109 protein-coding genes, 1 rRNA gene, 4 pseudogenes and 1 riboswitch (1 of these 115 only partly in view) are annotated in these 110,497 nt (G+C 72.8%); of the genes and pseudogenes, 53 read left to right on the top strand and 61 right to left on the bottom strand.

Annotated features, from left to right (window positions below):
* From ABS735_RS11795 to mug, 3 genes are all read left to right on the top strand, one after another.
* On the top strand, window positions 1–6 hold the 3' end of the coding sequence (locus ABS735_RS11795; protein ID WP_373906100.1) for an SGNH/GDSL hydrolase family protein. Its footprint begins 777 nt before the window's first position; the window shows 6 of its 783 coding nt (coding positions 778–783); its start codon lies beyond the left edge, outside the window; it ends in the stop codon at window positions 4–6.
* Window positions 7–91: 85 nt separating this feature from the next.
* Window positions 92–1,534: an adenylosuccinate lyase gene (gene purB, locus ABS735_RS11790; RefSeq protein ID WP_373906101.1), complete on the top strand. Its 1,443-nt coding sequence runs from the start codon at window positions 92–94 to the stop codon at window positions 1,532–1,534.
* A gap of 44 nt (window positions 1,535–1,578) precedes the next feature.
* Window positions 1,579–2,088 carry a G/U mismatch-specific DNA glycosylase gene (mug, locus tag ABS735_RS11785; protein WP_373906227.1) on the top strand — a complete coding sequence of 170 codons (510 nt, stop codon included), beginning with the start codon at window positions 1,579–1,581 and terminating at the stop codon, window positions 2,086–2,088.
* 9 nt (window positions 2,089–2,097) lie between these two features.
* Here mug and ABS735_RS11780 read toward each other — a convergent pair whose 3' ends face one another.
* The 3 genes from ABS735_RS11780 to ABS735_RS11770 all read right to left on the bottom strand — a co-directional run bounded on the left by ABS735_RS11780 (window position 2,098) and on the right by ABS735_RS11770 (window position 4,270).
* Window positions 2,098–2,538 (bottom strand): hypothetical protein, encoded by a 441-nt coding sequence (locus ABS735_RS11780; protein ID WP_373906102.1) that lies wholly within the window; start codon window positions 2,536–2,538, stop codon window positions 2,098–2,100.
* Window positions 2,539–2,621: 83 nt separating this feature from the next.
* On the bottom strand, window positions 2,622–3,347 hold the full coding sequence (locus ABS735_RS11775; protein ID WP_373906103.1) for an ABC transporter permease: 726 nt from the start codon (window positions 3,345–3,347) through the stop codon (window positions 2,622–2,624).
* A 2-nt stretch (window positions 3,348–3,349) separates the two neighbouring features.
* Window positions 3,350–4,270, bottom strand: a complete 921-nt coding sequence (locus tag ABS735_RS11770) for an ABC transporter ATP-binding protein (protein ID WP_373906104.1) — start codon at window positions 4,268–4,270, stop codon at window positions 3,350–3,352.
* 108 nt (window positions 4,271–4,378) lie between these two features.
* Here ABS735_RS11770 and ABS735_RS11765 point away from each other — a divergent pair, with 108 nt between their 5' ends.
* The 3 genes from ABS735_RS11765 to ABS735_RS11755 all read left to right on the top strand — a co-directional run bounded on the left by ABS735_RS11765 (window position 4,379) and on the right by ABS735_RS11755 (window position 7,468).
* Complete coding sequence (locus ABS735_RS11765; protein ID WP_373906105.1) at window positions 4,379–5,536, top strand: sensor histidine kinase; 1,158 nt, start codon at window positions 4,379–4,381, stop codon at window positions 5,534–5,536.
* A 14-nt stretch (window positions 5,537–5,550) separates the two neighbouring features.
* A complete protein-coding gene (locus ABS735_RS11760) occupies window positions 5,551–6,213 on the top strand; it encodes a response regulator transcription factor (protein ID WP_373906106.1) in 663 nt (220 codons plus the stop codon).
* A 100-nt stretch (window positions 6,214–6,313) separates the two neighbouring features.
* A complete protein-coding gene (locus tag ABS735_RS11755; RefSeq protein WP_373906107.1) occupies window positions 6,314–7,468 on the top strand; it encodes an ROK family transcriptional regulator in 1,155 nt (384 codons plus the stop codon).
* Between the two features lie 90 nt (window positions 7,469–7,558).
* Here the strand turns inward: ABS735_RS11755 and ABS735_RS11750 are convergent, their stop codons facing one another.
* Window positions 7,559–8,320 (bottom strand): GntR family transcriptional regulator, encoded by a 762-nt coding sequence (locus ABS735_RS11750; RefSeq protein WP_373906108.1) that lies wholly within the window; start codon window positions 8,318–8,320, stop codon window positions 7,559–7,561.
* Window positions 8,321–8,506: 186 nt separating this feature from the next.
* A pseudogene (locus ABS735_RS11745) lies at window positions 8,507–9,392 on the bottom strand (RNA polymerase sigma-70 factor).
* A gap of 140 nt (window positions 9,393–9,532) precedes the next feature.
* On the opposite strand from ABS735_RS11745, the gene ABS735_RS11740 reads away from it, so the two are divergent.
* The 4 genes from ABS735_RS11740 to ABS735_RS11725 all read left to right on the top strand — a co-directional run bounded on the left by ABS735_RS11740 (window position 9,533) and on the right by ABS735_RS11725 (window position 15,318).
* Window positions 9,533–10,411 (top strand): alpha/beta fold hydrolase, encoded by an 879-nt coding sequence (locus tag ABS735_RS11740; protein WP_373906109.1) that lies wholly within the window; start codon window positions 9,533–9,535, stop codon window positions 10,409–10,411.
* 122 nt (window positions 10,412–10,533) lie between these two features.
* A complete protein-coding gene (gene pdxR / locus ABS735_RS11735; protein WP_373906110.1) occupies window positions 10,534–12,042 on the top strand; it encodes a MocR-like pyridoxine biosynthesis transcription factor PdxR in 1,509 nt (502 codons plus the stop codon).
* Between the two features lie 168 nt (window positions 12,043–12,210).
* Window positions 12,211–13,797 (top strand): alkaline phosphatase D family protein, encoded by a 1,587-nt coding sequence (locus ABS735_RS11730; protein ID WP_373906111.1) that lies wholly within the window; start codon window positions 12,211–12,213, stop codon window positions 13,795–13,797.
* A 207-nt stretch (window positions 13,798–14,004) separates the two neighbouring features.
* Window positions 14,005–15,318: a GNAT family N-acetyltransferase gene (locus ABS735_RS11725; RefSeq protein WP_373906112.1), complete on the top strand. Its 1,314-nt coding sequence runs from the start codon at window positions 14,005–14,007 to the stop codon at window positions 15,316–15,318.
* A 154-nt stretch (window positions 15,319–15,472) separates the two neighbouring features.
* On the opposite strand, the gene ABS735_RS11720 is transcribed toward ABS735_RS11725, so the two are convergent.
* On the bottom strand, window positions 15,473–16,696 hold the full coding sequence (locus tag ABS735_RS11720) for a trans-sulfuration enzyme family protein (RefSeq protein WP_373906113.1): 1,224 nt from the start codon (window positions 16,694–16,696) through the stop codon (window positions 15,473–15,475).
* Window positions 16,697–16,755: 59 nt separating this feature from the next.
* Here ABS735_RS11720 and ABS735_RS11715 point away from each other — a divergent pair, with 59 nt between their 5' ends.
* Window positions 16,756–17,283: an Lrp/AsnC family transcriptional regulator gene (locus tag ABS735_RS11715; RefSeq protein ID WP_373906114.1), complete on the top strand. Its 528-nt coding sequence runs from the start codon at window positions 16,756–16,758 to the stop codon at window positions 17,281–17,283.
* Window positions 17,284–17,361: 78 nt separating this feature from the next.
* Window positions 17,362–19,050: a DUF885 domain-containing protein gene (locus tag ABS735_RS11710; protein ID WP_373906115.1), complete on the top strand. Its 1,689-nt coding sequence runs from the start codon at window positions 17,362–17,364 to the stop codon at window positions 19,048–19,050.
* Window positions 19,051–19,069: 19 nt separating this feature from the next.
* On the opposite strand, the gene ABS735_RS11705 is transcribed toward ABS735_RS11710, so the two are convergent.
* Genes ABS735_RS11705 through ABS735_RS11695 form a run of 3 tightly spaced genes read right to left on the bottom strand, consistent with a single transcriptional unit; the run spans window position 19,070 to window position 21,058 of the window.
* Window positions 19,070–19,915: an SDR family oxidoreductase gene (locus ABS735_RS11705; protein WP_373906116.1), complete on the bottom strand. Its 846-nt coding sequence runs from the start codon at window positions 19,913–19,915 to the stop codon at window positions 19,070–19,072.
* Between the two features lie 54 nt (window positions 19,916–19,969).
* Window positions 19,970–20,488, bottom strand: coding sequence for an immunity 21 family protein (locus tag ABS735_RS11700; RefSeq protein WP_373906117.1), 519 nt, complete (start codon window positions 20,486–20,488; stop codon window positions 19,970–19,972).
* A 21-nt stretch (window positions 20,489–20,509) separates the two neighbouring features.
* Complete coding sequence (locus ABS735_RS11695; RefSeq protein WP_373906118.1) at window positions 20,510–21,058, bottom strand: rhodanese-like domain-containing protein; 549 nt, start codon at window positions 21,056–21,058, stop codon at window positions 20,510–20,512.
* 122 nt (window positions 21,059–21,180) lie between these two features.
* Here ABS735_RS11695 and ABS735_RS11690 point away from each other — a divergent pair, with 122 nt between their 5' ends.
* A complete protein-coding gene (locus tag ABS735_RS11690) occupies window positions 21,181–21,627 on the top strand; it encodes an Lrp/AsnC family transcriptional regulator (RefSeq protein ID WP_373906119.1) in 447 nt (148 codons plus the stop codon).
* 28 nt (window positions 21,628–21,655) lie between these two features.
* Here the strand turns inward: ABS735_RS11690 and ABS735_RS11685 are convergent, their stop codons facing one another.
* Window positions 21,656–24,652, bottom strand: a complete 2,997-nt coding sequence (locus ABS735_RS11685; protein ID WP_373906120.1) for an AAA family ATPase — start codon at window positions 24,650–24,652, stop codon at window positions 21,656–21,658.
* On the bottom strand, window positions 24,649–25,812 hold the full coding sequence (locus ABS735_RS11680) for an exonuclease SbcCD subunit D (protein WP_373906121.1): 1,164 nt from the start codon (window positions 25,810–25,812) through the stop codon (window positions 24,649–24,651). The genes ABS735_RS11685 and ABS735_RS11680 overlap by 4 nt, the downstream gene beginning before the upstream one ends.
* A 168-nt stretch (window positions 25,813–25,980) precedes the next feature.
* Between ABS735_RS11680 and ABS735_RS11675 the strand changes: the two genes are divergently transcribed.
* Window positions 25,981–26,601, top strand: a complete 621-nt coding sequence (locus tag ABS735_RS11675; protein ID WP_373906122.1) for a LysE family translocator — start codon at window positions 25,981–25,983, stop codon at window positions 26,599–26,601.
* Window positions 26,602–26,711: 110 nt separating this feature from the next.
* Complete coding sequence (locus ABS735_RS11670; protein WP_373906123.1) at window positions 26,712–27,416, top strand: GNAT family N-acetyltransferase; 705 nt, start codon at window positions 26,712–26,714, stop codon at window positions 27,414–27,416.
* Between the two features lie 105 nt (window positions 27,417–27,521).
* On the opposite strand, the gene ABS735_RS11665 is transcribed toward ABS735_RS11670, so the two are convergent.
* On the bottom strand, window positions 27,522–28,148 hold the full coding sequence (locus ABS735_RS11665; protein ID WP_373906124.1) for a YigZ family protein: 627 nt from the start codon (window positions 28,146–28,148) through the stop codon (window positions 27,522–27,524).
* Between the two features lie 70 nt (window positions 28,149–28,218).
* Window positions 28,219–28,830 carry a hypothetical protein gene (locus ABS735_RS11660; RefSeq protein ID WP_373906125.1) on the bottom strand — a complete coding sequence of 204 codons (612 nt, stop codon included), beginning with the start codon at window positions 28,828–28,830 and terminating at the stop codon, window positions 28,219–28,221.
* A gap of 259 nt (window positions 28,831–29,089) precedes the next feature.
* Here ABS735_RS11660 and ABS735_RS11655 point away from each other — a divergent pair, with 259 nt between their 5' ends.
* A complete protein-coding gene (locus ABS735_RS11655) occupies window positions 29,090–29,497 on the top strand; it encodes a CoA-binding protein (protein WP_373906126.1) in 408 nt (135 codons plus the stop codon).
* 12 nt (window positions 29,498–29,509) lie between these two features.
* On the opposite strand, the pseudogene ABS735_RS11650 reads toward ABS735_RS11655, so the two are convergent.
* Window positions 29,510–30,334: pseudogene (locus tag ABS735_RS11650) on the bottom strand (vWA domain-containing protein); the annotation flags it as partial.
* 228 nt (window positions 30,335–30,562) lie between these two features.
* Window positions 30,563–30,922 carry an ArsR/SmtB family transcription factor gene (locus ABS735_RS11645; RefSeq protein WP_373906127.1) on the bottom strand — a complete coding sequence of 120 codons (360 nt, stop codon included), beginning with the start codon at window positions 30,920–30,922 and terminating at the stop codon, window positions 30,563–30,565.
* A 103-nt stretch (window positions 30,923–31,025) separates the two neighbouring features.
* Here ABS735_RS11645 and ABS735_RS11640 point away from each other — a divergent pair, with 103 nt between their 5' ends.
* A complete protein-coding gene (locus tag ABS735_RS11640) occupies window positions 31,026–32,087 on the top strand; it encodes a cation diffusion facilitator family transporter (protein WP_373906128.1) in 1,062 nt (353 codons plus the stop codon).
* A gap of 4 nt (window positions 32,088–32,091) precedes the next feature.
* Here ABS735_RS11640 and ABS735_RS11635 read toward each other — a convergent pair whose 3' ends face one another.
* The 3 genes from ABS735_RS11635 to ABS735_RS11625 all read right to left on the bottom strand — a co-directional run bounded on the left by ABS735_RS11635 (window position 32,092) and on the right by ABS735_RS11625 (window position 34,201).
* The gene (locus tag ABS735_RS11635) at window positions 32,092–32,649 is read right to left on the bottom strand and encodes a YbaK/EbsC family protein (protein WP_373906129.1); all 558 of its coding nucleotides are present in this window, start codon (window positions 32,647–32,649) and stop codon (window positions 32,092–32,094) included.
* 43 nt (window positions 32,650–32,692) lie between these two features.
* Window positions 32,693–33,265, bottom strand: a complete 573-nt coding sequence (locus ABS735_RS11630) for a helix-turn-helix domain-containing protein (protein ID WP_373906130.1) — start codon at window positions 33,263–33,265, stop codon at window positions 32,693–32,695.
* Window positions 33,266–33,397: 132 nt separating this feature from the next.
* The gene (locus ABS735_RS11625; RefSeq protein WP_476755831.1) at window positions 33,398–34,201 is read right to left on the bottom strand and encodes an acyltransferase; all 804 of its coding nucleotides are present in this window, start codon (window positions 34,199–34,201) and stop codon (window positions 33,398–33,400) included.
* 107 nt (window positions 34,202–34,308) lie between these two features.
* Between ABS735_RS11625 and ABS735_RS11620 the strand changes: the two genes are divergently transcribed.
* Window positions 34,309–34,845 (top strand): gamma carbonic anhydrase family protein, encoded by a 537-nt coding sequence (locus tag ABS735_RS11620; protein WP_373906131.1) that lies wholly within the window; start codon window positions 34,309–34,311, stop codon window positions 34,843–34,845.
* An 85-nt stretch (window positions 34,846–34,930) separates the two neighbouring features.
* Here the strand turns inward: ABS735_RS11620 and ABS735_RS11615 are convergent, their stop codons facing one another.
* Window positions 34,931–35,566 carry a DedA family protein gene (locus ABS735_RS11615; protein ID WP_373906132.1) on the bottom strand — a complete coding sequence of 212 codons (636 nt, stop codon included), beginning with the start codon at window positions 35,564–35,566 and terminating at the stop codon, window positions 34,931–34,933.
* Between the two features lie 81 nt (window positions 35,567–35,647).
* Entirely contained in the window at window positions 35,648–36,085 is a 438-nt protein-coding gene (locus ABS735_RS11610; protein WP_109030208.1) for a DUF4442 domain-containing protein, read from the bottom strand.
* A gap of 84 nt (window positions 36,086–36,169) precedes the next feature.
* On the opposite strand from ABS735_RS11610, the gene ABS735_RS11605 reads away from it, so the two are divergent.
* Together ABS735_RS11605 and ABS735_RS11600 are read left to right on the top strand one after the other, a co-directional pair.
* The gene (locus tag ABS735_RS11605) at window positions 36,170–37,129 is read left to right on the top strand and encodes a DUF8017 domain-containing protein (RefSeq protein ID WP_373906133.1); all 960 of its coding nucleotides are present in this window, start codon (window positions 36,170–36,172) and stop codon (window positions 37,127–37,129) included.
* 92 nt (window positions 37,130–37,221) lie between these two features.
* Window positions 37,222–38,253, top strand: coding sequence for a DUF8017 domain-containing protein (locus tag ABS735_RS11600; protein WP_373906134.1), 1,032 nt, complete (start codon window positions 37,222–37,224; stop codon window positions 38,251–38,253).
* A gap of 24 nt (window positions 38,254–38,277) precedes the next feature.
* On the opposite strand, the gene ABS735_RS11595 is transcribed toward ABS735_RS11600, so the two are convergent.
* The 3 genes from ABS735_RS11595 to ABS735_RS11585 all read right to left on the bottom strand — a co-directional run bounded on the left by ABS735_RS11595 (window position 38,278) and on the right by ABS735_RS11585 (window position 41,360).
* On the bottom strand, window positions 38,278–39,123 hold the full coding sequence (locus ABS735_RS11595; protein WP_373906135.1) for a spermidine synthase: 846 nt from the start codon (window positions 39,121–39,123) through the stop codon (window positions 38,278–38,280).
* Between the two features lie 66 nt (window positions 39,124–39,189).
* The gene (gene tuf, locus ABS735_RS11590) at window positions 39,190–40,359 is read right to left on the bottom strand and encodes an elongation factor Tu (protein ID WP_373906136.1); all 1,170 of its coding nucleotides are present in this window, start codon (window positions 40,357–40,359) and stop codon (window positions 39,190–39,192) included.
* Between the two features lie 278 nt (window positions 40,360–40,637).
* On the bottom strand, window positions 40,638–41,360 hold the full coding sequence (locus ABS735_RS11585) for a DNA alkylation repair protein (RefSeq protein ID WP_373906137.1): 723 nt from the start codon (window positions 41,358–41,360) through the stop codon (window positions 40,638–40,640).
* 49 nt (window positions 41,361–41,409) lie between these two features.
* On the opposite strand from ABS735_RS11585, the gene ABS735_RS11580 reads away from it, so the two are divergent.
* Window positions 41,410–42,186, top strand: a complete 777-nt coding sequence (locus ABS735_RS11580; RefSeq protein ID WP_373906138.1) for a TVP38/TMEM64 family protein — start codon at window positions 41,410–41,412, stop codon at window positions 42,184–42,186.
* A 7-nt stretch (window positions 42,187–42,193) separates the two neighbouring features.
* Here ABS735_RS11580 and ABS735_RS11575 read toward each other — a convergent pair.
* Window positions 42,194–42,646: pseudogene (locus ABS735_RS11575) on the bottom strand (steroid 3-ketoacyl-CoA thiolase); the annotation flags it as partial.
* Here ABS735_RS11575 and ABS735_RS11570 point away from each other — a divergent pair.
* The 3 genes and pseudogenes from ABS735_RS11570 to ABS735_RS11560 form a co-directional block, all read left to right on the top strand.
* Window positions 42,629–42,736: pseudogene (locus ABS735_RS11570) on the top strand (winged helix-turn-helix transcriptional regulator); the annotation flags it as partial. The pseudogenes ABS735_RS11575 and ABS735_RS11570 overlap by 18 nt on opposite strands.
* 151 nt (window positions 42,737–42,887) lie before the next feature.
* A complete protein-coding gene (locus ABS735_RS11565) occupies window positions 42,888–43,763 on the top strand; it encodes an undecaprenyl-diphosphate phosphatase (protein WP_373906139.1) in 876 nt (291 codons plus the stop codon).
* Window positions 43,764–43,826: 63 nt separating this feature from the next.
* Window positions 43,827–44,006 carry a hypothetical protein gene (locus ABS735_RS11560; protein ID WP_102929323.1) on the top strand — a complete coding sequence of 60 codons (180 nt, stop codon included), beginning with the start codon at window positions 43,827–43,829 and terminating at the stop codon, window positions 44,004–44,006.
* Window positions 44,007–44,055: 49 nt separating this feature from the next.
* Here ABS735_RS11560 and ABS735_RS11555 read toward each other — a convergent pair whose 3' ends face one another.
* A complete protein-coding gene (locus tag ABS735_RS11555) occupies window positions 44,056–44,796 on the bottom strand; it encodes an SDR family NAD(P)-dependent oxidoreductase (RefSeq protein ID WP_373906140.1) in 741 nt (246 codons plus the stop codon).
* 149 nt (window positions 44,797–44,945) lie between these two features.
* On the opposite strand from ABS735_RS11555, the gene lnt reads away from it, so the two are divergent.
* Window positions 44,946–46,520: an apolipoprotein N-acyltransferase gene (gene lnt, locus ABS735_RS11550; RefSeq protein WP_373906141.1), complete on the top strand. Its 1,575-nt coding sequence runs from the start codon at window positions 44,946–44,948 to the stop codon at window positions 46,518–46,520.
* On the opposite strand, the gene ABS735_RS11545 is transcribed toward lnt, so the two are convergent.
* A complete protein-coding gene (locus ABS735_RS11545) occupies window positions 46,444–47,349 on the bottom strand; it encodes a Gfo/Idh/MocA family protein (protein WP_373906142.1) in 906 nt (301 codons plus the stop codon). The genes lnt and ABS735_RS11545 overlap by 77 nt on opposite strands.
* Before the next feature lie 13 nt (window positions 47,350–47,362).
* Complete coding sequence (locus tag ABS735_RS11540; RefSeq protein ID WP_373906143.1) at window positions 47,363–48,544, bottom strand: FAD-dependent monooxygenase; 1,182 nt, start codon at window positions 48,542–48,544, stop codon at window positions 47,363–47,365.
* Window positions 48,545–48,646: 102 nt separating this feature from the next.
* On the opposite strand from ABS735_RS11540, the gene ABS735_RS11535 reads away from it, so the two are divergent.
* The 3 genes from ABS735_RS11535 (at window position 48,647) to ABS735_RS11525 (ending at window position 50,456) form a co-directional block, all read left to right on the top strand.
* A complete protein-coding gene (locus ABS735_RS11535; RefSeq protein ID WP_373906144.1) occupies window positions 48,647–49,291 on the top strand; it encodes a TetR/AcrR family transcriptional regulator in 645 nt (214 codons plus the stop codon).
* A gap of 42 nt (window positions 49,292–49,333) precedes the next feature.
* Complete coding sequence (locus ABS735_RS11530; protein ID WP_373906145.1) at window positions 49,334–49,846, top strand: DinB family protein; 513 nt, start codon at window positions 49,334–49,336, stop codon at window positions 49,844–49,846.
* A 103-nt stretch (window positions 49,847–49,949) separates the two neighbouring features.
* Window positions 49,950–50,456 (top strand): hypothetical protein, encoded by a 507-nt coding sequence (locus ABS735_RS11525; protein WP_373906228.1) that lies wholly within the window; start codon window positions 49,950–49,952, stop codon window positions 50,454–50,456.
* Window positions 50,457–50,488: 32 nt separating this feature from the next.
* On the opposite strand, the gene ABS735_RS11520 is transcribed toward ABS735_RS11525, so the two are convergent.
* Window positions 50,489–51,040, bottom strand: a complete 552-nt coding sequence (locus ABS735_RS11520; protein WP_373906146.1) for a hypothetical protein — start codon at window positions 51,038–51,040, stop codon at window positions 50,489–50,491.
* Window positions 51,041–51,161: 121 nt separating this feature from the next.
* The gene (gene ung, locus ABS735_RS11515) at window positions 51,162–51,845 is read right to left on the bottom strand and encodes a uracil-DNA glycosylase (protein ID WP_373906147.1); all 684 of its coding nucleotides are present in this window, start codon (window positions 51,843–51,845) and stop codon (window positions 51,162–51,164) included.
* Window positions 51,846–51,974: 129 nt separating this feature from the next.
* Between ung and ABS735_RS11510 the strand changes: the two genes are divergently transcribed.
* On the top strand, window positions 51,975–52,451 hold the full coding sequence (locus tag ABS735_RS11510) for a nuclear transport factor 2 family protein (protein WP_373906148.1): 477 nt from the start codon (window positions 51,975–51,977) through the stop codon (window positions 52,449–52,451).
* A 59-nt stretch (window positions 52,452–52,510) separates the two neighbouring features.
* Here the strand turns inward: ABS735_RS11510 and ABS735_RS11505 are convergent, their stop codons facing one another.
* From ABS735_RS11505 to fabG, 3 genes are all read right to left on the bottom strand, one after another.
* On the bottom strand, window positions 52,511–54,097 hold the full coding sequence (locus ABS735_RS11505; RefSeq protein ID WP_373906149.1) for an ABC transporter substrate-binding protein: 1,587 nt from the start codon (window positions 54,095–54,097) through the stop codon (window positions 52,511–52,513).
* Window positions 54,098–54,306: 209 nt separating this feature from the next.
* A complete protein-coding gene (locus tag ABS735_RS11500; RefSeq protein ID WP_373906150.1) occupies window positions 54,307–55,068 on the bottom strand; it encodes an SDR family oxidoreductase in 762 nt (253 codons plus the stop codon).
* A gap of 36 nt (window positions 55,069–55,104) precedes the next feature.
* Window positions 55,105–55,866, bottom strand: coding sequence for a 3-oxoacyl-ACP reductase FabG (gene fabG, locus ABS735_RS11495; protein ID WP_030401930.1), 762 nt, complete (start codon window positions 55,864–55,866; stop codon window positions 55,105–55,107).
* 266 nt (window positions 55,867–56,132) lie between these two features.
* Here fabG and ABS735_RS11490 point away from each other — a divergent pair, with 266 nt between their 5' ends.
* Window positions 56,133–56,903, top strand: coding sequence for a hypothetical protein (locus ABS735_RS11490; protein WP_373906151.1), 771 nt, complete (start codon window positions 56,133–56,135; stop codon window positions 56,901–56,903).
* Between the two features lie 116 nt (window positions 56,904–57,019).
* Here ABS735_RS11490 and ABS735_RS11485 read toward each other — a convergent pair whose 3' ends face one another.
* Together ABS735_RS11485 and ABS735_RS11480 are read right to left on the bottom strand one after the other, a co-directional pair.
* Window positions 57,020–57,403, bottom strand: a complete 384-nt coding sequence (locus ABS735_RS11485) for a DUF3037 domain-containing protein (protein ID WP_373906152.1) — start codon at window positions 57,401–57,403, stop codon at window positions 57,020–57,022.
* A gap of 14 nt (window positions 57,404–57,417) precedes the next feature.
* The gene (locus ABS735_RS11480; RefSeq protein WP_476755830.1) at window positions 57,418–58,164 is read right to left on the bottom strand and encodes a HipA family kinase; all 747 of its coding nucleotides are present in this window, start codon (window positions 58,162–58,164) and stop codon (window positions 57,418–57,420) included.
* Between the two features lie 191 nt (window positions 58,165–58,355).
* On the opposite strand from ABS735_RS11480, the gene ABS735_RS11475 reads away from it, so the two are divergent.
* On the top strand, window positions 58,356–58,853 hold the full coding sequence (locus ABS735_RS11475; protein WP_373906154.1) for a Rieske (2Fe-2S) protein: 498 nt from the start codon (window positions 58,356–58,358) through the stop codon (window positions 58,851–58,853).
* Window positions 58,850–59,317, top strand: coding sequence for a pyridoxamine 5'-phosphate oxidase family protein (locus ABS735_RS11470; protein WP_373906155.1), 468 nt, complete (start codon window positions 58,850–58,852; stop codon window positions 59,315–59,317). Before ABS735_RS11475 ends, ABS735_RS11470 begins: the two co-directional genes overlap by 4 nt.
* A 32-nt stretch (window positions 59,318–59,349) precedes the next feature.
* Here the strand turns inward: ABS735_RS11470 and ABS735_RS11465 are convergent, their stop codons facing one another.
* On the bottom strand, window positions 59,350–60,261 hold the full coding sequence (locus ABS735_RS11465) for a LysR family transcriptional regulator (RefSeq protein WP_373906156.1): 912 nt from the start codon (window positions 60,259–60,261) through the stop codon (window positions 59,350–59,352).
* A gap of 74 nt (window positions 60,262–60,335) precedes the next feature.
* Between ABS735_RS11465 and ABS735_RS11460 the strand changes: the two genes are divergently transcribed.
* Window positions 60,336–61,331 carry a DMT family transporter gene (locus tag ABS735_RS11460; RefSeq protein ID WP_373906157.1) on the top strand — a complete coding sequence of 332 codons (996 nt, stop codon included), beginning with the start codon at window positions 60,336–60,338 and terminating at the stop codon, window positions 61,329–61,331.
* Window positions 61,332–61,344: 13 nt separating this feature from the next.
* Here ABS735_RS11460 and ABS735_RS11455 read toward each other — a convergent pair whose 3' ends face one another.
* Complete coding sequence (locus tag ABS735_RS11455) at window positions 61,345–62,682, bottom strand: aminotransferase class I/II-fold pyridoxal phosphate-dependent enzyme (RefSeq protein WP_373906158.1); 1,338 nt, start codon at window positions 62,680–62,682, stop codon at window positions 61,345–61,347.
* Window positions 62,683–62,717: 35 nt separating this feature from the next.
* On the opposite strand from ABS735_RS11455, the gene ABS735_RS11450 reads away from it, so the two are divergent.
* The gene (locus tag ABS735_RS11450) at window positions 62,718–63,404 is read left to right on the top strand and encodes a pyridoxamine 5'-phosphate oxidase family protein (protein WP_373906159.1); all 687 of its coding nucleotides are present in this window, start codon (window positions 62,718–62,720) and stop codon (window positions 63,402–63,404) included.
* A 49-nt stretch (window positions 63,405–63,453) separates the two neighbouring features.
* Here ABS735_RS11450 and ABS735_RS11445 read toward each other — a convergent pair whose 3' ends face one another.
* From ABS735_RS11445 to ABS735_RS11435, 3 genes are all read right to left on the bottom strand, one after another.
* The gene (locus tag ABS735_RS11445; protein WP_373906160.1) at window positions 63,454–64,413 is read right to left on the bottom strand and encodes a DMT family transporter; all 960 of its coding nucleotides are present in this window, start codon (window positions 64,411–64,413) and stop codon (window positions 63,454–63,456) included.
* A gap of 187 nt (window positions 64,414–64,600) precedes the next feature.
* Window positions 64,601–65,605 (bottom strand): EamA family transporter, encoded by a 1,005-nt coding sequence (locus tag ABS735_RS11440; protein ID WP_373906161.1) that lies wholly within the window; start codon window positions 65,603–65,605, stop codon window positions 64,601–64,603.
* A 168-nt stretch (window positions 65,606–65,773) separates the two neighbouring features.
* Window positions 65,774–66,313 (bottom strand): Clp protease N-terminal domain-containing protein, encoded by a 540-nt coding sequence (locus ABS735_RS11435; protein ID WP_373906162.1) that lies wholly within the window; start codon window positions 66,311–66,313, stop codon window positions 65,774–65,776.
* 220 nt (window positions 66,314–66,533) lie between these two features.
* On the opposite strand from ABS735_RS11435, the gene ABS735_RS11430 reads away from it, so the two are divergent.
* Window positions 66,534–66,701 (top strand): hypothetical protein, encoded by a 168-nt coding sequence (locus tag ABS735_RS11430; RefSeq protein ID WP_003977461.1) that lies wholly within the window; start codon window positions 66,534–66,536, stop codon window positions 66,699–66,701.
* A 163-nt stretch (window positions 66,702–66,864) separates the two neighbouring features.
* On the opposite strand, the gene ABS735_RS11425 is transcribed toward ABS735_RS11430, so the two are convergent.
* Entirely contained in the window at window positions 66,865–67,527 is a 663-nt protein-coding gene (locus ABS735_RS11425; RefSeq protein WP_373906163.1) for a PadR family transcriptional regulator, read from the bottom strand.
* 301 nt (window positions 67,528–67,828) lie between these two features.
* Here ABS735_RS11425 and ABS735_RS11420 point away from each other — a divergent pair, with 301 nt between their 5' ends.
* Window positions 67,829–68,893, top strand: a complete 1,065-nt coding sequence (locus tag ABS735_RS11420) for a PP2C family protein-serine/threonine phosphatase (RefSeq protein ID WP_373906229.1) — start codon at window positions 67,829–67,831, stop codon at window positions 68,891–68,893.
* Window positions 68,894–68,982: 89 nt separating this feature from the next.
* On the top strand, window positions 68,983–69,738 hold the full coding sequence (locus tag ABS735_RS11415) for an alpha/beta fold hydrolase (RefSeq protein ID WP_476755829.1): 756 nt from the start codon (window positions 68,983–68,985) through the stop codon (window positions 69,736–69,738).
* Between the two features lie 154 nt (window positions 69,739–69,892).
* Here the strand turns inward: ABS735_RS11415 and ABS735_RS11410 are convergent, their stop codons facing one another.
* Both ABS735_RS11410 and ABS735_RS11405 read right to left on the bottom strand, forming a co-directional pair.
* On the bottom strand, window positions 69,893–70,576 hold the full coding sequence (locus tag ABS735_RS11410; protein ID WP_373906164.1) for an ABC transporter ATP-binding protein: 684 nt from the start codon (window positions 70,574–70,576) through the stop codon (window positions 69,893–69,895).
* Window positions 70,573–71,664 carry an ABC transporter permease gene (locus ABS735_RS11405; RefSeq protein WP_373906165.1) on the bottom strand — a complete coding sequence of 364 codons (1,092 nt, stop codon included), beginning with the start codon at window positions 71,662–71,664 and terminating at the stop codon, window positions 70,573–70,575. Before ABS735_RS11405 ends, ABS735_RS11410 begins: the two co-directional genes overlap by 4 nt.
* Window positions 71,665–71,836: 172 nt before the next feature.
* Here ABS735_RS11405 and ABS735_RS11400 point away from each other — a divergent pair, with 172 nt between their 5' ends.
* From ABS735_RS11400 to ABS735_RS11390, 3 genes are all read left to right on the top strand, one after another.
* A complete protein-coding gene (locus ABS735_RS11400) occupies window positions 71,837–73,051 on the top strand; it encodes a sensor histidine kinase (RefSeq protein ID WP_373906166.1) in 1,215 nt (404 codons plus the stop codon).
* Window positions 73,048–73,686 (top strand): response regulator, encoded by a 639-nt coding sequence (locus ABS735_RS11395; RefSeq protein WP_373906167.1) that lies wholly within the window; start codon window positions 73,048–73,050, stop codon window positions 73,684–73,686. Before ABS735_RS11400 ends, ABS735_RS11395 begins: the two co-directional genes overlap by 4 nt.
* 94 nt (window positions 73,687–73,780) lie before the next feature.
* Window positions 73,781–74,590 (top strand): PhzF family phenazine biosynthesis protein, encoded by an 810-nt coding sequence (locus ABS735_RS11390; RefSeq protein ID WP_373906168.1) that lies wholly within the window; start codon window positions 73,781–73,783, stop codon window positions 74,588–74,590.
* 28 nt (window positions 74,591–74,618) lie between these two features.
* Here ABS735_RS11390 and ABS735_RS11385 read toward each other — a convergent pair whose 3' ends face one another.
* Window positions 74,619–75,446, bottom strand: coding sequence for a CPBP family intramembrane glutamic endopeptidase (locus tag ABS735_RS11385; protein WP_373906169.1), 828 nt, complete (start codon window positions 75,444–75,446; stop codon window positions 74,619–74,621).
* 81 nt (window positions 75,447–75,527) lie between these two features.
* Window positions 75,528–77,045, bottom strand: coding sequence for a glutamate-cysteine ligase family protein (locus tag ABS735_RS11380; RefSeq protein ID WP_373906170.1), 1,518 nt, complete (start codon window positions 77,043–77,045; stop codon window positions 75,528–75,530).
* 559 nt (window positions 77,046–77,604) lie between these two features.
* Here ABS735_RS11380 and ABS735_RS11375 point away from each other — a divergent pair.
* From ABS735_RS11375 to ABS735_RS11365, 3 genes are all read left to right on the top strand, one after another.
* Complete coding sequence (locus ABS735_RS11375; protein WP_373906171.1) at window positions 77,605–78,189, top strand: hypothetical protein; 585 nt, start codon at window positions 77,605–77,607, stop codon at window positions 78,187–78,189.
* Window positions 78,190–78,529: 340 nt separating this feature from the next.
* Entirely contained in the window at window positions 78,530–78,733 is a 204-nt protein-coding gene (locus ABS735_RS11370) for a DUF5999 family protein (RefSeq protein WP_030401952.1), read from the top strand.
* A gap of 230 nt (window positions 78,734–78,963) precedes the next feature.
* Window positions 78,964–80,028, top strand: coding sequence for a LacI family DNA-binding transcriptional regulator (locus tag ABS735_RS11365; RefSeq protein WP_373906172.1), 1,065 nt, complete (start codon window positions 78,964–78,966; stop codon window positions 80,026–80,028).
* Between the two features lie 9 nt (window positions 80,029–80,037).
* On the opposite strand, the gene ABS735_RS11360 is transcribed toward ABS735_RS11365, so the two are convergent.
* Complete coding sequence (locus tag ABS735_RS11360; protein WP_373906173.1) at window positions 80,038–80,634, bottom strand: DUF1707 SHOCT-like domain-containing protein; 597 nt, start codon at window positions 80,632–80,634, stop codon at window positions 80,038–80,040.
* Between the two features lie 130 nt (window positions 80,635–80,764).
* On the opposite strand from ABS735_RS11360, the gene ABS735_RS11355 reads away from it, so the two are divergent.
* The 5 genes from ABS735_RS11355 to ABS735_RS11335 all read left to right on the top strand — a co-directional run bounded on the left by ABS735_RS11355 (window position 80,765) and on the right by ABS735_RS11335 (window position 84,692).
* Window positions 80,765–81,160, top strand: a complete 396-nt coding sequence (locus tag ABS735_RS11355) for a TOBE domain-containing protein (RefSeq protein ID WP_373906174.1) — start codon at window positions 80,765–80,767, stop codon at window positions 81,158–81,160.
* A gap of 251 nt (window positions 81,161–81,411) precedes the next feature.
* Window positions 81,412–82,245: a molybdate ABC transporter substrate-binding protein gene (modA, locus tag ABS735_RS11350; protein ID WP_373906175.1), complete on the top strand. Its 834-nt coding sequence runs from the start codon at window positions 81,412–81,414 to the stop codon at window positions 82,243–82,245.
* Window positions 82,246–82,328: 83 nt separating this feature from the next.
* Window positions 82,329–83,102 carry an ABC transporter permease gene (locus ABS735_RS11345; protein WP_373906176.1) on the top strand — a complete coding sequence of 258 codons (774 nt, stop codon included), beginning with the start codon at window positions 82,329–82,331 and terminating at the stop codon, window positions 83,100–83,102.
* 49 nt (window positions 83,103–83,151) lie between these two features.
* Complete coding sequence (locus ABS735_RS11340) at window positions 83,152–84,246, top strand: ABC transporter ATP-binding protein (RefSeq protein WP_373906177.1); 1,095 nt, start codon at window positions 83,152–83,154, stop codon at window positions 84,244–84,246.
* A 26-nt stretch (window positions 84,247–84,272) separates the two neighbouring features.
* Window positions 84,273–84,692: a TOBE domain-containing protein gene (locus ABS735_RS11335; protein ID WP_373906178.1), complete on the top strand. Its 420-nt coding sequence runs from the start codon at window positions 84,273–84,275 to the stop codon at window positions 84,690–84,692.
* A gap of 67 nt (window positions 84,693–84,759) precedes the next feature.
* On the opposite strand, the gene gcvP is transcribed toward ABS735_RS11335, so the two are convergent.
* Entirely contained in the window at window positions 84,760–87,645 is a 2,886-nt protein-coding gene (gcvP, locus tag ABS735_RS11330) for an aminomethyl-transferring glycine dehydrogenase (protein WP_373906179.1), read from the bottom strand.
* Window positions 87,646–87,822: 177 nt separating this feature from the next.
* A riboswitch (glycine riboswitch) is annotated at window positions 87,823–87,918 on the bottom strand.
* A gap of 150 nt (window positions 87,919–88,068) precedes the next feature.
* On the opposite strand from gcvP, the gene ABS735_RS11325 reads away from it, so the two are divergent.
* Window positions 88,069–88,446: a PRC-barrel domain-containing protein gene (locus ABS735_RS11325; RefSeq protein ID WP_373906180.1), complete on the top strand. Its 378-nt coding sequence runs from the start codon at window positions 88,069–88,071 to the stop codon at window positions 88,444–88,446.
* Between the two features lie 43 nt (window positions 88,447–88,489).
* Here ABS735_RS11325 and ABS735_RS11320 read toward each other — a convergent pair whose 3' ends face one another.
* The 11 genes from ABS735_RS11320 to rrf all read right to left on the bottom strand — a co-directional run bounded on the left by ABS735_RS11320 (window position 88,490) and on the right by rrf (window position 98,902).
* Window positions 88,490–89,908: a DNA polymerase IV gene (locus tag ABS735_RS11320; protein WP_373906181.1), complete on the bottom strand. Its 1,419-nt coding sequence runs from the start codon at window positions 89,906–89,908 to the stop codon at window positions 88,490–88,492.
* A gap of 110 nt (window positions 89,909–90,018) precedes the next feature.
* Window positions 90,019–90,705, bottom strand: coding sequence for a MerR family transcriptional regulator (locus ABS735_RS11315; protein ID WP_373906182.1), 687 nt, complete (start codon window positions 90,703–90,705; stop codon window positions 90,019–90,021).
* 191 nt (window positions 90,706–90,896) lie between these two features.
* Window positions 90,897–91,370 (bottom strand): bifunctional nuclease family protein, encoded by a 474-nt coding sequence (locus tag ABS735_RS11310; RefSeq protein ID WP_052838788.1) that lies wholly within the window; start codon window positions 91,368–91,370, stop codon window positions 90,897–90,899.
* Between the two features lie 108 nt (window positions 91,371–91,478).
* Window positions 91,479–92,219, bottom strand: a complete 741-nt coding sequence (gene ftsR, locus ABS735_RS11305) for a transcriptional regulator FtsR (RefSeq protein ID WP_373906183.1) — start codon at window positions 92,217–92,219, stop codon at window positions 91,479–91,481.
* Window positions 92,220–92,264: 45 nt separating this feature from the next.
* The gene (locus ABS735_RS11300; RefSeq protein ID WP_373906231.1) at window positions 92,265–93,116 is read right to left on the bottom strand and encodes an FHA domain-containing protein; all 852 of its coding nucleotides are present in this window, start codon (window positions 93,114–93,116) and stop codon (window positions 92,265–92,267) included.
* Between the two features lie 151 nt (window positions 93,117–93,267).
* A complete protein-coding gene (locus ABS735_RS11295; RefSeq protein ID WP_373906184.1) occupies window positions 93,268–94,122 on the bottom strand; it encodes a DUF881 domain-containing protein in 855 nt (284 codons plus the stop codon).
* Window positions 94,123–94,127: 5 nt separating this feature from the next.
* Entirely contained in the window at window positions 94,128–94,460 is a 333-nt protein-coding gene (locus ABS735_RS11290; protein ID WP_003977440.1) for a small basic family protein, read from the bottom strand.
* Complete coding sequence (locus tag ABS735_RS11285) at window positions 94,457–95,362, bottom strand: DUF881 domain-containing protein (RefSeq protein WP_373906185.1); 906 nt, start codon at window positions 95,360–95,362, stop codon at window positions 94,457–94,459. Before ABS735_RS11285 ends, ABS735_RS11290 begins: the two co-directional genes overlap by 4 nt.
* Window positions 95,363–95,460: 98 nt before the next feature.
* The gene (locus ABS735_RS11280; RefSeq protein ID WP_358739076.1) at window positions 95,461–97,956 is read right to left on the bottom strand and encodes a mannose-1-phosphate guanyltransferase; all 2,496 of its coding nucleotides are present in this window, start codon (window positions 97,954–97,956) and stop codon (window positions 95,461–95,463) included.
* A 112-nt stretch (window positions 97,957–98,068) separates the two neighbouring features.
* Window positions 98,069–98,677, bottom strand: a complete 609-nt coding sequence (clsA, locus tag ABS735_RS11275) for a cardiolipin synthase ClsA (protein WP_373906186.1) — start codon at window positions 98,675–98,677, stop codon at window positions 98,069–98,071.
* A gap of 108 nt (window positions 98,678–98,785) precedes the next feature.
* Window positions 98,786–98,902: ribosomal RNA gene (gene rrf, locus ABS735_RS11270) — 5S ribosomal RNA — on the bottom strand.
* Between the two features lie 502 nt (window positions 98,903–99,404).
* Between rrf and ABS735_RS11265 the strand changes: the two genes are divergently transcribed.
* Entirely contained in the window at window positions 99,405–99,854 is a 450-nt protein-coding gene (locus tag ABS735_RS11265; RefSeq protein WP_007388211.1) for a PTS sugar transporter subunit IIA, read from the top strand.
* 86 nt (window positions 99,855–99,940) lie between these two features.
* Window positions 99,941–101,611: a phosphoenolpyruvate--protein phosphotransferase gene (gene ptsP / locus ABS735_RS11260; RefSeq protein ID WP_373906235.1), complete on the top strand. Its 1,671-nt coding sequence runs from the start codon at window positions 99,941–99,943 to the stop codon at window positions 101,609–101,611.
* A 72-nt stretch (window positions 101,612–101,683) separates the two neighbouring features.
* On the opposite strand, the gene ABS735_RS11255 is transcribed toward ptsP, so the two are convergent.
* Window positions 101,684–102,586: a hypothetical protein gene (locus tag ABS735_RS11255; protein WP_373906236.1), complete on the bottom strand. Its 903-nt coding sequence runs from the start codon at window positions 102,584–102,586 to the stop codon at window positions 101,684–101,686.
* A gap of 120 nt (window positions 102,587–102,706) precedes the next feature.
* Window positions 102,707–104,683, bottom strand: a complete 1,977-nt coding sequence (locus ABS735_RS11250) for an acetoacetate--CoA ligase (protein ID WP_373906237.1) — start codon at window positions 104,681–104,683, stop codon at window positions 102,707–102,709.
* Between the two features lie 213 nt (window positions 104,684–104,896).
* Between ABS735_RS11250 and ABS735_RS11245 the strand changes: the two genes are divergently transcribed.
* Window positions 104,897–107,275: a glycoside hydrolase family 31 protein gene (locus ABS735_RS11245; protein ID WP_373906238.1), complete on the top strand. Its 2,379-nt coding sequence runs from the start codon at window positions 104,897–104,899 to the stop codon at window positions 107,273–107,275.
* Here the strand turns inward: ABS735_RS11245 and ABS735_RS11240 are convergent.
* Together ABS735_RS11240 and ABS735_RS11235 are read right to left on the bottom strand one after the other, a co-directional pair.
* The gene (locus ABS735_RS11240; protein ID WP_373906239.1) at window positions 107,266–107,802 is read right to left on the bottom strand and encodes an NUDIX domain-containing protein; all 537 of its coding nucleotides are present in this window, start codon (window positions 107,800–107,802) and stop codon (window positions 107,266–107,268) included. The two genes, ABS735_RS11245 and ABS735_RS11240, sit on opposite strands and share 10 nt — an antisense overlap.
* Window positions 107,803–107,849: 47 nt before the next feature.
* Complete coding sequence (locus tag ABS735_RS11235; protein ID WP_373906240.1) at window positions 107,850–108,659, bottom strand: M15 family metallopeptidase; 810 nt, start codon at window positions 108,657–108,659, stop codon at window positions 107,850–107,852.
* A 149-nt stretch (window positions 108,660–108,808) separates the two neighbouring features.
* Here ABS735_RS11235 and ABS735_RS11230 point away from each other — a divergent pair, with 149 nt between their 5' ends.
* Window positions 108,809–110,434: a GGDEF domain-containing protein gene (locus ABS735_RS11230; RefSeq protein ID WP_373906241.1), complete on the top strand. Its 1,626-nt coding sequence runs from the start codon at window positions 108,809–108,811 to the stop codon at window positions 110,432–110,434.
* Window positions 110,435–110,497 lie beyond the last annotated feature (63 nt).

Genomic DNA, 110,497 nt, shown 5'->3' with positions numbered 1-110,497 from the left:
CGGTGATCCCCGGCGCCACGGGCCCTTCGTAGCTTCCGACGAACAGCCCCGCGGCGCCGACCTGCACGAATCGCCAGTAGAATCCGTCCACGTGACTTCCGCTCCCGCCAAGCCCCGCATCCCGAACGTCCTCGCCGGACGCTACGCCTCCGTCGAGCTCGCCACCCTCTGGTCGCCCGAGCAGAAGGTGAGGCTCGAGCGGCAGCTCTGGCTCGCCGTGCTGCGGGCTCAGAAGGACCTGGGCATCGAGGTGCCCGACGCCGCGATCGCCGACTACGAGCGTGTCCTCGACCAGGTCGACCTGGCCTCGATCGCCGAGCGCGAGAAGGTCACCCGGCACGACGTGAAGGCGCGGATCGAGGAGTTCAACGACCTCGCCGGGCACGAGCACGTCCACAAGGGCATGACCTCCCGCGACCTCACGGAGAACGTCGAGCAGCTGCAGATCCGACTGTCGCTCGGGCTGATCCGGGACCGCTCGGTGGCCGTCCTGGCCCGCCTCGGCAGGCTGGCCGGCGAGTACGGCGAGCTGGTCATGGCCGGCCGCTCCCACAACGTCGCCGCGCAGGCCACGACGCTGGGCAAGCGGTTCGCCACCGCCGCCGACGAGCTGCTCGTCGCGTACGGCCGGGTGGAGGAGCTGCTGGGCCGCTACCCGCTGCGCGGCATCAAGGGCCCGGTCGGCACCGCGCAGGACATGCTCGACCTGCTCGGCGGGGACGCGGGCAGGCTCGCGGAGCTGGAGCAGCGGATCGCCGGGCACCTGGGCTTCTCGCAGGCCTTCACCTCGGTCGGCCAGGTCTACCCGCGCTCCCTGGACTACGAGGTCGTCACCGCGCTGGTGCAGCTGGCGGCGGCGCCGTCGTCGCTGGCCAAGACCATCCGGCTGATGGCCGGGCACGAGCTGGTCACCGAGGGCTTCAAGCCCGGCCAGGTCGGCTCCTCCGCCATGCCGCACAAGATGAACACCCGCTCCTGCGAGCGCGTCAACGGCCTGATGGTGATCCTGCGCGGCTACGCCTCGATGACCGGCGAGCTGGCGGGCGACCAGTGGAACGAGGGCGACGTGTCCTGCTCGGTGGTGCGCCGGGTCGCCCTCCCCGACGCGTTCTTCGCGCTGGACGGGCTCCTGGAGACGTTCCTGACCGTGCTCGACGAGTTCGGTGCCTTCCCGGCCGTCGTGGCCCGGGAGCTCGACCGCTACCTGCCGTTCCTGGCCACCACCAAGGTGCTGATGGGCGCGGTGCGGGCCGGTGTCGGCCGCGAGGTCGCCCACGAGGCGATCAAGGAGAACGCCGTCGCCTCCGCGCTGGCCATGCGCGAGCAGGGCGCCGAGCGCAACGAGCTCCTCGACAAGCTGGCCGCCGACGAGCGTATCCCGCTGGACCGTGCCGCTCTGGACGCCCTGATGGCCGACAAGCTCTCCTTCACCGGCGCCGCCGCCGACCAGGTCGGTGTCGTCGTCGGCCGGATCGAGGAGGTCGTCAAGCAGCACCCGGCGGCCGCGGGCTACACCCCCGGAGCCATCCTCTGACCCGCCTGACCCGGGCCGACCTGGAGGCCGCCCGCGACCGTCTGCTGCCGGACGTCGTCGCGGACGGCCTCCGTGTGCTGTTCTGCGGCATCAACCCGAGCCTGCTGTCGGCGGCGACGGGGCACCACTTCGCCCGTCCGGGCAACCGCTTCTGGCCGGTGCTGCACCTGTCCGGCTTCACACCGCGGCTGCTGAAGCCGTCGGAGCAGGACGAGTTGCCGTCGTACGGGCTCGGCATCACGAACGTCGTGGCGCGGGCCAGCGCGCGGGCGGACGAGCTGACCGCCGAGGAGTACCGGGAGGGCGGGCGGCTGCTGGTCGCGAAGGTGGCGCGGCTGCGGCCCCGCTGGCTGGCCGTGGTCGGCGTCACCGCGTACCGGACCGCTTTCGACGACCGGAAGGCGCAAGTGGGGCCGCAGGAGCGGACGTTCGGCAGCACTCGGGTGTGGGTGCTGCCCAACCCGAGCGGGCTGAACGCGCACTGGACGGCGCAGACGATGTCGGAGGAGTTCGCCCGGCTGCGGGTCGCGGCGCAAGCACCGTCGGGGACGTAGGCGGGGCGGTCACGGTGGTGCCTCTTCCGTGACCAGCGCCAGCAGCCGCACCTCGTCCGTCCCGTCGCGGTCGGCGACGGCCACCGCGACCCAGCGGCCGGTGCCCTCCGCCTCCCAGAGATACGCCACGCGCGCGCGGGCGCTCAGGCCGGCCCACGGCTCGGGTATCTCCTCCCGCTCGGTCCGCAGCAGGACCGTCTGCAGGTTCCAGGGGTCCGTCTCGCCCCAGCGCGGGGCGAGCCGTTCGTAGAGGGCGTCCCGCTCCTTCTCGTACTGCTCCACCGTCACCGCCCGCTCCGCCGGGTCGCGACCGCCGAGACCGTGGCTGCTCTCCAGCACCGCCCAGAAGCGCCCGGGACCCGCGGCGCCCTCGTCCGACGAGCCGTGCTCCGCCGGGAAGGGCCGGAAGCACAGCTCGTCGATGAGTGCGAGGTGCCGCGCGATGTTCATGTCTCCAGTAAACCCGCCGCCACTGACAATTGGCGGGGCGTCAGCCCGGCCACCGCTCTGCCTCGGTCACCGCTCTGCCGCGGTCAGGCGTCCCTGCGACGCAGCCGCCGGAATCCGGCGAGGAGCGCGGCCGCCGCCCACAACGCGGTCACCGCGAGCCCGGTCCACGGCCCCAGGGTCCCCTCGGGCGCCTGGTACAGGACGATCTGCCCGGCCTTGTCCGGCAGGAAGTCGGTGGCGGCACCCGTCGCGTCCCCGATGACGAAGGAGACGACCAGGATGAACGGGATCAGGGTGGACAGGGTGGCCACGCCGCTGCGGAACAGGGTGGTGAGCCCGGCCGCGAACAGGGCCATGAGCATGAGGTAGATCCCGCAGCCCACGACGCCGCGGATCTGCTCGCCGACGGTGAGTCCGTCGGCCGCCGCGCCGAGGCCCGCACGAGCGGCGAGCAGGGCGGCGAGTGCGGAGACCAGCCCCGCCCCGAGGACAGGTACGGCGACGACGGCCAGCTTCGCCGCGAACCACCGCCCCCGCTGCGGGACCGCGGCCAGGGTGAGCCGGATCCCGTTGCCCTGGTACTCGCAGGAGACGACGACGGCTCCGAAGGCGATGGCCGCGATCTGGCCGAGCATGCCCCCGGACAGGGCCGTGAACAGCGGGTCGAAGTCCGGGTCGGAGGTGCCGGACACCCCCGCCAGCGCGGAGAACGCGGTGGTGACGGCGAACAGGGCCAGCAGGGTACCGCACAGCGAGCGCAGGGTGAGCACCTTGAGCGCCTCCGCGCGGAGGACGGGCGTGAAGTCCATGGTCAGGCCTCCTGGTGCTGCGCGGTGAACTCGGTCTCGGTGGCGGTCAGGTCGAGGTAGGCCTGTTCCAGCGTGCCTTCGTCCGAGGCGAGTTCGAGGACGGGCACGCCGGCGCCGGACACGATCCGGCCGATGTCGTCCACGCGCGCGTGGTGCACGGTCCAGTGCCCGTCGTCGTGTTCCACGGCGTCGTGGCCGTGCCGGGCGAGTGCGGCTTTCAGAGCGGTCGCGTCCGGCGTCCGGATGCGCACCCGTGGCTGCACGCGCGCGTCGATGAACTCCCGCATCGGCATGTCGGCGAGCAGGCGGCCCCGGCCGAGGACGACCAGGTGGTCGGCGAAGGAGGCGGTTTCGTTCATCAGGTGGCTGGAGACCAGGACCGTGCGCCCCTCGGCCGCGAGCCGGCGCAGCAGTTCGCGGATCCAGATGATGCCCTCGGGGTCCAGCCCGTTGGAGGGCTCGTCCAGCATCACCACGTCGGGGTCGCCGAGCAGGGCGGCGGCGATGCCCAGCCGCTGGCGCATGCCCAGGGAGTACGTCTTCACCCGGCGGCGGGCCACGGACGCGATGCCCGTCTCCTCCATCACCTCGTCGACCCGGCGCGAGGGGACGCGGTTGCTCGCCGCCAGGACGCGCAGGTGGTTCCGGGCGGTGCGCGAGCCGTGGGCGGCGTCCGCGTCGAGCAGGGCGCCGACGTGCCGCAGCGGCTCGTGCAGCATGGCGTAGGCGCGTCCGCCGACGGTCGCGGTCCCCGAGGTGGGCCGGTCCAGGCCCAGGACGAGCCGCATGGTGGTGGATTTGCCGGCGCCGTTGGGGCCGAGGAAGCCGGTGACGCGGCCGGGGCGCACCGTGAAGGTGAGGTCGTCGACGGCTCGTCGGGTGCCGTACTCCTTGGTGAGCTTGTGGACGTCGATCCTGGTCATGGCAGCAGCGTGCCGGTCGCTGCGGGGGCGGTGCCTCCCCCGCCGGTGGAGACCGGCTCCCCCGTGCGGGGGAGGTCGGGTGTCGGTGGCGGCTGACACGATGGCGCGATGATCCGCCTTCTGCGCCCGCTGTGCCGGGGGACGACGTACACCCGGCTGCTGCACCTGTGGGTGCCCATGCTCGTGGTCAGCGTGTGGATGTTCATCGACGAGACGACCATGTGGGTGCCCGCGGTGGTGCTGGTCCCGATCGGCTTCATCCCGGCGGTGCGTACCGGTGAAGGCGTGCAGGCCCGTCTGCTTCTCACGCCCGGCCTCGAGGACTCCGCCTTCTCGGTGGCGCCCTCGGCGAACCGGCGCGACCGGCTGCGCACGGTGGCATGGCTGGAGCTGCGCATGCTGCTGGGCGCCCTGACCACGGGCGTCTGCGTCTGGCTGCCGGTTCTCACGATCGAGCTGGTCCGACACGCCCTGGGCCACCGGGTGGACGACATACCGTTCCTGCGGGACACGGCGCCGCACTGGGCGTACCTCCTCCTCACCCCGTTCCCCCTCCTCGCCCTGTACGGCTCCGTGGTCGGCCTCGGTGTCCTGGCCACGGCAGGGGCCCGTGCGCTTCTCGGGCCGTCCGCCGCCGAACGGCTCAGTGCCCTCGAGGAACGCACCGAACAGCTCCTGGAACGCACCCGCATCGCCCGCGAGCTGCACGACTCCATCGGCCACGCGCTGACCGTCGCGGTCGTCCAGGCGGGGGCCGCTCGTACGGCGAACAGTGCCGAGTTCACCGACCGGGCCCTGACCGCGATCGAGGAGACCGGCAGGGCGGCCCTGGAGGATCTGGAGCGGGTGCTCGGCGTGCTGCGGGAGGCGGAGCGGCCGGCGAGCTCCAGGCCGACACTCACGGACTCCGTCCGGCTGCTCGAGTCCGCGCGTGCCTCCGGGGCCAAGGTCGACGCGGAGTGCACGGGACCGCTGGAGGCCGTGCCCGGCCCGGTCTCCCGCGAGGGCTACCGCATTCTCCAGGAAGCGCTGACCAACGTGCTGCGGCACGCGGGTGCGGTGCCCACCCTGGTCCACGTCCGGGTCTCGGACGGCGTGGTCACCCTCGAGGTGCGCAATCCGCTGCCGGACGACAGGGCCGCCCCCGGCCGCGGGAGCGGGCTGCGCGGCATACGTGAGCGGGCGGCGCTGCTGGGCGGGCGGGCGCACACGGGGCCGGACGGCGCCGGCGACTGGCAGGTGCGGGTCGAGCTGCCGTTGGGCTGATCTACGCTGGCCGGATGCCGGTCAGAGTGCTTCTCGTCGACGACGAACCCCTGGTGCGCGCCGGTCTGCGGGCCGTGCTGGAGGCGCAGCCGGACATCGAGGTGGTCGGGGAGGCGGCCGACGGGGCGGCGGTCATTCCGCTGGTGCGGCAGGTGCGGCCGGACGTGGTCGCCATGGACGTCCGGATGCCGCTGCTGGACGGCATCGAGGCCACGCGCGCACTGCTGCGGACGGTGGCCGACCCGCCGAAGATCCTCGTGGTGACGACCTTCGAGAACGACGAGTACGTGTACGAGGCGCTGCGCGCGGGCGCGGACGGGTTCCTGCTCAAGCGCGCCCGCCCGGCGGAGATCGTGCACGCGGTACGGCTGATCGCCGAGGGCGAGTCCCTGCTGTTCCCCGCCTCGGTGCGGCAGCTGGCCGCCGAGTACGGCGACGGCGGCGGCAACCGCGCGGCCCGCGCGGCGTTGGAGCGGGCCCGGCTGACCGAGCGGGAGGGCGAGGTGCTGCGGCTGATGGCTCGGGGGCTGTCGAACGCGGAGATCGCCGCGCGGCTGGTCGTCGGCACGGAGACGGTGAAGTCGCATGTGAGCGCCGTACTGGCGAAGCTGGGGGCGCGGGACCGCACCCAGGCGGTGATCACGGCGTACGAGTCGGGGTTCGTGGCACCCGGGTGAGGACCGGTCGCGGGCCGGGAAGGGGCGGACCGGAGCTCGCCGGGGGTCGGCGGGCCGAGTACGATCCGGCCAACACGCGCACTAGCTGGGAGGACGGACCTTGGCAGGCCTGACCGGCGGGGATCCGTCGCTGTTGCGGAGGATCAACTCCGCTGTGGTGCTGCACGCGTTGCGTGCGACGGACTCCGCGACGCTGACCGAGATCACCCGGGTGACGGGGCTCTCCCGGCCGACCGTCGAGGGCGTCGTGGAGGGGCTGATCGAGGCCGGTCTGGTCGTCGAGACGGCCGCCGACGGGGGCGCGGCCCGGCGGCAGGGCCGGCCCGCGCGGCGGTTCCGGTTCCGGGCGGAGGCCGGGCACCTGCTGGGCCTGGAGATCGGCCCGCACCGCGTCGCCGCGCTCCTGTCCGACCTGGACGGCCGGGTGATCGGCGCCCAGGCCAAGGACGTGGACGAGAACGCGCCGGCCGACGAGCGGCTGGAGCGGCTGCGCACGGCCGTCGCCGAGCTGCTGCGCCGGGCCGGTGTGGCGCGCGGCTCGCTGCGGGCGGTCGGCGCGGCCACGCCGGGCATCGTCGAGGCGGACGGCACGGTACGCCTGGGCACGGCGCTGCCGGGATGGACGGGGCTGGGCCTCGGCGAGCGGCTGAGCCGTTCCTTCAAGTGCCCGGTGCTGGTCGAGAACGACGCGAACGCCGCGGCGGTCGCCGAGCACTGGAAGGGCTCCGCCACCGAGTGCGAGGACATCGTGTTCGTGCTGGCCGGGCTCAGTCCCGGGGCCGGGGCGCTGATCGGCGGGCGGCTGCACCGGGGGTACGGCGGGGCGGCCGGGGAGATCGGCGCGCTGCATCTGCTGGGCCGGGACGTCACGCCGGAGACGCTGCTGTCGACCACGGACCAGCCGCTGCATCCGCTGGACGAGCAGGCCGTCGCCAAGGTCTTCGCCGAGGCCCGGGAGGGCGACGAGCGGGCCCGCGCGGCCGTCGAGCGTTTCATCCAGCGGCTGGTGCACGACGTGGCGGCGCTGGCGCTGGCGCTCGATCCCGAGATGGTCGTCATCGGCGGCTGGGCGGCCGGGCTCGACGGCGTACTGGAGCCGTTGCGGCGGGAACTGGCCCGCTACTGCCTGCGCCCGCCGCGGGTGGCTCTGTCGCTGCTCGGCGAGGCCGCCGTGGCCACGGGCGCGCTGCGGCTGGCCCTCGACCATGTGGAGGAGCAGTTGTTCGCGGTCGAGGGTGCGACGGCCCGCCGCTGACCCGCCCACCGCCGACGGCGGTCGCACGCCTACGGCCGGTGCGGTGGGCCTGGTCGGTCAGGAGGCCTGGGTCCGGGGGCCGCGCGGGTCTCAGGAGGCCTGGGTCCGGGGGTCGTGGTGGATCTCCACGTCACCGGAGTCGCCGAACGTCAGCCGGCAGGTGTCCGCACGGTAGGTGGCGACGGAGAGCGCGGCGGTGCGGCCCTCGGCGAGGTAGCGGGTGGTGACCACGAGGACGGGCGCGCCCGGGAGACGGTCCAGTTCTTTCGCGTCGTCGGCGCCGGCCGAGCCCAGCTCGACGGCGCTCTCCCGCCGCTCCAGTGCTCCGCGCTGCAGTTCGCGCAGCACGGCACGCGCGCGTGCGGCGCCCGAGGGCGCGTCGATGGCGGGGAGGCCGGGCACCGAGGACGACGGGACGTACAGCAGTTCCGCGGCGACCGGCTGGCCGTGGCTCACGCGGGAGCGGCGGATGGTGTGGACGGGCTCGTCGCGGCCCGTCTCCAGGGCGTCGGCCACGGACGCGGGAGGTGCCGCGAGGACACAGTCGGCCGGTTGCCAGGCGTCGTCGGGCGTTCCGGGCCAGGCGTGTTCCCTGGTGTCGACGGACACGCCGACGCGCGGCGGGGCCACGGTCGTACCGACGCCGCGACGGCGCTGGAGCCTGCCCTCCAGCTCCAGCTGTTCCAGGGCCTGCCGGAGGGTCGCGCGGGCGACGCCGAAGCGGGCGGCGAGGTCGCGTTCGTTGGGCAGGATCTCGCCCACCTCGAACTCCGAGTCCAGAGCCTCGGTGAGCACGGTCCTGAGGTGCCAGTACTTCGGCTCCGGCACCGATTCCAACTGCGTGGTCCCCACCCTGTCCTCCGCAATCGCCATGGTCCGGCGGCGTTTTGACGCCCTTGTTTATTAAAGGTTGTTGCAGTTCTCTGCGACCATAAAACGCCCCACCCCCTTGGTCAAGACCAATCCCGCGACAGGACGCCCCCGGACCCCGTCGCGGGACGGGGACCGGGGCGTGAGCCGGCGAAGGGTCAGCCGGGGCTAGAGAGCGTCGGCCAGAGATACCAGTTTGTCCGGGTTGCGAATGATGTACACCGCCTGGATGCGTCCGTCGACGATGTCCACCTGGATGACGGAGTCGGGCTTACCGGCGGAGCGGACCAGCACGGCCGGGCCGCCGTTGAGCTCCAGGAAGTGGAAGGTGGCGTCGGGGACGCCCTGCCGCGCGACGCCGAGCAGGAAGCGGCCCACCTTGTCGGAGCTCTCCAGCACGCGCAGCGGCGCCTTGGACCGGCCTCCGCTGTCGCCCACCAGCCGGACGTCCGGCGCGAGCGTGGCCAACAGGCCGGCCAGGTCACCTTCGGCCGCCGCGGCGAGGAAGCGCTCGGTGAGGTCGCGGCGCTGCGCCGGGTCGACGTCGTAGCGGGGCCGCCGCTCCTCGACGTGTTTGCGGGCGCGTCCGGCGAGCTGGCGCACCGCGGCCTCGCCGCGCTCCAGCATGGCGGCGATCTCCGCGTACGGGTAGCCGAACGCCTCCCTGAGGACGAACACCGCCCGCTCCAGCGGGGACAGCGACTCCAGGACGACGAGGACGGCGAGGGAGACCGAGTCGGCGAGGACGGCCCGCTCGGCGGTGTCCGGCACGGCGTCCCCGAAGTCGGTGACGTAGGGCTCCGGCAGCCACGGGCCGACATACGTCTCGCCGCGCGACTTGACCTGGCGCAGCCGGTCGATGGCGAGGCGGGCGGTGACGCACCAGGTAGCCCCGGGGCTCGCGCACGGCGGCCCGGTCGGCGCCGGACCAGCGCAGCCACGCCTCTTGGACCACGTCCTCCGCGTCCGCCAGGCGGCCCAGCATGCGGTAGGCGACGCCCAGGAGGACGGGCCGGTGCTCTTCGAAGACGTCGGTCGCGGTGTCGGTGGTCACCACTCCATCCCAGCGGACGCGTCCGATGGTGTCCAGGCGGAATCGCCCCGGTCCGGCACCGGGGCTACCCGTCGGTAGCCCTTACTGACAAGCTGTCTACCCGACGTCGCCCTCGTTACGTGTTCCCGACAAGGAGTCCCATGTCCGCAACGCTCTCCTTCACGGCCCCCACCGGGCACGGCCCGCAGGACATCACCCTCGCCTACGCGCGCGTGGGTACCGGCGAGCCGCTGCTCCTGCTGCACGGCATCGGACACCACCGGCAGGCCTGGGACCCGGTGGTCGACATCCTCGCCACCGAGCGCGAGGTGATCGCCGTGGACCTGCCGGGATTCGGGGAGTCGTCCGCGCTGCCGCACGGCCTGCCGCACGACCTGCCGACGACGAACGCGGTGCTCGGCGCCTTCTGCGCGGCGCTGGGCCTCGACCGCCCGCACGTGGCGGGCAACTCGCTGGGCGGCCTGCTGGCCCTGGACCTCGGCCGCGAGAACCTCGTGCGGTCGGTGACGGCCCTGTCCCCCGCCGGTTTCTGGACGCAGGCCGAACGCCGCTACGCCTTCGGCATCCTGACGGGCATGCGCCGCACGGCGCGCGCTCTGCCGCTCCCCCTGGTCGAGCGCCTGTCCCGCACGGCCGTCGGCCGCACCGCCCTGACCAGCACCATCTACGCCCGCCCCGGCCGGCGCTCCCCCGAGGCCGTGGTCGCCGAGACCCTCGCGCTCGCGCATGCCGAGGGGTTCGCCGAGACGCTGCGGGCCGGCCGGAGCGTGCTGTTCACCGATGACGTGCCGGGCATCCCCGTCACCGTGGCGTGGGGCGACCGGGACCGGCTGCTCCTGCCCCGCCAGGGCATACGCGCCAAGCGCACCGTCCCGCACGCCCGACTGGTGCGGCTGCCCGGCTGCGGCCACGTCCCCATGAACGACGACCCGGCGCTGGTGGCCCGCGTCGTCCTGGACGGCAGCCGCGCTCAGGAGACGAGCGCGGCGAGGACCTCCTTCAGGACGGTCGCGTTGTAGGGCATGCTCACGCGCGGCTGCGGCGGGGCCGGCACGACCTCACTCCGGTTCACGCACCAACGGGTCCAACCCCTCGTAAAGTGGGAGCGATTGGGGCGCGTGATCCTCGGGGGGCTGTTTTCATGACGTCAGCGTGGGAGTTGCTGCTGCCCGCCGCGTCGGCACCGGCACGCGCGCGCGGCCGCGCACTGCAGGAGGCGCTGCGGGACGCGGTCCGCTCGGGCCGGCTCGCCGCGGGCACCCGCCTGCCGTCGAGCCGGGACCTCGCGGCCGATCTCGGCGTGTCGCGAGGGCTGGTCACGGAGGCGTACGAGCAGCTGACGGCCGAGGGCTATCTGCGCAGCGGACGGGGTGCGGGCACCTGGGTGGGCGACGCCGTACGGACCGCCCGGCCCCGCGCGCGGGATCTCGCTCCGCGCTCCTGCGGCGACCTGGCGGACTTCGTGCCGGGGACACCAGACCTGTCTCTCTTCCCCCGTTCGGCGTGGGCCGCGGCGCAGCGGAGGGTGCTGGCGGATCTGCCGCACGAGAGCCTCGGCTATCCCGACCCGCGGGGGCTGCCCCGGCTGCGGACCGCCCTGGCGGAGTTGCTCGCGCGGCGCCGGGGCGTGGTGGCGGACCCCGAGCGGATCGTGGTGCTCTCCGGGGTGGCGCAGGCGACCGCGCTGCTGGCGAGCGTGCTCCACGCGCGCGGGACGCGCACCGCCGGTGTCGAGGACCCCGGCAGCCCTCAGCACTGCGCCCTGTACGCCTCGGCGGGTGTGGGCACCGTGCCCCTGCCCCTGGACGACGAGGGACTCGCCCTGGGCCCGCTGCACGCCTCGGGCGTCCGCGTCGTGGTGACGACACCGGCCCACCAGTTCCCCACCGGGATCGGCTACTCGGCGCGGCGCCGTGCCGAACTGCTCGCCTGGGCACGGTCCGTGGACGGCCTCGTCCTGGAGGACGACTACGACGGCGACTTCCGTTACGACCGTGCCCCCGTGGGCGCGCTCCAGGGGCTGGATCCGGAACGCGTCGCCTATACGGGCTCGGTCAGCAAGTCCCTGGCCCCGGGGCTGCGGCTGGGCTGGCTGCTGGTGCCTGACTGGCTGGCGGACGACGTCGTCGAGCGCAAGCGCACCACCGACCTCGGGCACCCGGCCCTCGACCAGGCGCTCTTCGCCCGTTTCGTCGAACGCGGCGACTACGACCGCCAGCTCCGTGTCTGCCAGCGCGCCTACCGTGAGCGCCGCGACGCCCTGGTCGCGGCGCTGGCCGAGCACTTCCCCGGCGCACGGGTCAGCGGCATCGCCGCCGGCCTGCACGCCATCGCCACGCTTCCCGAACGGTACGGGCCCGAGGAGCACTTCCTCGCGCGCGTGACGGAGGGGGGCGTCGCGGTGCGCTCGCTGACGGCGTACGGGCACGGCGGGGCGGTGGGTGATCCGGCGGCAGGTACCTCGGCGGCGGGAGACCAGATGGCAGGTGCCCCAGCGGCGGGTGGCTCGACGGCCGCTGCCCCAGCGGCCGCTGCCCCAGCGGCAGGTGGCCCGACGGCCTCGAAGGAGGTGCGGCTGGTCCTCGGATACGCGCACCTGACGCCGGGTCGGATCCGGACGGGGCTGGCGAGGATGGCGCAGGCCGTGTGACGCGGCGCGACTGCCTCGCGCGGGCGCGCGGGCGTTGGATCGCTCGATCGTCCGGGTTGTTCACCCGCAATTTCCGTGGGCGCCGCGCCGTGCCAGTAGGTCTGGCTCTGCACAGTGGCCCGAACACCACCCGAAAGCGGGCCGGATCCCGTCCCTGGAGGCGCATCCATGTCACCACGTCCGTTGCCCGGCCGCCGCAGCGTGCTGCGCGGTTCGCTCGCCGCGTCGGCGGCCCTGACCCTGCCCACAGCCCTCGGGGCGGCACCGGCGTTCGCCCGTTCGGGGCGCCCGGGGGCGGGCTGGGGCGTGCAGACGGGAGACGTGACCTCCCACTCCGGTCTGGTGTGGGTGCGGTCCGACCGGCCGGCCCGGATGATCGTCGAGACGTCGGCGACCGAGGCGTTCCGCCGTCCGCACCGGTGGCAGGGCCCGCTGCTCGGACGCGACACCGACTTCACCGGCACCACGCGGCTGCGCGGCCTGCCGCCGGGCGAGCAGATCCACTACCGCGTGCTCCTCGCCGACCCGGACGACCCGCGCCGCACCGGCGAGCCGGTCACCGGCACCTTCCGCACCGTGCCGGTCCGCCGGCGCGACGGCGTACGCTTCGTGTGGTCCGGCGACCTCGCGGGCCAGGGCTGGGGCATCAACCCCGACCTCGGCGGCTACCGCATCTACGACGCCATGGGGGCCCTGGACCCCGACTTCTTCCTGTGCAGCGGCGACAACATCTACGCCGACGGCCCCATCGCGGAGACGGCCGCCCTGCCCGGCGGCGGCACCTGGCGGAACATCACGACCGAGGAGAAGTCCAAGGTCGCCGAGACCCTCGCCGAGTTCCGCGGCAACTTCCGCTACAACCTGCTCGACGAGAACCTGCGCCGCTTCAACGCGCGGGTTCCGTCCGTCATCCAGTGGGACGACCACGAGGTGCGCAACAACTGGTACCCGGGCCAGGTGATCGCGGACACGGACGACCGGTACACCGAGAAGAGCGTCGACGCCCTGGCCGCCCGCGCCCGGCGCGCGTTCGGCGAGTACTTCCCGATCTCCACCCTGCGCCCCGGCGCGCGCGAGGGGCGTGTGCACCGGGTGCTGCGCCAGGGCCCGCTGCTCGACGTGTTCGTGCTGGACATGCGGACGTACCGCAACGCCAACTCCCCCGACGAACAGACGACGGACCCGCAGGGCATCCTGGGCCGCGAGCAGTTGGAGTGGCTCAAGCGGGAGCTGGCGCGCTCGCGCGCGGTGTGGAAGGTGATCGCGGCGGACATGCCGATCGGTCTTGTCGTGCCGGACGCCACCGAGGGCGCGCCCAACATGGAGGCGATCGCGCAGGGCGACCCCGGCGCACCACTGGGGCGTGAGCTGCAGATCGCCGAGCTGCTGCGCTTCGTCAAGCACCGGCGGATCACCGGCACGGTGTGGCTGACGGCCGACGTGCACCACACCTCGGCCCAGCAATACCAGCCCTCGCGGGCGGCGTTCACCGACTTCGAGCCGTTCTGGGAGTTCGTGTCCGGGCCGCTCAACGCGGGCGCTTTCCCCGCCAGCGAGCTGGACGGCACCTTCGGTCCCGAACGCGTCTTCGTGAAGGCGCCGACCGCCTCGAACGTCTCGCCCGCGGACGGCTACCAGTTCTTCGGCGAGGTCGACATCGACGGTGACAGCGTCGAGATGACGGTGCGGTTGCGTGAGCAGGACGGCACGGTGCTGTTCACGAAGGTGCTGCGGCCGGGCCGGGTCGGCCAGTAGTCCCGTAGCCTGTCGGGTATGCCGCGCACCGGCGTCATCCCCCGGTGCGCGGCCCGGGGAGCGCGGCGCGGGAGCGAGACCCGGGGACGCGGCGCGGGAGCGCGCCAACTCCTCCCGAATATCCGGGAAGCCCTCTTTACCCGTCGGTTACAGAGCGTTCGCGATCACGCAACACCCTTCCTTCACAGTGGGTGCATGAGTCGAGACATGTCTGATGTGACGGATGCCGTGGCACGCCTCGCCGAGCACGGCACCGCGGTGCCCGCCATGGTGCTGGCCTCGGTGGCGGTGCTGATCGCCACGGCGGGCTTCCGCACCCGGTGGTCACGCCGCCACGGGCACGCGCCGCCCGCGGACGATACCGGCGCCCGGCCGCCGACCGACGAGCGGCCGGCCGGGCCCGAGCGGACCGAAGGCGCAGGCGGCGAGAGCGCGTTGTGGCGGATGCGGACGACGGTGCGGGACGCGCCGGGATCACTGGCCGTGCTGTGCGCGGCCCTCGCCGACCGGCGGATCGACATCCTGAGCCTGCAGACGCACCCGCTGGCCGAGGGCACGGTGGACGAGTTCCTGCTCCGTGTCCCGGGTGAGCTGAGCGGGACCGAGTTGGCCGAGGTGGTGACGACGGCGGGCGGTACGCGGACCTGGACGGAGCGGGCGGACGCCCACGACCTGGTGGACGCGCCGACCCGGGTGCTGGGCCTGGCCGCCCGTACGGCCCTGGACCCGGCCGAACTTCCGCTGGCGCTGCGACAGTTGCTGGGCAGGTGCACCATCCGGTCGCTGCCCGTCACCACGGGGGCGGAAGTCGCCGAGACCGTACCGCCGGAGGGCGCCCTCGAGGACACCGTGCTGCGGCTGCGCGCCCCGGAGGGCGGGGTGATCAGCGTGGAGCGCCCCCATCTGCCCTTCACCCCGGCCGAGTTCGCCCGGGCGCGGGCCCTGGTCGAGCTGGACGCCCGGCTCGGTCCGCGAATCCCGCGCGGCCGGGACGTGCTGACGCTTCCCGAGGGGAGCGACATCACGGTCCGCCGGGCCGACACGCGTGACGTCCCGGCCGCGAAGGCGATGCACGAGCGCTGCTCGGCGCGGACGCTCGGGATGCGGTACCACGGCCCGGTCCGGGACGCCGACCGCTATCTCGGCCACCTGCTCAGCCCACGCTTCGGCCGCACCCTCGCCGTGCAGACCGCCTCGGGGCGGATCGTCGGGCTCGGTCATCTGCTGTGGGACGGGGAGGAGACGGAGGTCGCGCTGCTCGTCGAGGACGCGTGGCAGCGTCGCGGCATCGGCGGCGAACTCCTCGGCCGGCTCGTCGCGATGGCGGCGGAGACGGGCTGCGAGAGCGTGTACGCGGTCACGCAGGCGTCCAACACGGGCATGGTCGCCGCGATGCGCGGCCTGGGCCTCCCCCTCGACTACCAGATCGAGGAGGGGACCCTGGTCGTCACGGCCCGCCTGGACCCGTCCGCCCGGTCCGTGGCACGCCTGCCGCACGGGGAGCGGATCGGCCAGGAGTGACAGGCAGGACAAGCGTGACCGGCAGGACGCGCAGGACCGGCACAGGACCGGCAGACCGGCAGGACGCACAAGACCGGCACAGGACCGGCAGGACGCACAGGACCGGCAGACCGGCAGACGAGCGCGCCGGGCAGAACGGGCGTGACGGGCGCTGTCACTCGGTCCGCGACAGCGCCTCCCGCAGCGGGATGGCGCCGACCGCCCGCTCCCCCAGCGCCCGGTCCAGGTCGGCCCACAGGTCGTCGACGTCCTCGAGGCCGACCGACAGCCGCAGCAGCCGGTCGCCGACCCCGGCGCCCCGCCGGTCGTCCGCGTCCACGATGCGGTGGCTGATGGACGCCGGGTGCTGGATGAGCGTGTCGACGCTGCCGAGGCTCACCGCCGGGGTGATCAGCCGGACCCCGCCGATGACCTCGTGCGGGTCGCCGTGGACCTCGAAGGAGACCATCGCGCCGCCGATGCGCGGATAGTGGACGCGGGCCACCCGTGGGTCGGCGGCCAGCCGCCCGGCCAGCTCGGCGGCGTTGGCGGAGGCGGCCCGTACCCGGACGGGCAGGGTGGACAGTCCCCGCAGCAGCAGGTAGCCGGCCAGCGGGTGCAGCACTCCGCCCGTGGCGAAGCGGACCTGCCGCAGCCGTCCCGCGAACTCCTCGTCGCAGGCGACCACGCCGGCCAGCACGTCCCCGTGCCCGCCGAGGTACTTGGTGGCGCTGTGCAGCACGAGCCGGGCACCGTGTTCGGCGGGACGCTGGAGCACGGGCGTGGCGAAGGTGTTGTCCACGAGCAGCGGCACCGAGCCACAGGCGTGGGCGACGGCGCGCAGGTCGACCTCGGCCAGCGTCGGGTTGGCCGGTGACTCCACGAGCACCAGGCCCGTGTCCGGGCGCAGCGCGTCCGCGACGCCCGCCGGGTCGGTCCAGGTGACCTCGGACCCCAGCAGCCCGGCGGTCAGCAGGTGGTCGCTGCAGCCGTAAAGGGGCCGTACGGCGACGACGTGCCGCAGCCCCATCGAGCCGCGGACCAGCAGGATTGCGCTCAGCGCCGCCATGCCGCTGGCGAAGGCGACGGCGGCCTCGGTCCCCTCCAGCCGGGCCAGCGCCGTCTCGAAGCGGGCGACGGTCGGGTTGCCCAGGCGGCCGTAGACCGGCGGTCCGTCCGGCTCGGCGCCGGTGGCGGCGAACGCGTCGATGCGGGCGGCCTCGCCTCGGCTGTCGTACGACGGGTAGGTCGTGGACAGGTCGATGGGCGGGGCGTGCAGTCCGCGGCCGGCGAGGTCGTCGCGGCCGGCGTGCACGGCCTCGGTGGCCAGTGCCCTGCCCCTGGGTGCGGTGGTGCGTACGTCGTCGGGTGTTGACGTGTGCGTGCGCGCTGAGTCCATGGCGGAAGAGTGAACACCGAACGGGTCGGCGGGGTCGTACTCCGTGCTACGTTCGGGCCATGGCCGATTCCGTCGTACTGGATCCGGTGGATCTTCATCTGCTGCGGCTGCTGCAGAACGACGCCCGGACCACCTACCGCGATCTCGCCGCCCAGGTCGGAGTCGCCCCGTCGACCTGTCTTGACCGGGTGGCCCGGTTGCGGCGGGCCGGGGTGATCCTCGGCCATCGGCTCGAACTGGACCCGGCGAAGCTGGGCCGCGGTCTCCAGGCACTGCTGCTCGTGCAGGTGCGCCCGCACCGGAGGGAGCTGGTCGGGCCGTTCGTGGAGCGGATCCGGGCGCTGCCGGAGTCGCGCACCGTCTTCCACCTCACCGGCCCGGACGACTATCTCGTGCATGTCGCGGTCGCGGACATGACGGATCTGCAGCGGCTGGTCCTGGACGAGTTCACGTCCCGGCGCGAGGTGGCCCGGGTCGAGACCCGGCTGATCTTCCAGCAGTGGGAGTGCGGACCTCTGCTGCCTCCGGCCGCGCCCACGGCCGCCCCCACATCGACGTCGGCATCCACGCCCCCGGCCACGCCCTGAGCGAAATCCGGCCGCCCGCGCCATCGGGCCCGGTCCTCCGGGCTGACGCGGCACCGGAATCCGTACGAGGATGTCCGCATGTCAGAGATCAACAACCCGCTGCCCCGCGAGGTCGCCGACGCCTACGTCGACGAGCTCATCGCCCTCGACCCGGTCACCGGTACCTATCTCGGTGTCACGGAGAGTTCCAGCCGTCTGCCCGACTTCTCACCCGCCGGGCAGGAGGCCCTCGCGGAGCTGGCCCGCACCACCCTCGTCCGGCTGGACGAGGCGGAGCGCAGGCCCGGCGGGGACACCGACGTGGAACGGCGTTGTGCCCGGCTGCTGCGCGAACGTCTGACGGCCGAACTCGCGGTGCACGAGGCCGACGAGGGCCTGCGCTCGGTCGGCAACATGGGCACCGCCGCCCATTCGGTGCGCGAGGTGTTCACCCTCACCCCGACGCAGACCGACGAGGACTGGGCCCGGATCGCCGAGCGGCTGCGTGCGGTGCCGGCGGCGTTCGCCGGGTACCGCGAGTCCCTGTCGCTGGGCCTGGAGCGCGAGCTGTACGCGGCGCCGCGTCCGACGGCCACCTTCGTCGAGCAGCTCGGCGAGTGGGCGGACACGGGTGAGGGGCGTGGCTGGTTCGAGGACTTCGCCGCCGACGGCCCCGAAGCGCTGCGCGCGGAGCTGGACGAGGCCGCCCGGGGTGCGACCGCCGCCGTGGCGGAACTGCGGGACTGGATGCGCGACGTGTACGCCCCGGCGATCGAGGGCGCCCCGAACACGGTGGGCCGGGAGCGCTACGCCCGCTGGTCGCGTTACTACAACGGCACGGACCTGGACCTCGACGAGGCGTACGCGTACGGCTGGGCCGAGTACCACCGCCTGCTGGCCGAGATGAAGGCGGAGGCGGAGAAGATCCTGCCGGGCGCCGAGACGCCGTGGGTGGCGCTTGCGCACCTGGACGAGCACGGCAGGCACATCGAGGGCGTCGACGAGGTCCGCGACTGGCTGCAGGGCCTGATGGACCAGGCGATCGAGCAGTTGGACGGCACGCACTTCGAACTCGCCGAGCGGGTGCGGAGGGTGGAGTCGCGCATCGCGCCGCCCGGCAGCGCGGCGGCCCCCTACTACACCTCGCCGTCGGAGGACTTCTCGCGTCCCGGCCGCACCTGGCTGCCGACCATGGGCCTGACCCGGTTCCCGGTCTACGACCTGGTGTCGACTTGGTACCACGAGGGCGTCCCGGGCCACCACCTCCAGCTCGCCCAGTGGACCCACGTGGCGGAGGACCTCTCCCGCTACCAGGCGTCCGTGGGCATGGTCAGCGCCAACGCCGAGGGCTGGGCGCTGTACGCGGAACGGCTGATGGACGAGCTGGGCTACCTCACCGACGCGGAGCAGCGCCTCGGTTACCTGGACGCGCAGATGATGCGGGCCGCCCGGGTCATCGTGGACATCGGCATGCACCTGGAGCTGGAGATCCCGGCCAACTCGCCGTTCCACCCGGGTGAGCGCTGGACGCCGAAGCTGGCGCAGGAGTTCTTCGGCGCGCACAGCAGCCGCCCGGCGGACTTCGTGGAGAGCGAGCTGACCCGGTACCTGACGATCCCGGGCCAGGCGATCGGCTACAAGCTCGGCGAGCGGGCGTGGCTGCTGGGCCGGGAGAAGGCCCGCGAGCGGCACGGCGACGCGTTCGACCTCAAGGCGTGGCACATGGCGGCCCTCTCCCAGGGGTCGCTGGGTCTGGACGACCTGGTGGACGAGCTGTCGCGGCTGTGACGCCCGCCGGCCTCGCCGCTCACCGCCTGAAACCGCCCTCCGAGTCGATCACCTGACCGGTGATCCACTCCGCCTCGTCCGTGGCGAGCCACGTGATGAGGCGGGCGGGGTCGTCGGGCATGCCCCACCGTCCGCCGGGGAAGCAGGCGGCGACGGCGTCGTAGGCGTCGCCGGTCAGGTAACCGGTGTCCACGGGGCCCGGGTTGACCGCGTTCACGGTGACGGCGTGCTCGGCGAGGGTGGTCGCCAGGGAGCGCGTGACGGAGGCGAGCGCGCCCTTCTGGAGCGCGTAGGCGATCTCGCCGGGCATGCCGCCCGCGATGTCCTGGCCGGAGGTCATCATCACGACGCGTCCGCCGGGCGTGCGGGACGGCAGTGCGGCACGGCGGCGGGCGTAGGCCTGGATCAGCAGCAGGACGGAGCGGGTGTCGACCTGCCAGTGCGCGTCGAGCATGGCGGCGTCGATGGTGTCGAGGCTGCCGTCGGAGCCGCTGAGCGCGTGGTTGGCGACGAGGACGTCCAGCCGTCCGCCGAGCACTTCGGCGGCGGTGTCGACGAGTTCGCCGGGTGCGTCGGGGCGGCTGAGGTCGCCGGGACCCGCGTGCACGGCGGCGTCGGGGTCGCCGAGCGCCGCGCGCACGGAGTCGGCCACGTCCTCGGGCCGGTCGGCGCCCCAGGGCATGGCGGCGTCGTGCGCAACGTGGTGGTGCAGGTAGACGCTCGCTCCGTACGCGGCGAGCCGCCGGGCCACGGCATGGCCGATGCCGCCGCGCCGGCTGGCTCCGGTGACGAGGGCGGTGCGGCCGCGCAGGGGCAGCGGATCGCGGCGCAGGTCTTCGGATGCGGGGTGGGGAAGTCGTGGCATGGGCACCCATGATGGGTGGGCCGTGGCCGCCCCGCACTCCAATATCGTCCCCGGCTACCGGTCGGCGAGCCGCCGCAGGTGTACGAGGCTCAGCCAGGTCTCCGGCCCGGGGCGCACCTCCGCCGCGCGCACCGCGTACCGGCCGGACTCCAGCGCGACCCGCGCCCGGCCGGCGCGGTCCGATGCGGTGCCGGGCCAGGCGGCGTCGAACAGGAGCACGGGGCCGGGGACGTGCCAGGACACCTCGGGTTCCCACTCGGCCGTGTCGAGGGCGGCGGGGACACCGGCCAGCACCTCGTCCTCGGAGTCCGCGGCGCACCAGCGGACGAAGGTGCCGTGGTCGGGGAGGTAGGCGGTGGCGGCGGGTTCGTCGCCGAGCACCAGGGCGGTGGAGTCACCGACGGGAAGAAGCCCGACGTAGCCGTCGACCTCGCAGGCCCGGTCGTAGTCGGAGTCCGTCTCCTCGCCGTCGGCGCCGGTCCAGAACGGCAGGACCGTCTCCGGGACCGCGATGAGCGGCCCTCCGCCCGACTCGACCCACTCCACAGCGCCCGGCTCCGCGTATCGCACCATGCGGCAGAACCTACACGCCGCTCAGCAACCGCAGTCGGCCGCGTCCACCGGAACGGTCAGGGGGTCGGCGGCGCGGCGCTCGGTGCCCTGCCACGTCCCGAAGTCGAAGCCCTCGCGCACCCAGTACTCGAAGCCGCCCAGCATCTCCTTGACCCGGTACCCGAGTTCGGCGAGGGTCAGGGCGGCGCGCACCGCGCCGTTGCAGGCGGGGCCCCAGCAGTACGTGACGACCGGTACGGCCGGGTCGAGGAGTTGACCGGCCCGCTCGGCGACCAGCGCGGTGGGCAGGTGGACGGCACCGGGGACGTGGCCCTGGTCCCAGGACTCGGTGGACCGGCAGTCGACGAGCACGAATCCCGGGTCGCCGCCGGCCGCGAGTGCGTCGGCGACGTCGGAGACGTCGGTGTGGAAGGCGAGGCTCGCCCGGAAGTACGCGGCGGCCTCGGCGGGCGGTGCGGGGGCGACGCGCAGGACGGGGTTGCCGTGCGGGGCAGGGCCGTCGTACGGGGCGGGGCCGTCGTACGGGGCGGACCCGTCGTGCGGGACGGCGGCGGGGGTGGTGGCGCTCATGGTCCGGCCTCTCCTCGTTGGATCTTCCGGTCAGGAATCTACGGTTCCCACCGCCCCGGCCTGAAGAGGGATTCCCCGGCCCTCCCCTTGTTCCACCGGTGAATCCCTGCTATCCATCCCGGATGACCGAGTATTCCCCGGACACCACCGACTGGCTCATTCTCGACGCCCTCCAGCGGGACGGGCGGGCCAGTTTCGCCGAACTGGCCCGTGCCGTCTCGATGTCCGCGAGCGCGGTGACGGAGCGCGTGCGGCGGCTGGAGGAGGCCGGGGTCATCCAGGGGTACGCGGCGGTCGTCGACCCCGAGCGGCTGGGGCTGCCGATCCTGACGTTCGTGCGGCTGCGCTACCCGGTCGCCAACTACAAGCCGTTCCACGACCTGGTGGCGGTCACGCCGGAGATCCTGGAGGCGCACCACGTCACGGGCGACGACTGCTTCGTCATCAAGGTCGCGGCCCGTTCGATGCGGCATCTGGAGGAGGTGTCCGGCCGGATCAGCGCCCTGGGTCCGGTCACCACGAGCGTCGTCTACTCCTCACCGCTCCCCCGCCGCCCCCTGGGCCGCTGAGACACGCGCGCCGGCTGGGAGGGCACGCTCAGCCGGCGCCCCGCTGCCGCAGTACCGACCCCGACCGCCCCTTGACGACCTCGAGTTGGGCGTGGATGCGGCGCCGCAGGTCGGCGACATGGCTGACGATGCCGACGCTGCGGTCCCGCTCGCGCAGTGCGTCGAGGACGTCGAGGACCTCGTCGAGGGTCTGGTCGTCGAGGCTGCCGAAGCCCTCGTCGATGAAGAGGGTGTCCAGGCGGACGCCGCCCGCCTCGTCGGTGACGACGTCGGCGAGGCCGAGCGCGAGGGCGAGCGAGGCGAAGAACGTCTCACCGCCGGACAGCGTGGCCGTGTCCCGTTCACGGCCGGTCCAGGCGTCGACGACGTGCAGGCCGAGGCCGCTGCGGCCGCGCCCGGTGCGGTCGTCGGAGTGGACGAGGGTGTAGCGGCCGGAGGACATGCGCAGCAGCCGGGCGGTGGCCGCGGCGGCGACCTGCTCGAGTCGGGCCGCCAGGACGTACGACTCCAGGCGCATCCGGCGTTCGTTGTCCGCCGAGGTGCCCGCGGCGAGGGAGGCGAGGCGGGCGACCCGGGTGTGCTCCTCGCGCAGCGGGGCGAGCCGGCGCACGGAGGCGGTGGCCTGCGCGGACAGCCGGTCCAGCTCGGCGCAGCACCGGGCGGCGGCGTCGCGGGCCGAGGACGCCTCGCGCAGGCGTCGGCCCGCATCGGCGGCCGCCCGTTCCGCCGCGGCGAGGTCGGCGGACGGTCGCCGGGCCGCGTCGGCGGTGTCTGCCTCGGCGAGGACGGCGCGGACGGCGGCGTCCTCCGACTGCCAGGCGTCGAGCCGTCGTTGCAACTCGCGGTGGGCGGCGTCGTCGAGCAGGGCGGCGGCCGCGTCCCCCGGGGTGTCGAAGCCGGCCCGGAAGGCGGCGTCGGCGAGCCGGGCGTCGGCGTCCTTGAGTCGCTGGGCGGTGTTCTCGGCGGCGCGGGCGGTGTCGGCGGCCTCCGTGAGCAGCGCGGCCTGTCGCTCCAGCTGCGCCGCCCGCGCCTCCACGCTCTCGGCGGTGCCGCGGGCCCGCGTCAACTCCTCCTCCAGTGCAGCCTGTTCGCGCTCCAGCCGCTCACGTCCCGCGACCCGGGAGGCGGACCGGACGGCGGCCTGCTGCTGGGCGGCGACACGCTCCTCACGCTCGCGTTCGGCCCGCCGCAGCTCCTCCTGCGCGGCGTGCAGCCCGGAGGCGACCGCCCGCGTCCGCGTGTACTCCCGCTCGAGTTCCCCGGCCGCTTCGGCCAGCCGGGCCGTGGGCGCGTCACCGGCTTCCGCCGTGGCGGCGGCGAGTGCCTCCCGTACGGTGCCCAGGTGCCGTTCGGCATCCGCGCGCCGCTCGTCGGCGGCCTGGTAGGCGGCGAGGGCGCGCTCCTCGGCCTCGCGGTCGACGTGGCCGGCGCTCTTGCGCGCGGGGGCGGGGTGTTCGGTGGCGCCGCACACCGCACAGGGTGCGCCGTCGGTGAGGTTCGCGGCGAGTTCGGCGGCGATGCCGTGCAGCCGCTGCTCCTTGAGGTCGAGCCAGTGGGCGCGGGCCTCGACGGCGCGTTCGGCCGAGGCGAGCGCCTGCCGCCGCGCCTCTTCCGTGTCGTCGGTGAGCCGGTCCCGTTGCCGGGCGGCGTCGAGCCGCCGCTGTGCCGGATCGCGCTGTACGGCGAGCTGTTCGGCGCGGGTCGCGGCCTCCTGCGCGCCGTCGACGCGGCCCTGGAGTCCGGCGCGGGTGGTCTCCCAGCCGGCGAGCCAGGTCTCCGCCTCCTGCCGGACGTCGTCGTCGGCGCGTTCCTGGCGGTCGAGGCCGGCCCGCTCCTCGACCAGTTCGGTGAGGCGCCGTTCGGCGCGCCTGGCCGAATCCAGGCTGCCCAGTTCCTCGGCCGCCCGGCGTGCGGCGGCGGTGAGCCCGGTGACACCCGCGTCGGCGAGCGCCTGCGGCAGCCGGACACGCGCGCGTGCCTCCGCGGCCGCCGCCGCCCGGTGTTCCGTGTCGGCGGCGTCCCGCAGTTCCAGGGCGGGGGCCACCGCCTCGGCCTTGCGGCCCCGCTCCATGCGCTCCTGCGCGGCGCGGTGGGCATCGGCCCGCTCCGCCAGCCGTGCGGCGCGCTCCCGCGCCTCGGCGAACCGGCGTTGCAGCCGGTCCAGTTCGCGGGTGTCGGCCAGGTCGCGTTCGGCGGTGGCCTGGGCGGACTCGGTGGCCGTGAGCCGGCAGTCGGCGACCGCCAGCAGCTCTCGTGCGGTGCCGCGGGCGACGGCGGCGGCGCGCAGGACCGCCTCGGCCAGGCCCGGCTCACCCGGCGCCAGCTCGGGCAGTTCCATGGCGCTGCCCGCGGCCTGCTGCATCCGGTGCGCGTCGGCCAGCAGCGTGGCGCCCCCTTCGCGCACCCGGGCCTCGGTCGTACGGCGCCGTTCGGCGAGGTGCTTCTCGACCTCGGCGAACCGCCGGGTGTCGAAGAGCCGGCCGAGGAGCTTGCCGCGCGCCTCCGCGTCGGCGCGCAGGAAGCGCGCGAAGTCGCCCTGGGGCAGCAGCACGACCTGGCAGAACTGCTCGCGGCTCATACCGAGCAGCTGCGTGATCTCCTCGCCGATCTCCTGGTGGGAACGGCTGAGGTCCTTCCAGTCACGGGTCGTCGCGTCGTACTCGCGCAGCCACGTCTGGGCCTTGTCGACGGTCGTGCCCTTGCCGCGGAGCTTCGGCCGTTCCCAGGGCGGCTGCCGGGTGATCTCCAGCCGGCGCCCCGCGACGGTCAGTTCGAGGCGCACCTCGGTCCGGGTGCCGACGGCCGCGTGGTCGCTGCGCAGCGTCATGCCCTGGCCGCCGCCCTGCCGGGCGCCCGGCACCGAGCCGTACAGCGCGTAGCAGACGGCGTCGAGGACGGAGGTCTTGCCGGCGCCGGTGGGGCCGTGCAGCAGGAAGAGCCCGGCGGCCGAGAGGTCGTCGAAGTCGACGCTCTGGGAGGCACCGAAGGGGCCGAAGGCGGTGATGTCCAGCCGGTGCAGCCTCACCGGGCCACCTCCCGCACGGTCTCGTCCGCGCGCACGGCGTCGAAGGCGTCCCGCAGCACACCCTGTTCGTGGTCGTCGGGCCCGGCTCCGCGCACGTGGGCCACGAAGTCCTCCGCGATCTGCTGGTCGCTGCGGTCGGCGAGGCGCCGGGCGTAGGAGACACCGGGACCGTCGGGGGTGCGCTCGGGGTCGAAGACGAGGCTCAGCGTGTGCGGGAACCGCTCCGTGAGCCGGGCCATGGGCTCGTCCGGCCGGACCGGGTCGGTGAGGGTCGCCTCGACCCACGCGTCCTCGTGCGGGGTCAGCTCCGGGTCGGCGAGCAGGTCCTCCAGCGTGCCGCGCAGCCGGGCCAGCGCGCGCGGCACCGGGCAGTCGACGCGCTCGGCGGTGACCGCTCCCGCCGCGTCCAGGTCGACGAGCCACATGCTCTTGCGGTGCCGGTGCTCGGAGAAGGAGTACGGCAGCGGGGAGCCGGAGTAGCGGACGCGCTCGGTGAGGGTCTGGCAGCCGTGCAGATGCCCCAGCGCCACGTAGTCCACGCCGTCGAAGACACCGGAGGGCACGGCTGCGACCCCGCCCACAGTGATGTCCCGCTCGCTGTCGCTCTGCTCGCCGCCGGTGACGAAGGCGTGCGCGAGGACGACGGAACGGGTGCCCCGCGCGCGCGTGGCGAGGTCGGCGCGCACCCGGTCCATGGCGGCGGCGAGCACGGCCTCGTGCCCCGCCTTCTCCACGCCGAACTCGGTCTTCACGAGAGCCGGTTCGAGATACGGCAGCCCGTAGAAGGCCACGTCCCCGTGGGCGTCGGCCAGCACCACGGGGGTGCCGCAGCCCGCCGGGTCGGTGCGCAGGTGGATGCCGGCCCGGTCGATGAGCCCGGCACCGACCCCGAGACGGCGGGCCGAGTCGTGGTTGCCGGAGATCATGACCGTCGGCACACCGAGGTCGGCGAGGCGGTGCAGTGCGTCGTCGAACAGCTCGACGGCGGCGAGCGGCGGCACCGCCCGGTCGTACACGTCTCCCGACACGACCACGGCGTCGACGGCGTGCTCGCGCACGGTCGCGACGAGGTGGCCGACGAACCCGGCCTGGGCACCGAGCATGTTCACCCGGTGGAACGCCCGGCCGAGGTGCCAGTCGGAAGTGTGCAGCAATCTCATAAAGTGGCCCTGACCTGCATGTTTCTCTTGGCGACATCCCAAGAACCAGCACAAGCCGGCCACGGGAACCCCGGGCCGGCAGCCACCACGCTAGCGCCTGCCGGTACCTGGTCCACCACTGACCTCACCACCTGTCGAGCGACACAGCGCGGATGTGAGACTTGGTGGATGCTCATACAGTTCGTGACCGCGGCCGGTGTCCTGGCCGTGCTGACCATGGTGCCCGGCCCGGACATGGCCGTCGTGACCAAGCGGGCCGTCGCCTCCGGCTGGCAGGACGGACTACGGGCCGTGGGCGGGATCACCGCGGGTCTGCTGGTCTGGGGCGTACTCGCGGTGGCCGGCCTCGCCGCCGTCCTGTCCGCGTCCGCCGCCGCGTACACGGTGGTCAAACTGGCCGGCGCCGTCTACCTGCTCTTCCTCGGGGTCCAGGCGCTGCTCCAGAGCCGTCGGGGCCGATCCCAGGCACCGGCCGCGGCCGTCGCCCAGCCGCGCGGCAACCCCTGGCGGACCGGTCTGGTGAGCAACGTCCTCAATCCCAAGATCGCCGTCTTCTACACGGGACTGCTGCCTGCGCTGGCCCCGACCGGGCTTTCTCCGCACACCGGCATGGCCCTGCTGGTCCTTGTCCACACCCTGCTGACCTCGGTGTGGCTCGGCGGGTACGTCCTGCTGCTGTCCAAGGCACGCGCCTTCTTCGAGAAGCCGGCCGTACGCCGTGGCATGGACCGTGTCACCGGCGTCGTACTGATCGGTTTCGGACTGGAGGTCGCCACGACCCAGCCCTGAGTGTCCGTGGCGGGGCTCATGCGCCCGCATCGAAGGCGCCGCGCCCGGAGCGCCGGCGGAACCGGCCCGGGCCGCCCGACGACCGCGCCCACCGGGAAAGGAACAGCACGATGACGAACGACGACGACCCGGTACTCGACGACCCGGTGGGTCAGTCGCTCGGCGGCCGGCACGCCCGTCTCGCACGCCGACTCGGCCGGGCCGCCACCTACCTCCCGGACGTGGCGACCTTCTCCTCCGTGTCCGCCGCCCCGGACGCGGAGGACTGGGCCGATCTCGCCGAGCTGCTCGGCCCCGGCGCCTTCGCCGACATGTTCAGCTGCCCGGCCCTCCCGCCGTCGGGTTGGGAGCCGGTCTTCGGCCTCGAAGGCCGCCAGATGATCTGGCCCGGCAGCGGTCGCCCCGGCCGACCGGGCGCGCAGTCCGGCACCGGCGTGGTCGAACTGGGCGCGGACGACGTACCCGAGATGCTCGACCTCGTCGCGCGGACCGAGCCGGGGCCCTTCCGGCCGCGTACCCACGAACTCGGCACCTACCTGGGCGTCCGGCTGAACGGCACCCTGGTGGCGATGGCCGGAGAACGCCTGCGCCCTCCGGGATGGACCGAGATCAGTGCCGTCTGCACCGCTCCCGACGCACGCGGGCAAGGACACGCCGCCCGCCTGATCAGCGCGCTCGCCGCCCGCGTCCTGGCGCGCGGGGAACGTCCGTTCCTGCACGTGGCCGAGACGAACACCGGCGCGATCGCGCTGTACGAGCGGCTCGGCTTCAAGACCCGCAGACAGGTGACCTTCCGGGGCTTCCGTACCCCCTGACGGCCGGTCTCGGGGGGACGGGGACGAGGCTGTCATCAGCTCTTCGTCGAAGCAGACGGTGAGGTCGTCGAAGGAGGCCCGGCTCTTCCCACGTGGCCGCCTCGGCTACGCGTCCCCGTACGCCTCTCCGCCCAGTTCGAACCCGGCCGATCCCGCGGTGGCGTCCGCGAGCCAGGAGCGGAAGGTGTCCACGTCGGCCTCCGGCAGGCCGACCTCGATGGTGACGTCCTCGGCGTACCGCACGTCGCGTACCGCGCGGCCCGCGGTGCGCAGGTCGTTCTGGAGCTTGCCGGCCCGCTGGTGGTCGACGGTCACCGTGGCCAGGCGGAACCGGCGGCGGGTGAGGGTGCCGAGGTCGTCCAGGGCTTCGCCGACCGCGCCGCCGTAGGCGCGGATGAGTCCGCCTGCGCCGAGCTTGACACCGCCGTAGTAGCGGGTGACGACGGCGACGACGTACCGGATGTCGCGGCGCAGCAGCATCTGGAGCATCGGGACGCCGGCGGTTCCTCCCGGCTCGCCGTCGTCGCTCGCCTTCTGGACGGCGGCGTCGGCGCCGATGACGTACGCCCAGCAGTTGTGGCTGGCGTCCGCGTGCTCCTTGCGCACGACGGCGATGAACGCCTGGGCGTCCTGTTCGGTGGCGGCCGGGGCGAGGGCGCACAGGAAGCGCGAGCGGTTGATCTCGGTTTCGTGCACCCCCGCGCGGGCGACCGTTCGGTACTCGTCCTGCATCCGGCCAGCCTATGCGCTCGGCGTGCCGCGTCCTTCGGGCCGGTCGTCGCGGCCGGGGCGGGGCCCGCGGTCAGTACGAGGTGCCGACGTCCCGGGTGAGATGGAGGCCGAGGAACCGGTCGGCGTAGGCGCAGATCTCGAACCGCGCCCCGTCCGCAAGGTCCGGGTCGGTCTCCACCTGGCGCAGGACCCGCAGCACTCCGGGGGCGTCCAGGTCGTCCTCCCAGGCGGCCCGCAGCTGGTCGCGCACCTCGGCCGGGACCGGACGCGAGGGGTGCCGGGCCCAGTCGGCGACGGCGCGGCGCAGGCGCGCCAGGGTGTCCCGGGCCTCGTCCAGCGCGGCCGCGTCGAGCTCCACGCGCGCGCGGTGGTGCCGTTCCAGCAGGGCGAGCCGCACGGCGTCCGGGTCGGCGAGGTCGGGTCCGGCCGGGTGTACGGGCGCGACGGCGACCGTCGCCGCGTCCGGGGCTTGCCCGCTCCCGCCCCCACGCTCACCCACGACGCGGACGCTCTGCCCGGTGCCCGGTCCGTGGCCGGCGGTGTCGCCGTCCTCGAAGGGCCGGATGCCGAGGGCGGCGGCGTCCTTCCGCAGCCGTTCCGCCTCCTCCGTACCCGTCAGCACGGCCCACACGGGGGTGCCGTCGAGTTCCAGGGCGCGCACCAGCAGGTCCGCGACGAGCATGACGCGCAGGGCGGTGGCGTCACACCCCGGCGCGTGCGCCTCGACACGGGTCGGTGCCCGTCGGGCGGGGGCGGCGGGTTGTCCGGTCCGGGCGTCGATGTGCGCAGCACGAGGCGAGCGTAGGCGGCGCGGCGCGGTGGCGCACAGGGGCGCGCGCCGTACCGCTCCCGCCGCACGGGGAATCCCGGCACGTCGCCGTCCGTTGTCCCGACCGGGTGGCCCGACCCGCGGGCCGCTCGTGAGTACGAGGAGGCCGCCGGTGTACGGCGACGAGGCAACCGTCCGCAAGATCCTCACCGAGTCGGGCGACACCTGGGCCGTGGTGGGCCTGTCGAACAACCGGCAGCGCGCGGCGTACGGGGTCGCCGAGGTGCTGCAGCGCTTCGGCAAGCGCGTAGTGCCCGTACATCCCAAGGCGGAGACGGTGCACGGCGAGCAGGGGTACGCCTCGCTCGCGGACATCCCGTTCGACGTGGACGTCGTCGATGTCTTCGTCAACAGCGACCTGGCCGGCCCGGTCGCCGACGAGGCGGTGGCCAAGGGAGCCTCGGCCGTCTGGTTCCAGCTCGGCGTGGTCGACGAGGCGGCGTACGAGCGGACCCGGGCCGCGGGCCTGGAGATGGTGATGGACCGCTGCCCGGCGATCGAGATCCCGCGCCTGGGCTGATCGCAGCGGGGCTCACCGGCCGGCGCCCGGACCGGAGTCGATGACCACCACGCGGGCCCAGTCGGGCGGTGTGTCGGGGACGTAGTCGGGGTTGTCCTCGTCCCAGGAGCCGCTCGTCCGCTCCCGGGGGAACAGGCCCACCACCGTCCGGCACGCGGGCCGCGTGTCCGGCCAGGGGGTCTGCCCGTCGGTCAGCACCACGACGGCGTCGGGCGCGGGACGCGAGCGGAGCGCCTTCGCGAAGCCGGTGCGCAGGTCCGTGCCGCCGCCGCCCACCAGCGGGATCCCCTCGGCCCGGCACAGGGAGTGCGTGACCCGGGCCGCCGCGTCGCACGGCACCACGCTGACCAGGTCGCGGCGGCCGCCGACGGCGCGGGCGATCGCGGCGACCTCCAGGAGGGCGCTGCCGAGTTCGGCGTCGCTGACCGATCCGGACGTGTCGATGACCACGGCGACCCGGGGCGGTCTGCGTCGCAGGCTGGGCAGCACCACGCCGGGTGTTCCGGCCGAGCGGCGCGACGGCCTGCCGTACGTGTAGTCCTCGCCCGCGCCGCCCGAGGAGGTCGCCGAGCGGACCGCCGCCCCCAGCAACTCGCGCCAGGGCTGCGGTGGATGGAACACCTGCTCGGCCCACCGCTGCCAGCCCTTGGGGGCGTTGCCCGGGCGGGCGTTGATGCCCCGTGCCACCCGGAAGCGCACCGCGTCGCGTTCCTGCTCGCTGAGTCCGTCCGCGCCGTCCGGCCCGAGGTCCCAGTCCCGGTCGAGGCCGTCGGCTCCGCTGCCGCAGTCCAGCCAGGCCATACTCTCGGTGAGCCGCCCGAGCCGGAACTGGCGCAGGCCCCGTGGGCCGCCCGCCGTCGCCATGGCGTCCGCGTGACCGCCCCCGTCTCCCACGCCGACTCCGCTGCTGCGCCACGCTTTTCGGCCGCCGCCGGTCGCGGCGGCGGAGTTCGCCGAGCGGTACCTCGCCGCGCGGACCACCGGCTGCGGACCTCCGGCTGAGAACCGCTCTCCGAAGGCTCCGGCCGAAAGGACCCCGGTAGAAGACCCGGCCGAGGGCCTCGCTCAGTCGTGGAGCGGCCGGTCGCCGAGGCGGTGGTCGGCCGCGTTGAGCGCCTCGTCGACCAGGCGGCGCAGGTGTCCGTCGCGCAGCGAGTACACCACCCGGCGCCCCTCCTTGCGGGTGCTCACCAGTCCGGCGAGCCGCAGCCGGGCCAGGTGCTGGCTGACCGCGGGCCGGGCCGCCCCGCACATCTCGGTGAGGGTGGTGACGTCGGCCTCGCCGCCGGTCAGGGCGTGCAGCAGGGTCAGGCGGGTGCGGTCGCCGAGCACTGCGAGGACCTCGGCGGCGAGCGCGAACTGCTCCTCGCCCGGTGTGCGCGGGTGCGCATCGTCCGCAGGTGACAGGTGCATGCGTGCGCTCATACGCACATAATGGCGTCGTGGACGGCGCACGTCCACCCACCGCACCGGCACGCGGAACACCGGACACCAGACACCGGAACACAGGAACACCGGAAGGGGCACCATGAGCGACCCGCACCGGCATCACCACCACGACGAGCACCCGCACCACGACCACCGCTCCCCCGTCGGCAGATGGCGCCGCGTCACGCACCGCCTCGCCCACCGGCTCACTCCCCACTCCCATGAGAGCGCCGACAAGCTGGACCCCGCCCTGGAGTCCTCGGCCCGCGGGCTGCGCGCGCTGTGGGTGTCGCTGGCGGTGCTGGGCGCGACGGCACTCGCGCAGGCGGCCGTGGTGATGGCCTCCGGATCGGTGGCACTGCTCGGCGACACGGTGCACAACACCGCGGACGCGCTGACCGCCGTGCCCCTGGGCGTCGCCTTCGTCCTGGGCCGGCGTGCGGCCACCCGCCGCTTCACGTACGGCTACGGGCGGGCGGAGGACCTGGCCGGTGTCGTGATCGTCCTGACGATCACCGCGTCCGCGGTCCTCGCGGCGTGGACGGCGGTGGACCGGCTGCTCGACCCGCGCCCGGTCTCGCACGTCCCGGCGGTCGCCGCGGCCACCGTGGTCGGCTTCGCCGGCAACGAGTGGGTGGCCCGCCACCGCATCCGCGTGGGCCGGGAGATCGGCTCCGCCGCACTGGTCGCCGACGGACTGCACGCCCGCACCGACGGCTACACGTCACTGGCCGTGCTGCTGGGCGCCGGGGGCGCGGCACTGGGCTGGCAACTCGCCGACCCGGTCGTGGGGTTGGCGATCACGGCCGCGATCGTCCTGGTCCTGCGGGACGCGGCCCGCGAGGTGTTCCGGCGGCTGATGGACGCCGTCGACCCGGCGCTGGTGGACCGGGCGGAGCGGGTACTGGGTGAGACCCCCGGCGTGCGCGGGGTGGGAGAGCTGCGGCTGCGCTGGATCGGGCACCGGCTGCGCGCCGAGGTCGCGCTGGTGGTGGACGGCGAGGCGACCGTGCGCGAGGCACACCGCGTCGCCGTGGCCGCCGAGCACGCCCTGCTGCACGCCGTGCCGCGGCTCACCGCGGCCCTGGTCCACGCCGACCCCGCGCCGTCCCCGGGCGAGGCGGATCCGCATCATGTGATCGCCCACCACGCCACCGTGTGACGGGTCAGGCGGCGCCGAGCCCTTCCAGAACCTCGGCGCCGGGCAACTCCGCGAAGGCCTTGCCCGGTACGAGCAGCTTGCCGCGCCGGCCTCCGCTGCCGACGAGGACGTACGGCAGGTCGACGACGGCCGAGTCCACCAGCACGGGCCAGTCGCCGGGCAGGCCGACCGGCGTGATGCCGCCGTACTCCATGCCGGTCTCGCCGGTGGCGGTGTCCATCGGGGCGAAGGAGGCCTTGCGCGCTCCGAGGTGACGGCGTACGACGCCGTTGACGTCGACCCGGGTGGTGGAGAGCACGACGCAGGCGGCGAGCGTCGTGCCGCCGCCCCGCTTGCCGGTGACCACCACGCAGTTGGCGGACTGTTCGAGCAGCTCACGGCCGTAGTGCTCGACGAAGGTGGCGGTGTCGGCCCACTCCGGTTCCGTGTCGACGTAGAGGATCTGGTCGGCGGGAACGGTGCCGCTCCAGTGGCGTACGGCGTCGGCGACCGGGCGGGTCAGTTCGTCGAGGCATTCCGGGGCGGGCGTGGCGCTGTCGAAGTTCCCGATGGGTGCGTGCATGGCCGCACGCTAACAACTGCCGGGGCCTTGGAGAACGGCCGTCTCAACGGACGGGCGGCACGGAGACCGCCATGACCATCTCCATCGGCGCGTCGCCCTCGTTGCCGTACGTGTGCGGGGTGTCGGACTCGAAGGAGGCGCTCGCGCCCGTCGGGACGCGGTGGGCCACCCCGTCGACGGTGAGCGTGAGTTCCCCGGCGACGACGTGCACCAGCTCGACCGTGCCGGTGGGGTGCGGGTCGGAGAGACTGCTCTCGCCCGGCATCAGCCGCCACTCCCACATCTCCAGCGGGCCGGGCGCCTCCACTCCGGCGAGGAGCCGGCTGAAGCTGCCGGCGTCGGTGTGCCAGAGGCGTACGGCCTGTTCGGCGGGGACGACGCGGACCGTGGGGCCCTGCTCCCGGTCGAGCAGTGTGGTGATGCTGACGCCGAGCGCGTCGCCGATCTTCACGACGGTGCCGAGGCTGGGGTTGGTGCGGGCCTGTTCGATCTGGATGAGCATGCCGCGGCTGACACCGGCGCGCGCCGCCAGCGCCTCCAGGGTGAAGCCGCGCTCGGCGCGCCAGCGCTTGACGTTGCGCGCGAGGGACTGGGTCAGCAGGTCGAGGTCCGCCACGTTCCGTCCAGGGACTTGTGCATCACTTCGCATGACAGGGTGCACTTCACTGAACCGTGGTCCGCCGCACCCGAAGATCCACCGAACTGTACTGCGAGGCGCGATGGCAGGGCTGTGCGCCTCGGCTCGCGCTCAGCTCTCCGCGGCCGGTTCAGCGAGCCTGTCCGCCGCCGGCCCCGGGTCGTCCAGCTCGGCGAGACGGGCCACCGCCTCGTCGTCCAGCTTGGACAGCTCCCGCAGCTGCCCCGGCGTGATCCCGTCGGGAATCGGCACCGGAGCCGGGGTCCTGAGCGGCGGCTGCCAGCCCTCGGCGGCGGTCCAGCGCCGTACGACGCGGGCGGGGGCGCCCGCCACCACGGCGTGGTCGGGAACCGTGCCCCGGACCACGGCACCGGCGGCCACGACGACGTTCCGCCCGATCCGCGCCCCGGGCAGGATCACCGCGCCGGTGCCGATCCAGCAGCCGGGGCCGATCTCCACCGGGTCCATCCGCGGCCACTGCTTGCCGATGGGCTGGTGCGGGTCGTCGTAGGAGTGATTGGTGGAGGTGACGTAGACGTACGGGCCGAAGTAGCAGTCGCTGCCGATGGTGACGGTGGTGTCCGCGATGACGTGGCTGCCCCGGCCGAGGACGACCCCGTCGCCGATGCGCAGGATCGGCTCCGGGCCCAGGTCGAGGTCGGGCATGAGCCCGGCGGTCAGCGTGACCTGCTCGCCGATGATGCAGTGGGCGCCGACGTGGATCCAGGGCTCGCCGAAGACCGTGCCGAGCGGGAAGGCGAGCCGGGTGCCCGTGCCCAGCGCGCCGAAGCGGAAGCGCCCGGGACGCGCGGCGGTGACGGAACCGGTGCGCTGCACCCAGGCCCAGCCCGCGTGGACGGCCCGCTGCGCGAGGCGGCTCCGCCAGGACGAGAACGTGTTCTTGCGGTGGGGCACCCGCTCACGGTAGTCCGCGCGCGGTGCGGCCAGGGCCGTACCGTGCTGTGATCTTCACCCCACCGGGTGGCGTACGGTGCCGTACAACACCCGAGCAGGAGGCGAAGATGACGCAGAAGGCGCTGATCACGGGCATCGGCGGCAAGGACCCGAAGGTGGACGCCGAGGCCTTCGTGGCACCGACGTCCTCGGTCATCGGGGACGTGACGCTGCACGCGGGGGCGAGCGTCTGGTACGGCGCGGTACTGCGCGGCGACGTCGAGCGGATCTCCGTGGGCGCGAGCAGCAACGTCCAGGACAACTGCACGCTCCACGCCGACCCCGGCTTCCCCGTCACCGTCGGCGAGCGCGTCTCCATCGGGCACAACGCCGTGGTGCACGGCGCCACCGTCGAGGACGACTGCCTGATCGGCATGGGTGCCACGGTCCTCAACGGCGCGGTGATCGGCGCCGGTTCACTGGTCGCCGCCCAGGCGCTGGTCCCGCAGGGCATGCGGGTGCCGCCGGGCTCACTGGTCGCGGGGGTACCGGCGAAGGTGAAGCGTGAGCTGACGGAGGAGGAGCGTCAGGGGGTCACGCTGAACGGCACGATGTACGCGGCGCTGGCCGGGCAGCATCGGGATGCGGTGGGGGAGGTCCTGTAGGACGCCGTCCGCGGCTTGTGCGCGGCCGGGCGCGCCCACGTGGCGGAGCCGCACATCGGCACAGCCCCGCCCCCTTCGGGGTGCTTCACTCCCCGGCGGTCGCAGGCTGGGCCTCTGACCGGGCCCTGCTCGCCTTGCGCCTGACGATCAGCATCGAGGCGACGCCGATCAGGACCGCCGCCACCAGGCCCAGCCACGAGAAGCGCTTGAGCCAGTCCTCCGCGACGACGCCGACGTAGTAGATGACGGCCGTGGTGCCGCCCGCCCAGACGATGCCGCCGAGGACGTTGGCGATCAGGAACTTCCAGTACGGCATCCGCAGCACACCGGCCAGCGGGCCCGCGAAGATGCGCAGCAGGGCGACGAAGCGGCCGAAGAACACGGCCCACATGCCCCACTTCTGGAAGGACCGCTCGGCGGTGGCGACGTGCCCCTCGCTGAAGTGCTTGGGGAACTTTCTGCCCAGCCAGGCCAGCAGCGGCCGGCCCCCCTTGCGGCCGATGGCGTATCCGATGGAGTCACCGACCACCGCGCCCGCGCTGGCGCAGGCGCCGAGGACCAGCGGGTCGATCCCGCCGTGCTGCGACGACAGCAGGGCCGCCGACACCAGGACGATCTCGCCGGGCAACGGGATGCCCAGGCTCTCCAGACCGATGACCAGCGCGACGACGGCGTAGACGGCCGCCGCGGGCACCGTGTCGAGCCATTCCTGGACGTGCAACGCCCCACCCTCCGCTTCGGATACCTGTTGCCGGTGCGCCTCGAACGACGCGCACCGGGAAGCGTACCGGGTCGGCGGGGGTCAGCTGTTGGGGCGCAGGGTCCATATGACGGTCATCTCACCGGTCACGGCGCCGTCCTCGCGCTGGATGGCGACGCTCACCGGGAATTCGGGGCGGCTGCCGGCGTCCAGTTCGGCGACGACCTCCGCGGCGGGACGGCCGAGTGTCGCGGTGGCGGTCACCGGGCCGAGGGCGATCTTCTTGAAGGCGATCTCCGCGGTGACCGGCAGCGGCACCGCCCGGGAGAGCTGGTCGCCGAAGGCGGCGAGGACGATCGCGCCGCTGGCCGACTCTCCCAGCGTGAACATGGCTCCGGCGTGCGGTCCGCCGACGTGGTTGCGGTACTCGCTCTGGTCCGGGAGGGCCAGGACGGCCTTCTCCGGGGTGGTCTCCAGGTACTCGAGGTTCAGGGTCCTGACCATCGGCACCGTGGCGGCGAGCAACTCGCCGATCGACATCTGATCTGCGCTCATGGAAGCAGGTTACCCGCGAGTAGCATCCAGGACCAGGCGCCCGGGAAGATCGCCGTATGCTGAGCGCCCATGTGGCCAGGAGAGCAGTCGCCCACCGGCGGACCGGATCCGCGGCAGCCCGACCCGTATCAGCAGCCCGGCTACCGGCAGCCGCCGCCGTACGCGGGACAACAGCCGCCCGGCCCCTGGAACGCCCCCACGGTCACGTCCGGCGGGCCGTCCGGCCGGGGGCCCGGGAACAGCCGTACGAAGGTGGTGGCGATCGTCGCCGCCGCGGTCGTGGTGGTCGCCGCAGCCGCGAGCGGGGCCGTACTTGTGGGCGGAGGTGAGGACGAAGAGGCCCGGCCCGGCCCCACCGCCTCCTCCCCGGCCGCGTCCTCCCCGTCCGCCTCCGCCGCCGACGACCCGCGTGGCGGTGACGACAGCCCGGAACCCACAGTCGAGGGCTGGACCGTCGTGGCCGATCCCGACCACGGCCTCGCCTTCGACGTGCCGGCCTCCTGGGCACCGCAGTCGCGCGACTGGGTCACCTATGTCGCCGAGGACGACGACCCCGAAGAGAAGCCACTGGTCGGCATGAAGGCACCCGCCGTCCTGAAGGAGAAGTGGTGCGGGTCGGACGACGACCGGGACGGCTCGGTGGACTACACCCCCCTGGCCAGTGCGGGCACCCGCGGCAACAACGGCGCGCGGAGCACCGAGGAGATCGCCCGGACCGACTCCGCGGCCTGGGTCTACGGAGGCTTCACCCAGCCGGACCGGGACAAGGTCGCCACGGGACCGGTGACGCCCTTCACCACCGCCTCCGGCATCGAGGGCAGCCTCGCCACCTCCCGGTCGTCCGGGGTGGCGAAGAAGGGCAAGTGCGACGTGAACGGCAAGGCGACCACCTTCGCCTTCAAATCGGCCGACGGCGACTTCGTCTCGTGGTCGTTCTTCGGCGCCGCGGACGTCGCCGACGAGGTGCCCGACTCCACCGTCCGCAAGATCCTGGCCACCGTCAGGGAGTACACCCCGTCGGAATCCTAGGCAGCCGGACCGCTGGTCCGTCGGACTTCGGTACGTCCCTGACAAGGGCCGGTGACCGAATCGTGTCCTGGGCGGCATTAGGGTGACTGCTCATGTGGCCAGGACAGCAGCCGCCCGGGGGCGAGCAGAACCCGCAGAACCAGAACAATCCGTACCAGCAGCCGGGGTATCAGCAGCCGAATCCGTATCAGCAGCCCGGCTACCAGCAGCAGCCCGGCGCGTACGGGCAGCAGCAGTGGAGCACTCCGCAGCCGGCCACCTCTCCGCAGCCCGCGACGGGCGGTGGTGGCGGTGGTGGCGGCAACCGGACGAAGCTGGTCGCGATCATCGCGTCCCTCGCCGTGGTGGTGGCCGCGGGCGTCACCGGGTTCCTGGTGCTCGGCGGTGACAAGGGCGACCAGGCGGACGACGGCAAGGACAAGAAGGTGTCGGCGAGCCCGACCGTGGAGAAGTCCGAGTCCCCCACCGCCGACCCCACGGCGTCCGGTTCCGACGACAACCCGCGCGGCGGCGAGGGGGCGAAGGCCACCGTCGACGGCTGGAAGGTCGTCGCCAACCCGCGCTTCGGCACCATGTTCGACGTGCCCGCGGAGTGGGAGATCGAGACCACCGACACCAGCGTCGGCTTCGAGTGGGAAGAGGACGGCAAGATCGAGCGCACCACCGTCACCGCCCCGGCCTACCTGAAGTCCGAGTGGTGCACGACCGACGAGAACAAGGACGGCCGCAAGGAGAGCACCGCCCTCGCCACCGCCGGTACCCGGGGTGAGAGCGGCGCCAAGGACACGGACATGGCGGCCGAGACACGGGTGCCGTGGTGGATCTACGGCGGTTTCACCGAGCCGGACAAGAAGGCCGTGAAGTACGGCAAGCCGAAGGCGTACACGACCGCGTCCGGCATCAAGGGCAGCGTCATCACGGCGCACTCGGAGGGCGCGGCCAAGAAGGGGAAGTGCGACACCGAGGGCAAGGCGATCACCTTCGCCTTCAAGAACGGCGCGGGCGATTTCGTCACCTGGAACCTCTACGGCGCCAAGGGCGTCGACGAGGAGGTCCCGGAGGCGACGATCCAGAAGATCCTCAGCACCGTGCGCCTCACCGAGGAACCGCCGACCGAGTCGTAGGCACACCGGGCCGGACGGCGCCGCTCAGCCGATGCCGAACGCCCCGGCGGGCGGCTCGGGCGACGGTACGGCGTCCTCGTCGCGCACCGGCCTGGCGTCGCCGGTGAAGTCCCGCAGGGCGGGCCCGTGCTCGACCCTGGCCGGGAAGGCGTCGGCGGCGGTGCGCCGGGCCAGGGCCGCGGTGTCCAGGGGCCGGTGCGCGGCGACGAGCAGCGCGTTGCCGAAGCGGCGCCCGCGCAGCACCCCCGGTTCCGCGACCAGGGCCAGCTCCTCGAAGAACATGGCGAATCCGGCCAGTTGACCGCGGAGGAAGCCGAAGGGCGCACCGTCGGCCAGGTTGGCCACATACACGCCGTCGGCGCGCAGCACCCGGGCCGCCTCGCGCACGTAGCCGACGGAGGTCAGGTGCGCGGGCACGCGTGAGCCCCCGAAGACGTCGGCGACCAGTACGTCGGCCGAGTCCGCGGGGGCCTCCGCCAGCCAGGCGCGGGCATCGGCACCGTGTGCGGTGATGCCCGCGTCCGGCGGCAGCGGCAGGTGCTCGGCGACCAGGTCGAGCAGCCCCCGGTCGGCCTCCACGACGTCCTGCCGCGAGCCGGGCCGGGTCGCGGCCACGTACCGGGGCAGGGTGAACGCGCCGCCGCCCAGGTGCAGGACGTCCAGCGCGCGCCCCGGCTCGGCGACCGTGTCCAGGACGTGGCCGAGCCGGCGCGTGTACTCGAACTCCAGGTGCGCCGGCTCGTCCAGGTCGACGTACGACTGCGGCGCCCCGTCGACGGTGAGCAGCCAGGCCCGTTCCCGGTCGACGTCGGGCATGAGCTTGGCGGTGCCGTGGTCGGTGACGCGGCTGACGGGTATGGCTTCGTTCACCTGCCCATTGTGCCAAGCACCTTGTGCCGGTCCGCTTGCGCCGATCGGCTTGTGCCCGGCACGGCCTCACCCGACGGCGGTCACGGTCCCCGCCCCCACAGTGCGGCCGCCCTCGCGGATGGCGAAGCCCAGCCCCGTCTCCAGCGGCACGTCCCGGCCCAGCTCGACCGTCATGGTGACGGTGTCCCCGGGCCGGGCGGCGGCCGCCTCGCCGAGGTCCACGTCGCCGACCACGTCCGCGGTCCTGATGTAGAACTGCGGCCGGTAGCCGGTGGTGAGCGGCGTCGAGCGCCCGCCCTCGCGGGTCGACAGGACGTACACCCGCGCCGTGAAGCGTCGGGCGGGCACCACGCTGCCGGGCGCGGCGACCACGTGCCCCCGGCGTACGGTGTCGCGGGCGACTCCGCGCAGCAACAGCGCCACGTTGTCCCCGGCCTGGGCCTCCTCCATGGGCTTGCCGAAGGTCTCCAGGCCGGTGACGACCGTCTCGACGGACGCCCCGAGCACCTCCACCCGGTCGCCGACACGCACGGTGCCGCGCTCCACGGCGCCGGTGACGACGGTGCCGCGGCCGGTGATGGTGAGCACGTTCTCCACCGGCAGCAGGAACGGCGCGTCCAGGTACCGCTCGGGCATGGGCACATACGTGTCCACGGCGTCGAGCAGTGCCTCGACGGAGGCCGTCCACCGCGGGTCGCCCTCCAGGGCCTTGAGCCCGGAGACCCGTACGACGGGCACGGCGTCGCCGCCGTAGCCGTGCGCGGTGAGCAGTTCGCGGACCTCCAGCTCGACCAGGTCGGTCAGTTCCTCGTCGCCCGCGTCGGCCTTGTTGAGCGCGACCACGATGTGGTCGACGCCCACCTGCCGGGCGAGCAGCACGTGTTCGGCGGTCTGCGGCATGATCCCGTCCAGCGCGGAGACGACGAGGATCGCCCCGTCGAGCTGGGCGGCACCGGTGACCATGTTCTTGACGTAGTCGGCGTGGCCGGGCATGTCGACGTGGGCGTAGTGCCGGGTGTCGGTCTCGTACTCGACGTGCGCGATGTTGATGGTGATGCCGCGCGCCGCCTCCTCCGGGGCGCGGTCGATGCGGTCGAACGGCACGAACGTGCCGGCCCCGCGCTCGGCGAGGACCTTGGTGATGGCGGCGGTCAGGGTGGTCTTGCCGTGGTCGACATGGCCCATCGTGCCGATGTTCAGATGCGGTTTGGTGCGGACGTACGCCGTCTTGGACATGGCGGTACCTCGAAGCCTCGTGGCGGTGGTGGGGACCCCTGGGGCCGGCCGACCCTCCCCCTGCGGGGTCCGCCGGACGATCCGGGGAGGGTCAGCTTCGGGCGCCGTCGACTGCGGCGGTGAAGTGGGCGACGGCAGCCTTCGGGGCATCCGCGACCGCGGATGCTGCGAGGTGGAAGGCGTACCGGAACATGACGCCGATCATTGCCGACGCTTCGTCGCACGTCGAATGGTTTTTGGGGGAACAGCCGTTCGAGATCGGTGCCGGTCCGGCGGCACTACGGGCCGATGGCCCGCAGCGCCTCCCGCACGGACAGCGGTGCGAGGCGGGTCCGGTGCTCGGCCACGAAGCCGCGCACGGCGTCCGGGTCGGTCTTGGCGTACTCGCGCAGGCACCAGCCGACGGCCTTGCGGACGAAGAAGTCGCCGTGGCCCGACTGACGCGCGCAGTAGCCGAAGAGGCGGTCGGTGTCGGTGCGTTCCTTGTAGCGCAGCTGGTGCAGGAGCGCCGCGCGGACCAGCCAGAGGTCCTCGTCCTCGATCCAGGCGTCCATGTCGGCCGTGAGGCCGCGGTCGGCGGTGACGAGGCCCCCGACGACTTGCGCGGCGAGCAGGTCGACGGTGTCCCACCAGGGCACCGTGGTGAGCAGGTACCGGACCACGGGCAGGAAACCGGACGAGCAGTGCGTCACATACCGGCGCAGGTAGTCGACGGCGAAGTAGTGGTACTCGCGCTCGGGCAGCCGCCAGCAGCGCAGCGCGACCGCGGCGCAGTCCGGCTCGGCCGGGCGGGGCACACCTGCCAGGACGGTGCGGGAGAGGGAACGGCGAACGGGCGAGGTCATGCCCAGGAACGGAGCCACGTCCTTCATGTACGCCCGCAGCCCGGCGGCCCGCTCGGGGTCGACCGCGGTGGGGTACTCGGCGATGAGCCGCTCCAGTACCGTGTCGGCGAGAGCACTGTGCGGCGCGTCCGGAATCGGCCGGGCTGTGACGCTCATGAGACGCACCATACGGCGATCACACACATTTGTCGGTTAGTGTCACCGGATGCTCGATGCCACCACCCGCTCTGGGGGCACCGCCACGGTCTCTCCCCGGACCGCCGCCGAACTCGCCGTCGCCACCGCCGCCGGACCGGTCGCGCCGACCGGCTTCGCCACGCGTGTGACGAGAGTGCTGCTGTCGCCGTGGTCTCGGCTCTCCCTGCTCGTCGCCCTGCTGGCCTCGGCCGCGACGACGGTGGTGCTGTTCCAGCCGCAGCAGTTGCTGACCAACGGCTGGCCGCCGCAGCTCGGGGGTGCCGCGGCGGCCCTGGCGTACGCGGTGGCGTACGGGCTGTGCACGGTCGCCTTCGTGCCGCGTCCGCTGCTCAACCTGGCGGCCGGCGCCCTGTTCGGGTCGCAGTTGGGCCTCGCCTCCGCGCTGGCGGGGACGGTGCTCGGCGCCGGGATCGCCTTCTGCCTCGGCCGGGTGCTGGGCCAGGAGGCGCTTCGTCCGCTGCTGCGGGGCAAGTGGCTGAAGGCCGCGGACGGGCAGCTCAGCCGGCACGGTTTCCGCTCGATGCTGGCGGCGCGGCTGTTCCCCGGGGTGCCGTTCGCCGCCGCCAACTACTGCGCCGCCGTGTCCCGCATGGGCCTGCTGCCCTTCCTGCTGGCGACGGGGCTCGGTTCGATCCCCAACACCGCCGCCTACGTCGTCGCGGGCGCCCGTGCCTCGACGCCGACCTCTCCCGCCTTCCTGATCGCGCTGGCCTGCATCGCCCTGCCGGGTCTCGCGGGTGCGGTGGTGGCCTGGCGCAAGCGGCACCGGCTGCGCGGGCACTGAAGGGCCGTCACACCGCTTCCAGGATCATGGCGTTGGCGAGACCGCCGGCCTCGCACATGGTCTGCAGGCCGTAGCGCGCGCCCCGTTCGCGCAGGGCGTGGACGAGGGTGGTGGTCAGGCGGGTGCCGCTCGCGCCGAGGGGGTGACCGAGCGCGATGGCGCCGCCGTGCACGTTGACCCTGTCGAGGTCCGCGCCGGTCTCCTGCTGCCAGGCCAGTACGACGCTCGCGAAGGCCTCGTTGACCTCGAACAGGTCGATGTCGCCGAGGGAGAGCGACGCCCGGCGCAGCACCTTCTCGGTGGCCGGGACGACGCCGGTGAGCATGAGCAGCGGGTCGGAGCCGGTGACGGCGAAGCTGTGCAGCCGGGCGAGGGGGCGCAGGCCGAGGCGGGCCGCGGTCTCGCTCGACGTGATCAGCACGGCCGAGGCTCCGTCGTTGACCTCCCGCAGGTCACCTGCCCGGCCTGCGGCGACGCCGTCCGCCACGAGGACCTGACCGCCCATCCGCAGGTCCCCGGCTGGACGGTGACGGGGCCCGCGGCGGCGTAGGGGCCCGCTCACCCCCGTCGCCGGGGGTTCATTTCGGGGCGCTACGCTGCCCCTCGGCACGCCAGGTCCCGATCACCGCACGCGACGGTTCGGCGTGTCCGCCGACCGTTTCTCGCCGTTCCTCGATCGCCACTTGGACTGACGCAACTCCATGTCTTGGTTTGAATCCCTCGTCCTCGGACTCGTCCAGGGGCTGACCGAGTTCCTCCCCGTGTCCTCCAGCGCGCACCTGCGGCTGACCGCGGCGTTCTCCGGCTGGCACGACCCGGGCGCGGCCTTCACGGCGATCACGCAGATCGGCACCGAGGCCGCGGTGCTCATCTACTTCCGCAAGGACATCGGCCGGATCATCTCGGCGTGGACACGCTCGCTCACCGACAAGTCGATGCGCCACGACCCCGACGCGCGCATGGGCTGGCTGGTGATCGTCGGCTCGATCCCGATCGGCGTGCTCGGCCTGACGCTGAAGGACCAGATCGAGGGCCCCTTCCGCGACCTGCGGATCACCGCGACGATGCTGATCGTCGTCGGCGTGATCATCGGCATCGCCGACCGGATGGCCGCCCGGGACGAGAAGGGCGGCCGGCACCGCGCGCCGCAGCAGCGCAAGGAGCTGGAGAACCTGGGCGTGCGGGACGGCCTGATCTACGGCCTGTGCCAGGCGGCGGCCCTCATCCCCGGCGTCTCCCGCTCCGGCGCGACCATCAGCGGCGGCCTCTTCATGGGCTACCGGCGCGAGGCCGCCGCCCGGTACTCGTTCCTGCTCGCGGTCCCGGCGGTGCTCGCCTCCGGCGTGTTCGAGCTGAAGGACGCGATGGAGAGCGACCACGTCTCCTGGGGACCGACGCTCTTCGCGACGGTCATCGCCTTCGCCTCCGGGTACGTGGTCATCGCCTGGTTCATGAAGTTCATCTCCACCAAGAGTTTCATGCCGTTCGTCTGGTACCGCATCGCGCTCGGCATCGTCATCATCGCCCTGGTCGCGACGGGCGTCCTCAGCCCGCACGCCGCGGAGTCCTCCGGCTGACCGCACCCGCTTGTGTAGCCGTCCGGTAGCGCAGCGTCAGTGCTTGCCCCTAGGCTTGTCCGCATGTCCCCCGATTACGCGACCCCTGGTTCCGTGCGGTCCGCCGCGGAACTGAACGATCAGATCCGTGCGCTGTGGCGGCGCGCGGGCGGGACCCTGTCCGCGCAGGAGCGCGTGGAGTACGAGCTGCTGGTGGTCGAGTGGGCGACCGCGATCCGCGGCGAGGTCATCGAGGCGGCCTGAGCCGAGGGGGCCGCCCCGGTGCGGAGTCGGCCCCGTCCCCGGGCCTCAGTCAGCGTCCGCCCGCCACCCTGAGCACCGTCCCCGTCGTGTACGACGCGTCGGGCGACAGCAGCCAGGCGATCGCCGCGGCGATCTCCTCCGCCCGTCCCGCACGCCCCATCGGCACCGCCGCCCCCATCCGGGCCGCCCGGCCGGCGTCGCCCGCCGCCGCGTGCATCTCGGTGTCGATCACGCCGGGCGCGACGGCGTTGACCCGGATCCCGTCCGGGCCGAGCTCCTTGGCCAGGCCCAGCGTCAGCGCGTCGACACCCGCCTTGCTCGCCGCGTAGTGCACGTACTCGCCCGGGCTGCCGAGGGTCGCGGCGCCCGACGACACGTTCACGATCACACCGCTCCCCCGCGGTGTCATCAGCCGCGCGGCCCGCCGGGCGCACAGCAGCACGCCCAGCAGGTTGACGTCGAGGACCCGGCGCAGGTCCGCGGTGTCGCTGTCGGCGAGCCGCCCCAGCGGTCCGGTCACGGCCGCGTTGTTCACCAGCCCCGTCACCGGGCCCAGCCGCTCCTCCGCCGCGTCGAAGAGGCGCTCCACGTCGGCCTCGACGGACGTGTCCGCCCGCACCGCGACACCGCGGCCGCCCGCCTCGCGCACCCCTGCCACGACCGTCTCGGCGGCCGCCGAGTCCCGCGCGTAGCCCACGACGACGTCGTGCCCGTCCGCCGCGAGGCGCAGACAGGTCGCCGCACCGATCCCCCGGCTGCCGCCGGTGACCACCGTGATGGGTCGCGTCATTGATACCTCCACGTTTTGATCGATCATCGATCATCCTAGGGAACGTCTCGCGCGCCGGACAGACCTCGGTGTGATCAACTGAATTCGCCGTCGTCGCGGGCGCACACTGTACGGATCATCGGGTAGGCACCATCGGTAAGGAGGCGCCCATGAAGAGGCTCGACCACTGGCTCGCCTCCCCGTGGCGGCGCTCGGCCCTCGCCGCGCTCGCCGGCGCGCTGCCGGTGCTCGCCTTCCCGGGCCCGGCCCTGTGGTGGTGGGCCTGGTTCGCGCTGGTCCCCTGGATCCTGCTGGCCCGTACCGCGCCGGACGGGAAGCGGGCGGCGTACGACGGGTGGTGCGGCGGCTTCGGGTTCGTGCTGGCCATGCACCACTGGCTGCTGCCGAACCTGCACGTGTTCACGTTCGTCATCGCCGCGCTGCTCGGCGCGCTCTGGGTGCCGTGGGGCTGGCTGGTACACAGGACACTGGGCGGGACGCCGTCCGGCGGCCGGGTCGCGGCGGCCCTCGTGGTGCTGCCGTCGGGGTGGCTGCTGGCAGAGCTGGTCCGCTCCTGGCAGGGGCTCGGCGGCCCCTGGGGGATGCTGGGCGCCAGCCAGTGGCAGGTGGCTCCGGCGCTGCGGCTCGCCTCGGTGGGCGGGGTGTGGCTGCTGAGCTTCCTGGTGGTGGCCGTCAACGTCGCCGTCGCCGTCCTCGTCGCCGTCCGCCGGGCGAGGGTGCCGGCGCTGGCCGGTCTCCTCGCCACGGCCGCGGCCACCTCGGCGGCCTGGGTCTGGTCACCGCGCCCCGGCACCGACGAGCGGGTCGCGGTCGCCGTGGTGCAGCCGGGCATCGTCGCCGGGGCCGGGAGCGCCGACCGGCGGTTCGACCGTGAGGAGCGGCTGACCCGGCGGCTCGCGGACCGGGACCTCGATCTGATCGTCTGGGGCGAGAGCAGCGTCGGATTCGACCTGGACGACCGGCCGGACCTCGCCCGCAGGCTCGCCGCGCTGTCCCGGGAGACCGGCGCGGACATCCTGGTCAACGTGGACGCGCGGCGCTCCGACAAACCCGGCATCTACAAGAGCTCGGTGCTCGTCGGCTCCGAGGGCCCGACCGGCGACCGGTACGACAAGATGCGGCTCGTCCCCTTCGGGGAGTACGTGCCGTTCCGCTCGCTGCTCGGCTGGGCCACCTCCGTGGGCAAGGCGGCGGGCGAGGACCGCAGGCGGGGCACCGAGCAGGTGGTGACGGACGTCGGCGACGGCCTGCGGATCGGGCCGATGGTCTGCTTCGAGAGCGCCTTCCCCGACATGAGCCGCAGCCTCGCCGCCGACGGTGCCGAGGTGCTGGTCGCCCAGTCGTCGACGTCGACCTTCCAGCACACCTGGGCTCCCGAGCAGCACGCCTCCCTCGCCGCGCTGCGTGCCGCCGAGACCGGCCGGCCGATGGTGCACGCGACGCTGACCGGCGTCTCCGCCGTCTACGACGCGAACGGCGCGCGGATCGGCTCCTGGCTCGGCACCGACGCGAGCGCCTCGCGGGTGTACGAGATCCCCCTCACCCACGGCACCACGCCGTACGTCCGCTACGGCGACTGGACGGTGTACGCGGCGCTGCTGAGCCTCGCGGCCTGGGGCACCGTCGAGGGCGTGCGGGCGGTGCGGCTCAGGCGGAGCCGTCCAGTACGGCCCGGACCACCCGCTCGCACAGCTCATGGGTCTCCAGCGCGTCCCGGGCGTTGAGCACCTCGCCGGAGCGCACCGCGTCGAGGAAGGCGAGCACCGCCTGCTCGATGCCCCGCTGACGGGCCACGGGGACCCAGTCGCCGCGCCGCCGCACGGTGGGCTGGCCCTTGTGGTCGATCACCTCGGCGAGGTTGACCACCTGACGCTTGGTGTCCTGGCCGGAGACCTCCAGGATCTCCTCCGCCGAGCCGCTGAGCCGGTTCATCACGCCGAGCGCGGTGAAGCCGTCCCCGGCGAGCTGGAGCACGACGTGGTGGAGCAGGCCCTCCACGGCCCGGGCGCGCACGGTCACGTCGTCGACCGGCCCCGGCACCAGGAACCTGAGCGTGTCGACGACGTGGATGAAGTCGTCGAGGATCATCGTGCGCGGGTCCTCGGGCAGTCCGGTGCGGTTCTTCTGCATGAGGATCAGCTCGCGCGGGTGCTCGACGCACTGCGCGTACCCGGGAGCGTGGCGCCGGTTGAAGCCGACGGCGAGGCCGGTGCGTCGATCCTCGGCGAGGGACACCAGGCGTTCGGAATCGGCGAGTTCGTAGGCGAGGGGCTTGTCGACGTAGGTGGGGACACCGGCTTCCAGCAGCCGCGTCACGATCTGGGGGTGGACGGCCGTCGGCGCGTGCACGAAGGCGGCGTCCAGGCCCTGGGCGAGGAGCGAGTCGAGGTCGGCGTGGCGCTGCGCCGGCGGGATGCGCAGCTTGTCGGCGACCCGGGTGAGGGTGGCGGGGGTCCGGGTCTGCAGGTGCAGTTCGATCCCGGGGAGGGCGGCGAGCACCGGCAGGTATGCCTTCTGCGCGATGTCGCCGAGTCCGATGCAGCCGACCTTCACGGGATGTGCTCCTCTAACGCTCGCCGACCTGGGTCCGCCGGGAAGCATACGGGGGCTGCGGGGGCCGCCAGTCGGCGATGCCGTCGAAGCCGCGCAGGAACAGGGCCGGTCCGGCCTTGGACAGGGCGAGGATCGCGGCGTCGCGGACGGCGATCCCGGCACGGTTGCCCATCAGGTTGAGGCGGGCGACCTTCACGGCCTTGCGGGCGATCGCGGTCGTGCGGGGCAGCCGGGCGGCCGTGTAGGCGGCGAGGTCCTGGCTGTGGTGGGCGAGCACGACCGCGTCCTCGACGGCCTGGTTGCCGCCCTGGCCGAGGTTCGGCGGCATCGCGTGCGCGGCGTCCCCGAGGAGGGCGACCCGGCCGCGGTGGTAGGCGGGAAGCGGCTCGGCGATGTGGTGCACGTCGTGGCGCAGGACGTCCTCGGGGCGGGCGGCGGCGAGAACGGCGGGGATCGGGTCGTGCCAGTCGCCGTAGCGGTGCAGCAGTTCCGCCTTCTCGTCGGCCGCGTGCCCTCCGGCCGGGGCGACGGCGGCGGCGTAGGCGTAGACCCGGCCGTCCTTGAGCGGATGCGTGCCCCAGATGCGGCCCCGGCCCCAGGTCTCGTGGGAGGCGAACTCGGCGCCGGGGACCGGGAGCACGACCCGCCAGGTGGTGAAGCCGGAGTAGACGGTGCCGGGGTGGTGCGGGAACAGCGTGCGGCGTACGGCGGAGTGGATGCCGTCGGCCGCGACGACCAGGTCGGCCTCCAGCTCGCCGTCGGGCGTGCGGACCCTGGCCGGACGGTCACGGTCGCCCGGGTCGGCGAGCGTCGCGTCGGCGCCGGTGCGGACGGCGTCCGGCGGCAGCAGCGCGGACAGGCGGTCGATGAGCGTGGACCGGTGCAGCAGCACCAGCGGACCGCCGAAGCGTGCCGCGGCGGCCTCGGCGCTGGACCTGGAGAGCCAGCGTCCGCCGGGGGTGCGCAGTCCCCCGTCGCCCTGCCAGGCGGCGAGGTCGCGGATCTCGTCGCCCAGACCGATCACGTCCAGGGCGCGCAGGGCGTTGGGCGACAGCGAGATGGCCGCGCCGATCGGCCGGAGCGAAGGGGCGCGCTCCAGCACGGTGACCCGCAGGCCGCTCTCGTACAGGGCGGCCGCCGCGGTCAGGCCGCCGATGCCGCCGCCGATCACGACGGCCGTCTTCGTCCTTGCCATGACTCTCCTCGACCCTCTTCTCGACGCGAAACTCACTACAGATGTAGTAACACCTGCCGCCGACTGTACTACAGCCGTAGTGAGACGGGTAGGTTGATCTCCATGTCCGCTCCTGCCGCACCTTCCGGGTCCCCGTCCGGTGCCTCCCGCGCCGACCTCGTCGCCGACGCCGCCCTGGCGCTGCTCGCCGAGCGCGGGATGCGCGGGCTCACGCACCGGGCGGTCGACGAGGCGGCCGGGCTCCCGCAGGGCTCCACGTCCAACGTCGCGCGGACCCGGCAGGCGCTGCTGGAACTGGCGGTGCGACGCCTGGCCGACCGGGAGGCGCGGGTGCTGGCGCTGCACGAGATGCCGGACCCGCGCGCCGGCCTCGACGCCCTGGTCGACGCGCTGGCACTGGCGACGCACCGCGCCCTGACCCGCAACCGCGCGCTGACGCTGGCCCGGTACGAACTGGCCCTGGAGGCCACGCGCCGCCCCGAGCTGCGGGCGCACTTCGACGCGGCCGGCGCCCGCTTCCGGGAGCAGCTGGGCGCCCTCGTCACGGCGATGGGCTCGGCCGACCCGGCCCGGCACGTGCTCTCACTGGTCGCCTGGGCGGACGGCCTGATGTTCAGCTGCGTGGCCGGGACCTTCCACGCCGAGGTACCGAGCCTCCAGGACGTGCGGTCGGGGCTGCGGGAACTCCTGGACGGCATGCTGGGCGACCTGCGTCGCGGCCTGCGCGGCGCTCTGCCGGAGGACTGAAATCCCCTGGTGGGACCGGCCGGTCTGGGCGAGGATGCCGCCATGACGACCGAACGCCGTGAACCCCCCGTCGACGCCGACGAACGCGCCATGCTGGAGGGCTGGGTCGAGTACCACCAGCAGACCCTCGCCTGGAAGTGCGAAGGACTCACCGACGAGCAGTTGAGGACGGCCGCCGTGGCACCGTCGGCGCTGTCCCTGATGGGACTGGTCCGGCACATGGCGGAGGTGGAGCGCAGCTGGTACCGCAGGGTGCTGGCGGCCGAGGACGCCGGCCCGATCTACTACTCCGACGAGGACCCGGAAGGCGAGTTCCGGCTCACCGAGGCCGACACCTTCGCCGAGGCCCACGCCACCTGGCAGGCGGAGATCGAGGCGGCCCGGCGCAACGCGGCCGGCGTTCCCCTGGGCGAACCGACCCGGGGCAAGCACCTGCGCACCGGTGAGCGCTACACCCTGCGCTGGATCCACACCCACATGATCGAGGAGTACGCGCGTCACAACGGGCACGCGGACCTGATCCGCGAGCGCCTGGACGGGGCCACGGGCGACTGACGTCACCTCCGGTTGCCCACGGGCCTCCGTACGGGGCCGGAGATCACCCGTGCGGGGCAACCTCCGCTCGTCCGGCGCCGGTCAGGGGGTCCGAAGCAGCAGAGTGGCGCGGGTGCATCGAACGACGACCACCGCAACGCTTCTGCTGACCGTGGCTGTCTCGGCCCTGACCGGCTGTACGACGGTCAGGGGCCCGGCCGTGGACGACCCCTCCGGGGCCGGCGCCCGCTCGTCCGCGCCGCGCCCGGACGGCCCGGCCGAGCCACGGGTCGTCCAGGCCCCGGCCCGGGAGGCGCTGGAGATGATCGGCCCCTCCTCCGCTCCGGAAGCTGCCGGCGGGAAACCGCGCCGCACGAAGCCCCCGGCACCCCCGTCCGCGCCGCACGATCCGCCGGCCGCCCGTGCCCCCGGACAGCGGCCCGCCCGCCCGGCGGCACCCGAGCACACCCGTGCCCCCGCACCACCCCGGCCCAGGGTGCCGGACCTGCCCGGCGCTTCCGGCGACGGCACCGGCGGGAAGGCGGACGTGTGCTCCCTCGGCAAGCAGTACGGCGGTTGGCGGCCGGGCAGCCCCGAGGCCCGCATCTGCGAGCAGGCGTACGGCCACTGAGGCCGGCCGGTGCCCACGGGGCCGGGCCGGCGTTACGGCCGCTGCCGCGGCGGTCGGCCCCACCCCTCGGGCCCGTCGGGCCGGTCGGGGCCGTCCGTACACGGTCCGACGCCGTCCAGGCGCAGCTCCAGCCGGTCGATCGAGGCGCGTACGCCCTCCCCGTAGCGGCCGGGGGCGAGGGAGTCGGCCGCGGCGCGGGCACGCCGCAGGTGCTGACGGGCCGCCTCGCGGTGACCGAGCCGGTCGTAGTCCGCGGCCAGGTTCAGGTGGAGCGAGGGGTACAGGGCCCGGGCGGCGGGCGTGCCCTCGTGGCGGTCGGCGAGCCGGCCCTCCGTCAGTTCCTCGGCGGCCGACAACGCCCGCAGGTCCCAGGCCAGCTCCTCCGCCGGGTCGTCCTGGGTGTCGGCGAGGTAGTGCGCCAGCGTGCAGCGGTGCAGGGGGTCACCGCGCTCGCCGATCTCCTGCCACAGGGCGAGGTAGCGGTGCCGGGCCTCCTCGCGGTCGCCCGCGTGATGCAGCATGGCGACCTGACCGATCCGCGTCAGCACGGCATCCGCCGCCGCCTGCTCCTGTCCCTTCGCCACCGCGTCCTCCGTGCCTGGGTCAGCTGTCCCGACGACGCTAACCGCACGCACCCGCTTTCCCGGTCAGGCGGCACCGGGGCGTGCGCGGGCCGGTCGGTGACGGACCGGCCCGGGCGTCGGGTCAGCCCAGATTCGGGATGGTCCAGTCGATCGGCTCATGGCCCTGCGCGGCGACCGCCTCGTTGATCTGGGTGAACGGGCGGGAGCCGAAGAACTTCTTCGCGGACAGCGGCGAGGGGTGGGCGCCCTTGACCACGGCGTGCCGCGCCTCGTCGATCAGCGGCAGCTTCTTCTGCGCGTAGTTGCCCCACAGCACGAAGACCGCCGGGTCGGCCCTGTGGGCCACCGCGCGGATCACCGCGTCGGTGAACAGCTCCCAGCCACGGGCCTTGTGCGAGTTCGCCTCGCCGGCGCGGACCGTGAGCACCGCGTTGAGCAGCAGGACGCCCTGCTTCGCCCACGGCATCAGATAGCCGTTGTCCGGGATCGGGGTGTCCAGCTCCGCGTGCATCTCCTTGTAGATGTTCCGCAGGGACGGCGGGACCTTCACGCCGGGCCGGACGGAGAAGCACAGCCCGTGTCCCTGGCCCTCGCCGTGGTACGGGTCCTGGCCGAGGACCAGCACCTTCACCTGGTCGAAAGGCGTGGCCTCCAGCGCGGCGAAGACCTCCTCGCGCGGCGGGTAGACGGGGCCGTTCGCCCGCTCCTCCTCGACGAACTCCATCAGCTCCTTGAAGTAGGGCTCTTGCAGCTCGCCGCCCAGCACCTCGCGCCAGGACTCGGGCAGCATGGCGATGTCGGTCACGTCAACTTCCTTACGCTGTGCGGTCGCTTCCAGTCCCGTAGAACCTACCGGCGACCACTGACAAGGGGCGCCGGCCGGCGCCCGGAAAAGCGTTGTCCCGTGGCGGGGCGTGGCTGGTAGGAAGTGGAGATGACCGTTGAAGCGATGAGCCCGATGGACCGCCTGCTCGCGGAGCGAGCGTGCGAACGTCTGATCGTCGACCTGGTCCGCCGCCTCGATCTGGCGGACCCCGGTTCGGCGGCCGATCTGTTCACCGCCGACGGGGTCTGGGAGTGGCCCCACGGGGACCGTCGCATCGAGGGCCGGGAAGCGTTGCGCACGTACTTCGGCTCTCGGCCGGCGGACCGGTTGTCGCGTCGGGTGATGACGAACATCCTCGTCACCGTGGACTCCGCGTCGACGGCGACCGCGACCTCCTACCTGGCGACCTACCGTGTCGACGGATACGTCGACGGGATGATTCCGCCGCGGCTCCCCGCCAACGTCGGCCACTACGAGGACACGTTCCGGAAGGTCGACGGCGAGTGGCTCCTCGCCGCGCGGACCTTGTTCCTTCCCTTCGGCGGCGCCACGGAGCGTCTGTCCGCCTCGTCTCGTGACGCGTGACAGCGGACTGGTCGCGGGACCGTCCGAACGTCATCCCGGCATCGGGCCCCCGAAGCCGTCTACCAGCTCGTCTTCCGGTGGAGCTGCCACATCATCATGATCGTCGACGGGTCCAGGGCCTGCTCCGCGCCCGAGATGTCCGTGCTGGCGGCGACGTACTGCTTGCCCTGCCACAGCGGCAGCAGCCGCGCGTCGTTCACCATGATCTGCTGCGCCCGCTCGAAGTCCCTCTCCACGTTGCCGCGGTCGCTCTCCCGGCGTGAGCGCGGCAGCAGCTCGCCGGTGATCTCCGGTGTGAGGTAGGGCGTGCCGAGCGCGTTCTGCTCGCCGACGAAGGGGGCGATGAAGTTCTCCGCGTCCGGGAAGTCCGGGGACCAGCCGCGTCCGAACACCGGGTACTCGCCCTTCTGGTAGCCGGCGACGTACGTCTTCCAGGGGCGGCTCTCGAGGGTGACCTCGAACAGGCCCGAGGCGTCGAGCTGCCGCTTGATCTCCTTGAACTCCTGCGCCGTCTCGGAGCCGTAGCGGTCGGTGGTGTACCAGAGCTTGAGCGGGACCGGGTCGGTGATGCCGGCGTCCTCGAGCAGCTCGCGGGCCTTGGGGACGCTGGGGTCGCCGTAGTCGTCGAAGAAGCCCGTGGTGTGACCGGTGAGGCCCTTGGGGACCATCGAGTACAGCGGATCGACGGTGTCCTGGTAGATCTTGTGCGCGATCGCCGCCCGGTCGATCACCTGGGCGACGGCCTGGCGCACTTCCTTGCGTCCCGCCCACGGGTCCTCGGGGTTGAAGACGAGGTAGCTGATCTCCGTACCGCTTCCCTCGACCAGCTGGAGGTTCTCCTCCTTGCCCGCCTTGCCCTGGAGCGTGATGACGTCGTCGGCGGCGAGGCCGCGATAGGTCACCTGGATGCCGCCGTCGCGCAGCGCCTTCACCATGTCGGCGGAGTCCTTGAAGTAGCGGATGTTCACCGCCTTGTTGTGCCGTTCGGCGAAGCCCTTGTAGCGGTCGTTGCGCACGAGTTCGGCGCGCTCGCCGTCCTGGTACGACTGGAGCGTGTACGGGCCGGATCCCACGACCCCGCTGCCTTCGCGCAGGGCGTCCGCGGGGTAGTCGTCGGGGTCGACGATCGACATGGCGGGCGTGGCGAGCACGAACGGGAAGGTGGCGTCGGGCTTGTTGAGGTGGAAGACCACCTCGCGCTCGCTCGGCGCCTGGACCCGTTCCAGGCTGCCGAGCAGGCCGGCCGGACCACCGTTGACGTTGATGTCCTTGATCCGGTCGATCGAGTACTTGACGGCCTGGGCGTCGAGGGCGTCGCCGTTGGAGAAGGTCAGGCCCTCGCGCAGTCGGCAGCGGTACACCTGGTTCGTGGTGTCGGTGAACGAGCACTGCTCGGCGGCGTCGGGCTGTGGCGCGGTGGCACCACTGGGGTAACTGAGCAGCGTCTGGTAGATGTTCCGGAACAACTCCCAGGAGCCGTCCCACGAAGCGGCCGGATCGAGGGTGCTGGGGGCGCTGGTCGTCCCGACGACGATCGGCTCCTCGTCCTCCGAACTGTCGGACGACAGGATGCCGCATCCGGTGACCAGTGACGATATGGACACGATGGCCGCGACCCGCCGCAGGCCCCGCTTCCGGTTGAACACGCGCACGCTCCTCGATCCGCCGTACCAAGGGTCGGCAGACCATACCGCAGCGCCACGCCCCCTGAACCCCCTTCTGAACAGGGGTTTTGATCATTTGGGGATGACTACGTTGTCATCGTGCACCGGGTTCCGATACCCGGACACGGGCGCCGTTCTCGTCGACGGCGCCCGTGTCCGGGATCGATTTTGAGAGGTCCTCGTGGGCGAGATCAGGCCACGCCGGCGTTGAGGAAGATGCCGCCGTCGACGACGAGCGTCTGACCCGTGACCCAGGCGGACTGCTCCGAGGTGAGGAACTCGGCGGCGCCGCCGATGTCGGAGGGCACGCCGAGTCGGCCCAGCGGGTAGCCCGAGGCGGCCTCCTCCTCGCGGCCCTCGTACAGGGCGGCGGCGAACTTGGTCTTCACGACCGCCGGGGCGATCGCGTTGACCCGTACCTTGGGCGCGAACTCGTGCGCCAGCTGCGCGGTGAGGTTGATCAGCGCGGCCTTGCTGACGCCGTACGCGGCGATGAAGGGCGAGGGCGCCAGGCCCGCGACCGAGGCGATGTTGACGATCGCGCCGCCGTTGTCCTTCTGCCAGGCATGCCAGGTGCGCTGGGCGAAGCCGAGCGCCGAGATCACGTTGGTCTCGAAGACCTTGCGCGCGACGTTCAGGTCGAGGTCGGCGATCGGTCCGAACACCGGATTGGTGCCGGCGTTGTTGACCAGGAAGTCGACGCGGCCGAAGGCCTCCATCACGCGCTCGACGGCGACGGCCTGGTGGGCCTCGTCGTGCGCCTTGCCGGCGACGCCGATGACCCGGTCGGCGCCGAGCCTCTCGACGGCCTCCTTCAGCGCGTCCTCGTTGCGGCCGGTGATGCAGACCCGGTCGCCGCGCGCGACGAGGGCCTCGGCGACGCCGTAGCCGATGCCGCGGCTGGCGCCCGTGACGAGCGCGACCTTGCCGGAGAGTCCGGGCAGTTCAGTCATGTCAGTGTTCCCCAACCGTTCCTGGTCTCCGTGTTCCTAGTCAAGCGGCCCGCCGGCCACGTACAGCACCTGGCCGGAGACGAAGCCTGCGGCCTCGCCGGTGAAGAAGGCGATGGCGTTGGCGATGTCGTCGGGCTCGCCGACGCGCGCGACCGGGATCTGGGTGGCCGCGGCGGCCTTGAAGTCCTCGAAGCCCATGCCGACCCGGTCGGCGGTGGCCTTGGTCATCTCGGTGGCGATGAAGCCGGGGGCGACGGCGTTGGCGGTGACCCCGAACTTGCCCAGCTCCTTGGCGAGGGTCTTGGTGAAGCCCTGGAGACCGGCCTTGGCGGCGGAGTAGTTGACCTGGCCGCGGTTGCCGAGCGCGGAGGACGAGGACAGGTTGACGATGCGGCCGAACTTGGCGTCCACCATGTGCTTCTGGCAGGCCTTCGACATCAGGAAGGCACCGCGCAGGTGCACGTTCATGACGGTGTCCCAGTCGGAGACGCTCATCTTGAACAGCAGGTTGTCGCGCAGCACGCCCGCGTTGTTGACGAGGATCGTCGGCGCGCCCAGCTCCTCGGCGATCCGCGCGACGGCCGCCTCGACCTGCGCCTCGTCGGAGACGTCGCAGCCGACCGCGATCGCCTTGCCGCCGGCCGCGGTGATCTTCTCCACGGTGTCCTTGCAGGCGGCCTCGTCGAGGTCGATGACGGCGACGGCGCGGCCCTCGGCGGCCAGGCGTACGGCGGTGGCGGCACCGATGCCGCGCGCGGCTCCGGTGACTACGGCGACCCGCTGCTCAGTGGTGGACATTCGCTGCTTCTCCTCGTCCTGGGGATGCGGCCCGTGCGGAGCGTGCGCCCTCGGGTGAGCGACCGCTTAGTACCTTCCGCAGACGTGACGCTAGAAGCCCTGGCACCCGGTGTCAACGGGACACCGGGCCGGTGTGATCCATTACCTGGCCTTCCCGGCGCGCCGCCTCGCCCCGGTCCCCCGATCGGCCCAGCGCTGCGGGCCGCCGGGCCGCCGGGCCCCTAGCGTCGAAGCGCGAGCCACTCGTGGCCGGAAAGGAGGCGTCCATGCGCCGTCGTACCGGTGCAGCAGGCATAGCCGTCGCGATCGCCGCGATCGTGCCGCTGGCCGACCCCGCACCCGCCCAGGACCTCAGCTCGGGCCTGGAACAGGACTGCCGGAGCTTCACCTACCAGGAAGCGGTGCCGATCGGGCTGGACGAGGATCCGGGCAACCGGGATCCGGCGTGCCCGGACGCGCTGTACGAAGACCCGTCCGACGACGCCCCACTGGGCGAGGGCCGGCTCGACGGGGGCCGACTCGACGAGGACGGACTCGACGACGGGCGACTGGACGGGGGCCTGCCCGACGGAAGCGGACCGGGCCAGGTGCGACCGGACGAAAGCGGTCCCGACGAGGGCGGCCTCGATCCCGGCCGGCCCGGAGACGGCCGATTCGACGAGGCCCGACTCGATCAGAACCGGCCCGAGACGTCGCACTCCTCCGGCCAGGGGCCTTTCGGCCAGGGCGGCTTCCGTGAGATCCGGGAGGCGGACGGCGGCGCGGGCGGCGGCGCGGCGCATCAGCCCCGGGACCAGGACCCGACGATCTCCGCCACCTCCCTGCCGCGTCCGGCCACCACGGCGCCGGCCCCGGTCGTCACCACACCGGCGCCCGTGGCTTCCCCCGCCGTGACGCCGACGCTCGGTACACAGGGCGGCCTGGGCGGCGCCTCGGGCACCGGGCCCAGCGACTGGGACATCGGCATCGGCCTGACCTTCGTCACCGGCGCCGCGCTCGCGACGGGTTATGTGATCCGGCGCCGCCGCCGCGCCTGAGGCACGGCTCGGCCCGCGCGTGTCGGGGCCGTCCGGGTGGGCCCCCTCCGCCCGCGCGCCTGAGGCGCGGCTCGGGCCCGCGCGTCTCCGACCGCCCGGGGCGGGCCCCTCCGCCCTTACCGCACCAGCAGGTCGAGGAGCCGTTCCGTCTCGGCGGCCGGGTCGGCCGTGAGGCCGGTGTGGACGGGGCCCGGCTGGACGATGGTCGAGCGGGGCGCGATCAGCCAGCGGAACCGGCGGCCGGGATCGTCCCCGGCCGCCTGGCCCGCCGCGCCCCCTCCGGCGCACACGCCCTCCACGGCACGCAGCGCCGCCCGCACCCCGGGCAGGTCCGCCCGCGGGTCGAGGGCCAGCAGCCTGCCCTCGTCGAGGTGGGTGCGGGCACCGACGTACGACTTGGCCCGGCAGTAGACGAGTACGCCCGCGTTGACGCACTCCCCGCGCTCGACGCGCGGCACGACGCGCAGCAGCGCGTACTCGAAGACGTGGCGGTCGCTCACCGCTCCCCCTTGGCTCACTTGACGCGTTCGTGGATCGTGGCGGCCCGCGCGAGCAGGGGCCTGGCGTAGGCCCTGCGGAGGTCGTCGGGTGTGGCGAAGCCGGGTTCGTCGCGCAGCCAGACGTCGGGGATCTCGGCGGTGACCTCGGCGAGGAGTTCCTCGGTGACCAGCGGCGCGAGCGCGGCGGCGGCCGAGCGGACGTCCGGCGCGAAGCGGGCGAGGGCATGGTCGGCGGCGTCGTAGGGGCGGGCGGCGGAGGCCTCGGCGCCGGGCCAGTTGTGGTGCCAGATCATGGTGGCGCCGTGGTCGATGAGCCACGTCTGGCCGCGCAGGCGCAGCAGGTTGGGGTTGCGCCAGGAGCGGTCGACGTTGTTGACCAGCGCGTCGAACCAGACGATCCGTCCGGCCTCCTCGGCACTCACCTCGAAGGCGAGCGGGTCGAACCCGAGCGCGCCGGAGAGGAAGTCCATGCCGAGGTTGGTGCCGCCGCTCGACTTGAGCAGTTCCTGCACCTGCTGGTCCGGTTCGCCGAGGCCGAGCACCGGATCGAGGTCGACGGTCACCAGCCCCGGCACCCGGAAGCCCAGCCGGCGGGCGAGTTCGCCGCAGACCACCTCGGCGACGAGCGTCTTGCGGCCCTGTCCCGCGCCGGTGAACTTCAGGACGTAGGTCCCGAGGTCGTCGCCCTCGATGAGACCCGGCAGCGAGCCGCCCTCGCGCAACGGCGTGATGTAGCGGGTCGCGATGACTTCCTTGAGCATCGCCCCAGGTTACCGGCGTGGTGCGGACGCGCGGCACGTGGCCGGTGTGCGGCCGACAGCGAATCGACAGCCGTGTTTTACGCCCGCCCGACCGCCGGCCCGACAGCATCTCGGCACGGTCTGAACGGCACGCGACACGGGCCCGTACCTCTCGGCAGATCATCACGCGTCCCCCGGAAGGGAACCCCAGCATGACCAGCACACCGTTTCATCCCGCAGCGGGACCGGCCCGTCGTACCGTCGTGGCGGCGGCCGGAGCGGCGGGGCTCACCGCCGTGCTGGCCGCCTGCGGAGGCTCGGACGACGACGCTTCGAGCGACACCGGCACCGCCTCCTCCGGCTCCGCCTCCCAGGAGGCGGGCAGCAGCGGTTCGGGCGGCGGCGAGAACGCCGGGGCGGGGCCGGCGCTGGCGGCGACCGCAGACATCCCCGAAGGCGGCGGCAAGGTCTTCCCCGACCAGAAGGTGGTGGTCACCCAGCCCGCGGCGGGCGAGTTCAAGGCGTTCTCCGCCACCTGCACCCACCAGGGCTGCGCCGTGAAGAGCGTGTCGGACGGTGTCATCAACTGCCCCTGCCACAACAGCAACTTCTCGATCACCGACGGCAGCGTGCAGGGCGGCCCCGCGCCCGAGCCGCTGCCCGCCGTGCAGATCACGGTCAGCGGGGACTCGATCCGGCTGGCCGGATGACCGAGACGCAGCGTCGCGGGCGCCGGATCATGATGAGGCCCGGCGAGCTGGAGGCGTTCCTCACCACCCAGCGCACCTGCCGGGTCGCCACCGTCTCGGCCGACGGAGCCCCGCACGTGAGCACACTCTGGTTCGTCTGGGACGGCTCGTCGATGTGGCTGTACTCGGTCGTGCGCAGCAGGCGCTGGACGGACCTGCGGCGCAATCCGCGGGTGGCGATCGTCGTCGACACCGGCGAGGAGTACGACGAGTTGCGGGGCGCTGAGCTGTCCGGCCGGGTGGAGTTCGTGGGCGAGGCACCGCGCACCGGTGAGCTGTGCGCCGAACTCGACTTCCCGGAGACGCTGTTCGCCCGCAAGAACTTCGGTCTGCAGGAGATGCCGCACGACGGCCGGCACGCCTGGCTGCGGCTGACGCCGGAGAAGGTCGTCTCCTGGGACTTCCGCAAGCTGGCGTCCGTGTAGTCCGGCGCCCGCCCGGGAAGGCCCGGTCCGGCTCACCCCGCCCGGCCCACCTCCCGCGCCGTCGCCCGCAGCGCGTCCACCGCCGCCCGGATCGACGGGCGGCGGTCGGCGTCGGCGCGCCAGACGACGTACACGTGCCGGCGCACCCGCTGCTTCACCGGCACGGTGACGACCTCGGCGGGCATGGGACGGCGTCCGAGCAGCGGGGCGATGCACACGCCGAGCCCCGCGGCGACCAGTCCGAGCTGGGTGTGGGTCTCGGCGGCGCGGTGGCCGACGATCGGCTCGATGCCCTTCGAACGCAGCGTGAACATCAGCCACTCGTGGCAGAACTCGCCCTCGCCCCAGGTGATCCACTCGTCCTCGGCGAACTCGGCGAGGTCCACCTCGTCCCGGCCCGCGAGCCGGTGGCCGACGGGCAGGGCGACGTCGGCGGGGTCGTCGAGGAGCGGCGCCTTGACCAGGCCGTCGGGCAGCGGCATCGGCTTGTTGTACCAGTCGAGTACGACGGCCAGGTCCAGGTCGCCGCGGACCACGCCGCTGATGCCGCGCTCCGGCTCCAGCTCCGAGGAGCGGATGCGCAGCGCGGGGTGCTCGGCGCGCAGGGTGGCCAGTGCGGCGGGGAAGAGTCCGCGGGCGGCCGTGGGGAACGCCGACAGCCTCAGCTCGCCCGCCACCTGTCCGCGCTGCGCCTCCAGGTCGGCCTGGGCCAGCTCGACCTGGGAGAGGATGCGGGCCGCGTGCTCGGCGAGCAGCCGCCCGGCGTCCGTGAGGCGAACGCCACGCCCGTTCTTGGCGAGGAGCTGCTGACCGGCTTCGCGCTCCAGCTTGGCCATCTGCTGGGAGACGGCCGACGTGGTGATGTGCAGGCCGGCGGCGGCGCCGCTGACCGATCCGTGCCGGGCGAGGGCGTCGAGGGTCCGCAGGCGCTCCAGGTTCAACATGTAAGTGATACTACGAGATATTCGGTGCGAAATCTCGATTGTGCTACGAGAACGACTGCCTCATCGTTGCCTGCATGAGCAGCAGCGTCCCGTCCTCCTCCGCCCCCTCCACGCCCCGCCGCGTCCTCGACTGGCGGCTGCGCTTCGGGCTCCTCTCCCTCGTGTGGGGTTTCAGCTTCCTCTTCATGAAGGTGGGCACCGAGAGTTTCGCCCCGTTCCAGGTGACGCTCGGGCGGCTGGCCTTCGGCACGGCGGTGGTCGCGGCGGCGATGGCGGTGAAGCGGGAGCGGCTCCCGCGCGGGGCGTGGACGTGGGTGCACCTGGCGGTCGCCGGGTTCCTCCTCAACGCGCTGCCGTTCTCCCTGTTCGCCTTCTCGGAACTGACGATCCCGTCGTCACTCGCGGGCATCTGCAACGCGACCTCGCCGCTGTGGGGCATGGCCCTGTCGCTGGTCGCGCTGTCCGAGGACCGGCCGACGCGACGCCGGGTGGCCGGCCTGGGCATCGGCTTCCTCGGCGTCCTGACGGTGCTGGGCGTCTGGCAGGGCTTCGACGGCCTCGACGTCACGGGCACGGCGCTGGCCCTGCTGGCCTCGCTCAGCTACCCGGTCGGCTGGATCTACGTCCGCCGCACCCTGGCCGGCTCCAGCCACTCCCACCTCTCGCTGACCGGCGCCCAACTGGGCCTGGCCACGCTCCAACTGGTCGTCGTGACACCGCTGTTCACCTCGGTGCCGACCGGCTTCCCGGCGCTTCCCCTGCTGGCGGTCGCGGCCCTGGGCGTCGTCGGAACCGGGCTCGCCTTCCTGATCCAGTACGACCTGGTCGCCGAGGTCGGCCCGACGACGGCGCAGATGGTCACCTATTTCACCCCGGTCATCGCCACGGCCGCGGGCGTCGCACTCCTCGACGAGTCGCTGTCCTGGTCGACTCCGGTCGGCGCGGTGACCGTCCTCGCCGGGGCGGCACTGACCCAGTCCCGGCCCAGGAGCGACCGGGGCGAGGCCGCGCCCGCGCCGACGCCGGCGCCCCGGACATCGACGCCGGTACGTCGAGGGTCGCGGCTCTGAGGAGCGGGGCCGTTCAGACGTAGCTCCGCGGCGGCCCGACCCCCGGCCCCACCGCCGCCGCGACCGCCGTCGCCAACGGCCCGAAGTCGTCCTCCCCCAGGGTCGAGACGGTGATCCTGATGCCGGGCGGGGCGCTCAGGCGGAAGCGGGCGCCGGGGGCCACGGCCCACCCGGCGTGCAGGAGCCGGGCGACGGCGCCGGTCTCGTCCGGCACCGGGATCCACACGTTCATTCCGCTGCGCCCGTACCCGGCGACCCCGTGTTCCGCGAGGGCACCGAGGAGCGCGTCCCGGCGCCGCCCGTACACCTCCGCCACCGCGCGGGCGTCCACCGCGCCGTCGGCCCACAGCCGGGCCACGGCCCGCTGGGTGATGCGGCTGACCCAGCCGGGGCCGAGCCGCTGCCGGCCCCGGACCCGGTCCAGCGTGACGGGGTCGCCGACAAGCACGGCGAGCCGCAGGTCGGGGCCGCAGGCCTTGGCGGCCGAGCGGACGAAGGCCCAGCTGTGGGTCGTACCGGCGAGGGGGTGCAGCGGGAGGTCGACGATGCCGTGGCCGTGGTCGTCCTCGACGAGCAGCGTCTCGGGATGGTCGCGCAGCACCGACCGCAGGGCACCCGCGCGTGCCGCGCTCACCGCCGCGCCCGTCGGGTTCTGCGCGCGGTCCGTGACCACCAGGGCGCGGGCGCCGGCCGCGAGGACCCGGCGTACGTCCTCGGGCAGCGGCCCCTGGTCGTCGACTTTGACGGCGACCGTGCGCAGGCCGAGCGCGGGCACCAGGTCGAGGAGGCTGCCCCAGCCCGGGTCCTCGACGGCGACGGCGTCCCCGGGCTTGAGATGGGCCGCGAGGACCCGCTCCATCCCGTCCAGCGATCCGGACGTCACCGCCACGGGTCCGTCCGGCACACCGTCGGCGTCCAGCTCGGTCCGGGCGACGCGGGCCAGCTCCGGATCGACGGGCGCGTGGCCGTACAGCACCGGTTCACGGTCGCCCTGTCCGGCGGCGGCGGCGAACACCGGGCCCAGCGCGGGCAGCAGCACCGGGTCCGGGTTGCCGTCGGACACGTCGCGCACACCCTCGGGCACCTCGACGCGGATGAACTCCCGTCCGGTGGTGGCCGGTTTCGCGCGTACCCGGCTGCCCCGCCGCCCGGCCGTCTCGATGACCCCGCGCTCGCGCAGGGTGCGGTAGGCGGCGGCAACGGTGTTCGGGTTCACCCCGAGCCGCTGCGCCAACTCCCGCATCGGCGGCAGCGGTTGCCCCGGTTCCAGCTCCCCCGAGCCCACCGCACGCTCGACGCTCGCGGAAATCTCCGCAGCACCCCGCCCTGTGATCCGATACTCTCCTAGCACAAAGAAGATTATGCACTAGTGCAATGGAGGACGCCATGCAGGGGACCACGGGGACGCCGTCGCAACCGACCGACACCTATCCGCCCACCGGCCGCACCGTCCCCACCCGCTCGCCCGAGCGGGCCGCGTACGACAAGGAGCTGGTGCACTCCATACTCGACGAGGGGTACGTGTGCCACCTCGGCTTCGTCCGCGACGGCGCCCCGGTGGTCCTGCCGACCCTGTACGGCCGGGTGGGCGAGCGGCTCTATGTGCACGGCTCGACGGGCTCGCGCCCGCTGCGGATGACGGGCGCGGCCGACCCGGGGCTGCCGGTGTGCCTGACGGTGACGCACGTGGACGCGCTGGTGCTGGCCCGCTCCGCCTTCCACCACTCGATCAACTACCGGTCGGTGGTGGTGCACGGCACGGCGTACGAGGTGACGGACCCGGAGGAGCGGCGCACGGCTCTGGACGCCCTGGTCGACCACGTCGTCCCGGGCCGCTCCCGCGACTCGCGGCCGGCCGACAAGAAGGAGCTGGCCGCCACCGCCGTGATCCGCCTCGACCTGAACGAGGTCTCCGCCAAGCTCCGCACCGGCGGGGTGAACGACGAACCGGAGGACCTCGCCCTCCCGCACTGGGCCGGCCTGGTCCCGTTGCGCAAGGGGTACGGGACTCCGGTCGCCGACCCGGGCCTGGACCCCGCCACCGCACTGCCCGACTACCTGTCGGCCCCGTGACACCGGCCCGCGCGGGAGGCGCAGAGGCCCCGGACCTGGGCCCCCGCCGTCACGCCGGCGTCGGTCGCGTCCGCGCCTGCCTCACCTCCCGCGCCGCCCGGGTCTCCGCCACCGCCAGCCCCGCGACCGAGCCGAGCATCAGCAGCGTGCCCGCCAGGGTCGCCGCCGTGAGGTGCTCGCCGAGCAGCAGGACGGCGAGCGCCGCCGCGCTGACCGGCTCGAGAAGCATGATCACGGAGACGGTCGCGGACCGGACGACGGCCGCGCCGGCGAAGTAGAGCCCGTAGGCGAGGGCGGTCGGGACGGCCGCGACGTACGCGAGGAGCCACAGCAGCCGGACCGGTTCGGCGGTGTGCGGCACCAGGCCCTCGGCCAGGGCGAGCGGCAGCAGGCACAGGCTCGTGACGGCGAACGCCCCGACGGACGTGGCCGCGGCGTCCGCCCCGCCGTCCCTCCCCCACCAGCGGGTGAGCAGCGTCATCACCGAGTATCCGGCGGCGGACAGCAGCGCGAGGAGTACGCCCGGCAGGCGGACGGCCGTACTCCCGCCGCCGAGGACAAGCACCACGAGCCCGGCGAGCGCGCCGACGACGGCCGCGGCGCCGCCCGCTCCCAGGTGTTCACCGAGGGCCAGGCGCGCGCCGAGGGCGATCAGGACGGGCCCCGCGCCGAGGGTGACGACCGTGGCCACGGCGAGCCCGGTGGACTGGACGGCGGCGAAGTAGGCGGTCTGGAACACCGCGAGCCCGAGACCGGTGACGACGGCCCGCAGCGCCTTGCGCGCGAACGGGTCACGGACGGCCGGGCGCACCCGCGGGCGCAGCGGGCGGGCGGCGAGCAGCAGGACGAGCCCCACCGCGCAGCGCCAGAACGACAGGGCCACGGGGCCCATGTCGCTGGCACGGTAGACCAGCGAGGCGGCGGCGCCGGCGGTGCCCCAGGCGACACCGGCGACGATCAGATAGAGGAGGCCACGCCCGACGGGCAGGCCGGAGACGGCATTCGACACGAGTTCTCTCCGCAGACGCGCACGAGGCGCGGAAGTTCGAGGCGGCCCCGAATCACCGGGGCGCGGGGACCTTCGTCCGCGGGCAGCACCGTCCGGCCCGGCGACTGCGCGCCGGGCTCGTCACAGGGGCCCGCCTCAGGCGGCCGGAGGCGGGAGGACGAGTGCGTCGGCATGCATGATCCGCACCTTAGGTCGCCGTTCCCCGGCTGGACAACTCCCTTTCGGGGCCCCCGCCGGCCACCGGGGCCGCCGAGCCCTTCGCCGGAGTCGACGACTGGGCGATGAGGGCGCCGGCCAGCACCACGACGCCGCCGACGATCTGCGGGGCGGAGAGGTGCTCGCCGAGCAGCACCCAGGCCAGGACGGTCGCGATGACCGCTTCGAGACAGGCCACGACTCCGGCGACCTGCGGCGACAGCCGGCGCACGGCGACGATGCCGGTGACGTAGGCGAGCACCGTCGCGATGAGCACGATCCAGGCCAGCAGCAGGGACGCTGCGACGGGTGTTCCGTCCATGGGGGCGGTGCCGGCGAGGACGGACCAGTCCATCGACCAGGGCCGGGCGACGACGGTGAGCACCACCGCCCCGACGAGCAGACCGTAGGCGATGACCCCGAGCGGGTCGGGCGCCTCGTCGCCGGCGTCGCTGCCCTGGTCGGACAGGACGAAGTAGCCGACCTGGCAGCAGGCGGCGCCGAGCGCGAGCAGCAGTCCGAGGGCGTCGAAGCCCAGTCCCGACCAGACCTCGACGACGCAGGCGAGCCCGCCGACCGCCAGGACCACGCCGAGCGCGGCGGCCCGCGTGACCGGCCGCCGCTGCACGAACCGCACCCAGCCGAGGACCAGGGCGGGCGCCAGGTACTCGACCAGCAGGGCGACACCCACGGGGATGCGCGAGATGGCGGCGAAGTAGCAGGCCTGCACACCGGCCACGGCGAGCAGGCCGTACCCGGCGACCAGTGCGGGGCGGCGGCGCAGCAGCGCGCGGTGGCGCACGGTGAGCGGCAGCATCACCAGGGCCGCGCCGGCCACGCGCAGCCAGACCACGTGGAGCGGATCGAGTCCGGCCTCGATCAGCGGTTTGGCCGCGACTCCGGAGCCTCCGAAGGCGACCGCGGAGGCGAGTGCCAGGCCGAGCCCGGTGCTCTTGCCGCGGTTGCCGCGGGCGCTGTCAGACGTATGCACCGGCACATGATGACAGGGGTCGACATGACCGTCACCCCCAATGACACCTGTCTCACCGACTGGACGGCCGAGCGGCCCCGTGGGCGGAGACGAGCGAGGCGGACGAGCGAGGCAGACGAGCGTGGGAGACGAGCGAGGCGGACGAGCGTGGGAGACGAGCGTGGGAGGGGCGGCTCAGGATGTCGACTCGAAGTGGCTCTCCACCCGGGCGAGCACGGCGTGCGGCTCGACGGCGGCGCGGGCCAGCACCTCGACGGCGCGCGTGCGCGGGTCCGCGACCAGGGCGGCGAGCAGGTCCACGCCACCGGCCCGGGCCGCCCCGCGCCGGGCCGCCCGTACCCAGGCGTCCTCCATGGCAGCCGCGGCCGGCGGGGAGAACCCGGCGGCGCCGGTCACGACGGGCACGGCGCCGGAGTCCTCGACGGTGCTCTGCCAGCGCAGGCCGTAGCCGATGCTGCGCTGCACGAGGTAACCGAGGACGCGGGCGACCCGGGGCCCTTCCCCGAGGAGCGCACGGGCCTCGGCGTCGCACTCCAGCAGCGAGTGCAGCAGATGGGCCGTGTCGATCTGCCGGTCCCCGTCCCGCACCGCCCGGCGGCGGGCACCGGAGACCGCCGAGGCCAGTTCCGCGCTGAACCGATCGTCGAGGTCGGTGCCGTCCGGCCACCGGCCGCCTTGCTCACCGGCCGACTGCCGGGGGATACAGGGTTGCACGTCTCCCAGCTCACCAGTCCCTCGGAGCCCGGTCATCCCCGGGGGGAAGCATTTCGCCGTCCCACACAAAGTGGACCCGCCCGGACGGAATCTCCTCCTTACGGATGAGATCAGGCCGTTTCGGCCGACCAGGCGCGCGCCTCCTTGCCACGCGCCCCCCGGGGCAACCGAACCGTGTCCTCGCGGGTCGAACAGGGGCATGAGGAGCAGGTGCTGGCTGGTGGCACTGCCCGCCGTCGACGGCAGGCAGTATGTGTACCGGGTGGACGCCCCGGCGGAGGCGCTGCTCGCCGACCTGTTCTGGGAGGCGTGGCACTGCCACGACGAGAGCGCCTTCCCGCGCGCGTGGGACGTCTTCGACGCGGCCGTGATACGGCGGGTCGACTGAGCACCCCGACGAGCCCTCCCCACGAACGCCCGTGCACACGACCGTGCTCCACGAACGCCCGCGCACACGACCGTGCCCCGCGGATCCACTCCGCGGGGCACGGCCCTCTTCGTCAGTCCTTGTCGGCGAGGATGTCGTCAGTCCCTCGTCGGCGAGGATGTCGTCAGTCCTCGTCGGCGAGGATCAGGTACAGCTTCTTGCGGGCGTCGCCGATGACGGCGAGCGCCTTCTCCCGCTGCTCCTTGCTGCCGGTCTTCCAGACCTGGCCGAAGGCCTCCATCAGTCCGAAACCGGCCTGCCGGATGTCGTTGAGAGCCTCCCAGTCGACGCCCCGCGAGGCCTCTTCCCAGGGCGCTTCCGGGCCTTCCTCGGCCGCGGTGCGGCCCGCCTCGGTGAGCGCGAAGAGCTTCTTGCCACCCTCGCTCTCGCTGGCGATCAGCCCCTCGTCCTCCAGCAGCTGGAGGGTGGGGTACACCGAGCCGGGGCTGGGCTTCCACGCCCCGCCGCTGCGCTCGGCGATCTCCTGGATCATCTCGTAGCCGTGCATCGGCCGGTCCTTCAGGAGGGCCAGGATCGACGCCCGTACGTCGCCTCGCCGTGCCCTTCCCCTCGGACCGCCGCGACCTCGGCCACCCCAGGGCCCGCCGTGGCCGAAGCCCGGCCCGAAGGGACCACCGGGGCCACCGCCGGGGCCGCCCGGCCCGAAGGGGCCGAACGCCGCACGCCGGCCGTCGAAACCGCCTCGGCCGAAGGAACCGAAGGGGCCCCCTTCTCCGTGGCCGGGGCCGTTTCCACCGTGTCCACGCTCGTATCCGTGGTTGCGCATCGCCATCACTCCATTCAGTCGTTGATCTGTCACGATACCTCAACGATATATCGGAACGCATGCCCTGGCAAGCCCCTGCCGAACGCTCGGCCGCCCTGTGACGGCGAACCTCGAGCGTGTGCCATCGATCTTTGCCGGACGCGAATTCGTGCCATCGATGCGTGAGTGGGTGAGTCACCGGCCGTGGGGCGGGGATCGCGCTCCCCTGCTGGTGCGAGTGGGACGTGGGCGGTGTAGAGAGGAGTCATGTCGCAAGGTCTCGACGGACTTGCTCGGCCGGCGCGGGCGGGCGGGCGGGGCCATGGTCGCGATTCCGGTCGCGTGGATCGTTGTGATCTCCGTGATCGACGTCCTTGCACCACCCCACATCCATCTGGGTCCGCTGCTTGTCGCAGCCCCGGCGATCACGCCGTCGTTCGGTGGGCCCCGGACGGTCGGTCTGGTGGCCGCGCTGGCGGTGATCGCACAGACGATCATCGGGGTGCTGCGCGATCCGGACGAACTGCTCTCGGCCAACCACGAGGCACAGATCCTTGCTCTGGTACTGGTCGGAGCGAGCTTGGTCATCTTCTGTGTACTGCGAGACCGTCGCGCCAGAGAACTGGCGCAAGTCCGGTACGTGTCCGAGGCCGCTCAGCGTGTGGTCCTGCCTCCACTGCCCAAACGGCTCGGCCCGCTGCGCACCGCCTCCCTGTACCTCGCCGCCGAGGCGGAGGCCCAGATCGGCGGGGATCTGTACGCGGCGGCACGCACCGTCTCCGGCACCCGGTTGATCGTCGGCGACGTCCGGGGCAAGGGGATGACCGCGGTCGGGGACGCGGCGCTGCTGATCGGAGCCTTCCGCGTCGCGGCTCACCGTCGGGCGACCCTGGACGAGTTGGTGGCCTACCTCGACCGAAGCGTGTGCTGGGAGTTGATGGAGCCGGGGGAAGCGGGCCGCTTCGGCGAGACGTTCATCACCGCCACCATTCTGGAGATCCCCGACCGGAGCGGCCAGGTACGGATGATCTCCTGCGGGCACCCGCCGCCGATCGTCCTGCGCGGGGGCCGGCCGATGACGATGAGCGCTGCTCGCCCCGCACCACCGCTGGGGCTGGGTGAACTGGCAGACCCGCGGTACCACGTGGAGAGCTTCCCGTTCGAGCCGGGGGATCTCCTGCTGCTGTACACGGATGGCGTCACCGAGGCCCGGGACCCCGACGGCACCTTCTACCCGCTGGCCGAGCGCATCACCGGCTGGACCGAGAACGACAGCGACGCCTTCCTCGACCGCTTCCGGCGCGACCTGCTGCACCATGTCGGCGGACACCTGGACGACGACGCCGTCATGATCGCCATTGAGCGCCCCGCCGTGCACCAGACCTGATCACCCGATCTCGACGGGCACCGTGTCCTCGCCGTCGACCTTCCCGGACACGGCCGCTCCCCGAGCGCCTCTCCCTGGACCGTCCGCACGTGGTGCGGGACATCGCGGACACCCTCGAGGCCCACGGCGTGCCGGAGACCGTCGTGGTGGGCCATTCCCTCGGTGGACTGATCGCCGTCGAGTACGCCCGGGCGGCCCCGGAGCGGGCCCGCGCCCGGGCCGCGGTGAACCTCGACGGCTTCTGGTGGGGGCCGGAACAACCGGGCGCCGAGCAGGTGGGTGAGGGCCTGCTCACGCTCGCCGGGGCGATCGCGCCACCCGGTACCTCGACGACAAGGGCGCCGACGCCGCTCGGTTCGGGATTCCCGCCGGCCGTGCGGAGGCCGCCGCCCGCACGGCCGCCCGTCCGCTGCCCGACGGCAGGTGGCAGACGCTGCCTGAACGGGCGGAGGCACTGCAGGTCCTCGACGAACTGCGCGCCTCGGCTCGCTCGGGGTCACCCCGTGGCTGGACGGGATCGACGTCCCGCTGCTGCGGGCCGGCCGACGGCTGCCGCCCACGCCCGGCATGGAGTGGTTCGACGAGTTCAACGCCCGGTTCGGGCGGGAGGTCTGCGACGAACCGACCGCGCTCTCCCGCGCCCGGCCGACGATCGAAGTCAGCCGCGCCGACGCCACTCACATCATGCCCTTGGAGGCCCCGGCAGCGGTGGCATCACTGATCACCGGGTTCGTCCGAGCTCTGGAGTCACCTCGATCACCTCGATGAGCCTGCGCAGCTTGTGCCGCGCACGCGGTGCGTGGGAGCGCCTCGCGAGGCGCGAGAGGTCTGCGTGCGGGCGGTGAGCCGGAGAGGGTTACCCGTCCGGGCTCGGTGCCGGCACGCCGCCGCTGATCATCAGCTGCTGCTGCATGCGCGGCATGCTGGCAGAACCCCGCCGTCGTCCGTCGGGACATCGCACCGTGCGGACGGACGACGGCGGTGGGTTCGCGTGTCGCGTCAGCGGGTCGGGGCCGGCAGGCGCAGGCGGCCGTCGTGGACCTCGGCCACCCGGTCGACGGCCGCGAGGTGGGTGCGGTCGTGGGTGACCAGGACGGTGGCGCTCGCCTGCTGGCGGGTGAGGCGGGTGATCAGGTCGATGACGGCGGCGCCGCGCTCGTGGTCGAGGGCGCTGGTGGGTTCGTCGACCAGGAGGACGGTGGGGTCGTTCATCAGGGCGCGCGCGAGGGCGACGCGCTGGCGCTGGCCACCGGAGAGCTGGTGGGGACGGCGGCCCGCCTGGCCGGCCAGGCCGACCGCGTCGAGGAGCTCCATCGCCCGGCCCCGGGCGGTGCGGGGCTTGCGGCCGTCGATCTGGGCCATGACCTGCAGTTGTTCGGCGGCGGTGAGGGAAGGCAGCAGGTTGGGCTGCTGGAAGACGATGCCGATCCTGTCGCGGCGCAGAGCGGTCAGCTCGCCACGGCTCAGGCCGGTGGTGGGGATGCCGTCGACGGTGACGGTCCCGGCGTCGGGGGTGATGAGGGTGGCGGCGACGGCCAGCAGGCTGGACTTGCCGGATCCGGAGGGGCCGACCACGGCGGTCAGGCTGCCCCTGGGGACCTCCAGGCCGACCCGGTCGAGCGCGGTCAGGCGGTCCTCGCCGTCGGCGTAGGTGAGGGTGACGTCGGTCAGGTTCAGGCTCATCGGGCGCTCCCCAGGGCGGTCAGCGGGTCGACGGAGGTGATCCGGCGGATGGACAGGGCGGCGCCGAGGGCGCCGAGGACGACCATCACGACGGCCGGGAGGAGGACGGTCGCGGGAGTGAGGAGGAACGGCACGGCCGAGCCCGCGACGAGCGCTCCCAGGGCGGCGGCGACGCCGGTGCCGATCAGGGTGCCGCCGACCAGCAGGACGACGGCCTGGCCCAGGGCGTCCTTGAGGAGGGCGGCCGTGGAGGCACCGAGCGCCTTGAGGACGGCGACGTCGCCGCTGCGCTGAATCGTCCACACGGTGAAGAAGGCGCCGATGACGAGGGCGGAGATGGCGAACAGGAAGCCGCGCATCAACTGCAGGGAGCCGTTCTCGGAGGTGTAGGAGCCGATCGCGGACAGCGAGTCGTCCGTGGCGACCGTCCTGGTGCCGGCCTGCTCGTCGAGGGCCGCCACGTCGGCCCCGGAGGTGGTGTTCAGGGCGATGACGGTGGCGGTGGGCCCGTCCGCACCGCCGCCGGCGGGAGGCGCTGCCTTCCGCCACACGTCCAGGCTGGTCCAGACGACCGGGGTGTGGCTGAAGAAGGCGTCCCCCTCCACGGCGGCCACCCTCAGCCGCTGCCCGGCCAGGGCGAAGGAGTCACCGGTCCGCACACCGAGGTCGTCGGCGGCCGTGGTGGACAGCACCGCCGCGCGGTCGTCGATGCTGCCGCCGTCGGGGGCGAGGCGGGAGCCGGGCCGCACGCCGAAGGCGGAGACCCCGCTGCTCCGGTCGCCCGCGGTGGCCTTGGTGGTGGTGATGCCCAGCGGTTCGGCGCCCTCAACGCCGGGGGCCTCGGACCACTGCCGCCACTGCCGCTCGGTGACCGTGGAGTCGGCGTACGACAGGTCACCTCCGCCACGGGGCGCCTGGAAGGCGATCCGGTCGGCGGGCAGTCCCGTGATCGCGGAGGTGTTCTGCCGTCCGAGTCCCGCCGTCAGGCCGGACAGCAGCCCCACCAGCAGGGTGATCAGCACGATGACGGTCCCCATCAGGGCGAAGCGCCCCTTGGCGAACTTGAGGTCTCTCCAGGCGACGAACACGGTCTCGGCCTGTCCTTTCCGGCGGTGGAAGCGGTACGACCCCACCGTCGCCGCCGGCCCCCCTCCCGCGCGTCCGGCACAGGACGGCACTTGACGGGCCAGAAGACGGCACCCGGGTTGTAACTTTCGATGGAGGTTCCCGGCGCCTGCCTTTCGTAGCCTGGGACGCACTGTGAACGCTTCCGCCCCCGCCCTGACCCCGACCACCCGGGCCCTGGCCTGGTGCCTGCACCTGCTGGTCGTCGGTCTGCTCGTCCTGGTCGCCGCCCGCGCCGTGACGGACGGCCGGTCCCACGCCGGACCGATCGTCGCCGCCGCGGTGGTGTGCGGCCTGGTGTACGCGGCCGGTCCGGTCCTGCCCAGCGTCCGTCTCGTCCGGCAGGTCGCCGCCTGGTGGCTGGCCGCCGTGGGTGCCGTATGGCTGGTGCTGCTGGGGCTGTCCCCCGAGGCGGTGTGGGTGGCCTTCCCGCTGTACTTCCTCCAGCTCCACCTGCTGTCGCGCCGGGCCGGCCTGGCCGCCGTGACCGCCACCGCCGTGGCGGCCGTCGCCGGGTACGCCGCCCACACCGGCTCCTTCGGCCCGGCCATGGTGATCGGTCCCGCGCTCGGCGCCGCCGTCGCCGTCGCGGTGGTGTGGGGCTACCAGGCGCTGTACCGCGAGAGCGAGCGGCGCAGGCTGCTGATCGAGGAGCTCACCGCCACCCGCGCCGATCTCGCGCGGGCCCAGCACACCGCCGGCGTGCTCGCCGAGCGCGAGCGGCTGGCCCGCGAGATCCACGACACCCTCGCCCAGGGCCTGTCCAGCATCCAGTTGCTGCTGCGCGCCGCCGAGCGCGCCCTGCCCGAGCGGCCGGGCGTCGCCGCCGGCCACGTCGTGGCGGCGCGGCAGGCCGCCGTGGACAACCTCGCCGAGGCCCGCCGCTTCGTCGCCGCCCTGACCCCGCCCGCGCTGGAGGGCACCACCCTGGCCGGTGCCCTGGAACGCCTGTGTGCCACGACATCCGCCCGGCACCGGGTCACCGCCCGCTTCCACCTCGCCGGCGCCCCGGTCCCGCTGCCGACCGCCCACGAGGTCGCCCTGCTGCGCATCGCCCAGTCGGCCCTCGCCAACACCGTCCGCCACGCCGACGCCACCACGGCCGAGGTCACCCTCAGCCACGTCGGCGACCACGTCGCCCTGGACGTCTTCGACGACGGCACCGGCTTCGATCCGAACGAGCTGCCCCCTGCCGACCCCGAAGCGGGCGGCTTCGGCCTGGCCGCCATGCGGGCCCGCCTGGACGCCCTCGGCGGCACCCTGACCATCGAGTCCGCGCCCGGCCACGGCACCGCCCTGGCCGCCCGGCTGCCCCTCACCCCGCCCACCGAGCCCGAGGCCCGCCCGTGACCGACACCACCCCCATCCGCCTGCTCCTGGCCGACGACCACCCCGTGGTCCGGGCCGGGCTGCGCGCCGTACTGGAGACCGAGCCCGGCATGGTCGTGGTGGCCGAGGCGGCCACCGCCGAGGAGGCCGTCGCACGCGCCGCACGCGGCGACATCGACGTCGTGCTGATGGACCTGCAGTTCGGCAAGGGCATGAACGGCGCCGAGGCCACCGCCGCCATCGCCGCCCGCCCCGAGGCCCCGCGCGTGCTGATCGTCACGACGTACGACTCCGACGCCGACACCCTGCCCGCCATCGAGGCCGGCGCCACCGGCTACCTCCTCAAGGACGCACCGCCCGAGGACCTGGCCGACGCGGTGCGCACCGCCGCCGCCGGCCGCACCGCCCTCGCGCCCGCCGTCGCCGACCGGCTCATGAACCGGCTGCGCACCCCCGGCACCACCTTGACCCGGCGCGAGACCGAGGTCCTGGCCCTGGTGGCCGGCGGTCTGTCCAACCAGGCCATCGGGCACCGTCTCCACCTCACCGAGGGCACCGTCAAGTCCCACCTGGCCCGCATCTACGCCAAGCTCGACGTCGACTCGCGCACCGCCGCCGTCGCCACCGCGACGTCCCTCGGCCTGATCCGCCGCTGACCGTGCACGAGCGTGGGAGGAGGCGGCGAAAGGCGGTCCAGCACTCCGCGATTGGCCTTGGCCCGCGGCTTCGGACACCGTCTAGCGTCGGGACATGCGCATCCGAATCGTCGACGCCTTCACCGACCGCCCCTTCGCCGGCAACCCCGCAGGGGTCCTGCTCCTCGACGCCTTCCCCGACGACGACCGGCTCCAGCGGGTCGCCCAGGAGGTCAACCACTCCGAGACGGCGTTCGCCCACCGGCTGCCCGCGGGCGGCGAGGCCGACTGGGCGCTGCGCTGGTTCACGCCGGCCACCGAGGTGGCGATGTGCGGCCACGCGACGCTCGCCACGGCCCATGTCCTGCACACCACCGGCGCCCACGAGGGACCGGTTCGGTTCGCCACCCGCAGCGGGGTCCTGACCGCGACACCTCGCGAGGACGGTTCGATCACCCTGGACTTCCCGACGGCGCCGCTCACCCCGGTCGAAGCCCCGGCGGGTGTCGCCGAAGCCCTGGGTGCCGAGCCCCGCACCGTCGTGGACACCGGGCCGAACATCGGCGACCTGCTGGTCGAGGTCGCCGACGAGAAGACGGTCCGCGGCCTGGCGCCGGACCTCGAGGCACTGGCCTCCCACTCCGAGCGCGGCATCATCGCCACCGCCCGCGCGGAGGACCCCGCCCGTGGCTACGACTACGTCTCCCGCTGCTTCTTCCCCAACGTCGGCATCGACGAGGACCCGGTCACCGGCAGCGCCCACACGGCGCTGGCGCCCTTCTGGTCCGAGCGTCTCGGCCGCCCCGACCTCACCGGGCTCCAGGCGTCGTCCCGCTCCGGCCGGGTGCGCACGGAACTGCGCGGCGGGCGCACGCTGCTGAGCGGGCACGCGGTGACGGTGATCGACGGCGAGCTGCTGGCCTGACCCCGCGCGGGCGCGGGGGGCCGCGCGGTCACGCCGTCGGGAGCCAGTCCACCTTGCCGGCGAGCAGCCCGTAGCCGACGAAGGCCCCGATGTCGAGCAGCGAGTGCGCCACCACCAGCGGCCCCACGCGCCCCCAACGGCGGTACAGGTAGACGAACACGACGCCCATCACCATGTTGCCGACGAACCCGCCGATCCCCTGGTAGAGGTGGTACGACCCGCGCAGCACCGAGCTGGCCGCCAGCGACGCGCCCGCTCCCCAGCCGAGCCGGTCGAGCCGGCGCAGCAGGTAGCCGACGACGATGACCTCCTCCAGGACGGAGTTCTGCACCGCCGAGAGGATCAGGACGGGGTACTTCCACCACACGTCGGGCAGGGCCTCGGGCACCACGGTGAGGTTGAAGCCGAGGCCGCGGGCGGCGAGGTAGAAGGCGATGCCGGTGCTGCCGATGACGGCGGCGACGGCGGCCCCGCGGCCCAGGTCGGGCCACGGGCGGGTGCGGTCGAAGCCGAGGGCGCGCAGACTGCGCCCCTCACGCAGCAGGAAGTGCGCGACGAGGGCGACCGGGACGAGGGCCGTGGTGATCCCGAAGAGCTGCCAGGCCAGGTCGAGCCAGGGACGGCCGGGCGCCGCGGAGGCGTTGAGGGTGGCCGCCTGGTCCTTGAGCCCGCCGGGCCGGGTGACCGAGCCGATGAAGCTGATGAGGGCGGACACGCCGCTCGCGCCGAGCGAGAGCGCCAGGACGAGCAGCGTCTCGTCCCGCAGGATCCGCCGCGCAAGCCGCTCCTCGGTCAATGACCGCTCGTCGAGTCGCTTCTGGGGGAACGCATCGTCCACCGGGCCCGCCTCCGCCATGCACACCTGCCTCCAGCTGGGACGTCACAGCTTGCCCGATCAGTATGGGGCGGCGCGCGGCGGGGGCGGGCCCGGCGGCGGTCAGCTCAGCGGCACCGTCTCCGGCAGCCCCACCGGCCACAGGTGCACGGGGTCCCCCTCGCGCATCAGCTCGACGTAGCGGCGGGTCGTGGCGGCCAGCGCGGCCTCCCGGGACAGGCCCGCCTCCAGCGCCCGGTGGAACGTGGCCGCCTGCCAGGAGGCGCCGTTGACCCGGCGCCGGCACCGCTCCTCGATCACGCCGAGGTAGAAGTCCCGGTCGGCGGGCTCCACGCCCCACGCGTCGAGACCGGCCTCGGCGAGCGGCAGCAGTTCGTCGCGCACGAGGACAGCGGCGTCGACCTCGGTGGTGCCGCCGAGGCGACCCCGCCGGGGCCACTCGAAGCGGGCGTCGATGCCGTGGCGGCACGCGGCCTCGAAGTTCGCGGCGGCGGCCTCGAACGGCAGCCGGGTCCACACCGGCCGGGGCTCCTCGGCGAGTGCGCGCACGACCCCGTAGTAGAAGGCGGCGTTGGCGATGACATCGGTGACGGTGGGGCCGGCGGGCAGGACGCGGTTCTCGACGCGCAGGTGCGGGACGCCGTCGGCGATGTCGTAGACGGGACGGTTCCAGCGGTAGACGGTGCCGTTGTGCAGGACGAGTTCGGAGAGCGAGGGCACGCCGCCGGCGTCGAGGACGTCCAGCGGGTCCTCCTCGTCGCAGATCGGCAGCAGCGCGGGGAAGTAGCGCCGGTTCTCCTCGAAGAGGTCGTACGCCGAGGTCACCCACCGTTCCCCGAACCAGGTGCGCGGTCGCACACCCTGGGCCTGGAGTTCGGGCGGGCGGGTGTCGGTGGACTGCTGGAACAGCGGGGGCCGCGACTCGCGCCACAGTTCGCGGCCGAAGAGGAAGGGTGCGTTGGCGCCGAGGGCGATCTGCGCGGCGGTGACGGCCTGGGCCGCGTTCCACACGTCGGCGAAGCGGTCCGGGGTGACCTGGAGGTGCAGTTGCACCGAGGTGCACGCGGCCTCCGGGGCGATGGACTTGGAAGTGCAGGTCAGGCGCTCGACGCCCTCGATGTCGAGGGTGAAGTCCTCTCCGCGGGCCGCCACGATCTGTTCGTTGAGCAGGGCGTAGCGGTCGACGGCGGAGAGATTGGACGAGACCAGGTCGTCCCGGTCCAGTGTCGGCAGAATACCGATCATCGCGATTCCCGCGTCGACCTCGCCGGCCTTGCGGTCCGCATATGCCAATGACGTACGGATCTCCTCGGCGAGCCGGTCGAATACCCGGCCGCCCAGGCGGTGGGGAGCTATGTTGACCTCCAGGTTGAACATGGCCAGTTCGGTCTGGAAGTCGCGGCTCGCGATGCGCTCGAGGACTTGCGCATTCAACATTTTCGGCATCCCGTCGGAACCGACGAGATTCAATTCGATCTCCAGCCCCATCAGGTTCTTCGGGCGGTCGAACCGCTTCTCCGCCAGAAGTCGCTCCAGGCCCGTCAGGCACCGCTGGAGCTTCTCGCGGTAGCGCTGGCGATCGGACAGGTCGAACTGACCTGCCACGACCTTCTCCCCCATGGAAGAGTCCCTTCTCGGAGCGATGTGCGGAAGATCCGGCCGCCGCTGGCCGGCCGCCGGTCAGGTGGGATGATGCCCAGCCGAAGCGATCGATAACGTCCCCGTACCGGCCCGGCAGCCGCTACGCTGTGCCGATGTGACCGGCGGCACATTCACCGGGCATGACACGTCGAGCAGTTTCCCGGGCCGACAACTCGTGAAAAACGCCGACGACAATTGGCCGACCGCTCGGTGAACATTCCCCGAGGTCATCGCTGTACACCCGGTCCGGAACCCGGAGGATTCCCACATATCGACGGCCGAATTCAACCTTGTACTGGTTACCGGAATCGGCTAGCCGAAACACAGTCTGAACACATGTCGTATAAACTCCGCGGACAGGCAGCGGACCGGCGCCCACGGTCGAAGGATCCTGCCGTCGAACCGACGCGCGGCAGGCCTCTCCCACTTCTCGCTTCCCGGACCCGGGCCCTGCCTCTCCCAGCCCTGTGAGCCGACAGCGTCGTCCGCCCCGCTCCGCCCTCGCGCCACCGTGCCTTCGAATGAGAGGCGACCCATCATGCCCCTGCGTGTTCCCCAGGCCCCCGCGCCCGCCCTGCGCTCCGTCCTCACCGCCCTCTCCTCGCCCACCGCGGTCCGCGAGGCCCGGACCCCCGCCCTGCTCGGCGCCCAGGGACCCGCCACACCGGAACTGCCGCTTCCCGTGCACGTCCTCGACCGGGTCACGGCGGAGGGCGTGACGGCGACGCGGCTGACCGGGTGGCGGTTCCACATCCGGTGCGGCGACCTGGCGGTGGCGGCGGCGGAGACGATGCTGACCGCCGACGGCTGGGCGTTCTCGCACTTCTTCGAGGGCCCCTACGTCTCCTCGACCGAGCGCGCGTTGCGGCAGGCCGAGTTGATGGCCCAGTCCTACCAGCCGCGCCTGTTGTCGGTTCCCGAGCTGTACATGCTCACGCTGTGGCTGCACGGCGACTGTGCCGCGGACCCCGCCGCCGGGCACCCCGCGGCCACCGACCTGCTGGTGCCGCTGGCACCGGCCCCGCCCGGGATCGCGGCCCACCTGCCGCACCGCGTCGCCGAACTGCTGCCGGTCCTCACGCACCGGATGACTCCGACGCGGCTGCTGGGTTCTCCCGCCTGACCTCCCCCGTTGACCCCAGCGGGCTGACCTGCTCCTGTCACCCGGCCCGCTGACCTGCTCTGTTCAGCTGCACCGCCAACCCACCCGCGCGGACTAGCCCCAATCGGCCATGCCGAACCACCCGAAGCGACAGTGCAGTTGGGCTGAACCGTCCGCGCGGGTGACGCGTCATCAACCTGTGAGAAGCGGTGCTGCGAAATACCTGCGGATCGACGCCCATGGGGCAACACTGGGTCCGGACCGACTCGAACAACGGGGGGCGGCCATGAACGAGGCTTCACGCCGCGGTACAGACAAGACAGCGAACTCACCCGTCATCACGGACCGAGAGATCCCACCCATGTGTCAGCACCAGCCACCGTGCCCGTCAGCCGTCTCCGCCGACCGGGAGTCCGCCCGTCTCGTGGCGCACCACCCGGAGCAGGGGTGGAGCCTGCTGTGCAACGGTGTCGTCCTCTTCGAGGACACCGGTGAGCTACTGCCGGACGGGCAGGTCATCGCCCCGCACCGCCCCGTCGGCGCGGGCCTGACGACCGCCGCCTGAACACGAGCCGGGCAGTGTGACGCCACTGTGCCCGGTGCCTCACGGGGCCGGCCCGCAGCCACGGCTGCGCACCGGCCCTCGCGCGTGTCCGGGGCCGGTCACTCCCCGTAGCCCGCCCACTCCGACGCGGTGACGACCCGGTTTTCCGGGCCGGTACGCCTTCCCCGGGGCGCCCGGTTTCCGGAAGACTCCTGGAAGTCTCGCGGTCGGTGTCGGCGGAGGTGGGGGAAGTGGCAGTGGACGAGGTCCGGGCCGGAACGCCGTCCGGCGGCCGGGGCAGGGTCACGATCACGGACATCGCCCGCCGCGCGGGTGTGTCGGTGCCGACCGTGTCCCGGGTCGTGAACGGCCGGTCGGACGTGTCGCCCGGGACCAGGGCGCGGGTGGAGGAACTGCTGCGCCGGCACGGATACCGCAAGCGCGCCGCTGCGCCCGGCCGCCGGGCCGCCCTGCTCGACCTGGTCTTCAACGACCTGGACAGCCCCTGGGCCGTGGAGATCATCCGAGGGGTCGAGGAGGTGGCCCACGCCGCCGGGGTCGGCACCGTGGTCTCCGCGATCCACGGACGCTCGGGCGACGCCCGTCAGTGGATGCGCAATCTGCGGGCCCGAGCCTCGGACGGCGTCGTCCTCGTCACCTCCGCCCTGGACCCCGTGCTCCACCAGGAACTGCGGATCCTCGGTGTGCCCCTGGTCGTCGTCGACCCGGCGGGCTCCCCCGCCCTGGACGTGCCCACCGTCGGCGCGGCCAACCGGGCGGGTGGCACGGCGGCCACCGAGCACCTGCTGGCACTGGGGCATCGCAGGATCGGCCTGATCGCCGGGCCGTCACGCCTGCTGTGCTCGCGGGCCCGCCACGACGGCTACCGCGCCGCCCTGGAAGGCGCCGGTGTCGCCGTGGACGAGTCCCTCGTCGTCCCCGGCGACTTCCGCCACGAATCCGGCTTCGCGGCCTGCGAAGTCCTGCTGGGCCTGCCCGAACCGCCGACGGCCGTCTTCGCGGCCAGCGACCAAATGGCGTTCGGTGCGGTCGAGGCGCTGCGCCGGCGCGGGCTGAGGGTGCCGCAGGACATGAGCGTCGTCGGTTTCGACGACCTTCCGGAGGTCCGCTGGTCGGCGCCGCCCCTGACGACCGTGCGCCAGCCGCTGGCAGACATGGGCAAGGTGGCCGCGCGCACGGTGCTCCGCCTGACCCGCGACGAACGGCCGGACTCACCCCGGGCCGAACTGGCCACGGAGCTGATCCTCCGCTCCAGCACGGCGCCCCCGCCGGGTCCCGCGGCACTGTCCGGTTGAGCCCTCCGTCTACGCCCTGCGCCCGAGCCTGCGGCGCGGCGCACGCACCACGACCTGCCCCCAGCTGACCTCGCCCACGACCTCCACTCTCAGCACCACGGGCGCCCCGGTGTCGACGGTCCTCGGGGTCTTCACCTCGGCGTAGTTCGTCACGAGTGAGTCGGTGTCCACCACGATGCCGGGCCGGGTCACGATCTTCAGCGCCCCGGCACGCATGTCGAGGTCGATGTGGAGGGTGTCGTGCGTGATCACCGCTCGGGCGAGGTCGAGCGTCACCTCGCCCCAGGCGGACCGGATCTCCATCCGCCGTGGCACCACCCAGCCCTCGCCCCGCCGGGTGGACGCGCCCTCCTGCTCGATGCGGACGACGTCCTTGGCCGCGGGTGCCGGGACGGCGTCCACCGCGAGCGGCAGGTCGGCGGTCAGGGCGGCCAGCTCCCCCTGGGTGCGCGCGGTGAGCGCCGCCCCCACCCGCTCGTCCAGCTCCTCGGCGGTCAGCCTGCCGTCGCCGGCGGCGGCGCTCAGTATGTCCACGGCCCGGTCCCGGTCCGCGTGCGAGGCACGGAGTGCTGGCGTCACACCGCCCCGTGAAGGCTGCACCGACATAGCTCGACCCCGATCTCCCCGGGCGTCCCGCGAACGCCTCACCACTGCTGCACACTAACGCTATATCGCGTTATACCCAACGGCCAGCCCCGCGTCCACCGTCCCCCTCACGCGGCCTATCGTGACCGGCATGCAGTCCTACACGATCGGCCAGGCGGCGCGGCTGCTCGGCGTCAGCCCGGACACCGCGCGCCGCTGGGCCGACGCGGACCGGATCACCACCCGTCGCGACGAGGGCGGGCGGCGCGTCGTCGACGGGCGCGACCTGGCCGCGTTCTCGGTCGAACTCGCCCGCGCCGGCGGCGCCGACGAGGAGACGCCGTACACCTCGGTCCGCAACGCGTTCCCGGGGATCGTCACCGCGATCAAGCTCGGTGACGTCGCGGCCCAGGTCGAGATCCAGGCCGGGCCGCACCGGCTCGTCTCCCTGCTGACCAGGGAGGCGGTGGAGGAACTCGGCCTGGAGGTCGGCGTGGAGGCCACGGCCCGGGTGAAGTCGACGAATGTACACATCGACAGGACGTGAATCACGCGGCCGATGACCGCCCGAACTACGGCCGCACGAACGACAGCCGCACGACGACAGCCGTGCGAACAACAGCCTTAGCCGTACGAACGCACATGCCAGCCGTTTCCTCCCCAATGCTTGCTCATGCGATGCGACAGGAGACTTATCCCTCGCAGATGCGGAAGTATGATCTGCGCAATGGGGGTCACCGTCCGCTCGGCCGCCGAGCCCGTCGGCCCCTGCCCAGATCGCAGAGGGAGTGGCCCGTGATGACCCGTTCCGAGCGCAGGACCCATCGCATCCGCCGTGCCGTGCGGATGGCCGGTGCGGGGGCCGCCGCACTGCTGGCCCTGAGCGCGTGCTCGTCGTCCTCGGACGCGGACAAGGACTCGGACTCCGCCGGCGCCTCGTCCTCCTCCGCGGGGGTCTCCGGCCAGGTCACCGTCTTCGCCGCGGCCTCGCTCAAGGAGAGCTTCACGACGCTCGGCGAGACCTTCGAGAAGCAGCACCCGGGCACCGAGGTCACGTTCAACTTCGCCGGCAGCGACACCCTCGCCGCCAGCATCACCGGCGGCGCCCCGGCGGACGTGTTCGCCTCCGCCAGCCCGAAGACGATGGCCACCGTCACCGACGCCGGGGCCGCGGCCGGCACCCCGGCCACCTTCGTGCGCAACCAGTTGGAGATCGCCACCCTGCCGGGCAACCCCGACAAGATCTCCTCCCTGAAGGACCTCACCGGCTCCGGCCTCAAGGTCGTGCTGTGCGACAAGACCGTGCCGTGCGGCGCCGCGGCCCAGAAGGCACTGGAGGCCAGCGGTCTCGAGCTCACCCCGGTCTCGTACGAGCAGGACGTCAAGGCCGCCCTCACCAAGGTCGAGCTGAAGGAGGCCGACGCCGCCGTCGTCTACAAGACCGACGTGAAGGCGGCCGGTGACAAGGTGACCGGCGTCGACTTCCCTGAGTCGGCCAAGGCGGTCAACGACTACCCGATCACCCTCCTCAAGGACGCCCCCAACACCGACGCGGCCAAGGCCTTCATCGAGCTGGTGAAGTCCGCCGAGGGGCAGCGGGTACTCACCGGGGCCGGGTTCCGCACGCCGTGACCAAGTCCGCCGGAACGACGCCCGCGCCACCCGGGGCAGACCTTGTGGCCGGTGGACCGCGCCGTACCCGCCGCCGGGGACGCATGGTGCCGGTCCCCCTGCTGGTACCCGCCCTGATCGGCCTGGCGTTTCTGCTGCTGCCCCTGCTCGCCCTGGTGGTCCGCGCCCCGTGGAGCGGTCTGCCGGAGCAGCTGACCAGCCCGGAGGTGTGGCGGGCCCTGCGGCTGTCGCTGCTGTGCGCGACGTCGGCGACCGTGCTGAGCCTGGTCGTCGGCGTGCCCCTGGCCTGGCTGCTGGCCCGTACCGACTTCCCCGGCCGGGGCTTCGTCCGCGCGCTGGTGACGCTGCCGCTGGTGCTGCCGCCGGTGGTGGGCGGCGTCGCGCTCCTGCTGGCGTTCGGGCGCAACGGCGTCATCGGGCAGTGGCTGGACGCGTGGTTCGGGATCACGCTGCCGTTCACGACGACGGGCGTCGTCCTCGCGGAGACCTTCGTGGCGATGCCGTTCCTGGTCATCAGCGTGGAGGGCACCCTGCGCGCCGCCGACCCACGCTACGAGGAGGCCGCCACCACCCTGGGCGCCTCCCGCTTCACCGCGTTCCGCCGGGTGACGCTCCCGCTGATCGCGCCGGGCATCGCGGCGGGCGCCGTGCTGGCGTGGGCGCGGGCGCTGGGCGAGTTCGGGGCGACGATCACGTTCGCGGGCAACTTCCCCGGCCGGACCCAGACCATGCCGCTGGCCGTCTACCTCGCCCTGCAGAACGACCCGGCGGCCGCGATCGCCCTCAGCCTGGTGCTGCTGGCCGTCTCCATCGCGGTACTGGCCGGTCTGCGGGACCGCTGGATCAGGGCATCATGACCACTGGGCGAACCACCGGGCACGGCCGACAGACCTGCACGAGGGCGACATGACCGACACCGAGCACCCGACCACCGTAGAAGCCACCGGCCACGCCGCACCCGACGGCGGCCTCGACGCCCGGCTCGTCGTGCAGCGCGGCGCCTTCCGCCTGGACGTCGCCCTCACCGCCGCGCCCGGCGAGGTCGTGGCCCTGCTCGGACCCAACGGCGCGGGCAAGACCACCGCCCTGCGCGCGCTCGCCGGCCTGACTCCCCTCGCCGGCGGTCACCTGCGCCTGGACGGCGCCGCGCTGGACGGCAGGCCGCCGGAGTCCCGCCCGGTGGGTGTGGTCTTCCAGGACTATCTGCTCTTCCCGCACCTGACCGCCCTCGACAACGTCGCGTTCGGACCTCGCTGCCGGGGCGCGAGCAGGGCGGAGGCCCGGGCGCGGGCCGCCGCGTGGCTGGACCGCATGGGTCTGGCCGCCCACGCGGGCGCCAAGCCCCGGCGCCTTTCCGGCGGGCAGGCCCAGCGCGTCGCCCTCGCGCGCGCCCTGGCCACCGGCCCCCGGCTGCTCCTGCTGGACGAGCCGCTGGCGGCCCTCGACGCCCGGACCCGGCTGGAGGTGCGCGCCCAGCTCCGCCGCCATCTGACCGAGTTCGAGGCCGTCGCCGTACTGGTCACGCATGACCCGCTGGACGCCATGGTGCTGGCCGACCGGCTGGTCGTGGTCGAGGACGGCGCGGTCGTCCAGGAGGGCAGGCCCGCCGACATCGCCCGCCGTCCCCGCACGGACTACATCGCCCAGCTGGTCGGCCTGAACCTCTACCGGGGGCAGGCCGAGGGGCACACCGTACGGCTCGGCACCGGCCCGGGCATCACCACCACCGAGGATCTCTCCGGTCCCGTCTTCGTGGCCTTCCCGCCGGGCGCCGTGACGCTGTACGGCGAACGTCCCGCCGGCTCCAGCGCCCGCAACCTGTGGCGCTGCGAGGTCGCGGGCCTGGAGAGCCACGGCGACCAGATCCGCGTGGACCTCACGGGCGAACTCCCGCTCGCCGCCGACCTCACCACGGTCGCCGCGGCCGAGCTGGGCCTCCATCCGGGTGCCCGGGTGTGGGCGACGGTCAAGGCGACGCAGACCCATGCATACCCGGCGTAACGCCCGCGCCGGGCTACGGTGCCCCCATGAGCCTGAGCATCCGCAACCAGCTCCCCGGCACCGTCACCGCCGTCACCCCGGGCGAGGCCATGGCGACGGTCGGGGTCCGTCTCTCCGGCGGCCAGGACCTCACCGCCGCGATCACCCGGGCGTCCGCCGAGGACCTCGCGCTCGCCCCCGGCACCACCGTCCGGGCCCTGGTGAAGTCCACCGAGGTGGCCCTGGCCACCGGGCGCGTCGACGGCCTGTCCATCCGCAACCGGCTGCCGGGCACGGTCACCGCCCTCGCCACCGGCGCCGCGATGGCCTCCGTCACGGTCGCCGTCGAGGGCGCGGAGCTGACCGCCGCCATCACCCGGCAGGCCGCCGACGACCTGGCCCTGTCCGTCGGCGTTCCCGTCGTCGCGCTGGTCAAGGCGACGGAGGTGTCGCTCGCCACGGTGTGAGACGCCGAGAGGCTCCGTCCGGGCCCTGGGAGCCCGGACGGAGCCTCTCTCACCTCTGCGGCGGGACTCAGTCCTCGTACGCGTCCAGCGGCGGGCAGGAGCAGACCAGGTTCCGGTCGCCGTAGGCCTGGTCGATGCGGCGCACCGGCGGCCAGTACTTGTCGGCGGCGGACACACCGGCCGGGAAGACGGCCTCCTCGCGCGTGTACGCGTGGTCCCACTCGCCGCCCAGCGCGCCCGCGGTGTGCGGGGCGCCGCGCAGCGGGTTGTCGTCGGCGGACCAGGCGCCGGAGCCGACCTTCTCGATCTCCGCGCGGATGGCGATCATCGCCTCGCAGAACCGGTCCAGCTCGGCCAGGTCCTCGGACTCGGTCGGCTCGATCATCAGCGTGCCGGCCACCGGGAAGGACATCGTCGGCGCGTGGAAGCCGTAGTCGATCAGCCGCTTGGCGACATCGTCGACGCTCACGCCGGTCGCCTTGGTCAGCGGGCGCAGGTCGATGATGCACTCGTGCGCGACGAGACCGCCCGGGCCGGTGTACAGCACCGGGAAGTGCGGCTCCAGGCGCTTGGCGATGTAGTTGGCGGACAGCACGGCCACCTGCGTGGCGCGCTTGAGGCCCTCGCCGCCCATCAGCCGGACGTACGACCAGGAGATCGGCAGGATGCCGGCCGAGCCCCAGGGCGCCGCCGAGATCGGGCCGACACCCGTCTGCGGACCGGCCGTGGGCTGCAGCGGGTGGTTGGGCAGGTACGGCGCCAGGTGCGACCGTACGCCCACGGGGCCGACGCCGGGACCGCCGCCGCCGTGCGGGATGCAGAAGGTCTTGTGCAGGTTCAGGTGGGAGACGTCGCCGCCGAAGTGGCCGGGCTTGGCGAGGCCGACCAGGGCGTTGAGGTTGGCGCCGTCCACGTAGACCTGGCCGCCCGCGTCGTGCACCTGGGCGCAGATGTCGGCCACGTGCTCCTCGAACACGCCGTGCGTGGAGGGGTACGTGATCATCAGCACGGCCAGTTCATCGCGGTGCTTCTCGATCTTGGCCCGCAGGTCCTCGACGTCGATCTCGCCGTCCTCGGCGGTCTTGACGACGACGACCTTCATGCCGGCCATCACGGCGCTGGCGGCGTTGGTGCCGTGCGCGGAGGACGGGATGAGGCAGACGGTGCGCTGCTCGTCGCCGTTGGCCCGGTGGTAGCCGCGTACGGCGAGCAGGCCCGCGAACTCGCCCTGCGACCCGGCGTTGGGCTGCAGCGAGACCTTGTCGTACCCGGTGACCTCGGCCAGCCGCTCCTCCAGCTCGCGGATGAGGGTCAGGTAGCCCTGCGCCTGATCTGCGGGCGCGAAGGGGTGCAGCGCGCCGAACTCGGGCCAGGTGACCGGCTCCATCTCGGTGGTCGCGTTGAGCTTCATGGTGCAGGAACCCAGCGGGATCATGCCGCGGTCCAGCGCGTAGTCCCGGTCGGCGAGGCGGCGCAGGTAGCGCAGCATCGCGGTCTCGGAGCGGTGCTGGTGGAAGACGGGATGGGTCAGGAAGTCGTCGGTGCGCAGCAGCGCCCCGGGCAGAGTCTCCCCGGCCTCCGCGTCCAGTGCCTCGACGTCGCCCTCGACGCCGAAGGCCAGCCACACGCCGCCGACCTGGGCGCGCGTGGTGGTCTCGTCGCAGGCGAAGGACACGTGGTCGGCGTCGACGAGGCGCAGGTTGATGCCGTTCTCGCGGGCGGCGTGGACGATCTCGCCGGCCCGGCCGGGCACCCGCGCGGTGACGGTGTCGAAGTAGGCGCCGTGGACGATCTCGACGCCGCCCTGGGCGAGGCCGGCAGCGGTGATCGTGGCGTACCGGTGGGTGCGCCGGGCGATGGCCCGCAGCCCCTCGGGGCCGTGGTAGACGGCGTACATGCCGGCCATGACGGCGAGCAGCACCTGCGCGGTGCAGATGTTGCTGGTGGCCTTCTCGCGGCGGATGTGCTGCTCGCGGGTCTGCAGGGCCAGGCGGTAGGCCTTGTTGCCGTCGGCGTCCACGGAGACGCCGACCAGACGGCCGGGCAGGCTGCGGGCGAACTTCTCGTGCACGGCCATGTAGCCGGCGTGCGGCCCGCCGAAGCCCATCGGCACGCCGAAGCGCTGGGTGGTGCCCACGGCGATGTCCGCGCCCAGCTCGCCGGGCGAGGTGAGCAGCGTGAGGGCGAGCAGGTCGGCGGCGACGGTGACGAGCGCGCCGAGCTCGTGCGCCCGGTCGATCACCGGCTTGATGTCGCGTACGGCCCCGGAAGCGCCCGGGTACTGGATCAGGACGCCGTTGATCTCCCGCTCGGCGACCTCGGCCGGGATGCCCTCGCTCAGGTCGGCGACGACCACCTCGACGCCGGTCGGCTCGGCGCGGGTCTGTATCACGGCGACGGTCTGCGGCAGGGCGTCCGCGTCGACCAGGAACAGGCCCTTCTTGTTCTTGCCCATGCGCCGGGAGAGCGCCATCGCCTCGGCGGCGGCGGTGCCCTCGTCGAGCAGCGAGGCACCGGAGGTGGGCAGCCCGGTCAGCTCGGCGACCATCGTCTGGAAGTTCAGCAGGGCCTCGAGCCGGCCCTGGGAGATCTCCGGCTGGTACGGCGTGTACGCCGTGTACCAGGACGGGTTCTCCATGACGTTGCGCAGGATGACCGGCGGGGTGAAGGTGCCGTAGTAGCCGAGGCCGATCATGGAGTCGAGGACCTGGTTGCGGTCGACCAGGGAGCGCAGCTCGGCCAGCACCTCGGCCTCGGAGCGCCCGCCCGGCAGGTCGAGCCGGTCGGCGTTCTTGATCACATCCGGCACCGCGGCGGCCGTCAGTTCGTCGAGCGAACCGTAACCGACCTGCGCGAGCATCTTGGCCCTGGCCTCGTGGTCGGGGCCGATGTGGCGCTGCTCGAACGGCATGGCCTGTTCGAGTTCGGAGAGCGGAGTGCGATGGGCGGTCATTGCGGAGGCCTCCTGGTCTGACGACCTTCGAGGGGCACCACGGCGCGGGTACCCGGACGGCCTCCCCCTCTGTCATCTCAACCTGAGAGCTTCACCGGACGAGCCCGTGGGCCCTTCCGGCTTTCACCGTCGGTGAGAGCGGAAGCCGTCGACACCCGCCCTGCTTTCCAGAGTGACCTCGTCCGTGCGGTACGTGAGCCTGAGAGATTCCGGGGAGGATTTGCTCCTTCGGCGTCTCCGGCGGTGTCCGGAGAACTCTCCCGCGCGGGGTCAGCAGCCGTTTGCCAGCGTACCAGCGAGGCACTCGCGCGAACTTCGAGTGGCCGACCCGCCACATGTGCTCTTTTGTAGTACTTACGGATGATTAGGCGGCTGGTGTGCGACCCCAGTGCGGCCCAGTGGTGCGATCAAGTGGAGGGCCCCGTGCGTACTGACATCGATCCGCGGAACCTGATCGGCCGCAAGGCGTTCGACCGCGACGGCACCAGGATCGGCACCGTGGACGAGGTGTACCTCGACGATGCCACCGGCGTCCCCGAGTGGGCGGCGATACGGACCGGCCTCTTCAGCAGGGACGCCTTCGTCCCCCTGGAGCCCAGCGAGCTGGTCGACGGCACCCTGCGCGTGCCCTTCGACCGGTCCCTGATCAAGGAGGCGCCCGACTTCGGCGTCGGCCGTCACCTCTCGCCGGAACAGGAACTCCAGCTCTACCACCACTACGGCCTGGACGTGGCGGCCGCTCCCCCGCCCCCCGACCGCGACTTCGGCAAGCTGGCCGGCAAGGGCAACGACGACAGCTGACGACGACAGCTGCCGCACCGCCCGCAATACCCGGCCGCCCGCGCTACCCGGCCGCCCGTCTCGCGGGCCCGCCCCCACCGGGTCCGCCAGCGGGTCCTCCCGCGGGTTCTCCACCGGATCCTCGCACCGCGGGGGCGACCAGCGGCAGGGGGTCCGCCGGGGTCAGCTCCGGGTCGTCCACCGGGAAGGTCCGCACCCGGCCGACCTCGGAGTACGGCGTCTCGAACCGCACGGTGACGCGCCCGAGGCCGCTGCCCTGTACCCACCCGTGCCCGAGCTCCGCGTGCCGTACGTCGTGCCCCGCCGGCCACCGGCGCTCGGCGGGCGAGGGGCTGTGCTCCTCGACGGGCCCGGTCTCGGGCTCCTCGGCCGGTACCTCGGGACGATCCCCCGCCGCTTGTGCGAACAGGTCCTCCTGCGTGTAGTCGGCGAGACCGCTGACGCCCACCCCGAGCAGCCGCACGCCGCCCGTGGTGTCCACCGAGTCCAGCAGTCTGGCGGCGGCCTCCCGCACCACCGCGGGGTCGTCGGTGGGTCCGCGCAGCGTCTCCGAGCGCGTCAGCGTGGAGAAGTCGTATCTGCGCACCTTGAGCACGATCGTCCGCCCGGACAGACCGGAGGCGCGCAGCCGACGCACGCAGCGGTCCGCCAGCCGCCCCACCTCGACACCGACCCGCACCCGGTCGTGGATGTCCACGTCGTAGGTGTCCTCGACCGACACGGACTTGGTCTCCCGCTCGGCGACCACCGGCCGCTCGTCACGCGCCAGCGCCATGGCGTACAGCGCGTGGCCGTGCGCCTTGCCCAGCAGCCGTACCAGCTCGTCCTCGCCGGCCTCGGCGATCTCGCCGACCGTGGTGATCCCCGCCCGGCGCAGGTGGTCTCCCGTGGCCGGCCCCACCCCGGGCAGCGTCCGCACGGTCATCGGCTCCAGCATGGCCCGCTCCGTCCCCGGCGGGATGAGCACGAGTCCGTCGGGCTTGGCCTCCTCCGAGCCGATCTTGGCGAGCATCTTGGAGGCGGCGAGCCCGACGGAGCCGGTGAGGCCGGTGACGGCGCGGATGTCCGTGCGCAGCTTCGCCCCGGCCAGCCGCGCCGACTCCGCGTCCCAGGCCGCTTGGCCGGCCTCCAGGTCCACGAAGGCCTCGTCCAGGCTCAACGGCTCCACCAGGGGCGACAGCTCCCGCAGCAGCCGCATGACCTGCTCGCTGATCGACCGGTAGAGCTCGAAGCGCGGAACGAGGTAGGCGGCGTGGGGCGCGAGCCGACGTGCCTGGCCCATGGGCATCGCGGAGTGCACCCCGAACACCCGCGCCTCGTACGAGCAGGTGGCGACCACGCCGCGCGGTCCGAGGCCGCCCACGACCACGGCCTTCCCGCGCAGACTCGGCTTGGACGCCTGCTCCACCGAGGCGAAGAAGGCATCCATGTCGAGATGCAGGATCGTGGGCGCGGTTCTCACATCTCCGATGCTGCCCTACGCCACTGACAATGCCGCCACCACCGGCGGGAGGACACCCGGGGCGCGTCGCGCCACCACCGGCGGGAGGACACCCGGGGCCGCGTCGGGGTTCAGACCGCCCTGTTGTTCCGCCGCCGGGCCAGCTCGTCGGCAGGATTGTGCCCGACCAGCGTCTCCCCCGTGTCGATCCGCTCCCCGTGCAGCTGGGACAGCGCGCTCTCCACGTCACGCCACACCACGCCGACGGCGATCCCGAAGACGCCCTGGCCGCCCTGGAGCAGGGCGTGCACCTCGTCGGGAGAAGTGCACTCGTAGACGGTCGCGCCGTCGCTCATCAGCGTCATCCGCTCCAGGTCGCGAAAGCCGCGCTCCCGCAGGTGCTGGACGGTGGTGCGGATGTTCTGCAGTGACACTCCGGTGTCGAGGAAGCGCTTGACGATCTTCAGCACGACCACGTCGCGGAAGCTGTACAGCCGCTGCGTTCCGGACCCGTGCGCGGGCCGCACGCTGGGCTCGACGAGGCCCGTGCGGGCCCAGTAGTCGAGTTGCCGGTAGGTGATGCCGGCGGCCGCACAGGCCGTCGGCCCGCGATAGCCGATCTGCTCGGACGCCATGGACGTCGCCCCTCCGCTGGTCGCCACGGCTGCCGGTCGCTGCGGACCGGGATCGGCCGCGCCACCGTGCCGGGCGTGGCCCGCGCCTGCGCGAAGCCGGGAGCCCGGGGGAGGGTACGGACCGCCTGCCCCGAGGCTGTGCCCGGGGCCACCCCCAACCGTACCGTCGCCGCTGATTCTCACGCCGACCTCCGTCCTTGACGTGCCTCCTCGAAGGTAGGCAGTCACCAAGGGTGCGTCAACGATCGCCACACTCGGCACGCCGAGTGATAATCACCCTACGAGTGGTTTCCCGTGCCCGATCCCGGGAAAGGCTAGCCGGATGTGCCCGGACAGGGCCGCGCCCGGCCCTGAACCGCCCCCGGCCGCATGCGTCACTGGTTGCTGCTTCCGAAGTCCTCGGGCGAGATCTGGTCGAGGAACTCGCGGAACTTCTCCACCTCGTCCTCCTGCTCGTCCGGGATGGCGATGCCGGCGTCGTCGAGGACCGTGTCGCTGCCGTAGATCGGCGTACCGGTGCGCAGGGCCAGCGCTATGGCGTCGGACGGCCTGGCACTGACCTCCACCCCGCTCGCGAAGACCAGCTCGGCGTAGAAGACCCCGTCGCGCAGGTCGGTGATGCGCACTTCCGTGAGCTCCTGGCCGACGGCCTCCAGCACGTCCTTGAACAGGTCGTGGGTCAGCGGCCGCGCGGGAGCCATGCCCTGCTGGGCGAAGGCGATCGCCGTCGCCTCCCCCGGTCCGATCCAGATGGGAAGGTAACGGTCGCCGCCCACCTCGCGCAGCAGCACGATCGGCTGGTTGGAGGGCATCTCGACCCGGACACCTACGACATCGAGCTCGTTCACACAGCAACCCTAGGCCGTGCCCGGGACGTTTGGGTAGTCGGGCCGGGATCGGGTGGGCGATCCGGGTCTGGATCGGGTGGGCGATCAGGATCCTCGGTCCCGCCCGTTTCAGGGCAGCCGCACGCCCAGAGCGGTCTGCACGAGCGCCGCGTGCAGCTTCACCGCCAGGCCCGCCAGCTCCTTGGTGCGGGCTTCCGCGTGTGCCCTGGTCTGGGGGTTGCGGTGCCGCTTCAGCGGGGCCACCACCTGGTCCACGAGACCGGCCTCCCGGTCGGCGGCCGCCTTCATCACCCGCAGGTGCCGCGGCTCGATCCCGAACCGCCCCAGCTGCACCACCAGCGACGCCACGGTGACCGCCTCGGCGTCGTACGCCCCGTCGGCCAGCGGGACGAGGAGTCCGTACGACTCCCACTCCTTCAGCTCCTGGTCGCCGATCCCGGCCGTGGCGAGAAGCTCGTCCCGCCCGATCCTGGCCACCGTCGGGCTCTCGGCGGGCTCCGGTACGGCCGCCTCCCCCTCCCGCTGCCGGCCGACCCTCGGCAGCGCCACGGCCTCACCGCGCTCCACGGCGTCCAGATGCTCGCGGATCACCTTGAGCGGCAGATAGTGGTCCCGCTGCATGCGCAGCACCTCGCCGAGGCGCTCGACGTCGTGCGCGCTGAACTTGCGATACCCGGCCGGGGTCCGCCGCGGCTCGACGAGACCCTCCGACTCCAGGAAACGGATCTTGGAGATGGTGATGTCGGGGAACTCGTCACGCAGCGCGTTCAGCACCGCGCCGATGCTCATCAGCCCACTGTCCGTGGCGGCGGCGCCTTGCCCGGCGCCGCCGCTCGGTGTTTGAAACATGGACCTTCCCTGGAGGTTCCCCGGGCGTGCGGCCCGGGGGGCGGGTCAGTAACCCCGCTGGCTCGCGTAGAACACCAGCCGGTACTTGCCGATCTGCACCTCGTCACCGTTCGACAGGGCGACCTGGTCGATGCGCTCCCGGTTGACGTACGTACCGTTCAGGCTGCCGACGTCGGCGACCGTGAACGAACCGTCCGGGCTGCGACGGAACTCCACGTGCCGACGCGAGACCGTCACGTCGTCCAGGAAGATGTCGCTCTGCGGATGACGCCCGGCGGTGGTCAGCTCGCCGTCCAGCAGGAAGCGGCTGCCCGAGTTGGGACCCCGGCGTACGACCAGGAGCGCGGAGCCCAGCGGCAGCGCGTCGACGGCCGCCTGCGCCTCGGGAGAGAGCGCCGGCATCGCCGTCTGGCCGGTGACCTCGGCGTCGTAGGCCTCCAGGCCGGAGATGGAGATCGTGGAGGTCGTCTCGGACGCGCGCTCCGGGACCGCGCCGGCCCGCAGCGGAGCGCCGCAGTTGGAGCAGAAGCGGCTGTTCTCCGCGTTGCGGTTGCCGCACCTCGTACACACCAGGGCCGACATGGACGGATCCTCCTGCCGCGGCTGCCCCGCCGGGGCGTTCGACGCGTACGGGTCGGGGTTCAACCCTCCACCCGTACCCGAGGCCGAGGGCTGGCCGAAACCTATGCCGCCGGACTGAGCAGGGTCAACAGACGGCGCGCCCGGACCACCCACCTGGTCCCGGAACATCGGGCGTGAGCCCTCCGCGTCGGGCTGTGCGCGATGGCGAGCGGTCGCGTTGTCGCTGCTGCCCTCTCGCGCGCTCTTGCCGAACAACTTCGCAAACAACTTCACGGGCGATTCCCCTTGACCGAAACAGACCCGCCCGTGGGGCAGGACGAACCCTTATTGAACGCACTGACCGACCCGGACACCTTCACAACGTCCGTCTCCACCAGACAGTTTCCACCACGCACCACCCAATCGGTGCGCCGACCCCCCGCAACCTCATGCCCTCGCCGGACGCCCCCCATGCACCGCCGGTTCACTAGGAGGACGACCGAGCGTAGTCAGGCCGCTTCGCCGCTCGCAAGGCGTCCACGACGATCTTGCTCGACCGCTCAACAGTAACGGTGGCCTGTTCCTTCTCCAGAGTCTGCACCACTCCTCCAGGAATGTTGAGAGCCGGTTCGAGGTCCTGCGGCTTGCCGATGACCTGGAAACGATACGGCGCATTGATCTTGTTCCCGTCGACGCTGACGGAGTTGTCGGAGTCGGCGAGATACGTGCCGGCGACGACCCGTACGCCGTTCACCTGGATCGCCTCCGCACCCGCCGCGCGCAGCTCCTGGATCGCGTCGAGCAGCATGTCCGCCTCGACCGTCCCCTTCGTGTCCTCGATGGTCACCGTGATGCCGGGCCCCTGCGCGGCCACGGTGCCCGCGAGGATGCCCAGTTGCCGCTCCTTCTCGAGCGTCTGCTTGCGGGCCTCCTCCGCCTGGTCGGAGCTGTTCTCCAGCTCGTCGCGCTGTTTCTCGAGGCCCTGCTTCTCGTCTTCAAGACGCTGAGTACGGTCGTCCAGTTCATCGAGGATGCGGACCAGATCCTCCTGGCGGGCGCCACGCAGCGCGCTGTCGCTGTCACTGTTGGACGCCACCTGGACCGCGAGACCGAAGCCGAGCCCGAACAGGAGCAGAGCGACGATGAGTTGGGCCCGCGTGAGGCGCGGCGGCCACAGCCCCTTCAGAAGCCGCTGCCTGCCGGTCAGCCCGTTCCGCTCCTGCTGCGTGCCCTGCGGCGGGTCGACCGTCCGGGCGTCCGCGTCCGGGTTCTCCGCAGGCGCCACTTCCTCGGGCAGCTCCTTGCGCAGCCGGTTCGCGCCCTGCTCGTCGTGCTCGCTCATCGGCCTCACGCCCGGAAGACGTGGCGTCGGATCGCCGCGGCGTTGGAGAAGATGCGGATGCCGAGGACCACCACGACACCGGTGGACAGCTGGGCGCCGACGCCCAACTTGTCGCCCAGGAACACGATCAGTGCGGCGACGACCACGTTCGACAGGAACGACACCACGAAGACCTTGTCGTCGAAGATGCCGTCGAGCATGGCCCGCAGACCACCGAAGACGGCGTCCAGCGCCGCCACGACGGCGATCGGGAGATACGGCTCCACGGCCGCCGGCACCTCGGGCCGGACCAGCAATCCGGCCACGACTCCCACGACGAGGCCCAGTACGGCGATCACGATGTGCCCTTCTCGGTTATCGGCTGTGCTGTACGTACGATCAGACTCGGTGCGGCCGGCAGCTTGAGGTCGTCCGCGACGGAGATGGCGGTCCGGATGCCGTAGCTCTCCTGCAGCGCATGCAGGTACAGCCCGTCGGCGCTGTCCTGGAACGCGGTGCTCAGCCGCTCGCCGTCCCCCACCGCGAGCACCGTGTACGGCGGCACCAGCGGCCTGTTGTCGACCAGTATCGCGTCACCCGCGGCCCTGATCGCCGACAGCGCCGTCAGACGCTGTCCGTTGATGGAGATCGCCTCGGCGCCCGACTCCCACAGCCCGTTGACCACGCGCTGCATGTCCCGGTCCCGTACCCGGCCCGTGTCGGAGAAGCCGGAGGTGCCGCGCGGTTTCCCGTCGGCCCCGGTGCCCACGTCCTTGGCGTCGTTGACCACGAGCTTCACACCCGGACCGTGCACCTCGACCGCGCCCGCCAGGGTTCCCACCAGGTCGGACCGGTCGCCCTCGCCGCTCTTCTCCAGCGCCTCGCGCCGGCGCGCGTTCACGTCGTCGCGCAGCTCGTCGACGTTCTTCTCCAGCTTGTCGGCCGCCGAGGTCTCCCCCTCGATGCGGTCGACGAGCTCCTCACGTTCCTTGGCGACGGCGGGAGCGGCGACCCGCGCCTGAGCAGCCCCGACCGTCACGACCAGGGCCGCAAGCACGAGCCCGGCCGCAAGGCCCAGCTTGGCACGGAGCGTCTTGGGCATCCCGCCGCTGCCGTCGGCCTTCTTCCGCGCGGCGGCCTCGGCGTATCCGTCGTCGAGGCTGTGGTCCATGACGTTCGTGAGCAATGACATGGACGCGTCCGGGCGCGCGGGCCGCGTGGATGTGCTCCGAACGGGGGGTGGCTGCGGCATGCCGCACATCGTCGCACGCCACCGCCACTACCTCCGAACGGCCCCACCGGCGTGCCGGACAGGCCCCCTTGGGGACACTTGTCCGGCACGCACGCGTGCGGTGTGTTTTACCGGCCCGCGCTGTCCACCACCGCGGCCCACTCGTCCAGCAGCGCCTGCGCGGAGGCGTCGTCGGGGCCCTCGGCCCACAGGTGGGTGACCGCCTCCGCCGGGTCGGGGAGCACCATCACCCAGCGCCCGTCGGTCTCGACCACTCGCACCCCGTCCGTGGTGTCCACGAACCGGTCCCCGGCCGCCTCGACGACCCGCCGCATCACCAGGCCCTTGACGGCCCACGGCGTGGCCAGATCACGCTTGAGGACGTGGGCCCGCGGGATCCGCGCGTCGATCTGGCTCAGCGTGAGCTGCGTGCGCGCGACCAGTCCGATCAGCCGCACGAAGGCCGCCGTGCCGTCGTAGACGCTGCTGAACTCGGGGACGATGAAGCCGCCCTTGCCGTCGCCTCCGAAGATCGCGCCCTCCTCACCCCCGACCCGCGTCAGGTCGTCCGGAGAGGTGGTCGTCCACTCGACCTGCGTGCCGTGGTACGCGGCGACCTGCTCGGCGATCCTGGTGGTCGTCACCGGGAGCGCGACCCGGCCGCTGCGCCGCTCGGCCGCGATCAGGTCCAGCATCACCAGCAACGCCCGGTCGTCCTCGATGATGCGGCCCTTCTCGTCGACGAGCGACAGCCGCTCACCGACCGGGTCGAACCGCACACCGAACGCGGCCCGGGAGGACGCCACGATCTCCCCGAGGCGCACAAGACCGGACCGCCGCATGTCGGCCGACTCGGTGGGCCTGGCCTCGTCGAGACCGGGATTGATGGTCAGCGAGTCGACGCCCAGCTTCCCGAGCAGGCTGGGCAGGACCAGCCCCGAGCTGCCGTTGGAGGCGTCGACGACCACCTTGAGCCCGGACTCCGCGATGCCGGTGATGTCGACGTTGCGCAGCAGCGACCCGGTGTACGAGTCGAACACGCTGGACGGGAAGTGCAGGTCCCCGATCTCTCCGGGGAACGCCCGCCGGTACTCCTGCCGCGCGAACACGCGGTCCAGCTTCCGCTGGCTGCCCTGCGACAGATCCGCGCCCTGGCCGTCGAAGAACATGATGTCGACGGAGTCCGGCACACCGAGCGTGGTACGGATCATGATCCCGCCGGCACTGCCCCGCGCCGTCTGCTGCCGCGCCACGGGCAGCGGTACGTTCTCGAGGTCGCGTACGTCGATGGCGCTGGCCTGCAGTGCGGAGATCACCGCCCGCTTCAGCGCACGGGCACCACGGGAGTGGTCGCGGGCGGTGGTGACGGTGGACCCCTTCTTCAGGGTCGTCGCATACGCCCCGGCCAGCCGCACGGCGAGCTCCGGAGTGATCTCCACGTTCAGGATGCCGGAGACCCCGCGTGCGCCGAACAGGTGGGCCTGCCCACGGGACTCCCAGATCACCGACGTGTTGACGAAGGCACCGGCCTCGATGGTCTTGAACGGGTAGACCCGCACATTCCCCTGGATGATCGATTCTTCACCGACCAGGCATTCGTCGCCGATGACCGCGCCGTCCTCGATCCGCGCGGCACGCATGATGTCGGTGTTCTTGCCGACCACACAGCCCCGCAGATTGCTGTGCGGTCCGACGTACACGTTGTCCGCCACCACGGCCTTGTGCAGGAAGGCGCCGCTCTTGACGACGACGTTGGACCCGATGACCGTGTGTTCCCGGATCTCGGCGCCGGCCTCGACCTTGGCGTAGTCGCCGACGTACAGGGGCCCGCGCAGCACGGCGTCGGGATGTACCTCCGCGCCTTCGGCCACCCACACGCCGGGAGAGATCTCGAAGCCGTCGATGTCGACGTCGACCTTGCGTTCCAGAACGTCGGCCTGGGCCTTCACATAGCTCTCGTGGGTACCGACGTCCTCCCAGTAGCCCTCGGCAACGTAGCCGTAGATGGGCTTGCCTTCCTTCATCAGCTGCGGGAAGACGTCACCGGACCAGTCCACGGGAACATCGGGGTCGACGTAGTCGAAGACCTCGGGCTCCATGACGTAGATCCCGGTGTTCACGGTGTCCGAGAAGACCTGGCCCCACGTCGGCTTCTCCAGGAAGCGTTCGACCTTGCCCTCCTCGTCGACGATCGTGATGCCGAATTCCAGCGGATTGGGCACGCGCGTCAGACACACGGTGACGAGCGAACCCTTTTCCTTGTGGAAATTGATCAGGTCGGTGAGGTCGAAGTCGGTGAGGGCATCGCCGGAAATGACGAGGAAGGCATCGTCCTTCAACGCCTCCTCGGCGTTCTTGACGCTTCCGGCGGTACCGAGTGGCTTCTCCTCATTGGCATAGGTGAGCTCCATTCCGAGCTCTTCGCCGTCACCGAAGTAGTTCTTGACCAGCGAGGCCAGGAACTGGACGGTAACGACGGTCTCGTTGAGCCCATGCCTTTTGAGCAAGCGAAGCACATGCTCCATGATCGGCCGGTTGACCACCGGCAGGAGCGGCTTGGGCATGCTCGAGGTCATGGGACGAAGGCGCGTGCCTTCGCCTCCAGCCATCACGACGGCCTTCATGTCGGAAGCGTCCTCCTCTGAGAGACGACGGTTTAGCCGACTTCACCCGTCCAGGGTCCCGCACTTTTCCAGTGCGGGCCATCCGGCCACCGGGGCCGCACAATCAGCGGGTTCAATCGGCTGCGACGTCCGCACGAACCAGGCGGCGGACCTGCACCACGTAGAGAACACCTGCCCACCAGTACAGGGTTGTACCCCATCCGGCGAACGCCCATCCGAAAACAGCGGCGAGTGACGCGATCCATCCGCTTCCGTCACTGAGCAGAAGCAGGGGGAAGGCGTACATGAGGTTGAAGGTGGCGGCCTTGCCCAGGAAGTTCACCTGCGGCGGCGGATAGCCGTGCCGCCGGAGGACGCCCACCATCACCAGCAGCACCGCTTCCCGCGCAAGCAGTACAAGGGTCAACCAGAGCGGGAGAATCTCCCGCCAGGTGAGACCGACCAGCGTCGACAGGATATAGAGCCGGTCAGCCGCCGGGTCCAGGAGCCGGCCGAGGCTGCTGATCTGGTTCCAACGCCGCGCGAGCTTTCCGTCCAGGTAGTCGCTGACCCCGCTGAGGGCCAGCACCAACAGCGCCCAGCCGTCGCTCTGCGGGCCGCCGAACTCGGGCCGCAGGATGAGCCACAGGAACACGGGCACGCCGACGAGGCGCGCCATGCTGAGGATGTTCGGGATGGTGAGGACCCGGTCGGTCTGCACGCGGGTCTCCTGGACCTCCACGCGGGGGCCTCCTGGGGAAACGAGCCAATGATGCTCACTGACCTTACCTCAACGCAAAAAAGCTCTGGCTCTCGGGCTGCATGCCCAAGAGCCAGAGCTCTAAAAGGAGTTCGGCGGCGTCCTACTCTCCCACAGGGTCCCCCCTGCAGTACCATCGGCGCTGTAAGGCTTAGCTTCCGGGTTCGAAATGTAACCGGGCGTTTCCCCTACGCTATGACCACCGAAACACTATGAANCCTCGCTGTGTGTTTCAAAGGAACCTCAACCCGATCGAACCGATCAGGTCGGGGTATCAACATATCTGGCGTTGACTTTTGGCACGCTGTTGAGTTCTCAAGGAACGGACGCTTCCTTTGTACTCACTCGAGATGCTCTCTCGGGCTTTCCTCCGGGCGCTTCCCTTCGGTGTTCCCAACACTATCAGGCTTTTCCGGTCCCTCTGACCACCGTCCTGCGCACATGCAGAAAGTGATCCAGAGATAGGATCTGATGAGTTAGGTACTGCCGGGGCGAGGACGCGTTGCTTCGCATCGCTCAACCTCAGGCAGGACTAACGACTGTACACGGGGCCGCGGAACGGGTGCAAATCCGTGGGGAGTGTGGTCTAGACCTCTATTGGGAAGACTCATGCGGAACCGGTACTTCCTATGACATACCCTGCTGCTCAGTGTGCCGTCCGGGACAAGCAGTGACGGCTCGTACAGATCTCCGCCCTGGGAGGCTTCCCATGACCACCGTCTCGTCCCCGCTCGCAGGACGCGCCATCGGCCTGGCCGCCGTGCCCGATCCCGTCTTCTCCGGGGCCATGGTCGGCCCGGGCACCGCTATCGACCCCGTGCGGGAGCCCTCCGAGGCAGTCGCCCCCGTCGACGGCGTCATCGTTTCCCTGCACCCGCACGCGTTCGTCGTCGTCGACGACAGCGGGCACGGTGTGCTGACCCATCTGGGCATCGACACCGTGCAGCTCAACGGCGAGGGTTTCGAGCTGCTGGTGAACAAGGGCGACACCGTCGTGCGTGGTCAGGGCGTGGTGCGCTGGGACCCGGCCGCGGTCGAGGCCGCCGGCAAGTCGCCGGTCTGCCCGATCGTGGCCCTGGAGGCCACGGCCGAAGCGCTCACCGAGCTCCGTGAGGACGGCGACGTGAAGGCCGGCGAGAGTCTCTTCCTCTGGAAGTGACGTCCGTGCCGTCACACGGCGGCATCGACGGCTGGTAGGACAACCACCGCGGCGGCGGGACCCGCCGCACTATCGGGACGGGTGAGATGGAGACAACGCTGCGAGGCGTCGGTGTGAGCCACGGTGTGGCGATCGGCGAGGTCCGGCACATGGGGACGGCGGTCCTGGAGCCGCCGGCGAAGCAGATCCCGGCCGAGGACGCGGAGCGTGAGCAGGGGCGCGCCCGCAAGGCCGTGGAAGCTGTGGCGGCCGATCTGATGGCGCGCGGCAATCTGGCGGGGGGCGAGGCCCAGGCCGTGCTCGAGGCACAGGCCATGATGGCCCAGGACCCCGAGCTGATGGCCGACGTCGAGCGGCGGATCACCGTGGGGAGCACGGCCGAACGCGCGGTGTACGACGCCTTCGCCGCGTACCGCGCCCTGCTGGCCGGTGCCGGTGAGTACCTGGCCGGCCGCGTGGCGGACCTCGACGACGTGCGGAATCGTATCGTCGCCCGTCTGCTCGGAGTGCCGATGCCGGGCGTACCGGACAGCGACGAGCCCTACGTCCTCATCGCGCGGGATCTGGCGCCTGCCGACACCGCGCTGCTCGACCCGACGCTGGTCCTGGGCTTCGTCACCGAGGAGGGTGGGCCGACCAGCCACAGCGCGATTCTCGCCCGGGCGCTCGGTGTCCCTGCCGTGGTGGCTCTCCCGGGTGCCGGCGAGATCCCCGAGGGCACCGTCGTCGCCGTCGACGGCAGCACCGGGGAGATCTTCGTGAACCCGGGTGAGGAGAAGAAGGCACGGCTGACGGCCGAGGCTGCCGAGCGCAAGGCCGCGCTTGCCGCCGCGACGGGGCCGGGTGCGACCTCGGACGGTCACAAGGTGCCGCTGCTGGCGAACATCGGTGGTCCCGCTGACGTGCCCGCGGCGGTCGAGGCCGGCGCGGAGGGTGTCGGTCTGTTCCGGACCGAGTTCCTGTTCCTCGACGACAGTGAGAACGCGCCGTCGGAGGAGAAGCAGGTCACCGCCTACCGCCAGGTGCTGGAGGCGTTCCCGGAGGGCCGGGTCGTCGTGCGCGTGCTGGACGCCGGTGCCGACAAGCCGCTGGACTTCCTCACCCCGGGCGACGAGCCGAACCCGGCGCTCGGCGTGCGGGGCCTGCGGACGCTGCTCGACCACCCGGACGTGCTGCGTACGCAGCTGACGGCGCTGGCGAAGGCGGCGGAGGGGCTGCCGGTCTACCTCGAGGTCATGGCGCCGATGGTGGCGGACCGGGCCGACGCCAAGGCGTTCGCCGACGCGTGCCGGGAGGCCGGGCTGCGGGCGAAGTTCGGCGCGATGGTGGAGATCCCGTCGGCCGCGCTGCGGGCCCGCTCCGTACTGCAGGAGGTCGAGTTCCTGTCGCTGGGGACGAACGACCTCGCGCAGTACACCTTCGCCGCCGACCGTCAGGTGGGCGCGGTGTCCCGACTGCAGGACCCGTGGCAGCCGGCGCTGCTCGACCTGGTCGCGCTGTCGGCCGAGGCGGCGAAGGCCGAGGGCAAGAGCTGCGGTGTCTGCGGTGAGGCCGCTTCGGATCCGCTGCTGGCGTGTGTGCTGACCGGTCTCGGTGTCACCTCTCTGTCCATGGGTGCGGCGTCGCTGCCGTATGTGCGGGCGACGCTGGCCAAGTTCACGCTGGCGCAGTGCGAGCGTGCCGCGGCTGCCGCCCGGGCGGCGGACAGTGCCGAGGAGGCGCGGAACGCCGCGCAGGCGGTGCTGTCCGGCGAGTAGGGGCCGGGTGCGGCTGCCGCTGAGGCTTCGGTGCGGGGCGTTCCACCTTCGGGTGGGGCGCCCCGCCCGCGTTCAGTGGTGGTGTCCCGGTGGGAGGCGGTCGTCTCCGAGGTCGGGCGGTGCGCAGTAGTCGACGTTGGATTCCGGGGAGATGAGGTCGCCGGACTCGACGTCGGTGCAGTAGGCGTCGAAGACCTCGGCGGCGGTGAGGGGTTCGAGGCCATACCCCCGCAGGCGCCAGCCGTGGATGCGGTCGGGACCGCTCGGCGGGCTGATGCGCATGACGAGCCCGCCGGGGCTGTGGGTCGCCAGGCCGAGCGCGAGGACGCTGGTGAACTCCAGGGCCTCCGCCTTGTCGATGTGCGGGGTGCCGTCGGTCTCCTCGTCGACGAGGAGGACGGAGAGGAGGGTCTCCTCCGGATGGCCCGAGACACTGCAGACCAGGTGCCGGCTGCCCGGTGGGGCCGTTTCGAGGACGCGGTGCAGGAGGCGGGAGGCGCGGGTGAAAGCGGCCCGGCCGAGGTCCTGGCCGCAGGTGGCGCAGCTGCCGAGGGTGGCGAGGAGGGTCGACGTGTACTCCCAGGTGGCCTGGCGGACGGCTTCGTCGACGAGGGCCGGGAGCAGGTCGGCGAGGGACTGGCCCTCGTACGGCACGGTGGGGCCGTGGGCGGCGAGTTCGGCGGTGAACCGGGCGCGGCTGGCGGGGGCGTCGGCGTCGAGACCCGCCGCCGTGCAGAAGTCGGCGTACTCCTCCGGGTCGAAGAGCGCGACCGTGGTGTGGGTGCCCTGTGCCGCGCGTGTCTTGAGCAGGGATTCCACCTGGCGTAGGTAGGCGGTGTGGTCGTGGAAGGTGAAGCTGCGGTAGCGCCGCATGGCGTGGAAGTCGTGTTCGTCGGTGAGCAGGCCGATGGTGCCCGCGATTTCGCGGCGCAGGACGCGTCGCATGGTGTGGTCGGTCTGGTCGGTGTGCGCCATGTTTCCCCCTGTGCACGGTCGATCAATGCTCACTCACAGTAATCGGCGGCACTGACAACGGCGTCGGGCGAGCGCGGGAGCCGGCCGCCGTGCGGGGCGGCCGGCTCGTCGGTGTGCTGGTCAGGAGCGCTTTCGGGCCAGGTCCTCGTAGAAGTGGAGCAGGTCGAGGTTGTCGATGGAGCCGGGGTTGACGGCCCTGTCCAGCGGGGTGCCCTGGAGGAGGCGCTTGACCGGGACCTCGATGCGTTTGCCGGTCAGGGTGTGCGGGATGCCCGGTACCTCGATGACCTCGTCGGGGACGTGTCGCGGGGAGAGGTTCGCGCGGATGGTCTGCCTGATGCGGTCCAGGAGGGCGTCGTCGAGAGCGGCTCCGGGGGCCAGGTGCACGAACAGGGGCATCCAATAGCCGCCGTCGGGCTGTTCGATGCCGATGACGAGGGATTCCCTGATCTCCGGGAGCCGCTCGACGGCTTCGTAGATGTCGGCGGAGCCCATGCGGACACCCTGCCGGTTCAGGGTGGAGTCGGAGCGGCCGTGGATGACGACGGAGCCCCGGGAGGTGAGGGTGATCCAGTCGCCGTGCCGCCAGACGCCGGGGTAGGTGTCGAAGTAGCTGTCGTGGTAGCGGCTGCCGTCGGGGTCGTTCCAGAAGCGGATCGGCATCGAGGGCATGGGGTTGGTGACGACCAGTTCGCCGACCTCGTCGGTGAGGGGGTGGCCGTTCGGGTCCCAGGACTGGAGGTCGGTGCCGAGGCTGGGGGCCTGGAGCTCGCCGATGTGGACCGGCAGGGTGGGGACGGCGCCCGCGAAGCAGGAGCACACGTCGGTGCCGCCGCTGACGGAGGCGATCCACAGGTCGGCGCCGCTCGAGGCGAACTCGTCGTGCAGCCAGCGGAAGCCGTCGGGCGGGAGCGGGGAGCCGGTGGTGGCGACGCACTGGATCGCGGAGAGGTCCAGGTCGCGGGCCGGGTGGACGTCGGCCTTGCGGCAGGCCATGACGTAGGCGGCGGACGTGCCGAAGAGTGTGGCACCGGTTCGTTCCGCGATGCGCCACTGGGCGTCCGTGGCCGGGAAGCCGGGGCTGCCGTCGTAGAGGACGATCGTGGTGCCGGTGAGCAGGCCGGAGACGAGGAAGTTCCACATCATCCAGCCGGTCGAGGTGTACCAGAAGAAGCGGTCCTCGGGGCCGAGGTCGCAGTGCAGGCCGAGCTGTTTGAGGTGTTCGACCAGGATGCCGCCCTGGGACTGGACGATGGCCTTGGGCAGGCCGGTGGTGCCGGAGGAGTACAGCACCCACAGGGGATGGTCGAAGGGCACCTGCTCGAACGCGGGGTCCGTGTCCGCGGCCGTCAGGTTCTCCCATTCCAGCGCGCCGTCCGGTGCCTCGGTGCCGAGGAGCGGGATGTGGATCACCGCGCGCAGGGTGGGCAGTTCCCGGCGCAGTTCGGCGACGGTGTCGCGGCGGTCGTGTTCCTTTCCGCCGTAGCGGTAGCCGTCGACGGTGAACAGGACGACGGGTTCGACCTGCTGGAAGCGGTCCAGGACGCTGCGGGCGCCGAAGTCGGGCGCGCAGGAGGTCCAGACGCCGCCCACGGCGGCGGTGGCGAGGAGCGCCACGACGGCCTGGGGGACGTTGGGGAGGTAGCCGCTGACGCGGTCGCCGGGGCGTACGCCGAGGGCGCGCAGTTCGGCGGCGAGCGAACCGACCTGGCGGCGCAGCTCGGCCCAGGTGACGGGGGCCGGTTCGTGGGTCTCGTCGACGTACAGGAGGGCGGCTTCGTCCGGGCGGGTGTCGGCCGCGCGGAGGGCGTGTTCGGCGTAGTTCAGCGTGGCGCCGGGGAACCACTGGGCGCCGGGCATGGTCCGGTCGCCCAGCACGCGCGCGTAGGGGGTCGAGAACCGGACGTCGAACCATTCCGTGACGGCTTTCCAGAAGGTGTCCAGCTCGTCGACGGACCAGCGGTGCAGGGCGGCGTACCCGCCGTCGGCGGGGGCTCCGTGGTGTTCGGCCGCCCAGGTCTGGAACCTGGTGATGCGTGCCTGGGCGATGCGTTGTGCATCCGGCTGCCAGAGCGGCTGGGGGTTCTCGGTCGACATGGGGCGGCTCCCGGACTGTGCGCGTCGTGTGCGTCCTCCGCGCACGGGCTGGGGTGTGCGCGTGACGCGGCTGACAGGGACGATGCCATGTGATCGACTTCCGCACCAGGGCGCGCCCCACATAGTCGGCGACATGAAGATGTGGTCCGGTCCCGGGTGAACGGCAGTTGAACGACGCCCACGCGCGCGGTGGTCGATGGCAGGGTGATCGGCATGGACGGTCGTGACCTGGTGCGTTCGATGAAGACGGTCGGTTCCGCGGGGGTGGCGCAGGGGTTGCGTACGGTGCGAGCCGCGTGGCGCAGGCGGCGTGCCGATGCCGCCTCGCTGCCGCCGCGGGGTGCGGAGCGGGCGCGGGTGCCGGGGCCGATGCGGGAGGTGGAGCCCGGGCCCGGGGGCGGTGTCGTCCGGTTCGGGCGCTCGGAGCTGCGCATCCTCGTGGCGGTGAACGGCGCCGTGTTCTGGGGTTGGGACGGAGCCGGGCCGGAACCCTCGTACGCGTTGGCGGGCCGCTGTCCCGAGCCGGATCCGCGGGCGGTGCTGGAGCCGGACAAGGACGGCGGCTGGCGGGTGGTGGCGGAGCGGGCGACGGTGGCCGTTTCCCGGCACGGCGCCGTCGAGGTCCGCACGCCCGGGGGTGTGGTCCTGCGTCATGAGTTGCCGCCCCGCTGGTGGGAGCCGGTCGACGGCGGGCCGGCGCGCTGGACGCAGCGGTCGCAGGTGGCGGCCGACGCCCGGTTCTTCGGGCTCGGTGGGCGGTCCGTGGGTCCCCGGCTGCGCGACGGCACGTACCGGCTGTGGAACTCCGGTCCCGGCCTGCCCTTCGCCGCCGGTGGGGACGCGTCGTCCGTCACGATGCCGGTGCAGATGGTGGTGGCGGACGCGGGGACGCATTTGGTCTTCCACGACAGTTCGTGGGACGGCACGGTGGCCTTGCGGGAGGGCGAGGAAGGAGCCGGGTCGGGGCACGACCGGCCGGGGCGGAGTGTGCTGCGGATGGACGGCGGTCCGCTGCGGTGCTGGGTGCTGGTGGGAACACCCGCGCGCGTGCTGCTGGCCTGGGCGTCGCTGACCGGCGCGCCCGCGCTGCCGCCGGCGTGGGCGCTCGGGCACCAGCACGCGCAGTCCGGTTTCGGCGACGAGGAGGACGTACGGCGGGTCGTGGCCGGTCATCAGGAGCGTGGCCTGCCGCTGGACGCGGTGCACCTGGGTATCGGGCACGCCGATGCCCAGCGGGTGTTCACCGTCGACGAGGAGCGGTTCCCGAAGCTGCCCGTGCTCGCCGAGGAGCTGCGCAGGGAGGGCGTGCGGCTGGTGTCGGCCGTCGAGCCGGCGGTCGTGGCCGCGCCCGGCGACGCCGTCTACGACGGGGGGACGCGCGGGGACGTGTTCGTGCGGGACGCCGCCGGGGCGGTTGTCCGGGGTGTGGGGCGGCCCGGGGACGTGGTCTTCCCTGACTTCACGCACGCGCGCGTGCGTGAGTGGTGGGGCGGTCTCTACGAGGAGCGGCTCGGGCGGGGGTTCGCCGGGTTCTGGCACGACCTGGACGAGCCCACGTCGTTCGCCGCCTTCGGGGAGTCGACGCTGCCGCGGTCGGCCCGGCACGCGCTGGAGGGCCGGGGCGGCGACCACAGGGAAGCGCACAACGTCTACGCGCTGTGCGTGGCGCGGGCCGGGTACGAGGGGCTGCGGGCGTTGGCGTCCGAGGAGCGGCCGTTCGTCGTCTCCCGTTCCGGGTGGGCCGGTCTGCAGCGCTACGGCGGCACCTGGTCCGGGGACGTGGCCACGGACTGGGCGGGGCTGCGGGCGTCGCTGGCGCGGGTGATCGGGCTGGGGCTGTGCGGGGTGCCGTATGCGGGGTCCGATGTGGGCGGGTCGGACGGGAGCCCGACGCCGGAGCTGTATCTGCGGTGGCTCCAGCTGGCCGCCTACCTGCCGCTGTTCCGCACGCACGCCGGACTGCGGGCGGGGCGTCGGGAGCCGTGGGAGTTCGGGGACGAGGTTCTCGGGCACGCGCGTGTGGTGCTCGTCGAGCGGCGGCGGCTGCTGCCGTACTTCGTGACGCTGGCGCATCTGGCCCGGCGTACGGGTGCTCCGTATGTGCGTCCCCTGTGGTGGCAGGCGCCGGAGGACCGGGCGCTGCGGGACTGCGAGGACGCCTTTCTGCTGGGCGACTGTCTGCTGGTGGCCCCCGTGCTCCGTCCGGGAGCGGACCGGCGGGCGGTGCGGTTGCCGCGGGGGCGCTGGTACGACGTGCTGACGGAGCGGGCGTACGAGGGGCCCGCGCAGGTGCTCGTCGACGCCCCTGTGACGCGGATTCCGGTGTTCGCGCGCGCGGGAGCGGTCCTTCCGGTGCGCGGGGAGGACGGCGCGCCGGAACTGGAGGTGTGGGCGCCCGCGCGGGGGCGGACCGGCGGTGGGCTGGTCGTGCCGGACGCGGGCGACGGCTGGGTGGAACCGGAGATCGAACGGTATGTGTCCCGCTGGGAGGGGCGGCGGGTGGTCGTGGAGCGGTCGGGCGAGGACGGGGCGAGCGACCGGTCCTGCCCGGTCCGCGTCCGTGGGCTCGCGGAGCGCTCCGCTCAGATGTAGCGGCCCTCGAAGAAGGCCCGTACGGCCCGGGTGTGGAGCGGGAAGGCGAGCTCTTCCGACCTGCGCAGGAGGTGCCATCCCTCGCTCTCGTCCGTGGCGGCGGAGGGCGGCAGACCCTCGGCCGGCCGCTCGGGCAGCAGCCCGAAGAGCAGCAGGTGGCCGTCGGGCGAGCTCATGGCGTCGGCGAGCCGTACGTCGCGGCTCGCCGCGTCGATGCCCGTCTCTTCCTTGAGCTCGCGGACGACGGCCTGTCGCCAGTCCTCCCGGTCGTCGACGAAGCCGCCGGGCAGGGCGACGCCGCCGCGCGCGGGGTTCACGGTGCGGGTGATGACGACCAGGGCGGTGCCCTGTGTGTCGTACACGGGCTGGAGGGCCACCGCGACCGGCAGCGGGTTGCGGTAGGCCACGGTGCCGCACGCGGGGCAGGTGCGGGGCCAGCCGGAGACGCCCTCTCCGTAGGGCGATCCGCAGCTCGAACAGTGGGAGTCGGGCGCGGAGTTGGGAACGGAGGTTTCAGTTTCGGACACGCGGCGGACTGTATCCGATCGCGGAGGGGGCGGCTCCGGCAGGCCGGTCAGCGACGGCCGGCGAGCGACTTCGCGGAGACCGGGAAGTCGAAGTAGGTGTCCGGGTAGGGCTCGGGCTTGTACGTGAAGTGCCACCACTCCTCGGGGAGGTTCACCAGGCCGACGTCCTCCAGGGTGTTCTTGAGCAGCAGCCGGTTGGCGCGCTGCACGCCCTGGATGCGGGGGTCGAGGGTGTGCGAGCGGGTGTCGAAGCAGTCGTAGCCGGTGCCCATGTCGACAGAGTTGTCGGGGAAGCGCTTGGCCTGCGGCGCGAAGCACGACACCAGGGGCTGTCCGGGGTGATAGGGGCGGGTGGGCTTCGCGGGGAGCCGCACGAGGGTGAGATCCATGGTCGAGCCGCGGCTGTGGCCGGACTTCTCCGCGATGTAGCCGTCGGCGAACAGGCGGGTCTTGTCCACCTCCGGATAGAACTCGGCCTTCATGTCCTGGTCGTCGAGGTCTTCGGCCCAGCGGACGAAGTGGTCGACGGCGCGCTGGGGCCGGTAGCAGTCGTACACCTTGAGGGAGTAGCCCTGGCGCAGCAGCCGGGTCTGGGCGCGGTGGAGGGCTTCGGCCGCGGGGCGGGTGAGGATGCACAGGGGCTGCCGGTAGCCGTCGACGCGCTCGCCGACGAAGTTGTGCGCGGTTACGTAGCGCATCTCCTCGATGATCGTCGGCTCGACGCTCCGCAGGGCGACGAAGTCCTCCGGAGCCCTCGGTTCAGGCCGTGCCTGCGCGGTGGCGGGGACGGCCGTGACGGCGAGCAGGGCGGCGAAGGCGGTGACCAGACCGCGGAGAGCGGTGGAGAATCGTGTCATGTCCCCTGCATCTATCAGGGTTGGGCTCGACGGGGGAAGAGGACGGCCCGGCGACGCGCCGGGCGTACGCTGCGTGAGCGCGCCGGAATTGTGCGTGAACGTCGTATGAACTGGGCCCGGGCAGGGGCCGGTCACGCCATCCTGCTCCCGTGCGCTCCTGGACGGACACTCTCCGCTTCGCCTTCCAACCGGTGGTCAACCTGATGACCGGCGGGGTCGTGGCGCTGGAGATACTGGCCCGGCCGGAGACCGGCGACGTGCTCGCCGAGGCGCGGCGCGATCCCGAACTCGACGGCCTGCTGGCGGTGTCGGCGCTGCGGGCGGCGGTACGCCGGGAGACGCTGCTGCCGCTGCACGTCAACGTGTTCGCCGGCACACTCGCCGACCTGGGTGGTCTCCAGTTGCTGCACGACGCCGTGCGCGAGGTGGGCCGGCTGCCCTGGGAGGTGACACTCGACGTGTGTCCGCCGTTCACGCATGTGCCGCGGCGGGCCCTGCTGGATGCGGTGGCCGTGTTGCGGGAGCAGGGGTTCCGGATCTGCGCGGACGGGGTCGGTGACGGGGACGCGCCGTTGCGGCTGCTGGCGGATCTGGCGCCGGAGCTGGTGAAGCTCGACGCTTCGCTGCTGGCGCGGCCGGCGGCCGTACGGGCGATGCGGGTGCTGTGCGAGGAGTCGGGGGCGCTGCTGGCCGTCGAGGGGGTGGAGACGGAGGCGCAGTACGCCGTCGCGCGGTCGGCGGGAGCGCAGTTGGCGCAGGGCGAGCTGTTCGCGCCTCCCGCACGGTTGCCCGTGGCGGACGTGTACGTTCCGCCCGGCTCCCCCGGCCTCGTGCCGACGCCTCGGTCGGGGCCGCCGGTACGGCAGTTCGTACGGCCGGCGGCGCTGTTGCCGGCGACGGCCTCGGCGGGGCGGGTGCGGGCGCTGCTGACCGGGTCGCCGGACGTGTCCGGGGTGCTGCTCGTGGACCGGGACGGCGTTCCGGTGCGCTCGGTGCACCGCTCCCGGTTCCTGCTGTCGATGTCGGGGCGCTACGGGCACGCCCTGTACGCCGACCGGCCCGCCGCGAAGCTGGGCGACCCGCCGCGGACGGTGGGCGTCGACGCGACGGCCTGGGAGGTGCTGGACGTGGTGGCGGACGGCGGCCCGGACCGTACGTCGGACGACGTGGCCGTGGTGGACGCCGCCGGGCGGTGCGTGGGCGTCGTGCGGCTCGCGGACCTGGTGCGGGCGCTGGCGGAGAGCCGGGTGGAGGAGGCGGCGGGGCTCAATCCGCTGACCCGGTTGCCCGGTTCGGACGCGATCACGGACGAGGTGGACCGGAGGATCACGACCGGGCGGGCGTTCGCCCTGAGCTGGCTCGACGTGGACCACTTCAAGCAGGTCAACGACGGGGCCGGGTTCGCCGCGGGCGACGAGCTGATCCGGGCCGTCGGGAGGGCGCTGCTGCGGGCGGCGGCCGGGGAGACAAGGGTGGGGCACATCGGCGGTGACGACTTCCTGGTGCTGACCGATCCGGAAGGGCTGGATCCGCTGGCCGCCTCCGTGCTGGACGTGCCGTGGTCGGCCGGAGGGCGGCCCGTGACGCTCTCCCTGGCGACGGTCCTGTGCGCGCCGGGCAGCGTGCCGGACCACCGGCGGGCGGCGGCCTGTCTGGCGCCGCTGAAACAGGCCGCGAAGGCGTTGCGCGGGGTGAGTTGGGTGCTGGGCCGGGCGGAGGTCCCGGGACACGAGGTCCGGCGCGGCTCGGACCGGGCGGCGGCGTCGGCGGGCTGAGCGGGCGGGATCGGGCGGCACGGACGCGGGATCGGGCGCGGCACGGGCACGGGATCGGGCACG

It is taken from the genome of Streptomyces sp. MMCC 100 (genome assembly GCF_041538145.2).
Lineage (GTDB): Bacteria > Actinomycetota > Actinomycetes > Streptomycetales > Streptomycetaceae > Streptomyces.
The sequence above is the reverse complement of the archived record's forward strand: the minus strand, read 5'-3'. Positions and strand labels throughout refer to the sequence as shown.

Bases quoted from the DNA above. Each gene is read 5' to 3' on its own strand.
- gcvP (WP_373906179.1), bottom strand. From the start codon at position 87,645: ATGACCGCCCATCGCACTCCGCTCTCCGAACTCGAACAGGCCATGCCG.
- ABS735_RS11375 (WP_373906171.1), top strand. From the start codon at position 77,605: ATGCCCCTGCGTGTTCCCCAGGCCCCCGCGCCCGCCCTGCGCTCCGTC.
- ABS735_RS11390 (WP_373906168.1), top strand. From the start codon at position 73,781: ATGCGCATCCGAATCGTCGACGCCTTCACCGACCGCCCCTTCGCCGGC.
- ABS735_RS11480 (WP_476755830.1), bottom strand. From the start codon at position 58,164: ATGCTCAAGGAAGTCATCGCGACCCGCTACATCACGCCGTTGCGCGAG.
- ABS735_RS11710 (WP_373906115.1), top strand. From the start codon at position 17,362: ATGTCAGAGATCAACAACCCGCTGCCCCGCGAGGTCGCCGACGCCTAC.
- ABS735_RS11660 (WP_373906125.1), bottom strand. From the start codon at position 28,830: ATGCTCGTCGCGGACCTGCTGGTGCGCGCCCTGGAACTCGACGGCACC.
- ABS735_RS11465 (WP_373906156.1), bottom strand. From the start codon at position 60,261: ATGTTGAACCTGGAGCGCCTGCGGACCCTCGACGCCCTCGCCCGGCAC.
- ABS735_RS11530 (WP_373906145.1), top strand. From the start codon at position 49,334: ATGACGACCGAACGCCGTGAACCCCCCGTCGACGCCGACGAACGCGCC.
- ABS735_RS11280 (WP_358739076.1), bottom strand. From the start codon at position 97,956: ATGAAGGCCGTCGTGATGGCTGGAGGCGAAGGCACGCGCCTTCGTCCC.
- ABS735_RS11340 (WP_373906177.1), top strand. From the start codon at position 83,152: ATGACCGACACCGAGCACCCGACCACCGTAGAAGCCACCGGCCACGCC.
- ABS735_RS11245 (WP_373906238.1), top strand. From the start codon at position 104,897: ATGGACGGTCGTGACCTGGTGCGTTCGATGAAGACGGTCGGTTCCGCG.
- ABS735_RS11705 (WP_373906116.1), bottom strand. From the start codon at position 19,915: ATGCCACGACTTCCCCACCCCGCATCCGAAGACCTGCGCCGCGATCCG.
- ABS735_RS11740 (WP_373906109.1), top strand. From the start codon at position 9,533: ATGTCCGCAACGCTCTCCTTCACGGCCCCCACCGGGCACGGCCCGCAG.
- ABS735_RS11235 (WP_373906240.1), bottom strand. From the start codon at position 108,659: ATGACACGATTCTCCACCGCTCTCCGCGGTCTGGTCACCGCCTTCGCC.
- ABS735_RS11640 (WP_373906128.1), top strand. From the start codon at position 31,026: ATGAGCGACCCGCACCGGCATCACCACCACGACGAGCACCCGCACCAC.
- ABS735_RS11780 (WP_373906102.1), bottom strand. From the start codon at position 2,538: ATGAACATCGCGCGGCACCTCGCACTCATCGACGAGCTGTGCTTCCGG.
- ABS735_RS11605 (WP_373906133.1), top strand. From the start codon at position 36,170: ATGTGGCCAGGAGAGCAGTCGCCCACCGGCGGACCGGATCCGCGGCAG.
- lnt (WP_373906141.1), top strand. From the start codon at position 44,946: ATGAAGAGGCTCGACCACTGGCTCGCCTCCCCGTGGCGGCGCTCGGCC.
- ABS735_RS11600 (WP_373906134.1), top strand. From the start codon at position 37,222: ATGTGGCCAGGACAGCAGCCGCCCGGGGGCGAGCAGAACCCGCAGAAC.
- ABS735_RS11335 (WP_373906178.1), top strand. From the start codon at position 84,273: ATGAGCCTGAGCATCCGCAACCAGCTCCCCGGCACCGTCACCGCCGTC.
- ABS735_RS11410 (WP_373906164.1), bottom strand. From the start codon at position 70,576: ATGAGCCTGAACCTGACCGACGTCACCCTCACCTACGCCGACGGCGAG.
- ABS735_RS11385 (WP_373906169.1), bottom strand. From the start codon at position 75,446: ATGGCGGAGGCGGGCCCGGTGGACGATGCGTTCCCCCAGAAGCGACTC.
- ABS735_RS11450 (WP_373906159.1), top strand. From the start codon at position 62,718: ATGCAGGGGACCACGGGGACGCCGTCGCAACCGACCGACACCTATCCG.
- ftsR (WP_373906183.1), bottom strand. From the start codon at position 92,219: ATGTTTCAAACACCGAGCGGCGGCGCCGGGCAAGGCGCCGCCGCCACG.
- ABS735_RS11715 (WP_373906114.1), top strand. From the start codon at position 16,756: ATGGCCGATTCCGTCGTACTGGATCCGGTGGATCTTCATCTGCTGCGG.
- ABS735_RS11765 (WP_373906105.1), top strand. From the start codon at position 4,379: ATGATCCGCCTTCTGCGCCCGCTGTGCCGGGGGACGACGTACACCCGG.
- ABS735_RS11255 (WP_373906236.1), bottom strand. From the start codon at position 102,586: ATGGCGCACACCGACCAGACCGACCACACCATGCGACGCGTCCTGCGC.
- ABS735_RS11620 (WP_373906131.1), top strand. From the start codon at position 34,309: ATGACGCAGAAGGCGCTGATCACGGGCATCGGCGGCAAGGACCCGAAG.
- ABS735_RS11490 (WP_373906151.1), top strand. From the start codon at position 56,133: ATGCGCCGTCGTACCGGTGCAGCAGGCATAGCCGTCGCGATCGCCGCG.
- ABS735_RS11510 (WP_373906148.1), top strand. From the start codon at position 51,975: ATGACCGTTGAAGCGATGAGCCCGATGGACCGCCTGCTCGCGGAGCGA.
- ABS735_RS11670 (WP_373906123.1), top strand. From the start codon at position 26,712: ATGACGAACGACGACGACCCGGTACTCGACGACCCGGTGGGTCAGTCG.
- ABS735_RS11380 (WP_373906170.1), bottom strand. From the start codon at position 77,045: ATGGGGGAGAAGGTCGTGGCAGGTCAGTTCGACCTGTCCGATCGCCAG.
- ABS735_RS11565 (WP_373906139.1), top strand. From the start codon at position 42,888: ATGTCTTGGTTTGAATCCCTCGTCCTCGGACTCGTCCAGGGGCTGACC.
- ABS735_RS11535 (WP_373906144.1), top strand. From the start codon at position 48,647: ATGTCCGCTCCTGCCGCACCTTCCGGGTCCCCGTCCGGTGCCTCCCGC.
- ABS735_RS11285 (WP_373906185.1), bottom strand. From the start codon at position 95,362: ATGTGCGGCATGCCGCAGCCACCCCCCGTTCGGAGCACATCCACGCGG.
- ABS735_RS11775 (WP_373906103.1), bottom strand. From the start codon at position 3,347: ATGGACTTCACGCCCGTCCTCCGCGCGGAGGCGCTCAAGGTGCTCACC.
- ABS735_RS11250 (WP_373906237.1), bottom strand. From the start codon at position 104,683: ATGTCGACCGAGAACCCCCAGCCGCTCTGGCAGCCGGATGCACAACGC.
- tuf (WP_373906136.1), bottom strand. From the start codon at position 40,359: ATGTCCAAGACGGCGTACGTCCGCACCAAACCGCATCTGAACATCGGC.
- pdxR (WP_373906110.1), top strand. From the start codon at position 10,534: ATGACGTCAGCGTGGGAGTTGCTGCTGCCCGCCGCGTCGGCACCGGCA.
- ABS735_RS11675 (WP_373906122.1), top strand. From the start codon at position 25,981: ATGCTCATACAGTTCGTGACCGCGGCCGGTGTCCTGGCCGTGCTGACC.
- ABS735_RS11700 (WP_373906117.1), bottom strand. From the start codon at position 20,488: ATGGTGCGATACGCGGAGCCGGGCGCTGTGGAGTGGGTCGAGTCGGGC.
- modA (WP_373906175.1), top strand. From the start codon at position 81,412: ATGACCCGTTCCGAGCGCAGGACCCATCGCATCCGCCGTGCCGTGCGG.
- ABS735_RS11470 (WP_373906155.1), top strand. From the start codon at position 58,850: ATGACCGAGACGCAGCGTCGCGGGCGCCGGATCATGATGAGGCCCGGC.
- ABS735_RS11355 (WP_373906174.1), top strand. From the start codon at position 80,765: ATGCAGTCCTACACGATCGGCCAGGCGGCGCGGCTGCTCGGCGTCAGC.
- ABS735_RS11720 (WP_373906113.1), bottom strand. From the start codon at position 16,696: ATGGACTCAGCGCGCACGCACACGTCAACACCCGACGACGTACGCACC.
- ABS735_RS11295 (WP_373906184.1), bottom strand. From the start codon at position 94,122: ATGAGCGAGCACGACGAGCAGGGCGCGAACCGGCTGCGCAAGGAGCTG.
- ptsP (WP_373906235.1), top strand. From the start codon at position 99,941: ATGGAGACAACGCTGCGAGGCGTCGGTGTGAGCCACGGTGTGGCGATC.
- ABS735_RS11370 (WP_030401952.1), top strand. From the start codon at position 78,530: ATGTGTCAGCACCAGCCACCGTGCCCGTCAGCCGTCTCCGCCGACCGG.
- ABS735_RS11730 (WP_373906111.1), top strand. From the start codon at position 12,211: ATGTCACCACGTCCGTTGCCCGGCCGCCGCAGCGTGCTGCGCGGTTCG.
- ABS735_RS11645 (WP_373906127.1), bottom strand. From the start codon at position 30,922: ATGAGCGCACGCATGCACCTGTCACCTGCGGACGATGCGCACCCGCGC.
- ABS735_RS11265 (WP_007388211.1), top strand. From the start codon at position 99,405: ATGACCACCGTCTCGTCCCCGCTCGCAGGACGCGCCATCGGCCTGGCC.
- ABS735_RS11680 (WP_373906121.1), bottom strand. From the start codon at position 25,812: ATGAGATTGCTGCACACTTCCGACTGGCACCTCGGCCGGGCGTTCCAC.
- ABS735_RS11420 (WP_373906229.1), top strand. From the start codon at position 67,829: ATGGTCGCGATTCCGGTCGCGTGGATCGTTGTGATCTCCGTGATCGAC.
- ABS735_RS11425 (WP_373906163.1), bottom strand. From the start codon at position 67,527: ATGCGCAACCACGGATACGAGCGTGGACACGGTGGAAACGGCCCCGGC.
- ABS735_RS11475 (WP_373906154.1), top strand. From the start codon at position 58,356: ATGACCAGCACACCGTTTCATCCCGCAGCGGGACCGGCCCGTCGTACC.
- ABS735_RS11500 (WP_373906150.1), bottom strand. From the start codon at position 55,068: ATGACTGAACTGCCCGGACTCTCCGGCAAGGTCGCGCTCGTCACGGGC.
- ABS735_RS11695 (WP_373906118.1), bottom strand. From the start codon at position 21,058: ATGAGCGCCACCACCCCCGCCGCCGTCCCGCACGACGGGTCCGCCCCG.
- ABS735_RS11560 (WP_102929323.1), top strand. From the start codon at position 43,827: ATGTCCCCCGATTACGCGACCCCTGGTTCCGTGCGGTCCGCCGCGGAA.
- ABS735_RS11460 (WP_373906157.1), top strand. From the start codon at position 60,336: ATGAGCAGCAGCGTCCCGTCCTCCTCCGCCCCCTCCACGCCCCGCCGC.
- ABS735_RS11690 (WP_373906119.1), top strand. From the start codon at position 21,181: ATGACCGAGTATTCCCCGGACACCACCGACTGGCTCATTCTCGACGCC.
- ABS735_RS11360 (WP_373906173.1), bottom strand. From the start codon at position 80,634: ATGTCGGTGCAGCCTTCACGGGGCGGTGTGACGCCAGCACTCCGTGCC.
- ABS735_RS11610 (WP_109030208.1), bottom strand. From the start codon at position 36,085: ATGTCGATCGGCGAGTTGCTCGCCGCCACGGTGCCGATGGTCAGGACC.
- ABS735_RS11540 (WP_373906143.1), bottom strand. From the start codon at position 48,544: ATGGCAAGGACGAAGACGGCCGTCGTGATCGGCGGCGGCATCGGCGGC.
- ABS735_RS11635 (WP_373906129.1), bottom strand. From the start codon at position 32,649: ATGCACGCACCCATCGGGAACTTCGACAGCGCCACGCCCGCCCCGGAA.
- ABS735_RS11345 (WP_373906176.1), top strand. From the start codon at position 82,329: ATGGTGCCGGTCCCCCTGCTGGTACCCGCCCTGATCGGCCTGGCGTTT.
- ABS735_RS11585 (WP_373906137.1), bottom strand. From the start codon at position 41,360: ATGAGCGTCACAGCCCGGCCGATTCCGGACGCGCCGCACAGTGCTCTC.
- ABS735_RS11725 (WP_373906112.1), top strand. From the start codon at position 14,005: ATGTCTGATGTGACGGATGCCGTGGCACGCCTCGCCGAGCACGGCACC.
- ABS735_RS11580 (WP_373906138.1), top strand. From the start codon at position 41,410: ATGCTCGATGCCACCACCCGCTCTGGGGGCACCGCCACGGTCTCTCCC.
- ABS735_RS11760 (WP_373906106.1), top strand. From the start codon at position 5,551: ATGCCGGTCAGAGTGCTTCTCGTCGACGACGAACCCCTGGTGCGCGCC.
- ABS735_RS11770 (WP_373906104.1), bottom strand. From the start codon at position 4,270: ATGACCAGGATCGACGTCCACAAGCTCACCAAGGAGTACGGCACCCGA.
- ABS735_RS11665 (WP_373906124.1), bottom strand. From the start codon at position 28,148: ATGCAGGACGAGTACCGAACGGTCGCCCGCGCGGGGGTGCACGAAACC.
- ABS735_RS11555 (WP_373906140.1), bottom strand. From the start codon at position 44,796: ATGACGCGACCCATCACGGTGGTCACCGGCGGCAGCCGGGGGATCGGT.
- fabG (WP_030401930.1), bottom strand. From the start codon at position 55,866: ATGTCCACCACTGAGCAGCGGGTCGCCGTAGTCACCGGAGCCGCGCGC.